Raw genomic sequence first — 109,263 nt, 5'->3', positions numbered from 1 at the left:
GCCCCTCCGCCGTTGTTGTTATTGTTGTTGTTGTTCGCCGCTCCCCCGCCGTTGTTGTTATTGTTGTTGTTGTTCGCCGCTCCCCCGCCGTTGTTGTTATTGTTGTTGTTGTTCGCGGCTCCCCCACCGTTGTTGTTATTGTTGTTGTTGTTCGCGGCTCCCCCACCGTTGTTGTTATTGTTGTTGTTGTTGTTCGCCGCTCCTCCGCGGTTGTTGTTGTTATTGTTGTTGTTCGCACCCTTGTGGCAGTTCTTGTTGTTCGCACCCTTGCGGCAGTTGTTGTTGTTATTATTGTTGTTGTTTCCGCCCCTGCGGTTGTTGTTATTGTTATTGTTGTTGTTGTTTCCGCCGTCGTCACTCGGAGCCGTCGCGTGAGCCCCTGTAGGCGTCGGCGCAGCAAAAGCGGAGGAGGGCACCAAGGCGGCGCCTCCCATAGCCAGAGCAGCCGACGCGGTCAGCATCGCCGCACGCTTTGCGTAGTGATTGAGCATGGAAATTCCTTTCCGTATGAATCCTGCCTCGATTTGCAGTCCACTTCACTGGCAGCCCACTTCGGCAGCCCACTTCGCCTTCAAGAGCTACGGCCCATGCCACGCTTCCCCCTCCATGTCGCACAACTCGACGGAAACCCTCTGGGAGGCGCGGGCGGACGCGTGCTGTGCGCACGGCCGGTCGGGCGCGTGAATCGATGAGAACCTGGTTCCGCCGTCCCTTCGACAGGATGCGCTCAGACAGCCGGAGGCGCATGGGGTGAACACCCCAGATTCCGCCCCGACGCACCCCACATTTCCTTTATGTGCGCCCCACGTCGTCCTCGGCCCCGCGCACCACCACCCCCGGGCCCCCCCTTTCCCCGACCGTTCTGGATCTTTTGCGGAGCTCCGGCGAGGGGAGGAGACTGACGAGTGATGGACGTGCTAGAGCGAGAGGCCGTGCTCCAAGCCCTCGTCGGTCAACTGCAAGCGACCGAGAGTGGTCCCGGCCGTCTGACCCTTTTGCGCGGCGAAGCCGGGATCGGCAAAACCACCGTCATTCGCCACCTCACGCAGCTCGCCGATCCCCACATCCGGATCCTGGTCGGCTCCTGTGACCCCCTGGCCACGCCCCGACCCCTGGGCCCGCTGATGGACTTGGCCCCGCGATTGGGCCGGGGGGTGCGCGCCGCCCTGTCCGGGGCACTCGCCGGCACCTGTCGTACCGATGAGGTTTTCGACTGCCTGCTCGCGGACTTGAGCACCTGTCCCAGCCTGCTGGTCGTGGAGGACGTCCACTGGGCCGACGATGCGACGCTGGACCTGCTCCGTTACCTGGTGCGGCGGCTGCCGAGCGTTCCGGCGCTGGTGGTGGTCACCTATCGCGACGACGAGATCAGCCGCACCCACCGTCTGACCGGGCTCCTGGGCACCCTGGCCGGCTACCCGTGGGTGTGCCGCGAGGATCTGGCTCCTCTGAGCCGCCGGGCCGTGGCCCGCCTCGCCACCGGACACGCCATCGACGCCGAGCGGCTCCACCGCCTCTCCGCCGGCAACCCGTTCATCGTGACCGCGGTCCTGGCCGCCCCCGGCGAACCCATCCCGGCCGCGGTGCGCGAAGCCGTCGCCGGGCGCCTGGCCGGCTTGTCGGCCGCCGCGCGGACGGTCGTCGACGTACTGGCCGTCCTGGGGCGCCGGGTCTCGATGCCGCTGCTGGCCAGCATCCTGCCCGTCCCGCAGGAGCTGCTCGACGAGGCGGTGGCCTGCGGAATTATGAGCACCGACGGGCAGACTGCCGAGTTCCGCCAGGAGCTGGCCAGGCTGGCGGTGCTGGAGGCCGTCCCCGCCGCCTGCCGCCTGCGGTTGCACCGGAAGGTGCTGGCAGTGATGCGGTGCGGTCCGGTCATGGCGGACGATCTGGCGTTGCTGGCCGATCATGCCGCAGGTGCCGGGGATGTGGCCGCCGTGTTGGAGTACGCGCCCGCAGCAGCCGCCCATGCCGCTTCGTCGGGTGCGTACCGGGAAGCTGCCGCCCACTACGCCCGCGCCCTGCCGTACGCCGACCACCTGCCACCGGATGAGTCGGCGTCCCTGCTGGAGGGCCATTCCCGGGCCTGCCTGCTGTCCGGCCGGCTGGACGAGGGGATCTCCTCACGCCGCAGGGCCGTAACGATGCGCCGGGCCCGGGGCCGGCAGCTGCACATGGCGGACGACCTGCGCTGGCTGTCGTGCTGGCTGTGGCCGGCCGGCCGGGCCGCCGAGGCCGGACGGACGGGCCTGGACGCCGTACGGGTGCTCGAAGGGCTGGGGCCGAGCCGGGAGCTGGCCGACGCCTACCTGAACCTCTGCCGGCTGCTCTGCTACGGGCACGAGGGGGTGGAAGCGGTCACTGCCTGCGCCGGGAAGGCGATCGCTCTGGGTGAGCGCTTCGGCGACGCGGGGGTACTCGTTCAGGCGCGCTTCCATGCGGCGGCCGTACGCATGCTGTGCGAAGGGGGCCGCCAGGAGGAGTGCGAGCAAGCGTTGAGCAGTGCGTTGGCACAGGATCTACCGGTGGACGCGGGGTCCTTGGCGCTCGTCACGTGCTGGTTCGCCGCGCTGCAGCGTGACGCGGTCCGGACCCTCGCGGTCGCGGGCCGGGCGGAGGCCCACTGCCTCGATCACGACCTGCAGTCCTACCTCCTGTGCGCCAGGGCCTGGCGAAGCTGGGGTCTGTTGCACCGGGGCTCGTGGATCGCGGCTGCCGATGCCGCACACGCGGTCCTGTCCCATCCCGGCTCGCCACCGGTCGCCCGGTCCACGGCCCTGACCGTCCTGGCCCTGGTGCAGGCCCGCCGCGGCCAGGCCCAGGTGGGGCCGCTGCTGGAGCAGGCGGCGAGTCTCGTCGACTCCGAGTGTCTGCTGGACACGGGCCTGGGGTGGGAGGCGCACGTCGAGGCGGCTTGGCTGCTCGGCGACGACGAGCGGGTGCAGGCAGAAGCCCGACGCGGTCTCGCCATGTTGGCGGGGCGCACCCACCCCTGGCTGTCGGGGCCCTTGGCCTGCTGGATCCGGCGCGCCGGTGGGACGCCGCCGCAGGTACCGGCGGCCGGACCCTACGCCCGGGAGCTGGCGGGCGACTGGGCCGGCGCTGCGGCACGGTGGGACGGGCTCGGCTGCCCGCACGATGCCGCAGTGGCCCGCCTGTCCGGCGACGTACCCGCGCTGCACCAGGCCCTGACCACCTTCGAGGCCCTCGGCGCCCGGCCCGGGGTGGTACGCACCCGCGCCGTGATGCGTACGCGCGGTATCCGCCCGGTTCGGCGTGGCCCGCGCGCCGCGACCCGTGCCAATCCGTACGGGCTGACCAACCGGGAGCTGGACGTGCTGAAGCTTTTGGACGAGGGCCTGTCGGATGCCGATATCGCGGCCCGCCTCTACATCACACCCAAGACCGCCGGACACCACGTGGGTGCGGTACTGACCAAACTCGATGTCCACACCCGCCACGAAGCCGCCCGCAAGCTCCGCCATTCCCCGCCCTGACCGGGCATCGCGTTCCAGGTGATGAAGATGACGAGAACAGCCGTTCGCTGTGCGGGCCTTGCCGCAGCGGTTGCCTGCTCCATGGCACTCGGCGTGTGGGGCGCATCGGCGAGTGAGGCGGTCCACCTGCCACCGGAACCGAAACCCGCGGCTGCCGCGTCGGGGCTCCGGTGCTATGCGGCGACATCCGAGCCGGACCGGGTCGTGTGCTATCGGACGTCGTGGAAGGCGGAATTCCGGGGCGGTGACATCGAGTACATCGCCAGGCTCGTACAAGTGCCCACGCCCACGCCTCCACCGTCCGTCACCGTCGTGGACAGCCTGAACGACATCCGTCCGGATACGGGGTCGGCGTCCGGCAGCCCGACGGCTTCGGTCCCCGACGGTACGACGGGGCTGCCTCCTTCGGCCTGATCCGCCGGCGCGTTCCGGACACTGCCAAGTGTGCTGCCGGGCAGCCGAGTTGGGTTTCGAGGGTGTCTGGCGTGAGGGGTTCGCGGGGGTGGTGGGGTCCGTTAGTCTGCCTCCACGTTTCTGGCTGGGGGAAGGCGGACGGGCGTGCTGGAGGACGTGGGTGGGGCGGCGGCGTCGGGGCATCCGTGGTTCGGGGGGCTGCGGCTGAGGCCCGCCGCGGGGGCCGGCACGATCCGGGGGATGCTGCGCGAGGAGATCCGCGACATCGGTTATCCGCACCAGCCGCTGCTGCCGGCGGCGCCGATGGTGCTGCCGCGGGCCTCCTACGCGGAGCTGTTCCGCGCGACCGCGGCCCTGACCGACCTGGTGCGCCGGACGGCCCTGGAGAGCGCGGCCACCACCGCCGGGCGGCTGGCGGCGTACGGCATGCCGCAGAGCGAGCACCGGCTCTTCGTCGCCGACCAGTTCACCGAGGAGCGGTACGCGGACTGCGTGGTGCGGCCGGACGTCGTGATCGGGCCGGACGGGCCGCGGTTCCTGGAGTTCAACGTCAGCGGGGCGCTCGGCGGGCCGGTGGAGACGCACTGCCGCATGGAGGTGTGGCGCAAGCTCTACGCCGACGGGCAGGGCCGGCTGCCCTTCGCCCACCACGACGCCTTCGCCGTGCGCACCCGCATGTTCCGGGACCTGAGCACGGAGCTGGGGACCGCGCCCCGCATCGCGCTGCTGGGCAGCGCCCGTGACCAGGGCGATTGCACCCGCTACTTCGACATGCAGATCGACTACTTCAACAGCCACGGGCTGACCGCGCGCTTCTTCGAGCCCGAGGACCTCCACGAGGCGTGGGACTGCCCGCCCCACCTGCGCCATCCGATCGGGCTGCGGGACTTCACCATCCCGGACTGGGACGAACTCGGCATCGACACCGCCCCGGTACAGGCCGCACTGGACAACGGCTGCCTGCTGGTCGGCACCCAGACCTCCACCTTCCTGTCCAGCAAGCTGACCATGGGCATGCTCTCGGAAGGGCGGCCCTGGATGAGCGCTGCCGAGCGGGCCCTGGTCGACACCTACCTGCCGTGGACGCGGGTCCTGTCCGAGCGGTGGACGACCCGTGGCGGGAGCAAGGTCGACCTGGTCCGCTTCGCCTCGGACCACCGGGAGGGTCTGGTGCTCAAGGAGGGCCTCGGGATGAGCGGCCGGCAGGTCGTCATCGGCTGCCGGACGGAGCAGGGCGCGTGGGAGGCGGCGGTGGCCGCGGCCGCCGCGACGGGCACCAGCGTGGTGCAGGACTTCGTGGAGCCGCGCACGTGCAGGCTGGCGATGATCGCCGACGGCGCGGACGAGGCGCACGACGCCGACGTCGCCCCGGTGCTCGGGCCGCTGCTGTTCGGTGGGCGGCCGGCCGGGGTGTTCTCCCGGTTCCTCGGGGACGGCGGCACGGGCATCGTCAGCGTCCTCGGGACCCGCAGCTCCGACGACTGCGTCGTCGCCGTGTGAGCGCGCCGGCCGCTCCTGACGCGAACCCGGCGCCGGGCTGCCGGCGGCGCGCCCGGCTCCCGCGCAGGTGGCGCACCTGCCGGGTCGCGGTCCAACCACCTTGTGCGGCAGGGGCGTTGACGCTCGGGCTGGCGAGATCTAGCCTCAACATCGTTCGATTCACAAAGGAGCGGGAAGCGAACGGCGCCCCGTCACGCCCTTTTCGGCGCGGACGGTGCCGGCTGCCGGACCGGGCCGCCGACGCGGGCCGGGGCGTCCCGCACGGACGGAGGGGGCGTCCGCACGGGCGGGCGGGCGCGGCCGGACGGGGGAATCCCGGCCACGCCGCGGTGGGCGCCGTACGACTTCCGTCCGGACAGTGACCTCGGTAGTGCTTATTGCAGCGACAGGAGCATCGTGGCGGGGGTCGCATCGGGGTCCGATTCCGGGCTCGGTTCCTATTACCGGTTATTGAGGAAGCCCGGCGCCGCGGCGCTGGCGTTCTGGGGGATGGTCGGGCGCTTCCCGATCGCAATGCGCGCGATCAGCATCCTGATGCTGGTCTCGGCGGTCACCGGCTCGCTGGGGGACGCGGGGACGGTGGCGGCGGCCATGCTGATCTCGCAGGGGGTGGCCAGCCCGGTCAACGGGCGGCTGGCCGACCGGCTCAGCCAGCGCCGGGTGCTGCTCACCGCGTGCCTCGGGCACGCGGTGGGGATGACGCTGCTGCTGGTGGCGATCGTGCTGGAGGCCCCGCTGTGGCTGATGGTCGTCGCGGCGGTGGCCACCGGCTGCACCTCGGTGTCCTTCACCTCGTTCATGCGGGCGCGGTGGGCGACGATGGCCGAGCGGGGCGCGCTGCGCACGGCGTACGCCATGGAGTCCATGCTGGACGACACGATCTTCCTGCTCGGACCCCTGCTGGTCACGGTGCTGGCATCGGCGGTGCACCCGGCCGCCGGTCTGGTCGTGTGCCTGGCGATGACCGTGGCCGGCTCCGTCTTCGTCGCGCTGCACCGCAGGTCCGAGCCGGTGTACGAACCGGCCCCTGGCCACGTCCCGCGGCGGGCGATCACGGTGCCGGGGGTCTGGGTGCTGGTGATCGCCTACGCCGGGATGGGCTTCCAGTTCGGTGCGGTCGACGTGACGATGATCGCCTTCGCCGAGGAGCGGCGGGCGCCGGGCACCGCCGGTGTGCTGATCTCACTGATCGCCGTGGGCAGCCTGGTCGCCGGGGTGGTCTACGGGGCGGTCGGCTGGCGGCTGTCGCAGGCCCGGCTGCTGTCGCTCACCACCTGCCTGCTGACGCTCGGCGCGGTCCCGCTGGCCTTCGCCGGTTCCACCCCCCTCATGGCGCTGTGCGCCGTCGGCGCGGGCATCGCCATCTCGCCCGCGCTGATCGCGGGCAGCACGCTGCTGGAGTCCCTGGCTCCGAAGGGTTCGCTGTCGGAGGCGTTCTCCTGGCTCACCAGCGCCGGCGCGATCGGCATCGCCTCGGGCACGGCCGCCGGGGGGCACCTGGCCGATCTGGGCAGTTCGGCGTGGGCGGCCTGGGCGGGGGTCGGCGGCGGGCTCCTCGCCCTCGTACTGAGCCTCGCGGGGCAGTCGGCGCTGCGCGGCGGCAAGCCGGAGGCGGCCACCGAGCCGGCTCCGGAAATGACGGCACTCGACCAATGACAATGAGGTCCGGATTGTGAACGTCAAGCACCCCGCAACGCAGCGGGACGGCCTCGGGGGCCTGCCGGTACCCCGCATCTCGTTCGACGAGTTCACGGCCTTCGGGCCGCAGGCCCTCATCCGGGCCGACGTCCCGGTCGTCATCACCCTGCCGCGGGGCACCGAGGGCCTCGGCAGGAAGGGCGTGGCCGAGCGGCTCGGCGACATGACGGTGACCCTGTTCACCGAGCCGGGCAACAAGCAGAACGCGCAGCGGTGGACGACCCGGGAGATCCGGCTCCGCGAGTTCTTCGAGGACGAGCGGTTCCAGTCCGATCCCGGCACCTGGAACCGCATCGTGTCGAACTTCCGCAACAGCCCGGCCGACGTCAACGCGATCCTCGGCTTCGACGCCGAGCGGCTCTTCGATTACCGGCACGCCATGAACGCGGCGAACCTGTGGATCAGCCACCGCGGGGTGTTCACCCAGAGCCACTTCGACGAGCTGGAGAACTTCAACATCGCCCTGGAGGGCCGCAAGCGGTTCGTGCTGGCGCCGCCCGGCTTCCGGGAGTACTACCCGAGGTCCCTCAGGCAGGGCTTCGGCGACAAGTCGCAGGTCTTCGACTTCGACGACGTGGACTGGCGGCGCTACCCGAAGCTCGCGTCCAAGCTGGCCCAGCGCCGGGAGCTGATCCTGGAGCCGGGGCAGATGCTCTACCTGCCGCTGGGCTGGTGGCACCAGGCCGAGTCGCTGGACGAGATGAACATCAACATGAACTTCTGGCTGCGCGATCCGAAGATCCTGCGCAGGCCCTACGTGCTGGGCGTGGCCCTCTACACGGCCGTCTTCCGCAAGCTCAAGGGCGTCTACAACTACGAGCCCGCAGAGGCGGCGTCATGACCGAGCGCAAGGCCATCACGCCCACCCACCGCTACCGCAACAACGACAAGCTGATCGGGATCGGCAACGAGTTCTGGGACATGTCGGAGCGAAGCGGCCTGGCCGGCATCGTGGCCGACTACCACCACGGGCAGGGCGTCCTGCGCACCGCGCCGGGCCACGATTCCATCGGCGCGGACCACGAGTTCGTCAACTTCAGCTGCTGCTCCTACCTGGACCTCGACTCCCATCCCAAGGTGATCGAGGGCGGCATCGAGGCGCTGCGCCGCTACGGCGTGCTGGACCACTGCATAGCCCGCAGCCGGGTGCAGATACCCGCCATGCTGGAGCTGGAGGACTCCCTGGGCGAGCTGTTCGGCGCCCACGTGGTGTGTTCCATCGCCGCCAGCACCGCGACCTTCGGGCTGCTCCCGCTGATCGCCTCCGGGCACCTGGGCAACGGCACCCGGCCCCTGATGGTCTTCGACAAGAACGCCCATGTGTCGATGGCCAACCTCAAGCCGGTCTGCGCCGACGAGACCGAGGTCGTCACCTCCCCCCACCACGACCTCGACTTCATCGAGGACGCCTGCCGCAAGTACGCCCGCGTCGCCTACGTCTGCGACGGCAGCGACAGCCTGGGCGGATACGCGCCCGTCAAGGAACTGGCGGAACTCCAGGACAAGTACGGCCTGCTCGTCTACTACGACGACTCCCACTCCCTGTCGGCCTACGGTGAACGCGGCGTCGGCTACGTCCGCTCGCACAGCCCGGTCCTGGACGAGCGGACCATCGTGGTGATGACCCTGAACAAGGCCTTCGGCACCAGCGGCGCGGCAATCGTGCTGGACGGGTACGGGAAGGAGACCCTGCGCGTCATCGAGCGCTTCGGCGGCGCCCTGAACTACTCGCAGCTGCTGAACACCCCGGCTGTCGGTGCCGGCCTCGCGTCGGCACAGATCCACCGGACCGCCGAACTGACCGTGCTGCAGAACCGGCTGTACGCCAACATCGCGCTCTTCGACTCGCTGATCCACACCGACCAGAGCGGCAGCACCTTCCCGATCCGGCTCGTGCCGATGAGCGACGAGACGGTGATCGAGGCGGGCCGCCGGGTCTTCGAGGCCGGTTTCTACGTCTCCCCGGTGTTCTTCCCGATCGTCGCGCGCGGTACGGCGGGGCTGCGCGTCATGATGCGCGCCGGCCAGAGCGGGGAGCAGATCCGCGCGCTGTGCGCCGTACTGGCCGAGGTGGGCGCCCCCGCGGCCGCCCCGCTGCCGGCGGAGACGGCGCGATGACGGGCACCGCCCGGGCGGTGCCCCGCAGCATCCTGTACACGCCCGCGCTGTCCCTGGACCGGGTCGTCAAGGCGTGGTCCTACGACGCGGACGTCCACCTGATCGACCTGGAGGACGCCGTCCCGCCGGGCGGGAAGGCCGCGGCGCGGCTCGTGTGCCGGGCGGCACTGGAGAAGGCGCCGCGGCCCGCGGACCTGGCCGTGCGCGTCAACGGGCTGGGCACCGTCGAGGCGGTGCACGACCTGGTGATGCTCACCGCGAGCCCGGTGCGGCCGGGCTTCGTCGTGATGACCATGGTGAGGTCGGCGGTGGAGGTGACGCTGCTGCGCGACACCCTCGCCTCGGCGGGGGCGCATCCGGAGATCTACGTGACCGTGGAGACCGTCGAGGCCGTCACCGGCATGGACGCCATCGCGGCGGCCGCGGACGGGCTGGTCCTCGGCTCCGCCGATCTGGCCGCCACCCTCGGCATCGAGATCGGCTGGGCGGGGCTGCTCGCGGCCCGGCAGGCGATGGCGCTGGCCGCCGCCCGGCACGGCGCCGGCTGCATCGACACCGCCAATTTCCGGCTCGCCGAACCACAGGTCCTGGCCGAGGAGATCGGACGGGCGCGCGAGCTGGGCTTCCACGGCAAGGCGACCGTGCACCCGGCGGAGCTGGGGGCGATCAACGCGGCGCTGCGGCCGTGCCCGGACGACCTGCGCCAGGCCCGGCGGGTCACCGAGGCCGTACGGGCGGCGGACGGCGGGGTCGCGGTCCTGGACGGCAGCATGGTGGGGCCGCCGTTCGCCCGGCTGGCCCGCGACACGGTGGCCCGCGGGGACGCGTGGGCCGGGCGGTTCGGCCCGGAGCGCGGCCAGGGCGGGGAGGTCGGCCGTGACGATCACTGACCGTGCTTCCGGCACGTCCGGTCCGGCCGGCACGTCCGGTCCGGCCGACACGTCCGGCACCTCCCGCGCGTCCGGCGCGGCCCGCGGGTCCCGTCCGGCCCACGGGACCGGCGCCACGCCGCGGGCCGCGCTGCCCGCCGCCGTCGCCGTCATCGGCACCGGGGCCATCGGCCGGGACCTGGTCAGCAAGGTCCACCGGTCTCCCGTACTGCGCTGCGCGCTGGTGGCCGGGCGCAATCCGGACTCGGCGGGCCTGCGGTACGCCGCCGCCCTCGGCTATCCGGCCAGCGCGGACGGGATCCAGGCGGTCCTGGCGGCCCCGGCCCCCTTCGACGTGGTCTTCGACGCGACCAACGCGAGGGCGCACGCCGAGCACTGGCGGCTGCTGCGGCCGCTGGAGACCCTGCTGATCGACCTGACGCCCAGCAGGGTCGGCCAGATGGTCGTGCCGACCCTGACCGGCACGCAGGCCCCGACCGAGCGCAACGTCAGCCTGATCAGCTGCGGCGGCCAGGCGTCCACCCCGATCGCGCACGCGCTCGCCGAACGCTTCCCGGTCCGGTACATCGAGGTGGTCTCCACCGTGGCCTCCACCATCGCGGGCCGCGCGACGCGGCTGAACCTCGACGAGTACGTCGCGACGACCCGGCACGCCCTGTCCGCCTTCTCCGGCGTCGCCGATACCAAGGCGATCCTCAACATCAGCCCGGCCGTACCGCCGGCCACCTTCCGCACGGCCGTCCACGCGATCGTGCCCGGGGCGGGCGCCGAAGCCGCCGTGGTGCGCGCGGTCGTCGCCGAAGCGGCCGAGCGGGTGCGCAAGTTCGCGCCCGGCTACGAGGTCGTCGCCTGCGACGTGAGCGGCGAGCGGGTCGTGGTCTCCCTGGAGGTCACCGCGGACAGCGACGTGCTTCCCCGGTACGCCGGCAACCTCGACATCATCAACTCGGCCGCCGTCATGGTCGCCGAGCAGCACGCGGCCCGGCTCCGCCCGGCCGCCCGGACGGGAGTGCGCCCATGAGCGCCGTGGTGATCCACGATCCGACGCTGCGCGACGGCCAGCACGCCGTGCGCCACCAGCTCGGCGTCGCGGCGCTGCGCGGGTACGCGCAGGCGGCCGACGCGGCCGGGATCCCGGTGGTGGAGGTCGGCCACGGCAACGGCCTGGGCGCCTCCTCGCTCCAGGTCGGACGGGCCGCCGTCAGCGACGACCTGATGCTGTCGACCGTGCGGGAAGCCCTGCGCCACAGCCGGATGGGCGTCTTCATGCTGCCGGGCTGGGGGACGGGCGAGGACCTGCGCAAGGCCGTCGCGCACGGCGCCGACGTGGTCCGCATCGGGGTGCACTGCACCGAGTCCTCGCTGGCCGAGCGCCACCTCGGCCTGCTGCGGGAGGCGGGCGCCGAAGCGCACTGCGTGCTGATGATGAGCCACATGGCGAGCCCCGCCCAGCTGGCCGAGCACGCCGCACTCGCCGTCGGGTACGGGGCGCGGGCGGTCGGCATCATGGACTCCGCGGGTCACTTCCTGCCGAGGGACGTCACCGAGCGGGTCGGCGCGATCGCGGCGGCCGTGGACGTGCCGGTGATCTTCCACGGGCACAACAACCTGGGCATGGCCGTGGCGAACTCCGTGGCCGCCGCCGAGGCCGGGGCCGGGATCATCGACGGCTGTGCGCGCGGTTTCGGCGCCGGGGCGGGCAACACCCAGCTGGAGGTGCTGGTGCCGGTGCTGGAACGCAGCGGTTTCGAGACCGGCATCGACCTGTACGCACTGCTCGACGCCGCCGAGTTCGCCGAGCGGGAGCTCATGCCGGCGCCGCCGGTCACCGGCTCGCTGGGCATCGTCAGCGGCCTGGCCGGGGTGTTCTCCGGCTTCAAGCACCAGGTCCTCGACCTGTCCGCGCGGGCCGGCGTCGACCCCCGCGACGTGTTCTTCGAGCTCGGCAGGCGCCAGGCCATCGCCGGGCAGGAGGACCTGATCGTCGACGTGGTGGCCGAGCTGAACGCCCGGAAGGCCGCCGTATGACCGGCCCGCGGACCATCGGCGCCGAAGACATGGCGGGTACGGACCGGCTGCTGCGGGTGGTCGACGCCCTCGCGGAAGCCCTCGCCGACCTGTCGGCCGGCCGGACGCGGTCCCCGTCCCGGACGATCGTCCCGCACGGCCGGGACCGGGAGCTGCTGTCCGCCGCGGCGGTCTGGGAGCGGCGCGGCGTGGGCACCGTGAAGATCACCACGCTGACGCCCGGCAACCCGGACCGCGGCCTGCCGCTGATCCACGGCGTGGTCGTCCTGACGGACCTGGAGACGGGGCGGATCACCGCCCTGCTGGACGGCGCCGAACTGACCGCCGTGCGCACCGGCGCGGTCGCGGCCCTGGCGACCCGTCTGTGCGCCCCGCAGGACGCCGGGGACCTGGCCGTCATCGGGGCGGGGGTGCAGGCTCGCGCACTGGTGCGGTCCGTGTCCGCGGTACGGGCCGTCCGCTCGGTCCGGGTGTTCTCGCGCACCCCGGCCCGTACCGAGTCCTTCGCGCAGTGGGTCCGCGACACCGCGGGGCCGGGGGTCAAGGTCTCGGTGTGCCGCACGGTGCGGGACGCCGTGGCCGACGCCGAGGTCATCTGCACGGCGACCTCGACCGGCGGCCGCACGCCCCTGGTGGCGGCGCACTGGGTGGCTCCCGGGGCGCACGTCAATGTGATCGGGGGGACCCACGAGGACGCGCTGGAGGTCGACCCGGCGCTCCTGGCGACCGCCTTCGTCACCGTCGAGGAGCGGGCCGCGGCGGCCCGGGAGGCGGGTGAGGTGAGGGCCGCGATGGCCGGCGGCCTGATCGGCGCGCAGGCGCTGCACGAGCTGGGCGCCCTGGTCGGCGGCGGGGTCACGGCCGACGGCCGGACCTCGGTGTTCCGCAGCGTGGGCCTGGCCATCGAGGACACGGCCGCCGCCGCGGCGCTGCACGGGGCCGTGAGCGCCGCGGGGTGAGTCATCCGCTCTCGCGGCAGCGGACCATGAAGGACCGCTCGAAGACGATGACGGTCTCGCCGGTCGACTTGCTGCCGGTGGTCTCCACCGTGATGATCCCCTGCCCCGGCCGGGAGGCGGAGAGCCGCTTGCCGAGGATCCGGCTCGTCGCGTAGAGCGTGTCGCCGACGAAGACCGGGTCCTTCAGGCGGACCTTGTCCCAGCCGAGGTTGGCGACCGCCCGCGCGGACAGCGCCTGCACCGTCATGCCGCCGACCAGGCAGAGGGTGATCCCGCTGTTCACGAGGATCCGGCCGTGTTCGGCGCCCTGCGCGTAGTGCCGGTCGAAGTGCAGCGGGTGCTGGTTCATGGTCAGCAGGGTCAGCCAGGTGTTGTCGGCCTCGGAGAGGGTCCGGCCCGGCCAGTGCCGGATCACCATTCCCGGTTCGAAGTCCTCGTAGTCCCCGCCGTGTTCCTCGACGTACTCGTTGCCCTGGACGTGGCGCAGCGTCATGCGTCCCTCTCCCCTGTGGGGCGCTCCGGACGGACCGGGCGCGACAGCGTACGTGATGTGATCCTCAGTCATATGATGGGCTGCGGTGACCAGTTCGCTCAATGAGGAGGAACCGTGGCAGAGACCGCCGAGGAACAGCCGATCACGCAGCGGAAGAACGGCCTGTCCCGGGGCGTCTCCGACGAACTCGCGGAGAACATGGCCTCCGGCTGGGCCGACACCGAGGCGGACCTGCGGCCGATCGCGCAGGCGGACAACACCGCCGCCCGCCGCGCCGTGCTGTCCGCGCGGTTCCCCGGTGAGCGGCTGGTCGTCCCCGCGGGCAACCTCAAGACCCGCTCGAACGACACCGAGTACCCCTTCCGCGCCGCGACGGACTACGCGTACCTCACCGGCGACCTCAAGGAGGACGGGGTGCTGGTCCTGGAGCCGGTGGCCGGCGGCCACGACGCCGTGCTGTACCGGCTGCCGCGCTCCGACAAGGAGAACGGCGAGTTCTGGCTCGACGGCCAGGGCGAGCTGTGGGCCGGGCGCCGCCACTCCCTCACCGAGGCGCAGGCCCTGTACGGGCTCCCCTGCCGCGACGTCCGCACCGTCACCGACGTGCTGCGGCGGGCGGACGGGCCGGTACGCGTGGTGCGCGGGCACGACGCGGGCATCGAGACGGCGCTGGCCGACAAGATCACCGCCCGGACCGATGAGGAGCTGCGGGTCTTCCTCTCCGAGATGCGCCTGGTCAAGGACGAGTTCGAGGTCGGCGAGCTGCAGAAGGCCGTCGACTCCACCGTCCGCGGCTTCGAGGACGTCGTGAAGGTCCTCGACAAGGCCGAGGCCACCTCGGAGCGCTACATCGAGGGCACCTTCTTCCTGCGCGCCCGCGTCGAGGGCAACGACGTCGGCTACGGCTCCATCTGCGCCGCCGGCCCGCACGCGACCACCATCCACTGGGTCCGCAACGACGGCCCGGTGCGCCCCGGCGACCTGCTGCTGCTCGACGCGGGCGTGGAGACCCACACCCTCTACACGGCCGACATCACCCGCACCCTGCCGATCAACGGCACCTTCTCGCCGGTCCAGCGCAAGATCTACGACGCGGTGTACGAGGCGCAGGAGGCGGGCATCGCGGCCGTCCGGCCCGGCGCCAAGTACCAGGACTTCCACCACGCGGCGCAGCGCGTGCTCGCCGAGAAGCTGGTGGAGTGGGGCCTGCTGGAGGGACCGGTCGAGCGGGTCCTGGAGCTGGGCCTGCAGCGCCGCTGGACGATGACCGGCACCGGCCACATGCTCGGCATGGACGTCCACGACTGCGCCGTGGCGCGCCGGGAGGCGTACGCGGACGGCACGCTGGAGCCCGGCATGTGCCTGACCGTCGAGCCCGGCCTGTACTTCCAGCCCGACGACCTGACGCTGCCCGAGGAGTACCGGGGCATCGGCGTGCGCATCGAGGACGACATCCTGGTCACCGAGGACGGCAACAGGAACCTGTCGGCCGCCCTGCCCCGCACGTCCGAGGACGTCGAGGCCTGGATGGCACGCCTCAAGGGCTGATCCCGGGCCGCAGGCGCCGAGGGGCCGGATGCCGCGCCGCGGCCCGGTCCGCCGCACCGGCGGACCGGGCCCTGCGGCACGTCCGCCCTGCGGCACGTCCGCGCGGCGGCCCGGCTACGGGGCGCTCTGCTCCGGGCCGTCGTGCAGGGCGGCCAGTTCGGCGCGCGCGAGGGCGAGCCACCGCGCGGAAGGTCCGGGCTCCAGCCCGAGGGCTGCCGCCGCCCGGTCGAGGTGGCCGAGGACCGCGGCGACAGTGGGGTAGGGGCCGACCGGACGCAGCAGCCAGAGACGGCCGCGGGGGCGGGGCGGCAGGCCGAGGGCGGCCAGCGCGGCGTCGCTCTCCCCGTCGAGGCCGCGCAGATCCGCCTCGGGCAGCGGGGCGGCCTCCACGGCGGTGATGTGGCCCCGCCCGTCGAGCGCGGTCTCCACCGCCCAGTGGGTGGACCGGTCCGGGATCCAGGTGCGGGCCGCCGCCGGCCAGACGTACGGGAGGAACGCCCAGCGCAGTTCCCCGGGCGCCGGCTCCCAGCCGAGCACCTCCAGCTCCCGGACCTCGGGCAGCCGGTCCGGTTCCAGTTCGCTTCGGCCGGTGCGGCGCTGTGCGAGCGGGTGCGGTGTTCCGTCCTCGTCCCACGACATGCGGGCACGCTATCGGAAGGCCGCGGCGGATACGGGTGACTTGCGAGGTGGCGTCCGCACGGGCCGCGGCCACGGCCCCCGCACCGGGCCGGTGGACCCGAGTCCGGCGCGGCGCCGGACTCGGGTCCACCGGCCCGCTGGGCCTAGGCGGCGTCCCCGGCCGGGCGGTCCAGGGGGTTGGCCGCGATGCGGACCGCCGCGCCGCCCGCGACGTAGGCCGCCGCCGCACAGTCGGGCTTGCGCTCCGCCTGGTCCTCGACCAGGGCCAGGAAGGTGGCGCCGAAGCGGCCCCGCGGATGGGCGGCGAGCAGCCCGGCCGTGAACGACGGCTCGAATTCGGCGACGCGCAGACCCGACACGTCGGCGCTGGTGCCGACCTGGAGGAGGTGGCTCTCCACGTCCTGCGCCGCCGTCACGTCGTCCCGCATGTGCAGCACGATCACCTCTTCGGCGCGTGCGCGGCGCTCCGCCGGCCAGCCCAGACCCGCCGTCAGGACACGCGCGACGTGGCCGCCCGCCTCCTCGAAGGGCAGGGTGTGGCTGTCGAAGGGGGCGGTCAGGCCCAGGTCGTGGACGAGCGCCGCAACGTAGAACAGTTCCCGGTCGTACTCCAGACCGTGCTGCTGCGCGTACCGCGCCCCGAAGGCGTAGGAGCGGATCGAGTGGGCCAGCAGGTCGCGGTCCGCATACTCGGACGCGATCTCGAGAGCGGCCCGTCCTGCATCGGTGTCGAACGTCCACGTCGTCATGGGGCGTCACCCTAGGGGGTGGCCGAAGTCGATCTCCGACCGGGCCTCCCCCGGCCAGGACAGCACCGTCGGGGCGGGCGGGGTCTGCGCCAGGACGCTGCCCCGCGCGACGACGTACCGGGGGCGGACCTGGCGGCGCAGCGCTTCCTGCGGCGTCGGGGCCGGGAGCAGGACGAAGGAGGCGGGAGCGCCTGCCGTGATGCCGTACTCCGCCTCCGACAGGCCCAGCACGCGCGCCGCACGGTCCGTCACCATCGAGAAGGCCAGCGGGATCTCCTCCACGCCGGTGAGCTGGGCGGCGTACAGCCCGACCAGGGCGGTCTGGAGCGGATTGGCGGTGCCGAGCGCGTTCCACGGGTCCATCACGTCGTCGTGGCCGAAGGCCACATTGACCCCGGCCGCCAGCATCTCCTTGACCTGGGTGAGGCCGCGGCGCTTGGGATAGGCGTCGAAACGGCCCTGGAGGTTGAGGTTGGCGAAGGGGTTGGACACCAGGTTGATGCCGGAACGGGCCAGCAGGCGCTGCAGTTTGAAGCTGTAGGCGCCGTTGTAGGAGCCCATCGCCGTCGTGTGGGAGGCCGTGGCGCGCTCGCGCAGGCCCGAGCGCAGCGCGAGGGTGGCCAGCACCTCCACGAAGCGCGACTGCTCGTCGTCGATCTCGTCGCAGTGGGCGTCCACCCGCAGGCCGTGTTCCTCGGCCAGCGCGAAGGCCGTCCGCAGCGAGGCCACGCCGTCCTCGCGGGTGTCCTCGAAGTGCGGGATGGCTCCGACGACGTCCGCGCCGCGCGCGACGGCCTCGCGCAGCAGCGCCTCGCCGTCCGGGAAGGAGACGATGCCCTCCTGCGGGAAGGCGACGATCTGCAGGGTCATGATGTCCCGGACCCGGTCGCGCACTTCGAGCAGCGCGTCGAGCGCGGTGAGCGAGGGGTCGGTGACGTCGCAGTGGGTGCGTACGTGCAGGACCCCCTGCGCGGCCTGCCAGCGCAGCACCTCGGTGGCCCGCGCGACGACGTCCTCGCGGGTCAGGGTCCGTTTGCGCTCGCTCCAGCAGGCGATGCCCTCCCAGAGGGTGCCGGAGGCGTTCGGGCGCGGTTCGCCCGCGGTCAGGGCGGTGTCGAGGTGGATGTGCGGTTCGACGAACGGGGCGCAGAGCAGCGAGCCGTGGGCCTCGATGAGGGTGCCCGTGGCCGGGGGCTCCTTCTGGTCGTCGTACGGGACCACCCGGGCGATCCGGCCGTCCTCGGCGACCTCCACGTCGAACAGGCCGTGGTCCTCGCGCAGCCGGGCACCCCGGACGATCATCCGCATGAGGGCCAGCGTAGGGGGTGCGCGGGCGGCCGGGCAGGAGCGCGGGGCGGGCGTACCGGTTCCCCTGTGCCCGTACGGAGCAGTCCGCATCCCGGCGCCGGGTGCGGCAAGGTGGGGGGCATGACCAGCGACAACGACCTGACCCCCGGAGAGACGGGCGGGACCGCGGCCGGCGGGACCGCGGCGGCGCACGAGATGCCCGACTGGGAGAGGCGGTTCCGGGCGCCGCGCGTCGGGCTGCCCGACTGGGCCGAGGACGCCCCGGACCGCTCGCTCTTCGTCTCCAACGCCACCGGGACCTACGAGCTGTACGCCTGGGACCGCGCCACCGGCACCCAGCGGCAGGCCACCGACCGCCCCAACGGCACCACCGACGGCACCCTCTCCCCCGACGGGGAATGGATCTGGTGGTTCTCCGACACCGACGGCGACGAGTTCGGCAGCTGGGTGCGCCAGCCCTTCGCGGGCGGCCCCGACGAACCGGCCACACCCGGGCTGGAGCCCTCCTACCCCGCCGGCCTGGCCATCGGCCGCGACGGCACGGCGATCGTGGGACGCTCCACCGACGAGGACGGCTCGACCGTTCACGTGGTCCGCCCGGACGGCTCCGCGCCCACCGTGATCTACCGGCACCGGGAGTCGGCCGGGGTCGGCGACCTGTCGCGCGACGGGACCCTGGTCGCCGTCGAGCACACCGAGCACGGCGACGCGATGCACAGCGCCCTGCGCGTGCTCACCCTCGACGGAACCACCGTCGCCGAGCTGGACGACTCCCGGGGCGGCACCGAGCCCCTGGGGCTGGAGGTCCTCGGCTTCGCACCGGTCGAGGGCGACACCCGGCTGCTGGTGGGCCACCAGCGGCGCGGCCGCTGGGAGCCGATGCTCTGGGACGTGGCCACCGGCGCCCAGGAGGACCTGGGGATCGAACTGCCGGGCGACGTGAGCGCCGAGTGGTATCCGGACGGCTCCGCGCTGCTGATCGTCCACAGCTACGAGGCACGCAGCGAGCTGTGGCGCTACGACCTGTCGGCGCGGGCGCTCGTCGAGGTGGAGACCCCGCGCGGGTCGGTGTCGGGTGCCACGGCGCGGCCCGACGGGACGGTGGAGTTCCTGTGGTCCTCGGCCGCCGAGCCCTCGTCGGTACGGTCCACCGCCGGCGGGATCGTCCTGGACCCGCCCGGTTTCCGGGCGCCCGGCTCGGTACCGGTGGAGGACGTGTGGGTCGAGGGTCCCGGCGGGCGGATCCACGCGCTCGCCCAGCGCCCGGCGGGCCGGGGCGACGGCCCCTTCCCGACGATCTTCGAGGTCCACGGCGGGCCCACCTGGCACGACAGCGACGCCTTCCTGGCGACCCCGGCGGCCTGGCTGGACCACGGCTTCGCCGTCGTCCGGGTCAACTACCGCGGCTCGACCGGCTACGGCCGCGAGTGGACGGACGCCCTCAAGCACCGGGTCGGCCTGATCGAGCTGGAGGACATCGCGGCGGTCCGGGAGTGGGCGGTGGCCTCCGGTCTCGCGGACCCGGCGCGGCTGGTGCTCTCCGGCGGCTCGTGGGGCGGCTACCTGACGCTGCTGGGGCTCGGCACACAGCCAGGGGACTGGGCCGTGGGCCTGGCCGCCGTACCCGTCGCCGACTACGTGACGGCGTACCACGACGAGATGGAGGCGCTGAAGGCGCTGGACCGCACGCTCTTCGGCGGTACGCCGCAGGAGGTCCCGGACCGCTTCGAGGCGTCCTCTCCGCTGACGTACGTGGACGCGGTGAAGGCCCCCGTGCACATCGCGGCGGGCGTCAACGACCCGCGTTGCCCGATCCGCCAGATCGACAACTACGTGGACCGGCTGGCGGCGCGCGGCGCGGTGCACGAGGTGTACCGCTACGACGCCGGCCACGGCTCGCTGGTCGTGGAGGAGCGGATCAAGCAGGTCCGGATGGAGCTGGAGTTCGCGCGCAAACACCTGTCCGTCTGACCCTCAGGGCGGGTTTGCGGTGCACCCCCCGTACCGTGGTGGGGTGCACCGGTTTCTCCTGACCCCGCGCTGGTGGGGGATCAACGTCTTCGTCGCGCTCGCCGTGCCCTTCTGCCTGTTCATGGGGACCTGGCAGCTCGGCCGGTTCGAGGACCGCGTCGGCAGCCACCGGGAGGCGGCGGCGGCCGCGCGGCCCGCCGACCGGACGGCCGCGCCGCTGGACTCGCTCCTTCCGGTGGACACGAAGACCTCGGGACGGCTGGCCTCGGCGTCCGGTGAATACGCCGACCAGCTGCTGGTCCCGGACCGCCGGCTCGACGGCGCCTCCGGTTTCTACGTGCTGACCGTGCTCAGGACCGACTCCGGCAAGGCCGTCCCGGTGGTCCGGGGCTGGCTGCCGGGGGCCGCCGACCCGGCGCGGGCGCCTGCCGCGCCGACCGGGCGGGTGGAGGTCACCGGGGCCTTGCAGGCGTCGGAGAACTCCGGCACGAAGGGGGTCCACGCCCAGGGCGGCCTGCCGGCCGGACAGCTCGGGGTGATCGCGGCGGCCTCGCTGGTCAACATCGTCCCGTACGAGCTGTACGACGCCTGGCTGACCGTGCAGACCCCGGCCGACGGCATGGTGCCGGTGCCGGCGCAGGCGCCGGACAACACCGGGCTTGACCTGAAGGCCTTCCAGAACCTCGGCTACACCGGCGAGTGGTTCGTCTTCGTCGCCTTCGTGCTCTTCATGTGGGTCCGGCTCTACCGGCGTGAGGTGGAGACCCTGCGCGACGAAGAGGCCGGCCTGCTGGATCCGGTGCCCGCCGGGGCCGCGCAGGAGCCGGTCGCGTCCGCGGGGGCCGCGCAGGAGCCGGCCCGGGGCTGAGCGGAACCGGCCGGGGCCACCGCGGCGAGGCCGTGGACACGCCCCCGGACCGCGGGCCGGGGGCGGGCGGAAGCCGGGTGCGATCCACCGCACCACCGGGTTTGCCACCGCCGAACCACCGGGCTGCCGCCGCTCCACGGGCCGCATGGGCTGCGGGCCGCGGGGCGGCCGGCCGCCGGGCTGCCAGCCGCCGGGCTGCCGGCCGCGGGGCCACCGGCAACGGGGCTACGGAGCGGCGAGCGGGATCGCACCCGTGCGGTAGACCGTCCCGCCGCAGGCCCCGGGAATCGTCGTCTGCGTGGTCGGAGCCCCGCTCGGCGGGGTGTGGGACACCGCCACCCCGGCCGGCGCGGGAGGCGTCGCGCCCGTCTGCGGACCGGTGCCCTCCGACGTGCCCGCGGTTGCCTCCGCCGCGCCGCCCGACTGCCCTTGCGGCGGCTTCGTCCCCGCGCTCGGGCTCGCCGCGGGACAGGGCTCCCCCGAAGGCACCCAGGCGAAGCGGACCTCGTACGCCGTGTTCGGCTGGAGCACCAGCACGGGGTCCTGCGCCGACGGATCGGGCAGCAGCCCGCTCGCCGGGTCGCCCGCCGTGTGGCCGACCACGGTGAGCCCGGAGCCGGAACCGGCCTGCGCACCGGCGGCGACGGCCGCCGTCACCGTGTCCGGGCCGGCGACGGTACAGCCCTGTGCCGACACGTTGGTGACCTTGAAACTTCCGTAGACCTTGCCGTCGGTCCCCGGGGCGCGGGCCGAGCCCACCACCCCCAGTTGCTCGGCCCCGCACCCGGGCGCCCCGGGCGCCGCCGCCGGTGCCTGCGTGCCCGCGACCGGGCCCGTCGAGCCGCCGGGGTCGGACGGGCCGGCCGACACGCCGCCGGCCGGGGGCACGCTGGCCTGCGGGGACGGCTGACCGCCGGCGAGGCCGCCCGCCTCGGAGGCGCCGCCGCCGGAGCGGGCGGACCGCGGGTGGGCCCCGGAGCCGTTCTGGTGCGGGTCGGAGGGCACGCTGCTCGGCTTGGCGCCCGGCTCGCCGTGCCCGGCGATGGCCGAACGGTCGGGGGCGCCGCCCTCGCCGGCCGTCAGGTGCAAGGCGGCCGGGATCGCGGTCCCGGCGAGCAGGGCGACGGCGGCGGCCCCCACGAGGGCCTGCCGCCGCAGGGTCCGGCGCGCGGGGACGGCGTACCGCAGGCGCTCCAGCGCGCCGTCCGAGGGCTCCAGGCCCTCGACGGCCCCGCGCAGCAGGCCCCGCAACGCGTCTTCCTCGCCGGGCCCGGCGGGGCGCGGGTGGTCGTCCCTCATGACTGCGCAGCCTCCATCGCCACCCGCAACGCGGCAATCCCCCGCGATCCGTACGCCTTGACCGAGCCGAGGGACACCCCGAGCGTGTCGGCGACCTGGGCTTCCGTCATGTCCGCGAAGTACCGCAGCACGAGCACCTCCCGCTGGCGGCGCTGGAGGCCGCGCATCGCCTTGATCAGATCGTCCCGCTCCAGCTGGTCGTAGGCGCCCTCTTCGGCGCTCGCCATGTCGGGCATCGGCTTCGAGAGCAGCTTGAGGCCGAGGATGCGCCGGCGCAGCGCGGAACGGGAGAGGTTCACGACGGTCTGGCGCAGGTACGCCAGCGTCTTGTCACGGTCGCGGACCCGGCTCCGGGCCGAGTGCACGCGGATGAACGCCTCCTGGACCACGTCCTCGCAGGAGGCGGTGTCGTCGAGGAGCAGGGCGGCCAGACCCAGGAGGGAGCGGTAGTGCGCCTGGTAGGTCTCCGTCAGGTGGTCGACGGTGGTGCCGGCCACCACCTCGGTGACCGCCTCGGCCTCCGCCTCCGCCTCCGCAGCACGCTCGCTCCGGCCGCTCCCGCCCGCGTCAGCGCCGTCGCGCGGTGCGGGCACGAGGCCGCCCCGGATCGGTACGGCGGCCCGTGCGGACGCCTCTGACGGCCCCACCGGCGGGACGGGCACGATCACGGGTGGGCCGGTGTCGGGCGTGCGGGAAGCCCGCCGCGGCGGAAGGATCCCGGTGCGCGCCGGCAGGACGGACAGTTCGAGCAGTGCTTCTGCCACGCCTGTAGGACACGCGTCCCCCCGTCAGGGTTGTACGCGTGAGGAGTCCTCACCAGCAAAATCCCCATTGCCCTCATGCGTAACCGCTCTTCCCGATTTGCCCCGTCGTATCGAGACGGCGGTCGGGCCATCACCTTGATCAAGGGATCAGCACCGATCCTACAAAGCGAATTACGCGAATTCACCCGCGATCAGTTCCGCGATCTGAGTGGCATTCAGTGCCGCGCCCTTGCGGAGATTGTCGGCGCACACGAAGAACTCCAGCGCGCGGCGGTCGTCGAGCGAGACCCGCACCCGGCCGACCCAGGCGGGATCGGTGCCCGCGGCGTCCGCGGGCGTCGGGAACTCGCCCGCGGCCGGGTCGTCCACGAGGACCACGCCGGGCGCCGCCTCCAGGATCTCCCTGGCGCGGCGGGCGTCCACCTCGTTCTCGAACCGGGCCCGCACGGTCAGCGAATGCCCGGTCACCACCGGCACCTGTACGCAGGTCACCGCCACCGGGAGCTGCTCCAGCTGCAGGATCCGGCGCGTCTCGGCCCGTACGGCCAGCTCGTGCGAGGACCAGCCGTCCTCGCGCAGCTCCCCGGACCACGGCACGACGTTGAGGGCGAGCGGGGCCGCGAAGGGGCCGGTGTCCTCGCCCACGGCCCGGCGGACGTCCCCGGGCTGCTCGCCCAGCGAGGTCCCGGCGACCAGTGCCAGCTGGCGGCGCAATGCCCGGGAGCCGGCCCGGCCACGGGCGCCCGCCGCCTGGTACGAGGAGACGGCCAGCTCGGCCAGCGCGTACTCGGCGTGCAGCGCGCCGAGGGCGGCGATCATCGCGGCGGTCACGCAGTCGGGACCGGCGACGATCCCGCGCGGCCGGATCCGTACGGCGTGCCCGTTGACCTCGGGGACCACCAGCGGCACCTGCGGATCCTCGCGGAAGGCGGCGGACTGGTCCACGACGACGGCTCCGCGCGCGGTCACGACGGGAGCCCATCTGGCCGAGACCTCGGCCGGGGTCAGGAAGAGTGCGACGTCACCCGGACCGAGCCCTTCGAAGGCATCCTCGGTGAGGGCGAGCACCTCGGTCTCCTCCCCGCGGACGGCCAGCACGCGGCCGGCCGAACGCGCGGAGGCGATCAGGCGTATGTCGCCCCAGACGTCCGCCCGCTGGGACAGGATCCGGAGCAGGACCGATCCGACCGCCCCGGTCGCTCCGACCACGGCGAGCACCGGGGCGGAGGACCGGGCCCGGATCATCGTCCGGTGCCTCCGTAGACGACGGCCTCGTCGCTGTCGGAGTCGAGGCCGAAGGCCGTGTGCACGGCGCGGACCGCTTCGTTGACGTCGTCCTGGCGGGTGACGACCGAGATCCGGATCTCGGAGGTCGAGATCAGTTCGATGTTGACGCCCGCGTCGGACAGCGCCTGGAAGAAGGAGGCGGTGACGCCCGGGTTCGTCTTCATGCCCGCGCCGACCAGGGAGATCTTGCCGATCTGGTCGTCGTAGCGCAGCGAGTCGAAGCCGATCTGGCCCTTCGCCTTCTCCAGGGCGTCGATGGCCTTGTGGCCCTCGGACTTGGGGAGCGTGAAGGAGATGTCGGTCAGGCCCGTGGAGGCCGCCGACACGTTCTGCACGATCATGTCGATGTTGATCTCGGCATCGGCGATGGCGCGGAAGATGGCCGCGGCCTCACCCGGCTTGTCCGGGACGCCGACGACGGTGATCTTGGCTTCGGAGACGTCATGGGCGACTCCGGAGATGATGGCGTGCTCCACCTGCTCGTCCCCTTGCGGATTCTCGTTGCTGACCCAGGTGCCCCGCAGTCCCGAGAAGGACGAACGGACGTGGATCGGAATGTCGTAGCGGCGTGCGTACTCGACACAGCGGTGCAGCAGCACCTTGGAACCGGAGGCCGCGAGCTCCAGCATGTCCTCGGAGGAGATCCAGTCGATCTTCCGGGCCTTCTTGACCACGCGCGGGTCGGCGGTGAAGACGCCGTCCACGTCGGTGTAGATCTCGCAGACCTCGGCGTCCAGCGCCGCGGCGAGCGCGACGGCGGTGGTGTCCGAGCCGCCGCGTCCGAGGGTGGTGATGTCCTTGGAGTCCGCGGACACGCCCTGGAAGCCGGCGACGATGGCGATGTTGCCCTCGTCCAGCGCGGTGCGGATACGGCCCGGCGTGACATCGATGATGCGCGCTTTGTTGTGGACCGAATCGGTGATCACGCCTGCCTGGCTGCCGGTGAACGACTGGGCCTCGTGGCCCAGGTTTTTGATCGCCATGGCCAGCAGGGCCATGGAGATCCGCTCTCCGGCGGTCAGCAGCATGTCGAATTCCCGTCCGGCAGGCATCGGGGACACCTGCTCGGCGAGATCGATCAGCTCGTCCGTCGTGTCGCCCATCGCGGATACCACGACGACCACCTGGTGGCCGTTCTTCTTGGCATCCACGATCCGCTTGGCGACGCGCTTGATGCCTTCGGCATCGGCTACGGAGGAGCCTCCGTACTTCTGCACGACAAGGCCCACGTGCGCTCCTCGATCAGTCCGTCTCATTGCGGGTGCAGTCTAACGAGCAGCCGCGATCCGGCCGCTCCGTGCCACATCATGAGACGAAAGGATCAATGGATCCGTTCCCTCGCCGGGCCCCTCACCTGCGGCCCAGTCCGCCCAGTTCCTCGGCCATGACCCGACCGGCCTGCTCCGCGAGGTCGTCCTCGGTCAGGTCCTCGTCCGTGTCCAGCCCGTCCAGGGCGGCCAGCGGCTGGTCCAGGCGTACGTGGGCCACCAACGACTGCAGGGCGCGCAGGGTCGCCGAGGCGGTCGGACCCCAGTTGGTGAAGTACGAGAACTGCCACCACCACAGCGCCTCGGTGGTCCGCCCCGCCCGGTAGTGAGCCAGCCCGTGCCGCAGATCGGCCACCACGTCGGCCAGGTCGTCGGAGATCCGGTGCGCCACCGGGGTCTTGCGCGGCTCGTACGGGTCGAAGACCTCGGAGTACACGTCGACCGGCTCCAGCATGAGGGCGAACCGCTCGCGCAGGTCGTCCACATCCGGCTCCGGGCCGAGATCGGGCTCGTAGCGCTCGTCGGGCAGCACGTCCTGGTACGCCCCCAGCCGGCCGCCCGCGAGCAGCAGCTGGGAGACCTCCAGGAGGAGGAAGGGCACGGCGCTGTCCGGATCCTCGCCCTTGGCCACCTCGGTGACCGCGACGATGAACGAATCGATCTGGTCCGCGATCTGGACGGCGAAGTCATCCGGATCCTGGGCCAAGGCGTGCAGCGTTGCGTCAGACATCGAGAAGTCGCCTTCCTTCAAAGGCCCGCCCCAGCGTGACCTCGTCCGCGTACTCCAGATCTCCCCCGACGGGGAGCCCGCTGGCCAGGCGGGTGACCTTCAGGCCCATGGGCTTGATCATGCGGGCGAGATAGGTGGCGGTCGCCTCGCCCTCCAGGTTCGGGTCGGTGGCCAGGATCAGCTCGGTCACCTCGCCGTCCGCCAGGCGCGTCAGCAGCTCGCGGATGCGCAGGTCGTCGGGGCCCACGCCCTCGATCGGGCTGATCGCGCCGCCGAGGACGTGGTACTTGCCCCGGAACTCGCGGGTGCGCTCGATCGCCACCACGTCCTTCGGCTCCTCCACGACACAGATGACCGTGGTGTCGCGGCGCGGATCACGGCAGATCCCGCACCGCTCCTCCTGCGCCACGTTCCCGCAGACCGCACAGAAGCGGACCTTGTCCTTGACCTCCAGCAGCGCGTGCGCGAGGCGGCGGACGTCGGTGGGTTCGGCCTGGAGGATGTGGAAGGCGATCCGCTGCGCGCTCTTGGGCCCGACGCCGGGCAGCCTGCCCAATTCGTCGATCAGGTCCTGGACCACGCCTTCGTACAACGGACTGCCTTCTTTCGTTTCCTGCGGGAGGGGCGGGAGCAGTACCCGGGGTGGTGCGGATACTGCCGGTACTGCTTCGCTACTGCGGGTACTGCGGGAGCTCGGGGTACTAGAACGGGAGCCCTGGGATGCCGCTGCCGCCGCCCAGGCCCTGCGCCAGCGGGCCCAGCTTCTGCTGCTGGAGCGCCTGGGCGTTCTCGTGGGCCGCCTGGACCGCGGCGACCACCAGGTCGGCGAGCGTCTCGGTGTCCGCGGGATCCACGGCCTTCGGGTCGATCACCAGGGCGCGCAGTTCACCGGAACCGGTGACCGTCGCCTTGACCAGGCCGCCTCCGGCCTGACCCTCGACCTCTGCCTGGGCCAGCTCTTCCTGGGCCGCGGCGAGGTCCTGCTGCATCTTCTGGGCCTGCTGGAGCAGCTGCTGCATGTTGGGCTGGCCACCACCGGAAATCACAGGTCACTCACTCCGTACCGTCGGGACGCTTGGTCAATCCGAGCCTACGTGCTCCCCGCGCGCTGCGCCCTACGCCGTGAGGACCAACTCTTTCGAGTGAAGGACCAGGCGTACGCGTACCTGATGGAGACGTCCTTGCGGGCGGAAATCCCGGGATTCGTCGTCCATCGCGTGTCATTCGAAGGTAGGAAGAGCATGCGCACCATTGCGCACACGCGCACCACCACACGTCAGCGCAGGCAGAGGGAGTGCCGGGTGAGCCAGCCGGAGATGCAGCCCGAGGGGCCACCCCGGGATCCCCGGGAGCCCCGGGAGGAGGGCGGCGGGGCCATGGCGGCGGGCGATCTGACCGGCATGCCCTTCCCCCTCGGGGACTGGGGCGAGCCCGCCGAGCGGCTCGACGAGCTCTACCGCCGGGTCGAGGACGACGCGCTGCGCACCGCCGAGTGGTACCTGTCCGACCGGGCCTGGAAGCGCCGGGGCGCGCGCGTGCTGCGCGCCGCGGCGGCCCTGGGCGCCGTCACCGGCGCCGCGATGCCGCTGCTGGAACTGACGGGCTCGGTGCCGGGCGCGTCGGCGTACGGGTACCTCGCGTTGCTGCTGGGCGCGGCGGCGCTGGCCTGCGACCGGTTCTTCGGGCTGACCTCGGGGTGGATGCGGGACGTCGCGACGGCGCAGGCGGTGCAGCGCCGGCTCCAGACGCTGCAGTTCGACTGGGCGTCGGAGAACGTACGGGAAGTACTGGGGCCCACCGAGGGCACGGCCAGCGAGGCCGCCGAGCGGTGTCTGACCGTACTGCGCCGCTTCTCGGAGGACGTCACCGAGCTGGTGCGCGCGGAGACGGCGGACTGGATGGTGGAATTCCGGGCCGGGCCGACGCCGCTGGTGATGCAGTCCCTGGGCATGGCCGGCTCCCGCGCGGACGCGAGCGTTCCGCCGGCCCGTTTCCCGATGCCCCCGGGCACCCGTCCGAACATGCCGCGCCAGCGGCCGCCGGAGCAGCCGCGCTGATCTGGCGGTCGGGAACGGGGGCCGGGGCGGCGGGGGGCGGCGAGGCCGGGTCCGGGGGCGGGGCCGGGCGCCAGGCGCCGGGAGCGTGGCCGGGGGTGGGGGCGGAGCCACCGGATCGGCCACTCCGCCCCACCGCGCCCGGTCAGCTGAAAATGATCATCGAGCCCTGGCCGAGGCTGCGGGTCGCCGCCGCGTGCAGGCCGAGCCAGACGTGCCGCTCCCGGGCGAAGGGGCTGTTGTCGTACGGGATCGGCCCCGCGGGCTCCTCCAGCGACGTCGGCCGGCCGGGCGGAGCGGGCGCCGCGGGCGGGTTGCCCGGGTCTATCCCGATGGCGGGCCCCACGAACGCCAGCTCCCTCAGCAGGCCCTGCGCTGACCCGAGCGGTCCACCGCCGGCCAACAGCTCCTCGTTGGCCAGCGGAGCGCGGAAGTCCACCGGGACGTAGGCCCCGGCGTGGTCGTAGTGCCACACCAGGTGCGACTGCTGCGCGGTGGGCTCGAACATCTCCAGCAGCTGTTCGTAGTCCCCGCCCAGCTCGTCCACCGGCGTCACCGGCAGACCGCAGATCTGCAGCAGGTAGGCCCGCCGCAGGAAATGCAGGGCGTCGTAGTCGAAACCGGCGACGGGGGCGACGTCCCCGCTGAGCCCCGGCATGTAGGCGAACACGGGCACGGACGGCAGCCCGGCCTCGCCCAGCGCCCTGTCGTACGAGGCGATCTCTTCCGCGAAGGGGTTGTCGGGGCTGTGGCACAGCACGTCGACAAGGGGGACCAGCCACAGGTCACAGGCCACTCGGGCTCCGATCGGTCGTTGTCGCCTATCGGGCCAGCGTAGTGCGCCGAACACCCTGCGCGAAGGGCTCCGCAGAACCTGGGCCGGGCGCCCCCGCGGGATGCCGCGCCGATCCGGCCGGATCAGCCCCGGGGACGGACCTGCCGGCAGGACACCCCTGGGGCCGCCCTGTCGTCGACGTCCCGCCGGGCCCGGCGCTACTTCGGGGGCAGGACCGGGAGCCGGGCGGCCCAGTCCAGGCCGTGCTGGTTGTAGCCCCGGACGATGCGCCGCACCGCCTCGCCGTCGGCGAGCGTCACCGCCTCCACCAGGTCGCTGTGCCCGTCCCACAGCGCCGCGTGCAGCTGCGGCTCGCGCTGGAGGTGGGGCACGGCGAAGACCCAGCACTGCACCCGGATGCGGTGCAGGAACTCGGAGATGTAGGTGTTGCCGACCAGCCCGCCCAGTTCGCGCCAGAAGCGCAGGTCGTAGCCGATCAGCACTTCCAGCGAACCGCTCTGCGCGGCCCGCCGCGCCTCCTCGGCCCGGCGGCGCACCGAGACCAGCATCTCGCCGGTGCCGGCGGGGGCGCCGCGCTCCGCGAGCCTGCGGAAGATCCCGTCCACGACCAGCGCGCGGGCCTCGATCATTCCGCGGAAGTCGTCAACGGAGAAGATCCGCACGCGGAAACCCCGGTGCTGGACCAGTTCGAGCAGGCCCTGGGCGGAGAGGTCCACGAGCGCTTCGCGGACCGGGGTAGCGGAGACCTCGTACTGCTCGGCGATCTGCTTGACGGTGAACTCGGTCCCCGGCGGCAGGCGTCCCGCGAGCACCTCGTCACGCAGCGCGTCGGCGATCTGCTGGCGAAGTGTGTTGCGGGTGACAGCGCCGCTGCCTGGCATAGGGGTCCGTCTCCTCTGTAGGACTCCGGACACCTTAGGCCAGGCAGCGAGGCCGAAAAAGATCGGTCGGCGAGCGGTATGCGGATGTGCGACCCGTTATGCGGACGTGAACGGGGCACCGGTCGCAGCGCGCCCGCACGCGGGAGCGGGTCCGCGCGCGGTGCGCCCGCACGCGGGAGCGGGTCCGCGCGCGGTGCGGCGCCGGCGGCGGGTGCGCGAGGGCGTCGCGGCGGCTATCCGGCGGTGGTGTGGCGGTCCGCGACCGTCAGCGCCTCGTCCAGCAGGGCCAGCCCCTCCTTCGCCTCCGTTTCCGTGATGGTGCACGGCGGCACGACGTGGGTGCGGTTCATGTTGACGAAGGGCCACAGACCGGAGGTCTTGCAGGCGGCCGCGAATTCGGCCATCGGCGCGTTGTCCGCGCCGGCGGCGTTGTACGGGACGAGCGGCTCGCGCGTCTCCGCGTCCCGTACGAGCTCCAGCGCCCAGAAGGTGCCCAGGCCCCGGACCTCGCCGACGGAGGGGTGGCGCGCGGCGATCTCGGCGAGCGCCGGTCCGATCACGTTCTCGCCCAGGTGGGCGGCGTGCCCGACGATGCCCTCCTCCTCCATCGCGTTGATCGTCGCGACGGCGGCGGCGCAGGCGAGGGGGTGGCCCGAGTACGTCAGTCCGCCAGGGTAGGGGCGCGTGGCGAAGGTCTCGGCGATGGCGGCGGAGATGGCGACGCCGCCGAGCGGCACGTAACCGCTGTTCACGCCCTTGGCGAAGGTGATCAGGTCGGGGGTCACGCCCCAGTGGTCTGCGGCGAACCACCGGCCGGTGCGGCCGAAGCCCGACATGACCTCGTCGAGGATGAAGACGATGCCGTGGCGGTCGCACAGCTCGCGCACGCCGGCCAGATAGCCGGGGGGCGGAGTCATGATCCCGGCGGTGCCGGGGACGCTCTCCAGGATGACGGCCGCGATGGTCTGCGGTCCCTCGAAGGCGATGGTGTCGGCGAGGTGGGCGAGGGCGCGGGCGCACTCCTCGGCCTCGGAGGAGGCGTGGAAGGCGGAACGGTAGAGGTAGGGCCCCCAGAAGTGGACCACGCCGGCGGCTGCCGTGTCGGAGGGCCAGCGGCGCGGGTCGCCGGTGAGGTTGATCGCGGCGGCGGTGGCGCCGTGGTAGGAGCGGTAGGTGGACAGCACCTTCTGCCGGCCGGTGTGCAGCCGGGCCATGCGGACGGCGTTCTCGACTGCCTCGGCGCCGCCGTTGGTGAAGAAGATCTTGTCCAGGTCGCCGGGGGTCCGCTCGGCGATGAGGCGCGCGGCCTCGGAGCGGACGTCGACGGCGAAGCCGGGCGCGAGGGTGCAGAGCCGGGCGGCCTGCTCCTGAATGGCGGCCACGACCTTGGGGTGCTGGTGGCCGATGTTGGTGTTGACCAGCTGGGAGGAGAAGTCCAGGTAGCGCTTGCCGTCGTAGTCCCAGAAGTACGACCCTTCGGCCCCGGCCACGGCGAGGGGGTCGATCAGGGCCTGGGCGGACCAGGAGTGGAAGACGTGCCGGCGGTCGGCGTCCTTCACTGCGGCGAGGGTGTGCGGGGTGACATGAGGGGTCATGGCGACACGCTAGAAGTGCGCAGGTGGGGAGGGACATCGGCGGACTGTATGGGGGTGGGGGGCCGGTCTCGGCAACATGTCGGCCATCGTCGGCGATCCGCGCCCTTGACAGCATGCTGTCGTCACGTCAGCCTACTGTCATAGGTACTGGCACACGGCCGGCGGGGAACGGGCCGCCCGGCCCGACACGGAGCGGCGCAGTGGTATCGCTCGCACGAGGCCACCGCGCACCAGACGATCGACGCAATGAAGGCTCGGCACGGAGCCACGCCGGAGGCGATCAGCATGAGCGGGACCCCGCGCAAGCCCGTCCATCTCGCCGTCTACGACACGTACGCGGACTGGGAGACCGGCCACACCACCGCCCATCTGACCCAGCGCGGGCACCGGATCCGCACGGTCGGCTTCGCCGCGGAGCAGCCGGTCACCACGATGGGCGGTCTCCGCATCCAGCCCGACCTGGCCCTGGCCGGTCTGCGGCCCGAAGACTCCTCCCTGCTGATCCTCACCGGGGCTTCGCTGTGGGACACGGGCGAGGAGCTGGCGCCGTTCGCGGCGAAGGCCGGGGAGTTCCTGGAGGCCGGAGTCCCGGTCGCGGCGATCTGCGGAGCCACGGCCGGTCTGGCCCGGGCGGGCCTGCTGGACGCCCGCGCCCACACCAGCGCGGCCTCGCTCTACCTGGCGCAGCAGCCGGGCTACGCGGGCGCGGGGCGCTATGTCGAGGCCGACGCGGTCACGGACGGCGACCTGATCACGGCCGGCCCGACGGAACCGGTGGCCTTCGCCCGCGAGGTCTTCGCGCGGCTGGGCGTGTACGGCCCGGAGGTGCTGGACGCCTGGTACCGCCTGTTCCACGACTCGGACGCGAGCGCGTTCCCGGTCCTGATGGCCGCGGCGGAGGCGGGCCATGCGTGATCCGCAGCCGGCGACGGGTCCGGGTCCGGAGGGCTCGGCGCAGCCGGCGACGGGGCCGGTGACGAGTCCGGCTCCGGAGGGCTCGGCGGGGGCTCCGGCGCGGGGACGGTCGGACAGTGCCGGGTCGGCGGAGGGTCGGTCACAGGGGCGATCGGAGACTGACGGGCCGACGGAGGGCGGGGCGCAGGGGCGGTCGGAGACTGACGGGCCGATGAAGCGCCCGGCGGAGAGCCGGGCAGAGATCGACGGGCCGGCGGAAATTCCGGCGGAGAGCCGGTCGGAGACCGACGGGCCGGCGGAAGGCCCGGCGCAGAGGCGATCGGAGACTGACGGGGCGGCGGAGAGCCGGGCACAGGGGCGGTCGGTCCGGGAGCGGCAGGATCTGCTGAGCAGGACCGCACTCGGGGTGTTCCGGCTGAACGGCCAGTTCCTCTCCATCGCGGAGGAACTGGCGCGGCCGGCCGGACTGACGGCCGCCTCCTGGCAGGTGCTGGGCGCGGTGCTGCCGCAGCCGCTGCCCGTGGCGGGCATCGCGCGAACCATGGGGATCACCCGGCAGAGCGTCCAGCGCATCGCGGACCTGCTCGCCGCGAAGGGGCTGGCGGAGTACGTTCCGAATCCGGCGCACCGCCGGGCGAAGCTGCTCCGCCCGACGGATGCGGGCCGCGCGGCGGTGGCGCGCATCACTCCGGACCACGCCGCCCTCGCCACCCGCCTCGCGGAACAACTAGGCGACACCGCCTTCACCGAAACGGCCCAAGCCCTGGCTCGCCTGACGACGGCCCTGGACGCCCTCACCACCGACTGACACCCCCTTCCGGCACGCCCCCACGCGGCGACACCACCCTCCACGCCCCAACTCCCCCCGACGGCAGCCCCTCTCCAGCCGGGCCCCGCCCCCACTCCACCCAACGGCAACCCCCTCCAGCCCCGCCGGCGCTTGAGGCGCGGGGCCCGGGTCGCAGCCCCGGCAACCCAAGCCACAGCCACAGCCGAACCCACCCCGACCGCCGATCCCCCCTCCTTCCCCACCTGCTCCCGCCCGCCGACACCCCCTCCAGCCCCGCCGGCGCTTGAGGCGCGGGGTCTGGGGCGCAGCCCCGGCAACCGAAGCCGCACCCGAACCCACACGGCACCGCGGGCAACCACACCACCACCCCCACCCGTCTTCCCGGGCGGAGCCCCCCGCACAACGCCCGGGCCCCGAGGGGGAGGACCCACCCGGCCATGGAACAACTGCACCCCGCCGACCCGCACCGCATCGGCCCGTACCGCCTGTTCTCGCGGCTCGGGGCCGGCCGCACGGGCCAGGTCTACCTCGCCCGTTGCGACCGCGGCCGTACCGTGGCCGTGAAGCTGATCCACCCGGCACTCGCCGCCCGCCCGGAATTCCGTACCCGCTTCCGCCACGACGTCGACGCGGCCCGTCGCCTGGACGGCGAGTGGACCGCTCCCGTGCTGGACGCCGACACCGAGGCCCCCACCCCCTGGCTGGCCACCGGCTACGTCGCCGGGCCCAGCCTGCACGAGGTCGTCGCCGGTTCCGGCCCGCTGCCACCGCGTTCCTTACGGGTCCTGGCCGCCGGCCTCGCGTACGCCCTCCAGGACCTCCACCGCGCCGGCCTCCTCCACGGCGCCCTGCACCCCTCGAACGTGCACCTCACCCTCGACGGCCCGCGCGTCACCGACTTGGGCATCACCCACCCCCCGTCCGACCGGGCCGCCCCGCCCCCCTTACGCGCCTTACGCGCCTTACCGGCCCCACCACCCGCCCGTCCGCCCCGGACCGGCGAAGCCGACCCGGCCGGCTCCCCCCGCTCCCCCGGTTTCGCGGCTCCCGAGCAGATCGGCGGCGGCCCCCTCACCGCCGCCTGCGACGTCTTCCGCCTCGGCGCGGTCCTGGCCTACGCCGCTACCGGACGGCTCCCCTTCGGGGAGGCGGAGCCGCCCGGCGGCCCGGACGCCCTGCCGCACCGCGTCACCACCGCCGCACCGGACCTGGACGGCGTCCCCGCCGCACTGCACCAACTCCTGCGGGACTGCCTGCGCCGGGACCCCGCCGCCCGGCCGGGAACCGCCGAGGTCCTGGCCCGGGTCGGCGCCCGCGACACCGTGGCCGACGGGAGGGCCCTGGAGCCCTGGCTCCCCGCGCCCCTGGTGGCCCGGCTCGGGAGGCACGCCGTACGGCTCCTGGACCGCGAGGACGCCGGACCGGACCGCCCGGCGCCCCCGCCCACCCCCCTCGATCCGGTTCACCCGGCCCGCCCGACGACCCACCCCACGCCCCGCCCGGCCTACCCCACCAATTCCACCGACTCCACCGACTCCACCGACTCCACCAGCCCCAAGCCCGCCTACTCCGCCTACGCCCCGCCCCGGGTCCCCGCCCCGACCGCGCCCCCGCCCCGCCCCCGCGCCGCCTCCACCGCCTTCCTCCTCGCGGTCGCCGCCGTCGTCGCCGTCACGGCCGGCGGCACCGTGTACACCGTGATGACCGGCGCCCAGGACCCCCTCCTGCCCGGCGGCGCACCCCGTACGCCGACCCCGGCCACGGTCCCCCCGGCCGCAACCGCAACCGCTGCCACCCCCGCCCCCGGCGGCATCCCCGAGTCCTACCTCGGCACCTGGCAGGCCACCGCCGGCGCCCGCACCTGGCGGCTCACCCTCACCCCCGGCGCCACCGGCGACCCGGTCATGTCCCTCGCCGTCCAGGCCCCGCAGCTCTCCTGCGCCTGGTCCGCCCCCCTGCTCGACGCACCCCCCGGCGCGGTGGAGCTGGGCCCCTCCACCGTCACCTCCGGCGCCCCTGCGGCCTGCATGCCGGGGGGCCGGAGCCGCCTGCGCCTGCTGCCCGACGGCACGCTCCAGCGGGAGCTCACCGGCAGCGGCGGCCCCCCGCTCACCTACCGCAGGCCATGACCGGAGGCGCTCCGCAGCGAATGTGTCGAAGTCAATAAGCCTGCAAGCAGAGCTTGTTACGTATGACGCCCGCGTCGGACACTGCCGACCATGGAGCCGTTGAACGTAGTGGCACAACTGTGGGAGCGGATCGAGGCGCGCGACTGGGACGGCGTGGCCGGGCTCATCGCCGAGGACGCGGTCATCGAATGGCCCGTGAGCGGTGAGCGCATCGTGGGACGCGCGAACTTCATAGCCGTCAACACCGACGACGGCGACGCGGACGAGAGATCCGTGGACCTGCTGCGGATCCTGGCGGACGGCGACCTCGTCGTCACCGAGGTGGAGGTACCCGAGGACCACGTGGTCTACCGGGCCGTCTCCCTGTGGACCGTGCGGGACGGGGAGATCGTGGGCGCGCGCGAGTACTGGACCAGCCCCGGCCAGGACCCCGCGCCGCGCTGGCGGGCGGGCTACGTAGAGCCCCTGGTGGCAGACTGAGGCAGGTGCTGACCCACCTGTCCCCACTGCTCGGCGCCACCGCGGTCCTTGCCCTTTTGACCCTCGTACCCGGTCCCGACATGGCGATCGTGACGAAGCGGGCGGTCACCCGGGGCCGCGCCGACGGGCTGCGCACGGTCGCCGGGATCGCCGTCGGCCTGCTGTTCTGGGGAGCCCTCACCGTGGCCGGTCTCGCGGCGCTGCTCGCCGCTTCGGCCGAGGTGTACCTGGTCGTCAAGCTCGCCGGGGCCGCCTACCTCTGCCTGCTCGGGGCGCGGTCGCTGCGTGCGGCGGGGGCGGAGCCGGGCCACGAGACCGCCGCGGCGGGTGCCGGCGGTGCCTGGCGCACCGGACTGGTCGCCAACGTCCTCAACCCCAAGATCGCCGTTTTCTACACGGGGCTGCTGCCCACCCTCGCGCCGCCCGGCATGCACCCGGCGGCGGGCATGGCGTTGCTGGTCCTGGTCCACGTGCTGCTCACCCTGGTCTGGCTGGGCACGTACGTGCACGCCCTGTCGCGCGCCCGGCGGTTCTTCGAACGGCCGCGCGTACGGCGCGCCCTGGACCGGGTGACGGGCGTGGTCCTGATCGGCTTCGGCGTACGCGTGGCCACGACCTAATGGGTGCTGTGCCGGGCGCCGCGACCCCGTGAACCTCTCCCGTCACAGCTCTGGCCGGGCCGCCGGTCCTCTGGACGGCCAGTCATCTTGCTGCTGCTCGGCGGGGTTCGGCTGCCTCGGGCTGCTCCGTGCCGTGGGGGGGTTGCGTGCCTCTCCCGCCGCTGAAGTAACCCCCGTCATACCTGAGAGCTACGCGCGAACACGGCTCTGGAGCGGGACGCAGACGAGGGGCCGCGAATTCTAACTTCGGTGGCAGAGGAGGGCGCTGGGGGCTCTTCCCGACCGGAGGAAGAGAAACATGGCGGCGGGGACGGGGACGGGGACAACGGCTACGGGGCCGGCGGGCGGAGCGGGGACGAAGGCCACCGCCGGTATCCCGGGCACGACGGAACCGGCGGGGACGGCGGGCCCTGCAGGCGTGCCGGGCACAGCAGGCATGCCGGTCACGGCAGGGCCCGTGAGCGGGCGGCTCCCCGGAGCGTCAGGTGGCCGGCCCCGGGCGGGGGGACGGCTGCGGCGTACGCTGCTGGCCGGCCTCGTCGCCGGGGCCGTGGTGGTTCCCGTGTCCGCGGCCGCCTCCCCCGGCGCTCCCGCCCCGGCACCGGCGGCTGTCGCCGCGACGGCCTCGCCCCACGACCGGTACGCGGCCAACCGCGCGAACCTCACCGAGGCGGCCCGGATGGCCGAGGACGCCGGCCGCACCGGCCGTGCATCCAAGCTGCGGACCATGGAGGCGTCCGGTACGGCCCAGTTCCTCGCCTTCGACGGCCGGGGGCGGGGCCGGGCCGTCGAGGTGTTCGGGGAGCTGGAGACCGCCGACCGGGTGACGGTCCTGGTGCCCGGCTCGGACACCACGCTCGACACCTACCAGAGGTTCCGTGCCGGGGCCGTCTCCCTCCAGCAGCGCCTCCAGGCCGGGCATCCGCGCTCCGCCGTGGTCGCCTGGCTCGGGTACGACACCCCCGGCACGGTCAGCGCGACGGTCCTGACGGCGGACCGGGCTAAGGAGGCCGCCGCCGAACTGGGCCCCTTCCTGGACCGGTTGCGCCCGATGGCGGGGCCCGGCGCCCGCCTCTCGCTCCTGTGCCACTCCTACGGCTCCGTCGTCTGCGCCCGCACCGGCACCGGGCCCGCTGTCACCGACATGGTCCTCTTCGGCAGCCCGGGCACGGGGGCGGCTTCCGTCCGGGAGCTGCCGACGCGGGCCCGGGTCTGGGCCGGCCGGGGCAGTGGCGACTGGATCGGCCACGTCCCGCACGTGCGTCTCGGCGGCATCGGCTTCGGCAGCGACCCCGTCGATCCCGCCTTCGGGGCCCGGCCCTTCACCGCCGGTCCCGCCGGGCACAGCGACTACCTCAAGCCGGGCACCGAATCCCTCGACAGCCTGGCCGCCATCGTCCTCGGCTCCGCCGGCGCCTCCACCGCTCCGGAGATCCCCCATGCGTAGGCCCCGCGCACGCTGGTCCGCCTTGGCGGCGGGAATCGAGGCCGCCACCCCGGCCGGACGGGACCGCGCCGTCGACGCGCTGCGGGCCTTCGCGATCCTCGGTGTGGTGCTCGGGCACTGGCTGGTCACCGCCCTGACCACGGCCGAGGGCGGCCTCAGCACCACCAGTCCGCTGGCCCACATGGCCTGGCTGGCCCCCGTGTCCTGGGTGTTCCAGACACTGGCCGTGTTCTTCCTCGTCGGTGGCCGTGTCGCCGCCGGCGGGTATGCGACGGCGCGGGCGCGCGGGGACTCGTACCGGGACTGGGCGGGCCGGCGGCTGGGCCGGCTGTTTCGCCCGGTCGTGGCCGTGCTCCTCCTGTGGACCGTCGCGGCGGGCGGGATGCTGGTCGGCGGGGTGGAGCTGGACACCGTCCGGACCTTGCTCAAGCTGGTGCTGTCGCCCCTGTGGTTCCTGCTGGTGTTCGCCGCGCTGACCGCGGCGACCCCGCTCGTGGCCCGGCTGCATCCGCTCTGGCCGGTCGCCGTGGTGGCAGGCGTCGATCTGTGGCGCTTCGGATCCGGCGGCCCCGAGTGGGCCGGCTGGGTCAATGTGGCGGCCGGCTGGCTCGTCCCCTACACCCTGGGCGCCGCCTGGTCCCGGGGGGCGTTCGCGCGGCGCGGCCCCTGCCTGCTCCTGCTCGGTGCGGGCGCGGCGGCAACGGCCGCGCTCGTCCTGTGGGGCGGGTACCCGGCGTCCATGGTGGGTGTCCCTGGGGCGGCCATGTCCAACCTCAACCCGCCCACGCTCGCCGCGGTGACGTTCGGACTGGCCCAGTGCGGGCTGGCACTGCTGGTCCGCGAGCCGCTGGGCCGGGCCATGCGGCGGCCGGGAGCCTGGGCGAAGGTCGCCCTGGTGAACCTCTCCGCCATGACGGTCTTCCTGTGGCACCAGACCGCCATGATGACCGTCACCGCCCTCGGGCTGCTCGTCTCGCCCGACCTGCCGGGGCTGCACACCGTGCCCGGCGCCCCGGAGTGGATAGCGGCCCGCCTGCTGTGGCTGCCGGTGTTCGCCATCGCGCTGGCGCTGTGCTGGGCGACGTTCCGTACGTATGAACAGGGCCGTCGGCCGCGACCCTGCGGTCCGGCACGACCCGCGCGCAACGACCGGCCGCGCCCCCGGCCCGGGCGGAGCCGCCCGGAGCCCACGGCCCCCGGCCTCCCCCACCGGACGCGCTCCACCCCGCCCGTCGGCTCCGTTGCGCCGGCCGACTCCACCCCGCCGACCCGCTCCACCCCGTACGCCTGCTCCGCCCCGCCCGTCCGGACGGCCGTGCCGGCCCGCGTCGGTCCGTCCCCCCGCGCTTCCGCCGGGGCGGTCACCCATGCCTAGGCTGGCCCATGTGACCGAGCAGCCCGCGCCCTTGGCCGATGCCCCGCCCTCCCGCTCAGCCCATCGCACCTCATCGATGGGGCCGTTGGTCCGGGAGCTGTTCACGCTGCGTCAGGACGCCCTGCCCCGGATGTCCCGGCCGCGGTGGCTGAACCGGCTGCCGCACGTGCTGGTCCTCTACGCCGCCGTGTTCTTCGGCTTCCTGACCGTGGAGGAGCTCGGGGACCACTACCACGTCACGGGCGGCTCGCCGCTGGTGCTGGGCATCATGACCGGCATGTCCATCGGGCTCGCCATGGTCCGGCCGATCGCCGGGTGGTGGCTCGGCCTCGCCGCCGCCGGCCTGACCGCCGGGGCGATCCACGGCCCTGTCGGGCACGGCCAGACCTGGCCGTGGACACCCGGCGGCCTGTTCGCCTTCGCCGTGCCGCTGCTCCTGGTCGCGCTGCGGGTTCCGCCCCGGGTCACCATCGCGGCCGTCGCCGTCCCGGCCGCCGCCACCGGCCTGGCCGAGGCGCTCCTCAAGCCGGAGCACAGCCAGTCCACGGCCATCGGGGCGCTCGTGCTCTTCGGTTTCGTGGGGCTCCTCGGATACGCGCTGCGCGCCTTGCGGCTGGCCCGCGGCGAGCTGGTCCAGCAGGAGACCCTCACCGAGGAGGAACGCGCCCGGCGCACCCTCCTGGAGGAGCGCAGCCGGATCGCCCGCGAGCTGCACGACGTCGTCGCGCACCACATGTCGGTGATCTCCATCCAGGCGCAGGTCGCCCCGCACCTGGTGGACGATCCGTCCGAGGAGCTCAAGGAGAACCTCGCGGGCATCCGGGAGAACGCCCTGGAGGCGCTGACGGAGCTGCGGCGGGTGCTGGGCGTGCTGCGCTCCGAGCAGCCGGGCGATCCCGCCCGCCCCCACCATCCGCAGCCCACCCTGGCCGAGCTGGACGGCCTCGTGGACAACGTGCGGGGAGCCGGGTTGCCGGTCACCGTCGAGGTCGCGGGGCTCCGGCGGCCGCTGACGCCCGGCGTCGAGCTCACCGCGTACCGGATCGTGCAGGAGGCGCTGAGCAACTGCCTGCGCCACGCGCCGGGTTCCGAGGTGGAGGTCGGCATCGCCTACGGGCCGCGCGATCTGCACCTGTGCGTCGCCAACACCCCGCCGACCGGGGTCGCGTCCCCGTCCCCCGGTGCGGGGCACGGGCTGCTGGGGATGCGGGAGCGGGCGGGCATGCTGGGGGGCGAGCTGGCCGCAGGTCCGCGCCCCGACGGCGGGTACGAGGTGACCGCGGTACTCCCGATGGATCCGCAGGACCTGTCCGGCGGCTCCTTCCCCGAGACGAAGAAGGTTTCATGAGCACGCCGATCAAGGTGATGATCGCCGACGACCAGATGATGGTCCGGCAGGGCTTCACCGTGCTTCTCAACGCCCAGCCCGACATCGAGGTGGTCGGCCAGGCCGTGGACGGCGCCGATGCCGTCGCCAAGGTCGGCGAGCTGCGGCCGGACGTGGTCCTGATGGACATCCGCATGCCGGGCATGGGCGGCATCGAGGCCACGTCGGTGATCACGGGCACCGCGGGCTCCGCCGTGAAGGTGCTGGTGCTGACCACCTTCGATCTCGACGAGTACGTGTACGAGGCGCTGCGGGCCGGGGCCTCCGGCTTCCTGCTCAAGGACGCCTCGGCCGACCAGCTCGCGGAGGCGGTGCGGGTGGTGGCGGCCGGGGAGGCCCTGCTGTCGCCGAACATCACCAAGCGGCTGATCACGGAGTTCTCCCGGCTGGGGGCGCCCCGGGCGCCGTCACGGGCACGGATCGACGAACTGACCGAGCGCGAGACGGAGGTCCTCTCGCTCGTGGCCCAGGGGCTGTCCAATGCGGAGATCGCGGCGCACCTGACCGTGGCGGAGCAGACGGTGAAGACCCACGTGGGCCGGATCCTCGTGAAACTGGGCCTGCGCGACCGCACGCAGGCGGCAGTGTTCGCGTACGAGACGGGCCTGGTCCGTCCGGCGGGGTACTGAGTCACCGGCGTAGTACTTGAGGGGGACCCCGGGATATCCCCTTCAGCGGCGACGCGGAGGAGGCCGGCGCGGACCTACGGTGGTGCGTATGACCGATACGACCGCCGGGGGGACAGCCCGGGCACCTGAATTCCGCATCGCCTCCGGTCTCCTTGAGAGTTTCCGCGAGGATCTGATCACCGATGCCTTCGCCTACCGGCCGCTGCCGCCGGCCGGCACGGACGGCCGTCCGGCGCGGTGGATGCCGAAGTCGCTGCGGCCGAAGGCGGCCTTCCTCCCGCATGCCGCCGTGGGCGGGCTCGCGCTGCTGACCCTGCTCGTCTCCTCCGCCGACAACGCCGACGTGTCGCCCGGGCTGGGCCTGCTGATGGGGCTGATGGCCGCTGCGCCGGTCCTGATGACCCTGGTGCGTCCGGTGGGGGCGTTCTGGATGGTGCTGGGCGTGGCGCTGCCGCTGGCGGTGGTGCAGAACACCGGCATGAACTGGCCGTGGGCGCCCGGTACGTTCGTGGCGCACATGGCGGTGGTGACGGTCGTGGCGATGCGCAGTCGCCCCCGGGTGGCCTGGTGGCTGTGGCTGATCACCGTGCTGGCCGGGACCGTGCTGCCGGTCCTGATCGGTCGATCCGTCGAGCTCGGCCCGATGGCGTTCCTGTCCGGAGTCGTCCTGCTGTTGGTCACGGTCCGCAATACCCGCAGGCAGGCGCAGCAGGAGGTGACGGCCCAGCAGGAGGTCACGGCTGTGGAGCGGGACAAGCGGACGCTGCTGGAGGAACGGACGACGATCGCCCGGGAGCTGCACGACGTGGTGGCCCACCACATGTCGGTGGTCGCGATCCAGGCCGAGGCGGCGCCGTACCGGGTGAAGAACCCGCCGCCGGAGCTGGAGGCCGCCTTCGTCACCATCCGGGAGAACGCGGTCTCGGCGCTGACGGAACTGCGCCGGGTGCTGGGAGTGGTGCGTTCCGCGGACTATGAGGCGCCGGACGCCCCGCAGCCCACGCTGGCGTCGCTGGACGGGCTGCTGTCGAATGTGCGGGAGGCCGGGCTGAGCGTGGAGAAGACGGTCACCGGCGCGGTCCGGGAGCTGCCGCAGGGGGTGGAGCTGTCGGCCTACCGGATCATCCAGGAAGCGCTGAGCAACACGCTGCGGCACGCGCCGGGCTCGACGGCCTCGGTGGAGGTGTCCTACGTACTGGGCGGCCTGGGGATACGCGTGGTCAACGGGGCGCCGACCGGGGACGCGCGGCCCTCGCCGGGGGCCGGGCACGGGATCACCGGGATGCGCGAGCGGGTGGCGATGCTGGAGGGGGAGATGACGGCGGGCGAGACGGGGTCGGGCGGGTACGAGGTGGCGGTGTTCATACCGGTGCGCGGCCGCACGGAGCCGGTGGCGGAGCCGGGGACGGGAGCGGGTGCGGCATGACGATCAAGGTGTTGATCGTCGACGACCAGATGATGGTGCGCGAGGGCTTCTCGGTCCTGCTGAACGCCATGGACGGCATCGAGGTGGTGGGCGAGGCGGTCGACGGCCGGGAGGCCATCGCGCAGGTGGCGGCGTTGCGGCCGGATGTGGTGCTGATGGACATCCGGATGCCGCAGATGAACGGCCTGGAGGCGACGCGGGAGATCGTGGCCGCCGACACGGACGCGAAGGTGCTGGTCCTGACGACCTTCGACCTCGACGAGTACGTGTACCAGGCGCTGCGGGCCGGAGCCTCCGGCTTCCTGCTGAAGGATGCCTCGGCCCGTCAGCTCGCGGACGGCGTACGGGTGGTGGCCGCCGGTGAAGCGCTGCTCGCGCCGTCGGTGACGAAGCGGCTGATCGCGGAGTTCTCGAAGATCGCCGAATCGCCGAAGCTCGCCGACCCGGCGGGGGTGGGCGAGTTGACGGACCGCGAGAAGGAGGTGCTGGTGCTGATCGCACAGGGACTCTCCAACGGTGAGATAGCGAGCCGGCTGATCGTGGCGGAATCCACCATCAAGACCCATGTGAGCCGGATCCTGGTGAAGTTGGGCCTGCGGGACCGCACGCAGGCGGCCGTGTTCGCGTACGAGACCCGGCTGGTGACCCCCGCGTAGGGACCACCGCGCCCCCAAGACACCCCCTGAGGGCTGTCCCGTAATCCCCGGTGGATCAGCGCACGGCGTCAGATGCGGTGCATCGCAAGGCGGAGGGGCGCCCTCATACTGGGCGTATCGGGGCGTTCCGACAACGCGGCGAGGCGCCGTAGCCGGCGTCGTGCGCCCGCCGGGGATTGCGGGACAGCCCTTAGGGTGCGGGGATGGGCTTTGATCCGTGGGATGCCGCGTTCGTCGCCGATCCGTATCCGGCGTACCGGGAGTTGCGCGAGCAGGGGCGCGCACTGTGGTGCGAGGCCACCCGGCAGTGGCTGGTGCCGCATTACGCCGACGTGAGCGCGCTGCTGCGCGACCGGCGGCTGGGCCGGACCTACCTGCACCGGTTCACGCACGAGGACTTCGGCCGGGTACCGCCCCCGGCGGAGCACGAGGCCTTCCACGTGCTCAACGACAACGGCCTGCTGGACCTGGAGGATCCCGCGCACGCGCGGGTGCGGCGGCTGGTGGCGAAGGCCTTCACCCCGCGGACGGTGGAGCGGCTCGTACCGGCCGTGCGGCGGCTGGCCGGGGAGCTCACGGGGCACCTGCTCGCGGACGGCGGCGGGGACCTGCTCACTGCTGTCGCCGAACCCCTGCCGGTGGCGGTGATCGCGGAGCTGCTGGGTGTGCCGCAGGCGGACCGGGGGCTGCTGCGACCCTGGTCGCAGGCCATCTGCGGGATGTTCGAGCTCCGGCCGCAGGAAGAGACGGCGCGGCGCGCGGTGCGGGCGAGCATCGAGTTCAGCGCCTACCTGAGGGAGCTGATCGCCGAGCGGCGCACCCGCCCGGGAGAGGATCTGATCTCCGGTCTGATCGCCGCCCACGACGAGGAGGGGCGGCTCAGCGAGCAGGAGATGATCTCCACCTGCGTACTGCTGCTGAACGCCGGCCACGAAGCCACCGTCAACACCACCGCCAACGGCTGGTGGACCCTCTTCCGGCATCCCGCGAAGCTCGCGGAACTGCGCGCGGATCCGCATCCCGAAAAGTTATCCACAGCTGTGGATGAACTTCTGCGCCATGACACGCCCCTGCAGATGTTCGAGCGGTGGGTCCTCGACGACCTCCGGATCGGGGACACCGACATCCCCCGCGGAGCCGAGGTCGCCCTGCTCTTCGGGTCCGCGAACCGGGACCCCGCGCGGTTCGCCGACCCCGACACGCTCGACCTCGCCCGCGCCGACAACCCCCACCTGAGCTTCGGGGCCGGAATCCACTACTGCCTCGGAGCCCCGCTGGCCCGGCGCGAACTGGAGGCATCCTTCGGGGCGCTGCTGGCGGACGGCGTCCCGCCCATGCGGCTCGTCAGGGAGCCGCAGTGGCGGGACGGTTACGTCATCCGGGGCCTGCGGGAACTGCTCGTCGAGTTCTAGGCCGCGATGTCCCGTCGGCGCAGGCCGGCCAGGCCGGCCGCCGCGAACACCGCGGCCGACCCGGTCGGCGCACCCGCCCCCGCCCCGCCCTCACCTCGGCAGCGTGAGCGTCCACGCTCCCGGCCGCAGGGTCCACGTACGGCGGCGCACCGGTCCGGCCATCGCCGCGTCCGCCCGGTAGCGGAAGTCCGCCCCCGAGACCGTGACCGTCTTCGCCCGGGCCCTCACCACGGCCTCCGCGCCCCCGCCACCTGTCCGGACCACGACCTCGGCCAGGCCCCCGTCGTCCCCGGTGCGTACCGAAACGTCCTCCACCGGCCGGTCCACGTCCGCCAGGACCACCCCGTCCGCCTCCACCCGCAACCGCAGGCGGCCCGCTGCGCCGGATCCCACCGCCGGGCGCACCAACGTCCGCACCAGCGAGCGGTACGCACTCCACACGGACGGACCGGCGCCCGGCGGCGGGCTCCCGGTCCGCAGTGGCGGGATGCGCAGCGCGCCGAGGACCACCCCGTCGCTGTCGTCGACCAGCAGGTCGCACAACCGCGCCGCTCCTTCGAGCACCGCACGCGCCGCCGAGACGGCGGACAGTGGCACGCCGAGGGACCGCGCGAGCCCGAGGGACCCCGCGTGCCCCACCGGCACCAGCGCCAGGGCGCCGTCGCCCAGCCCCCGCTCCCGGTGCAGCAGCCCCACCGCCCGGACCAGGGCGCGGTCGTCCCCCACGATCACCGGCCGCCGATGGCCCCGGCGGGCAAGGGCCCGCGCGAATTCCTCCTGCGAATCGGGGAGGCAGATTTTCGCCGCCGCTCCCGCTGACAACACATCCTTCGCGATCCGCACGGACTCGCCGTCAAGACGGCGGGCGACCGGGTCGACGAGCACGAGCAGGCCGCCTACCGGCGCGCCCGCGTGGCTCATGGTGGGCTCTGGAGCCGACACCTCGGTCCTTCCTCGGGTAGCATCTTTGTGCAAGAGGCCCTTGCGCTATTGCGCCAGGGCCTTCGTCTATTCCGGGGCACCGGTCCGACGGCTCAGCCTGCGGTGTACATCGTCGTACGCCCCCTGACCTTGGACATGCCCCATCCGGAAGAGGTGTACGCCTGTGCCCGCTCTTGTGCTGCTCGGAGCTCAGTGGGGTGACGAGGGCAAGGGAAAGGCCACCGACCTGCTCGGTGGATCCGTCGACTATGTAGTGCGCTACCAGGGTGGCAACAACGCCGGCCACACCGTCGTCGTAGGCGACCAGAAGTATGCACTGCACCTTCTCCCCTCCGGCATCCTCTCCCCCGGATGCACCCCGGTCATCGGTAACGGCGTCGTCGTCGACCCGGCCGTCCTGCTCTCCGAGCTGCGCGGTCTCAACGAGCGCGGCATCGACACCTCCAAGCTGCTCCTCAGCGGCAACGCGCACCTGATCACGCCGTACAACGTCACCCTCGACAAGGTCGGCGAGCGGTTCCTCGGCAAGCGCAAGATCGGCACGACCGGCCGCGGCATCGGCCCGACGTACGCCGACAAGATCAACCGCATCGGCATCCGGGTCCAGGACCTCTACGACGAGTCCATCCTCACCCAGAAGGTCGAAGCGGCCCTCGAAGGCAAGAACCAGCTCCTCGCGAAGCTGTACAACCGCCGCGCGATCGACGCCGCGCAGATCGTCGAGGAGATGCTCCAGTACGCGGAGCAGATCAAGCCGTATGTCGCCGACACCACCCTGATCCTCAACAACGCGCTGGACGAGGACAAGGTCGTGCTCTTCGAGGGCGGCCAGGGCACGCTGCTCGACGTCGACCACGGCACGTACCCCTTCGTCACCTCTTCGAACCCGACCGCGGGCGGCGCCTGCACCGGTACGGGTGTCGGCCCGACGAAGATCAGCCGCGTCATCGGCATCCTGAAGGCCTACACGACCCGTGTCGGCGCCGGCCCGTTCCCGACCGAGCTGTTCGACAAGGACGGCGAGGACCTGCGCCGCATCGGCGGCGAGCGCGGTGTGACCACCGGCCGAGACCGCCGCTGCGGCTGGTTCGACGCGCCGATCGCGCGCTACGCCACCCGCGTCAACGGTCTGACCGACTTCTTCCTCACCAAGCTGGACGTGCTGACCGGCTGGGAGCAGATCCCGGTCTGCGTCGCGTACGAGATCGACGGCAAGCGCGTCGAGGAGCTCCCCTACTCGCAGACGGACTTCCACCACGCGAAGCCCATCTACGAATACCTCCCCGGCTGGTCCGAGGACATCACCAAGGCGAAGACCTTCGAGGACCTCCCGGCGAACGCCCAGGCGTACGTCAAGGCCCTGGAGGAGATGTCGGGCGCCCCGATCTCCGCGATCGGCGTCGGCCCCGGCCGCACCGAGACGATCGAGATCAACTCGTTCCTCTAGGAACCGCCCGTCCGCAGCCGGACACCCGAAGGGGCGGTGCGCCCACGGGGGTGTCCAGCGGTCGTCGCGACACGTGGTTGGTTTGGTCAAGCCGCGAGTAGTTCATGCAGGCGCTCGGCTGGGGTTTCCCAGCCGAGCGTTTTGCGTGGGGCCCGATGAATTCTGCGGCGACCCGCGGCCCCGGCCGGAGGACGGCCGCCGCAGGACGCCGGGCACAGGACGCCGGCCGGCGCCCGCAAGCGGCTTCGCGGTCGACCGGTGCGTGCACGTCCTGCTCCTGCACCGGGCCGCCGGGCCCTACCAGGCCAGTTGCGCGATCTCCTCCGCGACCACCGCGCAGGCGTCCACCGCCGGGTCGATCAGCGGGAAGTGCCCGACCCCGTCCAGCAGGGTCAGCCCGACCGTCTCGCCCGCCTCCGCGGCCGCGGCCACGTAGGACTCGGACACCCGCGGCGGGACCACGATGTCCTCGCGCCCCTGGACCACCGCGGTGGCGATGCCCGTCGGCAGCAGGGCCGCCGGGTCGGCGAAGGGCAGCCGGGGGGCGAAGTGTTCCGCGCCTCCCAGCAACTGCCCGCTCGCGCCGCCGCACACGCCGAGCTGCTGTGCCACCGTGAAGTCCGCGATCGGGGCCAGCGCCACCACGCCGCGCAGCACCGGGGGCGAAGGCAGCCTCCACGGGGCCCCTCCGGGCAGGACGTGCCGGGCCGCGCCCCACAGCGCGAGATGACCGCCGGCCGAGTGGCCGGTGAGGACGACCCTGCGGAGGTCGGCCTGCGGCAGCGCCGACGCGGCGAGCCCCGGCAGGGCGTCCAGCGCCGCTGCGACGTCGTCGAAGGTCTCCGGCCAGCGCCCGGCGACCGGTCCCTCGGCGCCCTGGCGCGGGAGGGGACTTCCGCGCCGGTATTCGACGTTGGCGACCGCGAAACCCCGACGGGCCAGGAAGTCGGCGAAGGGACTGATGTGCTGCCGGTCGTACGGGGCGCGCCACGCGCCGCCGTGCAGCACCACCACCAGCGGGGCCGGGGTCGCGCGGGCGTCGTCGCGCGGGGCGTAGAAGTCGACGACCTGGTCCGGGTGGTCGCCGTAGGCGGCCGACGCGTCCGGGGGGACCGCCGGATGGGAGAAGGCCGAGGCGGCCTCGGCGGCGTCCCGTTCCACGGCGGCGGGGTCCGTCATCGGCTCGACCTCTCGGTAACGCATGTGACAGCGGGGACAGATGATCCGGTGTTCCGGCAGAGCGGGACCGTATCAGTCTGGAACGGCCGATTCCGTGCGGGGCCCGGGATATGCCGCGGCGGGCGGAGCCGTGGCCCCGCCCGCCCGGTGATGTGACGTTTCGCTGGGGGGTCACCCGAAAATGTGACCCAGGGTGCGCGCGGCACGCTCCGCGTCGGCGAAACCGACGTACAGCGGAGTGAAACCGAAGCGCAGGACGTCGGGAGCGCGGTAGTCGCCGACGACGCCCCGGGCGATGAGTTCCCGCATGACCTCACGGGCGTTCTCGGTACGCAGCGAGACCTGGCTGCCGCGCCGTTCGTGCTCGGCCGGGGTGACCGGTTCGACCGTGCCCTGCGGGACGTACTGCGCCACGCACGCGAGGAAGAAGTCGGTCAGGGCGAGCGACTTGGCCCGCACCGCCTCGACGGTGACCCCGTCCCAGGCGTCCAGCGCCGACTCCAGGGCCAGCATGGACAGGATGTCCGGGGTTCCGACGCGGCCGCGCAGCGCGCCCTCGGCCGGGGCGTAGTGCGGGGTCATGCCGAAGGGGTCCGCGTGGCTGTTCCAGCCGGGGAGCGGGGAGTCGAAGGCGGCCTGGTGGCGCTCGGCGATGTAGAGGTACGCCGGGGCGCCGGGGCCGCCGTTGAGGTACTTGTACGTGCAGCCGACTGCGAGGTCGACGGCGTGCGCGTCGAGGCCGACGGGGAGGGCTCCGGCCGAGTGGCACAGGTCCCAGACCGCGATCGCGCCGGCGGCGTGGACCGCCCGGGTGAGGCCGGGGAGGTCGTGCAGGCGGCCCGTGCGGTAGTCGACGTGGTTGAGGAGGACGACGGCGGTGTCCGGGCCGAGGGCCGCGGGCACGTCCGCCGGGTCGGTGGGGAGCACGGTCAGGCCGGTCATCCGGGCGGCCGAGGCGGCGATGTAGCCGTCCGTGGGGAAGGTGGCGGCGTCGACCAGCATCGTCGTCCGCCCGGGGCCGGCCGCCTCCGCCAGGCGGGCGGCGCCGACCAGGGCCTTGAAGAGGTTGACGCTGGTGGAGTCGCCGACGACGACCTGGCCGGGGGCCGCGCCGACAAGGGGGGCGAGCTTGTCGCCGATCCGCTCGGGCGCGGTCCACCAGTCGCTCTCGTCCCAGGAGCGTATGAGGAGTTCGCCCCACTGGCGGGTGACGACGTCGCTGGTGGCCGCCGCGACCGTGGCCGGGAGGGCGCCGAGGGAGTTGCCGTCCAGGTAGACGACTCCGTCGGGGAGGGTGAAGCGGTCGCGGAGCCCGGCCAGCTCGTCGGCGGCGTCCAGGGCCGCGGCGCGGGCCGCCAGGTCTCCGGTGGGGGAACCGGAGCCGCCGGGGCCGCCAGCGGTGCCGGGGGCGCCGTGGTCGGGTTCGAGCGGTGCGCCCGCCCGCGGGCGCGCGGCGGCCGGCTCGGATGTGCGCGTCGGCTCAGACATGGCTGCGGGCCGTCCACAGTTCCGGGAAGACGTTCTTCTGGGCGCGCTTCTCCAGCCAGGTCACCCCGGCCGAGCCGCCGGTGCCCGTCTTGGCGCCCATCGCGCGGCGGGTGGCCACCAGGTGGTCGTTGCGCCAGCGCCAGACCAGCTCGGCGACGTCCGTGAGGACCTCGCCCAGGCGGTGGAGGTCCAGGTGCTCGTCCGGGGAGGCGTAGAGCCCCGTCCAGACGGCCTCGACCTCGGCCGAAGGCTCGTAGCGCCGGGACAGGTCGCGGTCCAGGACCTCGGCCGGGACGGGGAAGCCGCGGCGGGCCAGGAGGCGCAGGACCTCGTCGTACAGGCTGGGCTCGTGCAGGGCCTTCTCCAGCTCCGCGTGCACGCGCGGGGCGCCGCGGTGCGGGACCAGCATGGACGCCGACTTGTCGCCGAGCAGGAACTCCATCCGGCGGTACATCGCCGACTGGAAACCGGAACCCTCACCGAGGGCGGAACGGTAGGCGTTGAACTGCCCCGGGGTGAGCTGAGCCAGGGGGCGCCAGGAGGCGTTCAGCGCTTCCAGTTCGCGGAGGGATCGTTTCAGCGCATCCATCGCGACCGGGATGCGGTCCTCGCGCAGGGCCTTCGCGGCGGTTTCCCACTCGTGGACGATGACCGTGAACCACAGCTCCATGACCTGGGTCGTGACCAGGAAGACCATCTCGCCGGGGTCGTCCGAGCGCAGGTGCTGGAGGTGGGTGAGGACGTCCGCCTGGACGTAGTCCTCGTAGGGGGTCGTGCCGGCGAAGTCGAGGTTCGGGGTGTCCGAACCGGCTCCGGAGGCATCAAGGGTGTTCGACATCGCTGTCTCCTCGACACGTGCTTCCGGGTAGCGGTCCGCTCCTTCCGTGAGGTGAGTGGAGCCCCGGTCCCCTGCCCGCATCATAGGGCGCGGTCGGGGCGGGGCTCCAGCGGAGTGTGGCGTACGTCACGCTCCTTGGTGGAGGACCTCAGGCGGTGAGGGTGTCCGCCGCCGTCGGGGAGGAGTCGCGCAGGAAGGTCGAGCAGCGCTCGTACTCCTCCTTCTCGCCGATCTCCCCGGCGGCGCGGGCGAGGGCGTTCAGGGCGCGCAGGAAACCGCGGTTCGGCTCGTGCTCCCACGGGACCGGGCCGTGGCCCTTCCAGCCGGCGCGGCGCAGCGCGTCCAGGCCGCGGTGGTAGCCCGTACGGGCGTACGCGTACGACTCGACCGTGCGGCCGGCGGCGAACGCCTCGTCGGCGAGGGTCGCCCAGGCGAGGGAGGACGTGGGGTGCGCGGCCGCGACCTCGACGGCGGGGGTGCCGGCGGCCAGGGCCTCGCGGCCGGGCTCGTCGGGGAGGTGGGTGGGGGCGGGGCCCCCGAGGAGGTTCTGGTGAATGGACATGCCCCCAGTCTGGCCGACGCCGGGGGGCTTCCGGGTCCGGGCGGCCACCGGGAAGGCCGAAGGGCCCGGCCGCCGTCGCGTGGGACGGGGGCCGGGCCCTTCGGTGCGGCGTACCGCGGGACTGGCGGGACTACTTGAGCTTGGTGCCCGTGGAGCGCAGGTTCGCGCACGCCTCGGTGACCCGCGCGGCCATGCCCGCCTCGGCGGACTTGCCCCACGTACGGGGGTCGTACTTGGACTTCGTGCCGACCTCGCCGTCGACCTTCAGCACCGCGTCGTAGTTGCGGAACATGTGGTCCACGACGGGGCGGGTGAAGGCGTACTGCGTGTCGGTGTCGAGGTTCATCTTCACGACGCCGTTCTCCAGCGCGGTGGCGATCTCCTCGGCGGTGGAGCCGGAGCCGCCGTGGAAGACGAAGTCGAACGGCGACGGCTTGCCGTACTTCTCGCCGACGCCGGCCTGGAGGTCCTTCAGCAGCTCGGGACGCAGGACGACGTTGCCCGGCTTGTAGACGCCGTGGACGTTGCCGAAGGAGGCGGCCAGCAGGTAGCGGCCCTTCTCCCCCAGGCCCAGGGCCTCGGCGGTGCGCAGCGCGTCGTCGACGGTGGTGTACAGCTCGTCGTTGATCTCGTGGCTGACGCCGTCCTCCTCGCCGCCGGTCGGGGTGATCTCGACCTCAAGGATGATCTTCGCCGCGGCGGCCTTGGCGAGCAGCTCCTGGCCGATGGCCAGGTTGTCGGCCAGGGTCTCGGCGGAACCGTCCCACATGTGCGACTGGAAGAGCGGGTTCAGACCGCGGGCCACGCGCTCGGCGGAGACCTCCAGGAGCGGACGTACGTAACCGTCCAGCTTGTCCTTGGGGCAGTGGTCCGTGTGCAGGGCGACCGTGATGTCGTACTTGGCGGCGACGACGTGCGCGAACTCGGCCAGCGCGACCGCGCCGGTGACCATGTCCTTGTTGTACTGGCCACCCAGGAACTCCGCACCACCGGTGGAGATCTGGATGATGCCGTCGCTCTCGGCCTCCGCGAAGCCGCGCAGCGCAGCGTGCAGGGTCTGGGAGGAGGTCACGTTGATGGCCGGGTAGGCGAACTTGCCTGCCTTCGCCCGGTCGAGCATCTCGTTGTAGACCTCGGGGGTTGCGATGGGCATCTGTCCGCTCCTTGGATGTGCGGGGAGTGTGCTTATTGCGGGCCCTGACCTGGGGGCGACGTCATCGTCGCGCCTATCTTTCCAGACTCCGCGCGACACTCCACCCCCGCCGGGCGCCGACGCGGGCCGAACCGGCCGGGACGTTTCACGTGAAACATCCCGGCCGTCTGAGAAGGTCCAGGTCAGAGCCTGCCGGGCCCTCCCGAGGACCTTCGTCCACCCGTCGGGCCCGAGTCTCCCGGCCACAGCGTTAGGACAGGCCCAGGTCCTCAAGGCGGTAGCCGGTGAGGTACGCCAGGCCCGCCTCGGCGATGGCCCCGGCCGCGCCGCGGTCGACGATCGTGGCGACGGCCACGACCTCGCCGCCGGCCTCGCGGACCGCCTCGACGGCCGTCAGCGGGGAGCCGCCGGTGGTCGAGGTGTCCTCGACGACCAGGCAGCGCTTGCCCCGCACGTCGGTGCCCTCGATGCGGCGCTGCATCCCGTGCGCCTTCTGCGCCTTGCGGACGACGAAGGCGTCCAGGCGCTGACCGCGCGCGGCGGAGGCGTGCAGCATCGAGGTGGCGACCGGGTCGGCGCCCAGGGTCAGGCCGCCGACGCAGTCGAATTCGAGGTCGGCGGTCAGGTCGAGCATGACCTGACCGACGAGCGGGGCCGCCTCGCCGTCGAGCGTGATCCGGCGGAGGTCGATGTAGTAGTCGGCCTCCAGGCCGGAGGAGAGGGTCACCTTGCCGTGCACGACGGCCTTGTCCTTGATCTGCTGCAGAAGCGCATCGCGTACGTCAGTCATGGCCCTGAGCTTAATTGCGCTCTAGGAGAGCCGCCGCCAGGTCCACGTGGTGGAGATTTCCAGCGGGTCGACGGGTGTGACCAGGCGCGGAAGGGTGTTCAGCCCGTTGGGCGGCCCGGACTGCGGCTCGACGCAGACGGCCTCGGCCTCCTCGTCGTAGACCACGACCCACTCGGCCCGGCTGGTGATCCTGACTTCCAGCGCGCCGGGCCAGGTGAGCGTCACGTCGACGCCCTGCGGCATGCCGAAGCAGTCGTCCCACGGCCCGGGCTTGGGGTCGATGCGGTTGCCGGTGGGGAGGTGGTCCTCGCCGCGTTCCTCCTGCCACGCCGCGTCGAAGCCGATGCCGACCTCCTGGCCTCCGAGTCCGAGGTCGCGCCGGAACCAGGGGTGCCAGCCGGCCTGGGCCGGGAAGGAGTCCCCGTACGTCTCGACGCCCATGGTGAGCGTCATGGCGTCGGGGGAAAGCTCGACGATCTGGGTGACCCGGCCGGGGTAGGGCCAGGGGTCGGCCAGGTCGTAGGTGAAGACCGCCTCGGCGTCGGTAACCCGGGCGGGGCGCCAGGCCGCGTCGCGCCCGAAGCCGTGGATGGCGTGCGGCGGCTGGTTGACCGGGAGCTGGTGGACGGTCGCGCCGTCCTGGAAGCGGCCGTTCTCGGTCCGGCCGCACCACGGAACCATCGGGAAGGACCCGTATGTCGGGCCCTGGCGCAGCAGTTCCGTCCCGTCGATGCGCAGACTGCTGATCCGGCAGCCGTTCTCCTGGTCGACGGTCACCTCGGCGCCCCCGGCGCTCAGTTGCGTACTCATGCGGTCGACCCTAACGGGATGCCACCCCGGTCACGGCGGACCGGCCGCACCGGTCGGCGAGGTGCCGGCGCGACGGCCTCCCGGCCGGTCAGCGGCGGCGGCGCAGCGCCCGGCCGAGAACGACCGCGGAAGCCAGGGCGAGGGCCGCGGCCGGGGCGATCCAGCGCAGGCTGTCCCCGGCCGCGGCGGAGGTGGGGGCCGGGACCGGGGCGTAGCGCCCGCGCGGCGGCGCGTGGTCCACCTCCTCCGCGCTGCGGCCGATCATGGTGCGGCGGGCATGGGCGGCCTCGGCGGGCGGTCGGGGCAGTTCGCCCACGTCCTCGAACCCGTCGGCCAGGAAGGGGTCCAGGGTGGGCGGCGGCACCTCGGTCTCGAACACCGATGCGCTGACCTCGGTGACGTCGTCGCCGTCCGTGGCCCCCGCCGTCCCGCCTTCGGCCTCCTCGATGGCCTCGGCCTCGGCGACGGGGTCCCGCACGTCGTCCTCGGCGTCGTCGGCGTCCTCGGCGTCCTCGGCGGCATCGGCCCCGGCGGCCGGGTCCACCGGCCCGGGCTCGACATCCGTACCGTCCCCCGTACCCGTACCCGTACCCGTACCCGTAGCCGTAGCCGTAGCCGTAGCGACACCCGTACCCGCCGCGCCCGGCGCGGCGGCCACCGCGAGCTGTTCGGCCGTCCGCTCCAGCAGCCGCCGCACGGCGGTCGCGGTGGCCTCGGCGGTGAAGGCGGCGGCCCGCCCGTCGGCGGTGCCCCCGGCGGTGACGTCCAGCCGGGTCCCGTCCTCCTGCGCGGTGAGCCGCACCGCGACGGCGAGCTTGACGCTCCCGCTGCCCCGGACCTCCGTGCCCTCGCCCTCGACGGCGAAGAGGTCGGGCCCCTGCTCGGTGACGGCCAGGGCGCCCCGGTAGGTCACGGTGTGGCCGCCGACCCGGACCTTCAGCCGGCCGGAGAGCGGCCCGGACTCCGTGTCGGCGTCCTGCTGGAGTCCCGGCAGACACCCGGCGACCCGGACGGGGTCGCGCAGCACGGCGCGGAGGCGCTCTGGCGGAACCGGAACGAACACCTGATGCTCCATGCGGTCGAGCCTACCGAGCAGACCCGCACCCGGTCACGAATACCGCGGGTGCGGCAGCGTCGAAGGCGGCAGCCCCGCCATCCGGGTCCGCTCCGTGTCGCGCGCCGAATCCAGCAGCGACCCGGTCGACAGCGAGCGCAGCGCCGGCGTGTCGTGGTCCACGCGCAGCGGGGGCGCCTGCTCCCGGGAGGCCAGCACGAAGCCCCAGTCCTGCGCCGGCGCACCGCCGGCACCGAGCGGGGTGCGGTCGGGGCCCGCGGCGGAGCCCGAGAGGCGGCCGCCCGCGCTGTAGGGCGTGGTGCGCAGCCCGGCGGCGCGCAGGGTGGAGTCGACGGTCCAGTAGGTGCGCGGGCGGGTGCTCGGCGGTCCGGCGTGCACGGCGATCCGGCCGCCGGGCCGCAGGGCCCGTGCGGCGAGCCCGTAGAACTCCTGGGAGTACAGCTTCGTGCTGGGGGTGATGCCCGGGTCGGGGAGGTCGGAGACGATGACGTCGTACCGGTCCCGGGCGCCCGGCCGGCGCAGCCAGCGGAAGGCGTCCTGGCTGACGACCCCGAGGCGCGGGTCGTCGAACACCCCGGCGTTGAGCGCGGACAGCATCGGATCGGTCCGGGCGAGCCGGATCACGCCGGGGTCGAGCTCCACGACGGTGACGGAGGTGACGTCGGGGTAGCGCAGCACCTCGCGGGCGGCGAGCCCGTCGCCGCCGCCGAGCACCAGGACGCGGGAGTGCGGGCCGGTCATGGCGGGGTGGACGAGGGCCTCGTGGTAGCGGTACTCGTCGTAGCCGCTGACCCGCAGCCGGCCGTCGAGATAGAGGTCCAGGGAGCGCGGTGAGCCGGTCGGGGGCCCGGTGAGCACCAGCTCCTGCACCCCGGTCCGGACGGCGACCCGCACCTCGGCGCCGTAGACGGCGCGGCGGGCGACCCGCTCGAAGTCGTCGGCGAGGACGGTCGCGCAGGCGAGCACGGCCAGGACGGTCACGTTCGCGACGATCAGCAGTACCCGGGAGCGGCGGCTGAGGTCGCGGCGGAACAGCCAGAGCACCAGCCCGCCCCCGACGAGGGCGTTGACGGTGCCGGTGAGCATGGCTCCGGTGAGCTGCCCGAGCAGCGGGAGCAGCAGGAAGGGGAAGGCGAGGCCGCCGACCAGGGCGCCCACGTAGTCGGCGGCGAACAGGTCGGCGACGGCCCCGCCCGCGTCCTGTCTGCGGATGCGCTGGATGAGGACCATCAGCAGCGGGATCTCCGCGCCGATGAGGACGCCGATGGCGAAGGAGAAGGCGACGAGCGCCGGCCGCGACTCGCCGAGCCAGGCGAAGCTGGCGTACAGCGCCACGGCCGAAAGCCCGCCGAGCAGGGCCAGTGCGGCCTCGATGGCGGCGAAGCCGACGGCGGGCCGGGTGCGCAGCCGTTTGGCCAGCAGGGAGCCGACGCCCATGGCGAAGACCATCACGGACAGCACGACCGACGCCTGGGTGACGGAGTCCCCGATGAGGTAGGAGCCGAGGGCGAGCAGCTCCAGTTCGTACACGAGCCCGCAGGCAGCGCAGATGAACACGGTGGCCAGGACGAGGAGCCGGCCGGTCCGGGGCCGTACGGGCAGGGCGGCCGGGACGGTCGCCGCACCGCGCGGCTCCGGAGCCGGGAGTACCCGCCGCGGAACGGATCGGTCGATCATGCAGCGAACCGTACGTCACCGCCCACCCGCACCCGGTCACCCACATGGGTGCAAGTCACCTGCCGGTAGGGCCAGTTGGCGTAACCGAAACGTCTTCCCGGTGCGTGCGGACGCTACCGCGCGCGCGGCGGCCGTCCGGAACGCGCGGGCGCCGCCCGCTGCAGCGCGGCGCGCTCCTCAGAGCATCGCGGGGGCCTCCGCTGCCGGCGCGGCCGCGGCGCCGGTCCGCAGCCCGATCCGTGTCCTGGTCGCCACGAGCTGGCCTTCCTGGGGGTAGGCGTGCCAGGTCCGCCAGCGGACCTGGCCCTCGTGGCGCTGGGCGAGCAGGGCGGTGAAGGCGTGCGGACTGCCCGGGAAGGTGCCCGCCAGCCCGTTCGGGTGGTCGGCGACCAGTGCGAGCAGTTCCTGCGCGCGCCCCGCGAAGGAGCCGCGGGAGAGTGTCTCGACGCGGGCGGCGAACTCGTACTCCCAGTCACCCATCCGCTTGGCCACCCCCAGCGGCAGCGGCGTACTGCTGCCGGGCATGCAGGCGACCGTCTCCGAGCAGAACACCTCCCCCTCCTCCAGGAGTACCTGGTGCGAGGCCCCGAGCAGGCGCAATTCGACTGCGGCGCCCGACAGTTCGAGGTTCAGTACGGCAAGGGCGGGAAGCCGCTCCCGACCCAGGGCCCAGGCGAGATCGGCGGCACACGTGTCGGTGTAAGTGGTCTGGAGGGTCGTGAGCATGAGTCGGCTCCGCAAACACGCGAGGGAGAGGGGCCGGGGCCCGCCAGCGGTAGTCAACGGGTGGGGGGACGACGGCACGGGTCCACAGGAAGTCCAGGGAGGTCCGAGGACTGGCTACTCGACCGAGGGAATCATGAAAGGCACGGCACTCACAGCGCCTTTACCCAACTTGAAGGGGTTTACATCCCCCCGGGGGCTACACAGTTCACGTGTTCAACAAGCTGCGTTGCGCGCGTCGTGGTGCACGGACGCGCAGAAGGCGCCCGGCGGAAATCCAGACCGCCGGGCGCCCCCCGTCCATGCGGTGCCAGCTGCCCCGTGTCAGCTGGAACCGCACCCCCCGCCACCGCACGAGGACGATGATCCGCCGCAGGACGAGGAGGATCCACAGGAGGAGGACCCGCACGAGGATCCGCTCGAACAGGAACTCGACGAGGAGTTCCCGCTCCCGCCGGCCCACCAGCTGTTGCCGCTGCCGCCGGACGCGTAGCCGCTCCTGAATGAACGGATCGCCACGGTCACGACGAATCCGACGATCACGAGCCCGAAAACGATGAAGACGAACACCATGCCCGCCCCCTCTCTCACACCCCGGTCGTCCCGGGGGGCGGGATCCCCGCGTCCCGCGTGCAGGGGAGATGCCCTTGGCCCACACGACCCAAAGCACACTTGAGCAAGTCCAGAGCTTCCCCGCAGGATGGCGCCCATGAGCGCACCCGTGAGCAGCGACCGCCCCTTCCTCAACCGCCGCCTGGCGGCCTTCGGCACCACGATCTTCGCGGAGATGTCGGCACTGGCCGACCGCACCGGCTCGATCAACCTGGGCCAGGGCTTCCCCGACACCGACGGCCCCGCCGAGATCGCCGAAGCCGCCTCCCGCGCCGTCCTCACGGGCCTCGGCAACCAGTACCCGCCCGGCCCCGGCATCCCCGAACTGCGCGCCGCGATCGCCGCGCACCAGCAGCGGTTCTACGGCCTGTCCTACGACCCCGACACCGAGGTCCTGGTCACGGCGGGCGCCACCGAGGCCATCGCCGCCGCCCTCCTCGCCCTCCTCGAACCGGGAGACGAGGTCATCGCCCTCGAACCGTTCTACGACTCCTACGCGGCCTGCATCGCGATGGCCGGCGCCGTACGCGTCCCCGTCACCCTGCGCCCGCAGACCCCGGGGCACCTCCCGGGGGCGGCCGGCGGAGCCTTCGTCCTCGACCTGGACGAATTGCGCGCGGCCGTCACGCCGCGCACCCGCCTGCTCCTGATCAACACTCCGCACAACCCGACGGGCACCGTCCTGACCCCGGCCGAGCTGGCGGCCGTCGCCGAACTCGCCGTCGAGCGGGACCTGCTCGTCGTGACCGACGAGGTGTACGAGCACCTGGTCTTCGAGGGCGCCCACACCCCGCTGGCGGGGCTGCCCGGCATGCGCGAGCGCACGGTCACCATCTCCTCCGCCGGCAAGACCTACTCCTTCACCGGCTGGAAGGTCGGCTGGATCACCGCGTCCCCCGAACTGGTCACGGCGGTCCGCTCGGTCAAGCAGTTCCTGACCTACGTCTCCTCCGGCCCGTTCCAGTACGCGATCGCCCAGGCCCTCGCCCTCCCCGACGCGTACTACGACACCTTGCGCGCCGACCTGGCCGCCAAACGCGACATCCTCGCCGACGGCCTCGCCGCGGCCGGGTTCGAGGTCTTCCGCCCCCAGGGCACCTACTTCATCACCACGGACATCACCCCCCTCGGCGAGAAGGACGGCCTCGCCTTCTGCCGCGCCCTCCCCGAGCGCTGCGGCGTGGTCGCCGTCCCGAACCAGGTCTTCTACGACGACAAGGCCGCCGGAGCCGCCCAGGTGCGCTGGGCGTTCTGCAAGAGGACGGCGGTTTTGGAGGAGGCGGTAGACCGCCTCGGTCGGCTGGCTCGCTGAGCAGCGAGTCAGAGGGACGTGCGGGCACAGGGCCCGGCCTTTCAGCCGGAGCCCGTGCCGCACGGGAACTACGAGTTACTCGGTGTCCTTGGGGTGCCTCGTGGACGCGTAGACCAGGACTACGGTCGATGTCTCAGGGCTGACCAGGTAGCGCACGCGGCCGCCGCTCGGACTTCGAACTCCCACTGCTCGAGCGCGGATCCCTGGTGTGTGCTGCCTTCCGACGCACGCCTTGCCCTTCTGCAAGAAGGCCGAAGTCCTCCAGGAGGCAGCGGCCCGGCTGCGCCGGCTCCAGTGCTGCGACCGGAGCCGGAACGTCGCGGTGGGAACGCCGGCAGAGCGGTTCACGCCGATGGTTGCGGGGCGGGCGAGGCCGGTGTGAAGCTGGCGGCATCGAAGGTGCCCGAAGCTCTCATCGACGGATGAGCGTCCCCACGAAGAGCAGGAGAGTCGGGATACATGGCAACGGGCAGAGCCTCGGTGTCCGCGTCGCCCCTTGAGGTCCGGGCCGTCAAGGCGGTACGGTCCGCCGCTCCGGTGACCGTCCTCGCGCTCGGGGTGTTCGGCGCCGTGCGGGGCGCCGGGGTGCTGGTCCTCACCCTCGGCTCCTGGTGGGCGGGCCGGGACCCGCTGAAGGTCCTCGGCGGCTCCTGGGACTCCGTCTGGTACCTCGGGATCGCCGCCCACGGCTACGGCCGGACCCAGATGTGGGCGGACACCGGCTCCATCCAGAGCGACTACGCCTTCTTCCCGCTCTACCCGCTGCTGATGCGGCTCGGGGCCGCCGTCCTGCCCGGCGGGCTCGTCCCCGCCGGGATCCTGGTGGCCTGGACCTGCGCCGCCGCGGCCGCCGTCGGGGTCTACCGGGTCGGGGAGGCGGTGATCGGTCCGCGCGCCGGACTGCTGCTCGTGGGGCTGTGGGCGGCCCTGCCGCACGCGGTGGTGCTCACCCTCGCCTACACCGAGCCGCTGCTGGCCGCGCTCGCCGCCTGGGCCCTGTACTGCCTGCTGCGCGGCCGCTGGCTGGCGGCGGCCGGCCTCGCCGTGCTCGCCGGGCTGACCCGGCCCACCGGGCTCGCCGTCGCGGCCGCCGTGTCGGGCATGGCCCTGCACGCGGTCCTCGTCCGCCGCCGGCGCGAACCCGAGGTGTGGGCGGCCGGGCTGCTGGCCCCGGCGGGCTGGGCGGGTTACGTCCTGGCCGTCGGGGCGCGGACGCACGACCCCCTCGGCGGCTACTTCGCGGTCCAGCGGCGCTGGGGCTCCCGCTTCGACTTCGGGTACGGGGCGCTGCGCTCCGCGGAGCGGGTGCTGACCGGCGGCCACGTGCCGCTCGCCACGACGGTGACCGTGGTCCTGCTGGGCGCCGCGGGGCTGCTGGCGGCGGCGCTGCTCATGGACCGGATCCCGCTGCCGCTGCTCGCGTACACCGCGGTGCTCCTGGTGATCGCCTATGGCGGGGCGGGCTTCTTCGAGTCGAAGCCGCGGTTCCTGCTCCCGGCCTTCCCGCTGCTGCTGCCGGTCGCGGCCGTCATGGCACGAGCCCGGCCCCGCACCGCGGTCGTGGTGACCGCGGTGCTGGCCGGGCTCGGCCACGGCTACGGGCTCTACCTGCTGCTCGTGGCGCGCGTACCGCTGTGAAGGCGAAGGCCGACGGGGCCGGTGCAGCCGGTGTGACCGACTACTGGCCGTCGTCCTCGCCGTTGTTCTCGTCGCCGTCGGCGGAGTCGACTTCCTTCTCCAGGCCGAACTGCTCGACGAGCCACTTGTCGAACTCGATGGAGGCGCGGACCCAGCTGACCGTGGAGGACACGAAGTGCTCCAGGCTGACGCCGGTGCCGATCAGCATCTGCGCTTCGCCGATCAGACGGACCGAGCCGTCGTCGTGGGTGTGGCTGTAGACCTTCGGCCACAGGGTGCGGCGGTTCCAGTCGTCGATCGATTCGAGAAGCTGGGGCTTCTCCTCGATCTTGTGCGGACGGTCGTAGAAGGTCCGCACCGAGAAGACCTGCTGTTCGTCCTCGCCGCGGAACATGAAGTACGTGCGGAACTCCTCCCACGGCGCCGCGAGGTCACCCTCGTCGTCGACGACGTACTTGAGCTCCATCTGCTCCAGCAGCTGCTTGACCAGATCCTGGTCGGGGACGACGGGGCCCGCCGGTCCTGTGGCCTGCGGATCGGGCTGCTGCCCTCCGAAGTTCGGAATCGAGGCCGGGTCGATGCTCACCGTGATTTCCCTTCGTGCGGATACCTTCATCCTCCACCATGCCGCCCACCCCGTGTCCACCCCCGGCCCCCGCGATCCGCTCCGGGCGGACACACGGCGGCAGGGGCGGGCGCCGCGGCGAGGGGCAGGAGGCGCGGGGGCGGGCGGCCCGGCGCCCGCCCCGGCGCTCAGAGGGCCTTGCCGACCAGCAGGTCCTCCCCGGCCACGTCGACCCGTACGGTGTCGCCGTCCCTGACCTCGCCGGAGAGGATCTCCTTGGCCAGGCGGTCGCCGATCGCCGTCTGGATCAGGCGGCGCAGCGGCCGCGCGCCGTACGCCGGGTCGTTGCCCTTGTCCGCCAGCCAGGCCAGGGCCGCGGGCGTGACCTCCAGGCTCAGGCGCCGGTCGGCCAGCCGCTTGGCGAGGCGGCCGATCTGGAGCTCGGCGATGTGCGCCAGTTCCCCGGCGTCCAGCGCGGAGAAGACCACCAGGTCGTCCAGCCGGTTGAGGAACTCCGGCTTGAAGGAGGCCCGCACCACATCGAGGACCTGCTGCTTCTTCTGCTCCGCCGGGGTGGCCGGATCCACCAGGAACTGGCTGCCCAGATTCGAGGTCAGGACCAGGATGGTGTTGCGGAAGTCCACGGTCCGGCCCTGGCCGTCCGTGAGGCGGCCGTCGTCCAGGACCTGGAGCAGGATGTCGAAGACCTCGGGGTGGGCCTTCTCCACCTCGTCCAGCAGCACGACGCTGTACGGGCGGCGCCGCACGGCCTCGGTCAGCTGGCCGCCCTCCTCGTAGCCGACGTAGCCGGGCGGGGCGCCGACGAGGCGGGCGACGCTGTGCTTCTCGCCGTACTCCGACATGTCGATGCGGATCATGGCCCGCTCGTCGTCGAAGAGGAAGTCCGCGAGCGCCTTGGCCAGCTCCGTCTTGCCGACGCCCGTCGGGCCCAGGAAGAGGAACGAGCCCGTCGGGCGGTCCGGGTCGGCGATGCCCGCGCGGGTGCGGCGCACCGCGTCCGACACGGCCCGCACGGCCTCGGTCTGGCCGATCAGGCGGCGGCCCAGCCCGTCCTCCATCCGGAGCAGCTTCTGGGTCTCGCCCTCCAGCAGCCGGCCGGCCGGGATGCCGGTCCAGGCGCCGACCACGTCCGCGATGTCGTCCGGACCGACCTCGTCCTTGACCATCGTGTCCTTGGAGACCTCCGCCTCGGCCTCGGTGGCCTCCGCGAGCTCGCGCTCCAGGGCCGGGATCTCTCCGTAGAGCAGCTTGGAGGCCGAGTCGAAGTCGCCGTCGCGCTGGGCGCGCTCCGCCTGCCCGCGCAGGTCGTCCAAGCGCTCCTTGAGCTCGCCGACGCGGTTGAGGGACTGCTTCTCCTTCTCCCAGCGGGCGGTCAGGCCGCGCAGCTCCTCCTCCCGGTCCGCGAGGTCCTTGCGGATCTTGTCGAGGCGCTCCAGCGAGGCCGGGTCGGACTCGTTCTTCAGCGCCAGCTCCTCCATGCGCAGGCGGTCCACCGAGCGCTGGAGCTCGTCGATCTCCAGGGGTGAGGAGTCGATCTCCATGCGGAGCCGGGAGGCTGCCTCGTCGACGAGGTCGATGGCCTTGTCGGGCAGGAAGCGGGAGGTGATGTAGCGGTCGGAGAGGGTCGCGGCGGCCACCAGGGCGCTGTCGTTGATCTGGACCTTGTGGTGGGCCTCGTAGCGGCCCTTGAGCCCGCGCAGGATGGCAATGGTGTCCTCGACGGACGGCTCGGCGACCAGCACCTGCTGGAAGCGCCGCTCCAGGGCCGGGTCCTTCTCGATGCGCTCGCGGTACTCGTCGAGGGTGGTCGCGCCGACCATCCGCAGCTCGCCGCGGGCCAGCATGGGCTTGAGCATGTTGCCCGCGTCCATGGCGGAATCGCCGCCGGCGCCCGCGCCGACGACCGTGTGCAGCTCGTCGATGAAGGTGATGATCTGCCCGTCACTGGACTTGATCTCCGCGAGGACGGTCTTGAGCCGCTCCTCGAACTCGCCGCGGTACTTGGCGCCGGCCACCATGGCGCCGAGGTCGAGGGAGACGAGCCGCTTGTCCTTCAGGGACTCGGGGACGTCGCCCTTGACGATGCGCTGGGCGAGGCCCTCGACGACGGCCGTCTTGCCCACGCCCGGCTCGCCGATGAGCACCGGGTTGTTCTTGGTGCGGCGCGAGAGCACCTGGACGACGCGGCGGATCTCCTGGTCGCGGCCGATGACCGGGTCGAGCTTGCCCTCGCGGGCTGCCGCCGTGAAATCGGTGCCGAACTTCTCCAGTGCCTTGTACTGGCCCTCGGGATCGGGGGTGGTCACCCGCCGTCCTCCTCGTGCGTTCTCGAAGGCGTCCAGCAGCTTCTTCGCGCTCGCGCCCTGTGCGGAAAGGATCTCGCCGGCCGCGCCGCCCTTGGCCGCGGTGCCGATGAGCAGGTGTTCGGTGGAGAGGTAGTCGTCGCCGAGCTTCCCGGCCCGCTGGTCGGCCTCGGCGAGCACGGCGAGCAGCTCACGGGTGGGCTGCGGGGGCGCGACGGTGGAGCCGGTGACGCTGGGCAGGGCGGCGAGCAGCCGTTCGGCTGCGCCGCGCACGGCCGCCTGGTCCGCGTCGCAGGCGGCGAGGAGGTCGGTGACGTTCTCGTTGTCCTCGCCGGCGAGCAGGGCCAGGAGCAGGTGGGCGGGGGTCAGGTCGGCGTGGCCGTCCTTGACGGCCCTGCTGGTGGCCGCGTTCAGCGCGTCGCGGCTCTTGTTGGTCAGCTCGGCGTCCACGGGTGACTTGCTCCTCTCCGGAAGGGAACAGAACTATGACAGAGACAACCTGCGCAAAGTTGAGTCTATTCCACTCAAGGCAGCGCGTCGTACCCTTCGGGCCATGTCCCATGACGTACTCAACCCGACGCCCGAGTACCTCGCCTTCTGGCGGGAACGGCACGTTTGCACACTGACCACGCCCCGTCCGGACGGCTCCCCCCACGTGGTGCCGGTCGGTGTCACCTACGACCCGCAGGCGGGCCTCGCCCGGGTGATCAGCAACAGGCACAGCAAGAAGGTCCGCAACATCCTGGCGGCCCAGTCCGGGGAGCCGGCGGGGGCGCGGGTCGCGGTCTGCCAGATGGAGGGGCGCCGCTGGGCGACCCTGGAGGGGCGCGCGGTGATCCGGACGGACGCGGCGTCCGTCGCCGAGGCGGTGGCCCGTTACGCCGAGCGCTACGGGCGGACGCCCTCGCCCAATCCGGACCGGGTCGTCATGGAGATCACGCTGGAGCGGGCCATGGGCCGCGCGTGAATCGTTGACCCCTCATCTTTTCCGGCATCTTTTCCGGCGCCTTTTCCGGCGTCTTGTCCGGCCGACCACTGGACGCGGACATCACAACGGCGCCATCGTGGTCAGGTCCACGATGGCGCCGTTGTGTGGGGGTAGCGCCTGAGCGATCTGCAACGACGGGGGAATCGCTTCAGGCACTGCGGGGGGTGGCGGTGGTGATGTCGGGTTCGAAGAGCTGGTGATCGCGCTGATCAAGATTGACGAAGACCATTCCGTAGCGCACCTCGCAGCGGACGGGCTGCGGCGCGCCCCGCGGGCGGCGCAGGCACCGGTAGGCACGTACGTCTTCGTCCTCCTCGCGCACGACGACGATCGGTTGGCCGAACAGGGTGACCATCAGCGAGTCCCCGGGGTACGGAATCGCCGTGGCCAGGTCGATGAACTGCCATCCCGACCGGTAAGCGGAGGCCATTTCGCGGCGGAAGCCGCGGTCGTCGGGGGTCATGCGTCCGAGGTCTTCCCACCCACACCCCAGCCGCTGTCCGGCTCCGCGCCGACCGGCGCGCTGCCCCAGCCGCTGTCGCCCTTGCGCACGGGCTTGGGCGCGGGGCCCCAGCCGCTGTCGGCCTGGACGCTGCCCCAGCCACTGTCGCCCCTACCGGTAGGACCGGCCCCCCAGCCACTGTCGGCAGGCGAGCTGCCCCAGCCACTGTCCGCGAGCGAGATTCCACCGACAGCAGCAGCCGAAGAGAGAGCAATGGCAGCCACCGAGCGAAGCAATTTCTTGTACATGGTCGACGTTGTCCTCACTTGATGGATTCCTCTCCCCCGCATCTCAGACGATGACTTATCGAGCCACGTCATTGCCACGGTGGCGATGCATCATGTTCCTGTACATGCAGGACCCTGGGGGTGGGAGATTTGCCGATTATGCGGATGAACCAGACACATCCCCATGCGGTGACAGACCTGTGCGACCTCGGGGCCGAGCTGTACGCAAGTGCGCTCAGCTCCGGCCGAATCGCCCGCGAAGAAGTCGAGCAGACGCCCTGCCTGCTGGAATTCGCGCTGCTGCACCCTGATCCCGACGACGACAACTGGCTCCGTCCGGTTCCCCCGTCGGTGGCACTGGCCCAGCGGCTGCATCCGCTGGAACGGGAGATCCTGCAACGCCGGCGCTCCTCCATCGAGCTGGCCGAAGCGTTTGAGCCATTCATGGCCATCAGCGCGCTGACTCCCGCCCCCACACACGCCATCACCGTGCTGGAGGGATTCAACAGGATCAACGCGGCGCTCAATGTCGCCACCGCCGAGTGCCAGGCGGAAATGCTCACCATCCAGCCGGGTGGCGGGCGTTCCGAGAACATCCTCAACCAGGCGATCGAACGGGACCAGCCGCTCATCCGGCGGGGGGTGAGCATGCGCACCCTCTACCAGCACACGGTGCGCCACAGCCGCGGCACCATGGCCTACGTCGACCGGATGGCCAGCGGAAAGGTCGAGATCCGGACGCTGGAGGAGCTGGTCGAACGGCTCATCATCTGCGACGAGTCGGTCGCCTTCATCCCCGCCAGCGACGACCAGCAGATCGCGCTGGAGCTGCGGCATCCGGCGCTGGTCCGCTACCTGGTCAGGGTCTTCGAGCAGCTGTGGCGGCGGGCCACCCCGCTCAACGAGCAGATCCCCTACGACCCGACGCCCTCGGGGATCTCGGGCGTGCAGCGCTCCATCGCACAGCTCCTCGTCGAGGGGCACGTGGACGAGGCCATCGCCCGCCGCCTGGGCATGAACGTCCGCACCTGCCGCGCGCACATAGCCAAGCTGGCGACGGCCCTGGGCAGCGGAAGCCGGGCCCAACTCGGTTTCCTCATCGCCCAGTCGGGCATCCTGGGGCGCGTCTCCGGGCCGCCGCAAGAGCCCCGGCCCTGAGAGGCCCCGGCCGCTGCCGCAGGGGCCCCACGGCCCTCACAAGGCCCCCGAGCGCCGCGCCGGACCCACCCGCACGCGAAAGGCCCCGCCCGGGGCGGGCGGGGCCTTTTCCGTATGCTGCGCGCCGGCGCCTTCGGCGCCACCGCGTACCGGCCGTCAGTCCATCGGGCGCTTGGGACGCCACACGACCAGGGCGTTGCCGGGCACCGGCGGCCGGTACGGGACCAGGTCCCGCCGGTAGGAGGCGTGCACCTGGGCCTCGCGGGCCTGGAGCGTGGCCGCGGCGCCGTCCACCGCGGCGGAGAGCTCGGCCACGCGCTGCTGGAGCGCGGCGACCTGGTTCTCCAGCTCGATGATCCGCTTGATGCCCGCCAGGTTGATGCCCTCGTCCTGGGACAGCGCCTGCACCGTGCGGAGCAGCTCGATGTCACGGGCCGAGTAGCGCCGGCCGCGTCCGGCCGTACGGTCCGGGGAGACCAGGCCGAGGCGGTCGTACTGGCGCAGGGTCTGCGGGTGCAGGCCCGAGAGCTGGGCGGCCACCGAGATCACGTAGACCGGGGTCTCATCGGTGAGCTGGTAACTCCCACTGCCCAATCGGGACGATCGACGGCGGCCGTCCATGTCATGCTCCCTTCGCGGACTCGAACAGCGCGGAGCGCGGGTCCTGCGAATCCGTCGCCTCGCGGTACATCTCCAGCGCCTCGCGGGCCTTGTCCGACAGCTCGGTCGGAACCGCGACCTCCACCGTCACCAGCAGATCGCCGCGGGTGCCGTCCTTGCGGACCGCGCCCTTGCCGCGGGCCCGCATGGTGCGGCCGTTGGGGGTGCCCGGCGGAAGCTTCAGCGTCACCGCCGGACCGTTCAGGGTCGGGACCTTGATGTCGGCCCCCAGTGCCGCCTCCGCGAAGGTCACGGGCACGGTCACGGTCAGGTTGTCGTCCTTGCGGCCGAAGACCGGGTGGGAGCCGACGTGGACGACGACGTAGAGGTCACCGCCGGGGCCGCCGCGCTCGCCCGGCCCGCCCTTGCCCCGCAACCGGATCCGCTGGCCGTCGAAGACGCCCGCCGGAATCCGGACCTGCATCGTGCGCGAACTGCGGGCCCGCCCGCTGCCCTTGCAGACCTCACAGGGGGTCTCCGCGATCAGACCGCGGCCCTTGCAGTCCGCGCAGGGGTCGGTCAGTGAGAAACCGCCGCCGGAGCCGCGCGAGACCTGCCCCGTGCCGACGCAGGTCGGACACACCCGCGGGGTGCCGTTCTTGTCGCCGGTGCCCGAACACGCCTTGCAGGGCGCCTGGGAGGACATCCGCAGCGGGACCGTGGCCCCGTCCACCGCCTCCGTGAAGGAAAGGGTGACCTCCGACTCGATGTCCTGGCCGCGGCGCGGCTGGGTGCGGGTCCCCGCACCGGCGCCGGCGCCTCGGTTGAACAGGCCGCCGAAGACGTCGCCCAGGCCGCCGCCGAAGCCGCCCGCACCGCCGGCGCCGCCCGGCTGCTGGCCGCCGAAGAGGTCGCCGAGGTCGAAGTTGAAGGAGCCGCCGGCCCCGCCCGGCCCCGGGCGGAAGCCGCCGTTGCCGAACAGGGCGCGCGCCTCGTCGTACTCCTTGCGCTTCTTGGCGTCGCCGAGGATGTCGTTCGCCTCGGAGATCTCCTTGAAGCGCGCCTCGGCCGAGGCGTCGCCCTTGTTGGCGTCCGGGTGGAACTCGCGCGCGAGCTTCCGGTACGCCTTCTTGATCTCGGCCTCGGTGGCGTCCTTCGGGACACCGAGGACCTTGTAGTAGTCCTTCTCGACGAAGTCCTTCGTGCTCATCCCCGGTGTCCCTCCTCTCGTACCTCTACGTGTGGTGCATCAGCCCTCGTCGGGGGCATCCGCGTCCTTGTCCGACGGCGCTTCGCCCTCCGCGGACTCCGACTTGGGGGCCGCGCCCGGCTGGGGCTCGGCCACCGCGACCCGTGCGGGACGGATCGTACGCTCGCCGATCCGGTACCCCGGCTGCAGAATGGCCACGCACGTCGTCTCGGTGACGTCCGGCGCGTACGAGTGCATCAGGGCCTCGTGGATCGTCGGGTCGAAGGGCTCGCCCTCCTTGCCGAACTGCTGCAGGCCCATCTTGGCGGCGACCGTCTCCAGCGATTCGGCCACCGACTTGAAGCCGCCGACCAGCTCGCCGTGCTCGCGCGCCCGGCCGATGTCGTCCAGGGTCGGGAGCAGCTCGCTCAGGAGGGACGCGACCGCGATCTCCTTGACGGTGATCCGGTCCCGCTCCACCCGGCGCCGGTAGTTCTGGTACTCCGCCTGGAGCCGCTGGAGGTCCGCGGTGCGCTCGGAGAGCGCGGTACGGGCCTGGTCCAGCTGCGCCAGCAGGGCGGTTTCCTGTACTGCGGACTGTGCGTCCCCGGCCGGGGCCGCCTCACCCTCCTGGGAGGAGTCGGCGGCCTTCGGCTCGGCGTCGTCCTGAACGGCGTCGGCGGGGACTTCGGGCTTCTCCTCGAAGCCCGGGGTCTCCTCCGACATCAGGCAGCGCCGCCCTTCGGCTTCTCGTCGTCGACGATCTCGGCGTCGACGACGTCGTCATCGGCCTTGGCCTGCTCGCCACCCTCGGCGCCGGCGGCTCCCTGAGCGGCCTGGGCGTCGGCGTAGATGGCCTGGCCGAGCTTCTGACTGACCGCGGCGAGCTTCTCGGTCGCGGTGCGGATCTCCGCCGTGTCCTCGCCCTTGAGCTTTTCCTTCAGCTCGGTGACGGCGGCCTCGACCTCGGTGCGGACGTCGGCGGGAACCTTGTCCTCGTTGTCCTTGACGAACTTCTCCGTCTGGTAGACGAGCTGCTCGCCCTGGTTGCGGGACTCGGCCGCCTCCTTGCGGCGCAGGTCCTCGTCCGCGTACTGCTCCGCCTCCTGGCGCATGCGGTCGACCTCGTCCTTGCCGAGCGAAGAGCCGCCGGTGACGGTCATCTTCTGCTCCTTGCCCGTGCCGAGGTCCTTGGCCGTGACGTGCATGATGCCGTTCGCGTCGATGTCGAAGGAGACCTCGATCTGCGGGACACCGCGCGGGGCCGGCGGCAGGCCCGTCAGCTCGAACATGCCGAGCTTCTTGTTGTACGCGGCGATCTCGCGCTCGCCCTGGTAGACCTGGATCTGCACGGACGGCTGGTTGTCCTCGGCCGTCGTGAAGATCTCCGACCGCTTGGTCGGGATGGTCGTGTTGCGCTCGATGAGCTTGGTCATGATGCCGCCCTTGGTTTCGATACCGAGGGACAGCGGGGTCACGTCGAGGAGCAGGACGTCCTTGACCTCGCCCTTGAGCACACCGGCCTGCAGGGTCGCGCCGATGGCGACGACCTCGTCCGGGTTGACGCCCTTGTTGGCGTCCTGGCCACCGGTCAGCTCCTTGACGAGCTCGGCGACGGCCGGCATGCGGGTGGAGCCGCCGACCAGGACCACGTGGTCGATCTCGGACAGCTGGATGCCGGCGTCCTTGATGACGTTGTGGAACGGGGTCTTGCAGCGCTCCAGCAGGTCCGCGGTCAGCTGCTGGAACTGGGCACGGGTGAGCTTCTCGTCCAGGTGCAGCGGGCCCTCGGCGGACGCCGTGATGTAGGGCAGGTTGATCGAGGTCTCCGTGGAGGAGGACAGCTCGATCTTCGCCTTCTCGGCAGCCTCGCGCAGACGCTGGAGCGCCATCTTGTCCTTGGACAGGTCGACGCCGTGGCCGTTCTGGAACTGCTTCACGAGGTAGTCGACGACGCGCTGGTCCCAGTCGTCGCCACCGAGGTGGTTGTCACCGTTGGTGGCCTTGACCTCGACGACACCGTCGCCGATCTCCAGGAGCGACACGTCGAAGGTGCCGCCACCGAGGTCGAAGACGAGGATGGTCTGGTCGTCCTTGTCGAGACCGTAGGCCAGGGCGGCGGCCGTCGGCTCGTTGACGATGCGCAGGACGTTGAGGCCCGCGATCTCGCCGGCCTCCTTCGTCGCCTGGCGCTCGGAGTCGTTGAAGTAGGCCGGGACGGTGATGACCGCGTCCGTGACCTTCTCGCCCAGGTACGCCTCGGCGTCGCGCTTCAGCTTCTGCAGGATGAAGGCGCTCATCTGCTGCGGGTTGAAGTCCTTGCCATCCAGGTTGATCTTCCAGTCAGTGCCCATGTGGCGCTTGACGGAGCGGATGGTCCGGTCCACGTTCGTGACCGCCTGGCGCTTGGCCACCTCGCCGACGAGGACCTCGCCGTTCTTGGCGAAGGCGACGACGGACGGCGTGGTCCTGGCGCCCTCGGCGTTGGTGATGACGGTGGGCTCGCCGCCTTCCAGAACGCTGACGACGGAGTTAGTGGTGCCCAGGTCGATGCCGACCGCACGTGCCATTTCGATTCCTCCAGCTGACTTGAGTGGAACAGGCTCAACCATGCCGCATCCCCGCGCCTGCGTCAACAGAGCTGAGCCACCCGGGCTCAACCTTTAGGCTCCCCTTACGCGCAACCCTGCCCGCCCACTCGCCCCGCCACCCCCTCCCACCTGCCGTTACGTTCCGACAGGGATCGCAAGTCCAGCCCCGCCGACGTGTGAGGCGCGCGGTCCAGGGCGGAGCCCCCGGCGGCGGCGCCGCACCCGGGCAGGCCAGGCCCCCGCCCAGCCCCCCGCACACGGAACGGAGACGACACACCCGAACGGGTTCGAGCCGCACCCGACGGCCGCGCGCCACCCCGAGCCCGCCGCAGGCGTACGGCAACGTGCTGACATGCCTCTGCCGCTGCCGCTCCCCCTCCCCGCCCGGCCGGCGCACCGGCGGGTCCGGCCACCGGCCAAGCGGGTGCTCGACATCGCCGGCGCCCTGATCCTGCTGATCCTGCTCGCCGTCCCCCTGGCCACGGCCGCGGCTCTGCTCCACGCCGCCCACCGCGGCGGAGCCCGCGGCCGGGACCGCGCCTTCGTCCGCGTACCGGCGGCCGGCCTGGCCGGCCGCCCTTTCCGTACCTGGCAGCTGCACACCGCCGCCGCCGGCCGCTTCGGCGCCGCCCTGGAGCGCTGCGCGCTGGACGCCGCACCCCAGCTGATCAACGTGCTCCGCGGTGAGATGTCCCTGGTCGGCCCCCGTCCGGGACCCCGCACGGACCGCCCCGACCGGCTGCTCGTACGGCCCGGGATCACCGGCCTCTGGCAGGTGAGCGCACGCTCCGACCTCCCCTGGGAGGAGATGGCCCTGCTCGACCGGCATTATGTGGAGAACCACTGGCTGGGGATGGACCTGGCGATCCTGGCGCAAACCCCGCGGGCGGCCTTCCGGCACAGGCATGCCTGAGCGACACAGATCACCGCACGCTCGGCTACATTGCGGCGTCGGGAATGGGTAACCTCAACCCTTGACTATATAAGTTACCGCTTAGTAAGTGCCGCCCGAGGAGCCCTTCCATGCAACTCGCCGCGATCATCGTGTCGCTGGTCCTGACCGTGGTCGGCGTCGCGCTGCTCGCCCGAGCCGTGGCGCAGATCTACCGGTTCGTGAAGATCGGCCAGTCCGTACCGGCAGGCAGCCGTACGGACGACCCGAAGGCCCGAACCCTCACCCTCGTCCGGGAGTTCCTCGGGCACACCCGGATGAACCGCTGGGGCATCGTCGGCTTCGCGCACTGGTTCGTCGCGATCGGCTTCCTGACCCTGCCGCCGACCCTGGCCCAGGCGTACGGCCAGCTCTTCGAAGCCGACTGGACGCTGCCGGTCATCGGCGGCTTCCTACCGTTCGAGATGTACATCGAGTTCATCGGCGTGATGACGGTCGTGGGCATCCTCGTCCTCATCGCCATCCGCCTGCTCAACCTCCCCTCGCGGGCGGGCCGCAAGTCGCGCTTCGCCGGATCGAAGGCCTGGCAGGCGTACTTCGTCGAGTACGTCATCCTCACCATCGGCCTGGCGATCCTGACGCTGCGCGGTCTCGAGGGCGCGATCCACCACGTGGACCACTACGAGCCGGCGTACTTCGCCTCGTACCCGCTGGTGCTGGCCTTCAAGGGACTCTCCCTCGGCGCGCTGCAGAACGCGATCTACCTCACCGCGATGATCAAGATCGGCGTCTCGCTGATCTGGATGATCGTCGTCTCGCTCAACACCAACATGGGTGTCGCCTGGCACCGCTTCCTCGGCTTCCCGAACATCTGGTTCAAGCGCAACGCCGACGGCGCGGTCGCGCTGGGCGCGCTCCAGCCGATGACGAGCGGTGGCAAGGAGATCGACTTCGAGGAGCCCGGCGAGGACGACGTCTTCGGCGTCTCCCAGGTCGAGCAGTTCTCCTGGAAGGGCATCCTCGACTTCTCCACCTGCACGGAGTGCGGTCGCTGCCAGTCGCAGTGCCCCGCCTGGAACACCGGCAAGCCGCTGTCCCCCAAGCTCCTGATCATGTCCCTGCGCGACCACGCGCACGCCAAGGCCCCGTACCTGCTGGCCGGCGGCGGCAAGGACATGGAGGGCAACGAGAAGGCGACCGCCGAGCAGCTCAAGGACGTCCCCGCGGCGGCCCTGGCCGAGGCCGAGCGCCCGCTGATCGGGACCGCCGAGGAGAACGGCGTCATCGACCCGGACGTGCTGTGGTCCTGCACGACCTGCGGTGCGTGCGTGGAGCAGTGCCCGGTCGACATCGAGCACATCGACCACATCGTCGACATGCGCCGCTACCAGGTGATGATCGAGAGCGCGTTCCCGTCGGAGGCGGGCACGATGCTCAAGAACCTGGAGAAGAAGGGCAACCCCTGGGGCCTGGCGAAGAAGCAGCGCGTCGAGTGGACCAAGGAGGTCGACTTCGAGGTCCCGATCATCGGGAAGGACGCGGAGGACCTCTCCGAGTTCGACTACCTCTACTGGGTCGGCTGCGCCGGCGCGCTGGAGGACCGGGCGAAGAAGACCACGAAGGCCTTCGCCGAGCTGCTGAACATCGCGGGCGTCAAGTTCGCGATCATGGGCGGCGACGAGAAGTGCACCGGCGACTCCCCGCGCCGCCTGGGCAACGAGCCGCTGTTCCAGCAGCTGGCCCAGGAGAACGTGGCCATGCTGAACATGGCCTTCGGTGAGGACGACGAGGACCCGGAGACGAAGAAGCCGAAGTCGGCCAAGCGGATCGTCTCGACCTGCCCGCACTGCTTCAACACCATCGCGAACGAGTACCCGCAGCTGGGCGGCGAGTACGAGGTCATCCACCACACGCAGCTGCTCCAGCACCTGATCGACGAGGGCCGCCTGACGCCGGTGACGCCGGTCGACGGTCTGATCACCTATCACGACCCGTGCTACCTGGGCCGGCACAACAAGGTCTACACGCCTCCGCGCGAGATCATGTCGGCCGTGCCGGGCCTGCGGCAGCAGGAGATGCACCGCCACAAGGAGCGGGGCTTCTGCTGTGGCGCCGGTGGCGCGCGGATGTGGATGGAGGAGCGGATCGGCAAGCGCATCAACAACGAGCGCGTCGACGAGGCCCTGTCCCTGAACCCGGACATCGTCTCCACCGCGTGCCCGTTCTGCCTGGTGATGCTGACCGACTCGGTGAACGGCAAGAAGAACGACGGCAAGGCCAAGGAGTCCGTGCAGGTCGTGGACGTGGCCCAGCTCCTGCTGGACTCGGTCAAGACCCCGGAACCCCCGCTGGTGGAGCCGGAGCCGGAACCGGAACCGGAACCGGCCCCTGCGGCGGAGCCGGAGCCGGCGCCCGTGGCCGAGGCGAAGCCGGAGCCGGCACCCGCCCCCGCGGCGGAGCCGAAGGCGGAGGTCGGGCCGGAGCCGGTCCCGACGCCCGCGGTGGAGCCGAAGCCGGCGCCGGCGGCCGGGTCCGAGCCCGTCACCACGGCGGAGCCGAAGCCCGAAGCGAAGGCAGCCCCCGCGCCCGTCACCAAGGCGGAGCCGGAGCCGGAGACCGCGACGCCGGCGAAGGCGGAGCCGGCCCTCGCGCCGAAGGCGGAGACCAAGCCCGAAGCCGAGGCGAAGCCCGAGGGCGAGGTCAAGCCCGAGGTCGAGCCTGCCGCTGAGGCGAAGCCCGAGGTCGAGCCTGCCGCTGAGGCGAAGCCCGAAGCCGAGGCGAAGCCCGAGGGCGCCAAGTAGTCCCATCCAGTCCGCTCGATACGGAACGGCCGGTCCCCCACCCGGGGTACCGGCCGTTCCGGCGTTCCGGGGGGTGGGGACAGCCCCCCGGGGTTCCCCTAGGGGATGTCACAGGTCAGCCGCAAAGGCCGCGTGTTCCGGCCGCCCGTCCACCGGGGCCCGCCGGACCAGGTACGTTCGATCACGTGGCTGGATTCAGGATCGGACGCGGCCGGGACAACAACCGCACCCCGCAACAACCCCCGCGGCAGCAGCCGTACGGACAGCAGCAACCGCCGCCGTACGGCCAGCAGCCCTACCCTCCCGCAGGCCCACCGCCGCAGCAGCAGTGGCCGCAGCCGGGCGCCGGGGGACACGACGAGCCCGAGTACTTCGACCCGTACGGACAGCAGCCGCCGCAGGCGCAGCAGCCCCCGTACGGCCACGGAGGCCACGGAGGCCACTCCAACGACAACCCGGGGCATACCCAGGTCTTCGCCGTCGGCGAGGACCCCTACAGCCAGGGCGCCACGTACCACGCCGGTGCCGCCGCGGCCGCGCCGACGGGGCCGCGGCTGCCGTGGAAGGAACTGCTCCGCGGCATCGTGACGCGACCGGGGCAGACCTTCCTGCAGATGCGCGACTACGCCGTCTGGGGGCCGGCGCTGACCGTGACCTTCCTCTACGGGCTCCTCGCGGTCTTCGGCCTCGACGACGCCCGTCAGGACGTGATCAAAGCGACCCTCGCGCAGGCCGTCCCGATCGTCCTCTCCACCGGCGTGGCCTTCGTCATCTGCGGCCTGATCCTGGGCGGGGTGACGCACACCCTCGCCCGCCAGCTGGGCGGCGACGGCTCCTGGCAGCCCACCGTGGGCCTGTCGATGCTGGTCATGTCCATCACGGACGCGCCGCGCCTGCTCTTCGCCGTGTTCCTCAGCGGCGACAACATGGTCGTGCAGGTGCTGGGCTGGGCCACCTGGGTCGCCGCGGGCGCGCTCTTCACCTCGCTGATCAGTAAGTCGCACGACCTGCCGTGGCCCAAGGCGCTGGGCGCCTCCGCGATCCAGCTGGTAGCGCTGCTGTCGATCATCAAGCTGGGCACGCTCTGACGGTCGCCCGCACGCGACACGCACCATCACGGCAGAGGCCCGCCGCGCGGGGAATCGCGCGGCGGGCCTCTGCCGTACCCCCGGGAGGGGCCGGGCGACTGCTAGGCGTCGAGGACCTGGCCCTCACGCTTGACGACGGGCGGCTCGACGGACCACGGGAAATTGATCCACTCGTCCGTCTTCTTCCACACGTACTCGCACTTCACGAGTGAGTGGGACTTCTCGTAGACGACGGCCGAACGCACCTCGGCGACGTGTCCCAGGCAGAAGTCGTGGACGAGCTTGAGGGTCTTGCCGGTGTCGGCCACGTCATCGGCGATGAGGACCTTCTTGTCGGTGAAGTCGATCGCCTCGGGCACGGGCGACAGCATGACCGGCATCTCCAGCGTGGTCCCGACACCGGTGTAGAACTCGACGTTCACCAGGTGGATGTTCTTGCAGTCGAGCGCGTACGCCAGCCCGCCCGCCACGAACACCCCGCCCCGGGCGATGCTGAGGATGATGTCGGGTTCGTAGCCGTCGTCGGCGATGGTCTGCGCCAGCTCGCGCACGGCGCGCCCGAACCCCTCGTAGGTCAGGTTCTCGCGTACTTCGCTCATGCCTCGTGCCTCACCTGGGTGCGGTGGAAGTTCTGGAAGGAGCGCGAGGCGGTCGGCCCGCGCTGCCCTTGGTAACGGGATCCGTAGCGCTCGCTGCCGTACGGGAACTCCGCGGGCGAGCTGAGCCGGAACATGCACAGCTGGCCGATCTTCATGCCCGGCCAGAGCTTGATCGGCAGTGTGGCGAGGTTCGACAGCTCCAGGGTCACGTGGCCCGAGAACCCGGGGTCGATGAACCCGGCGGTCGAGTGCGTCACCAGGCCGAGTCGCCCCAGGCTGGACTTCCCCTCCAGTCGGGAGGCGATGTCGTCGGGCAGCGAGACGACCTCGTAGGTCGACGCCAGGACGAACTCGCCGGGGTGGAGGATGAAGGCCTCGTCACCCTCCGGCTCGACCATCCGGGTCAGGTCGGGCTGCTCGACCGCCGGATCGATGTGTGCGTAGCGGTGGTTCTCGAACACCCGGAAGAACCGGTCGAGACGTACATCGATGCTGGAGGGCTGCACCATCGACTCCTCGAACGGGTCGATGCGAACCCGTCCGCTGTCGATCTCGGCCCGGATGTCTTTGTCAGAGAGAAGCACGTCCCGAGGATACGCAGAGCGCGCGGGCCACCCCCAATCGAGAGGGACGGCCCGCGCGCCCGGGCCGGCCTGCGCCGCCGCGCCTACCGCTTCACGCCACCGACGGGAACGGCCTGCCTCAGCCGCGCGCACCGCGGGCACCGCAGCAGCCGCCCGGGCCCGATCCGGCCGGCACCGAGGTGCTGCAGCGGGAAGGAGGCGGTACTGAAAACGTGCCCTTCGGCACAACGGACGACGGTGTGCTCCATCGAGTCCCTTTCCCCAACGAGCCGTACTGCGACGAATCGCCACATTAGGGGATGAGCGCGACCCGCTCCAGCCGCCGCTCCGCCCCCAAAGATACGCCCCAACTCCCGCCCCCACGCGCCCCGGTGTCCACCACGAACGACAACGACCCCGCGGCTGATTCGCCCGGGGTCGATCTTGAGGTAGAGTGAACAACACTACGGCTCCGGTCAACGGGACCGCGGTGCGGATGTAGTTTAATGGTAGAACATGAGCTTCCCAAGCTTATAGCGCGGGTTCGATTCCCGTCATCCGCTCTTGAGAGAAGGCCCAGGTCAGCGACCTGGGCCTTCTTCGTTGTCTAGACCTATATACGCGGCGCGGACCACTTGCGCACCCCCTGCCTCCCCTGCGCGGCCTGCTCGGCAGCCTCCTGCCGGCCGCCCCGCACCCTCCCGTCCAGACCCCCGGCGACTTCCTTCTGCCGCTCGCGGTCCGAGTGTTGCCAGATCGATGCGGCCTTCTCCGAGCACTGGCCCACTTACGCCCGAACGTCGTACGCGGGAACGGCGCCCTTTTCTCCCCAGCACTGCGCCCGACCCCAGGCACAGCAGTGCCCCAGACCATTGCTGGTGCCAGCCGGCGAGATCGGACGAGAAATAGGCCGGTACCTCACCGGGGCAGTTCGAAGTCGTCCACACGTCGTGGCACACGAGGGGTCGCTACGACAAGTTCACTCCCTCGCGCCGCACGGCCGACAACCCTCCGCGCACCTCCGCTGCTTGATCGTGGGCGGAGGACCCCAGCTCCAAGGCCCGCGGGGGCGGCGGGAACGTCCAACGTGCCGAAGCGGTCGCCCTCACGCACGAACACCACCTCGGACGGCAGGCCTGCGGGGGGGCGCCACCGCGATTTCAGTACCGGGGTTCGTGCGTCCCTTTGCTGCGCGTGCAGGGCTGCGCCCGCAAACGATCATGGCTGGGGGCACTGGTGGTCGGCGCAGGACGAGCCCGGCAGCAGTGAGTCGGACGACATGAGCGTTCCATCGTGCACGCGTGCTTCGAAAGTGGACAGACGCCTACGAGGTCAGCCAGCCCCGTCTTCATGCCTGCCCCCCACAGCCAGACCGGCGCGCTCACCCCGCCGCTGGACAGTTCGTCCAGCAACAGGCGAATGGCGGTTCCCTCATGCCTGGCAGCGGTCCATCGTGGTTGATCCCAGGCCGCCCCGGCAGGTCGGCATCCCGGTGCAGCCGGTGTGCGCCCGCACGGTCGCCTTCCCATGGAGCAGAGTCTCCGTGGCTAACGACCTGCCGACGAAATCATCTGGCGCCTGCGCTCCGTGTGCGTCATGTGCCGGCCGACACCGCCGCAGGTCCACGACCCCAAGAGCGGCCGACTACCCAAAAACGACAGCGAGTTCATCTTTGGCGACCCGCTGAGGTATCCCGATTCGGCCACCGAAATAGCAAATGCAACCATCGTGATTTTCCCAATCATGCCGTCATTTGACCGAAGCGAAAGAAATTATGAAGATCATCTACAGCTGGGTGTCGATGACGGCACGCAGTGCACAGACTCCACCGGGGAAGGTGGAGCAATCGGGAGGAAACCCCATGCGTACTCGCATGAAGTCGGCCGTGGTGACGGCCTCGCTCGCAGCAGGACTCGTTGGCGCACTCGCGCCGAACGCCTTCGCCGCGTACACCCAGGTCAAGAACTTCTCCTTCACCGACGAGGGCGTGGGTGCGGAGACCGGCCGTTGGACGGCCCCGGGCAACAGCCAGTCCGCAACGCAGGACGCGTGCGCCACAAGCAACGGCGCTCAGGGCCGGGTCGGTTACGACTTCAAGATTGACATCGACTGGGCACCCGACAAGTGGGTGGCCTGGCGTGACTGGTCTTGCGACAACGGCACGTTCTGGAAGGAGTTCGGCAACGCCCCCGCCGGCAAGTACTACATGCAGATAGCCAACGCCCCGCACTTCATCCACTCGTCGGGTCGCGTCGTCTACGACTGGAAGTAATCTCAGACGATGAGCGTCCTTTCCTGTCACGAAGTGACCAAGAGCTTCCGGAAGCACTCCGTGCTGGAAGGGGTCCATCTCAGCCTGGAGGCCGGCGAGATCGTCGGCCTCCTCGGGCTCAACGGCGCCGGCAAGACCACCCTCATGCGGGTGATCACCGGGCTGTCCACCCCCGATTCCGGTGAGGTGCGGCTGTTCGGGGAGTCCCTGCCCATGCGGCCGCGGCAGCTCGACCGGCTCGGAGCCGCGCTCGACGCGCCCGCCTTCAACCGGTGGTCCACCGGACGCGCCATGCTGCGCACCCTTCTCGACACCGCCGGGCTGCCCGACGGCGGGCGCATCGCCCGCACGCTCGACCGCGTCGGGCTGACCGGCGCCGCCGACCGCCGCCTCGGGACGTACTCGCAGGGCATGCGGCAGCGGCTGGCCATCGCCGCGGCGCTGCTCAAGCAGCCCGATCTGCTGATCCTTGACGAGCCCACGAACGGGCTCGACCCCGAGGGACTGCGCATGGTGCGGCGGATCGTGGCCGAGGAGGCCGCGCGCGGGGCCGCCGTCCTCGTCTCCAGCCACCAGCTCGACGAAATCCAGCGGATCTGCCACCGCGTGATCATGCTCGCCCAGGGCCGCGTCGTCGCTGCAGGCACCCTTGACGCGCTCGGCTACGACCCGGAAAGCGGTCCGGCCGCCTTCGAGGACTGGTTCTTCGGGCTCGTCGGGAACGGCGGCCGCCAGTGAACCGCCTCGTCCGGGCAGAGACCCGGCGGCTGCTGCGGCACCCGCTCGCCCTCACCCTCGCCGTGCTGTTCGTCTTCGGCTCCCTCTACTGCGCCTGGGTGAGCCAGAACATGGCCTCGTACAACATCACGCAGGTGCAGGCCAACCTCGACTACCTCCCCCGATCGTGTGATTCCGCGCAGAACACCCCGGAGCAGAAGGCCAAGTGCCTGGCGGAAGTGCCCCTGCAGGCCGTCGGGCTGGAGCGGATCAAGGAGAGGTTCACCGCCGAAGGAGTCCGTGCCGCGCACGCCCAGCACCCGGTGGGCTCGCTGCTGTGGACCGTACGCCTGCTGACGTCCGTTCCCGGGCTCGCGCTCCTCGTCATGCTGGCGGCCTTCTCCGTCGCCGGCGAGTGGAGCCGGGGCAGCATCGTGCCGCTCCTCCTCTACGAATCCCGCCTCAGCAGGCTGCTCGCCGCCAAAGCCCTGGCCGTCTGGGCGTGGAGTTTGGTACTGCTGTGCGTGTCGGCCGCCATCACAGCCGCGTTCGGCATGCTCTACGGCCGCAACGCCTACACGCTGCCTTCGCCCGGCGCCCTCGGCACCGTCCTCGCCGACACCGCACTCGGCGTACTGGCCGGTGCAGCCGTGCTGGCCGGGGCCGCAGCCGTCGCGGTCGCCCTCGGCGCACTGCTGCGCCAGCCGATGCGCACCTTCCTCGCCGGGATGCTGCTGCTCGTCCTGGTGGTCCGCACCTCCGCCGCCCCGGGGCTGGGCGCCTGGCTCCCCGGCGGCGCACTGGCCGACCTCGTCGGCTTCGGTGCGGTGGACGGAGTCTGGGACCACTTCTGGATCTCCACCGACCCCTCCACGGCCCCCGTCCTGCTCCGCGTCCTGCCGACCCTGGCCCTCATCGGCCTGCTCTGGCTCGGGCTGGACCGCATCAACCGGACCCGGGACCGCGCCTGATGGCCGGTACCCGACGGCGGCCCGCGCGCGGGGAGGGGACCGCCTGGGCCGGCGAGCTGCGAGCCCTGTGGACCGCTCCCGTATGGGGAGCGACCGCGGCCGTGATGCTGCTGGCCCTGGCGCTCGTCGGCCGGCTCTGGATGGCGGGAGCCCCGTACGGGGTGCTCGACCCCTCGGTGTCGGCACTTACCTCGCTCCCGTCGGCGCTGCGAGCGGCGGCATGGCAGTTCGCGACCCTGCTGGGTCTCGTCCTCACGGGTGTGGTCGTCGCCACGGGGCTCGGCCAGACCCTGGAAGGCGGCACCTGGAGCGCCCTGCGCCTGTTCGAGAACCGGGTCGGCGTGCTGTGGGCCCGGAAGGTCGGCGCCGCACTCGCCCTGTCACTCGCCAGCCAGATCGCCACCGGCGTGCTGCTGTGGCTGGGCACCTCGGCATACGCCCGGCTGTGGCCGGTGCGGCCCCGCGCAGTGCCCTCCGGGTTCGCCGACGGGGCCGTCCACACGTCACCTCCCCTGCCCGTCGAGTTCGCGACCTGGGGCCAGGCCGCAGGCGCGATCGCCGCCGCCCTACTCGTCCAACTCCTCTTCATCTCCCTGGCCGCCCTCGCGGCGGCCCTGCTGCGCAGCGTCATAGGGACCCTCGCGCTCGGCATCGGTCCCCTGCTGGTGACCGCGCCACTCGTACTGCTTCCGGCGGCGCCGTTCCTGCCGCACCGCTGGATCGCCGATCTGCTGAACCTGCCCGCCGAGGCCCAATACCAGCTCTACCTCTGGAATCAGGCCCCGTCCGACCCTGCCCCCCTGACCGGCGGCCTCGCCCTCGCCGGGGGTGCGGCCCTGGCCGCCGTGGCCGCCTGGGCGGCACTGCGTTCCGAGCGCGCGCTACGACCCGTTGACTGACACCGCGGCCAAGTGTGGCGAGACCGACAGCAGATGCAGCCGAAGAGGGCGCCGGTACAGCTCATCAGTCGTGGCGGGGAGCCCCGTTCCTTAACCCACTGGAGCGCGCACGCAACGAGGTTGACCGCCCCAGCGTCCGGGTCGTGCCAGTCCCCGTTATGGGTCTCGGTCTGCTCCTCAGCGAGCCAGTCGTCCGCGTCCCGTGAGGTTGCAGAGGTCTCAGGTGCCGTCCGCATGACGTCGTCAGGACCGGATACCGAGCCTGGAACCGCCCGGACGGCAACTTCCGCGTGGCTCCGAACGTCCGTCGTCTGCCTTTGCGGTTGGCCATCGGGCAGCCCTTCGGAAGCGCGAACTCTGCGGCCGGCGCGGCTCGAGGTGTGCGCGGCCATGTACTCCTGCACCGCTGCTCTCCGCGATCCGCACGTGCCGAACCCGGCGGCGTCCTCCGCGTCGCCTGCGGCGCGCGCCCCCGGCGGTCGCGGCGTCGGCCGGGCGGAATGCGCGGGGCCGGCCCCGGCCCGCCCCCGGGGCCGGGGCCGGGGCCGGGGCCGGGCCCGAGGCCGGGGCCGGGGCCGGGGCCGGGGCGGGGGGATCAGTGCAGGGTGAGGGGGGTCTGTGAGGCGACGCGGGTGAGTTTTTCCGGGTTGCGGACGTAGTAGAGGCCCGTGATGCGGGCGTCCTCGACGCGGACCGCCATGACGCCGTCGATCTCGCCGTCCAGGTGGACGACGAGTGCCGGGTTGCCGTTGACCACGGTGGGGCCGAGGGTGAGGGGCAGTTGGTTCTTGGCGAGGCCGCCGATCATGAAGCGGGCCACCTTCCGGGCGCCGGTGATCGGTCGCGGAGCCGCGTGCCTGATGCCGCCGCCGTCGCTGACCAGGACGACCTCGGGGGCGAGCACGTCGAGGAGGCCCTGGAGGTCGCCGCTGTCGAGCGCGCGCCGGAACGACTCCACCGCCGCCCGGCTCTCGCTCGCGGACACCACCTCGCGGGGGCGGCGGGCATCGACGTGCCGGCGGGCCCGGTGCGCGATCTGGCGGACGGCCGCCGGACTCTTGTCCACGGCGGCCGCGATCTCGTCATAGCCCACGTCGAAGACCTCGCGCAGGACGAAGACGGCACGCTCGGTGGGCGACAGCGTCTCCAGGACGAGCATGACCGCCATCGACACGCTCTCGGCGAGCTCGACGTCCTGGGCGACGTCCGGCGCGGTGAGCAGCGGCTCGGGCAGCCAGGGGCCGACGTACGCCTCCTTGCGGCGCGTCATGGTCCGCAGCCGGTTGAGCGATTGCCGGGTCGTGATCCGGACCAGGTAGGCGCGCCGGTCGGCGACCTGCCCGAGGTCGACCTCGATCCAGCGCAGCCAGGTCTCCTGCAGGACGTCCTCGGCGTCGGCCGCCGAGCCGAGCATCTCGTAGGCGACGGTGAAGAGCAGATTGCGGTGGGCGACGAAGATCTCGGTCGCCGGATCGGTGGCGCGGTCGGCGCTCATCCACCGGCTCCTTCGGGTCGCGGCCGGCTCCGGTCGCCGGCCTTCGAACGTGCATACACGGCAAGTCCCCTCGGCGTCGACAGTGGTTCGATCACGACCCGCCCTCCGGTGCGTGCCCGCCACGCCCCGGCGCGGCCGCGGCCGGCGCCGCGCGGCGTCCGGCCTCCAGCAGCAGCTGCCGGCGCTTCACACCTCCCGGGATGCGGTGCAGGGCGTACGAACCGGGCGTGGCCGCCTCGCCGGCCAGGTGCCCGAGGACGCCCTTGCACACGATCTCCTTGAGCTTCGCGCCCGGCCGGCCGTCGATGGTGAACCAGACCGCGACGTCGGACCGGTTGGCGAACTGGAAGATGCCGTCGCTCCGGCCCAGGCTGATGCACTGGGCGCCGAACACCGACCTGAGCGGCGAGGGCCGCTCGCCCGCGATCCGGCTGAGCACCGTGTCGGCGGCGCGCGCGCCCAGCGGCATCGCCGCCTGACAGCTCATCCGCAACGGCAGGTCCGATGGCGCCGCCGAGTCCCCGGCCGCGACGATGCGTACGTCGTCCACGCTGGTCAGCGTCTCGTCCGTGAGCAGGCGGCCCACGGCGTCGGTGCTCAGCCCGCTGCGCGCCGCCAGGTCCGGCACACCGAATCCGGCCGTCCAGACGGTCACCTCGCTCGCCGGCGCGCGGCCGTCGCCGAGCCGGACGGCATCGCGGGTCACGGCCGTCACCTTCGTGCCGGGGCCGTCGAGCACACGCACACCGAGCCCGGCAAGCCGCCCGGCCACCGAGCGGCGGCCCCGGGGGTGCAGGTAGGGGCCTAGCGTCCCGCCGCAGACCAGGGTCACGGCGCGGCCCGTCTGCGCCAGCTCGGCGGCGGTCTCGATGCCGGTCGGACCGGCACCGACGACCGTCACCGCGGCCGTCGCGGGAGCCGCCTCCAGGACCGGCCGCAACCGCTGCGCGTCCTCCAGGCTCGCGAGGGGGTGGGCGAACTCGGCCGCTCCCGGCACCCGCGGGACGGCGCTGGCGCTGCCCGCCGCGTAGATCAGGTAGTCGTAGCCGACCGCACCGCCGGACGCCAGCGCCAGCCTGCGCCCGGCCGCGTCGATCCGGGTCACCGTGTCGACCACCAGCCGGACGCCCTCGCCCAGGACCTCGCGGTAGTCGACGACCGCGCCGCCGGTCCCGCCCACCAGCTGGTGCAGCCGGATCCGGTGGACGAAACAGGGCCGCGGGTTGACCAGCGTCACGGACACGCCGTCGCGCCGCGTCAGGCGATTGGCCGCCATGACACCGGCGTATCCGCCGCCGATCACGACCACTTCGGTGTTCTTCGCCATGGTGTTTCCTCCGCTCCGAGGGGTTCGGACACGAGACACCGCACGGCCGCCCCCTGTGACACCGTGTGAGCCGGATCACTCCGAGGCGGGCCGAGGCGAGCCGGGGGAGGCCGGGCGGACACGTCAGGATTCGAGAAGCGGGCGGCGCCGGGGCGCCGTTAACGTGGCGGCATGGACCTCACCATTCACACCACCGTGCTCCCCCACGACGACCCCGACGCCGCTGTCGCCTTCTACCGCGACGTCCTCGGCTTCGAGGTCCGCAGTGACGTCGGGCAGGGCCCGATGCGCTGGATCACGGTCGGTCCCGCCGGGCAGCCCGGCACGTCCATCCTGCTCGCGCCGCCGGCCGCCGACCCGGGGATCACCGAGGAGGAGCGCCGCACCATCGTCGAGATGATGGCCAAGGGCACCTACGGGTGGATCCTGCTGGCCACCCCGGACCTCGACGGCACCTTCGAGAAGCTGCAGGCCACGGACGCCGAGGTGGTCCAGGAGCCGACCGAGCAGCCGTACGGTGTCCGCGACTGCGCCTTCCGCGATCCGGCCGGGAACCTGATCCGCATCCAGCAGACGCGCTGACACGACGGGCCGGGAGGCGGCGGCCGGCGGCTCCCGGCGTCCAGGAGAGGGGTTCTGCCATGTGTCATCCTGCCTGGATGAGCGCACTGACCGCGGCGCAGCGACTGAGTGATCTCGCGCGGCTGCGCCGTGTCCGCGATCGCATCGACCGGGAGTACGAGCAGCCGCTGGACGTCGAGGCGCTCGCCCGGGGCGCGAACATGTCGGCCGGCCACCTCAGCCGACAGTTCCGGCAGGCCTACGGCGAGTCCCCGTACTCGTACCTGATGACGCGGCGCATCGAGCGCGCGATGGCGCTGCTGCGCCGGGGCGACCTCGGCGTCACCGAGGTCTGTTTCGCGGTCGGCTGCTCGTCCCTGGGCACCTTCAGCACGCGCTTCACCGAGCTGGTCGGCATGGCGCCCAGCGTCTACCGGCGCCAGGCGGCGGACGCCGCGGCGGGACTGCCGTCGTGCGTCGCGAAGCAGGTGACCAGACCGGTCAGGAAACGGCAGGCACCGCAGGCCGAGCCCGCCCGGCCCGCCGAGCCGGCCCAGCGCGCCCGGCCCGCCTAGGCTCCCGACCCGCCCGGCTCCTGCGGGCGCGGCCCCCGCCCGTGGTCCGCCCGGGTACTCGGGCGCATGTGCACGAATGCAGGCAGGCCCAGGTCGGTGACCTGGGCCTGCCTGCCTTACCCGGCGCGGGCGGGGGGTGGCTACGCCGGGAGGATCTCCATCAGAGCGCCTCGGCGGTCCAGGTCCAGGACGTGCCGCACGTCGCGTACGAGCGCCTCGGGGTTCGCGTTGGCCAGGACCACCCGGCCGTACGACGTGATCAGGTCGGTGGTCTTCTCGATCCGGTCTCCGGGCGCCTGCTCGCAGGTGTCGAAGAGGTAGCTGTCGAGGCCCCCGCAGGTCTCGCGCACGCGGTTCGCCGCGACCAGGCCCGCCACCGGCGCGGACAGGAAGCACTCGACGATGCCCCGGCGCAGGGACGGCATGGACCGGGTGCGGTGCCGGAAGTCCTGCGGCGCGACCCGGGAGGCCAGGGTCAGGTCGATCAGGGAGTGCGAGGACGCCGCCTCGACCAGCTTCGGGCCGAGCCCCCCGTGCATCCGGGCGCCCGTCTCGATGAGGACCGGGCCGTCCGCGGTGAGGATGAGCTCGCTGTGGGCGGGGCCGTTGTCGATGCCCAGGGCCGCGAGCGCCCGCTCCACGTAGGCCACGATGTCGGGGTGCTCCCCGACCTCCACCGACGACATCGCCCGGTAGACCGGATTGCCGTCGATCGTCTCCTTGGTGTAGCGGAACATGTTGACGACGAACGGCGTGCCGTCGAGGGACACCGAGTCGACCACGAATTCCGGGCCCACCAGCCGCTCCTGCACCAGGAGCTCGGTGATGACCTGGCCGGAGAGGTCCCTGCTCCCGAACAGCCGGTCGCAGGCGGCGCGCACCTCGTCGAGGTCCGAGCAGAAGTACACCCCGTCGGTCGCGAAGGACCGAACCGGCTTCACGACGTACTCGGCCAGGCCGCTGCCGGCACACCACTCGACGAGGGACCCGGTGTCGGACGCCATGTGGTGCGGGATGTAGGGCACGCCCGCGTCGCGCAGGCGGCCCTGCATCAGGAACTTGTCGCGGCGGGCCTCGGAGGGCCCGGAGTTCGGGCGCAGCCCCCAGTGGGCGGCCAGCGCGTCGAAGGCCTCCACGCCCGGCTCCGACCCGCAGATGACGAAGTCCGGCCGGCCGCCGCACAGTTCCTCGACGGCCCGGGCCGTCTGCCCGGTGTCCGAGAAGCGCACCTCGGCGGCGAAGTCGCCGGCCGGGTACGACGCGACGAGGGCGGCGGGCAGGGTGCCCGGGGTGAGCACGGCGATGGCATCCATGCCGTACAGCTCCTTCGCGCGGCGGGCCAGGACCGCCCCGCTGGAGTACGGGTCCACCACCACCAGGGGGCCGGTCACGGAGCCCGGCGCGGCGGCTGCCCCTACGGCGGCGGCTCCCGCCGCGGCTGCTCCCGTGACGGCCGCTCCCGTGACGGCCGCTCCCACGGCCGCCTCTGCCGCTGCGGCTGCGTCTTCGCGGATGTCGAGGTCAGGCATTTTCCAGCACCTTCTCTTCGCGGGCGGGTCGGGGGCTGGGCTCGCCGCTGCGCACCAGGGTCATCGCGAGCGACCCGATGAGCGCGCACCCGGCCGACACCCACAGGGCCGCCTGCCAGTGCCCGCCGTCGAGCAGCTCTCCGTAGACGGCGGCCGCGACGGCTCCGCCCAGGTAGAACGAGGACTGCCGCAGGCCGATCGAGACCATCTGGCGCGCCGGGGCGAAGCCCGACATCGCGACCGTGTCCAGCAGCGGCATCAGGCAGTAGTTGAACAGCAGCCGCAGCAGGTAGAGCACGGCGAAGACGATCAGCGGCACGGTCAGGGACTGCAGCAGCAGGCCGACGACGGCCAGCACGCCGAAGACCGCGGCGCTCGGGCGCAGGGAGAAACGCCGGACCAGCAGCGGGGCGAAGATGGCCCCGAAGATGCTCACGATCTTGTCGCTGCCCAGGATGAGCGAGATGTCACTGACCGAGATGTCGTAGACCTGGGCGAAGAGGACGTTCGCGAACCGGAAGAACAGCGCGATCGACGCGCCGAGGAAGCCGGCCGCGACGAAGAGCGTGACGAAGTTGCGCTTCTCGCCCGGCACCTGGAGGTCCTCCTGCGGGAGCGCCGAGGCCGTCTGCGGGGCCGTGGTGCCCGACGGGATGCGCAGGACGAGCATCACGCAGGCGGCCAGGAACGACAGCAGGAGGAAGAAGCGGTACTTCTCCAGGTCACTCGTGTGGAGCCAGCCGCTGACCAGCGACACCAGCGCGGAACCGATGGCCCCGGCGCCCAGGTAGGAGATGAAGAACGCGCTGAACAGGCGGGTACGGGCGGCCTGCGGCACCTGCCCGCCGGCGATCGCGTTGCCCACCGAGAGCAGCCCCAGCATGCCGGCGAGGATCAGGCTCAGGACGACGGACGCCGAGGCGACCGAGGCCACGAACGGCAGACCGGCGAAGGGCACGGTGTAGAGCACCGACGCCCCGATGAGGAGGGCCCGCTGCGACATGTAGCGCCGCAGGAAGAGCAGCGGGACCACCGCGACCGCCATGGCTCCGGTGGCGATGGCGTAGATCACGCCTGCGTCGCCCTCTTCGATGCCGCGCTCGGCGAGGTAGAAGTTGAACACCACGTCGAAGATGGTGTTGGCGAGCCCCATGAAGAACGAGGCCGCCAGGTAGAAGTAGACGGGCCGTGGCACCGACGAGAATTTACTGCGCAAGGGGGACACGTCCCGGAGTCGTTTCAAGTGCGTTGCCGGAAAGCCGCTCGATCAGCCCCGCCACGTGGCTCCACGGGCCGAAGCCGTCGAGCGTGGCGAAGTGCCCGCCGCCGCTGATGACCTCGACGCTGCTCCCCCACGCCTCCGCGAGCGCCAGGCCGCGCTCCAGCGACAGGTGCGGATCATTGTCGGACACCACGAGGTGCGTCTTCAGCGGGAGCGCCACCGTGGGCAGGGGCGCCTGGGACCGGATGGCCGCAAGCGCCCCGGCCGCGTCGACATCGGCCGGGGCGACGAGCAGCCCGCCGACGACCCGGCTGTCCCAGCGGGTCGCGGCCCACTGCGCGAGCGTCACCGATCCACAGCTGTGCCCGATGAGGAAGACCTCGTCGTCGGTGCCGCGGACGGCCGCGTCGAGCGTGTCGACCCAGCGGCCGCGGTCCACGTCCTCCCAGTCCTCCTGGACCACGCGGGAGAAGCCCTCGAAGGTGTTCTCCAGATGCGTCTGCCAGTGGTCCGGGCCGGAACCGGTGTAGCCGGGTACGGTCAGATAGTGCATGGGGTACTACCTTTCGAGCCCGAGATCGGGCAGGGGAACGGTGAGGCCGAAGTGGCGCGCGAGCACGTCCTGCAGCTGCGCCTCGTCCTCGACGGGGGTCGTGTTGCTGCTGCCGTCCCGCACGACCGTCACGTGCCCGTCGCGCACGCTCACCCGGCCGGCGGGGGTGGGGATGCTCGCCACCTTGTGCTTGTTCAGCAGGCTGTTCGGGGACGCCGTCGTGTAGAAGTGCGCCATCTCCAGGTCGGCTTCGCCGACCGGGGCGTCGACGAAGCGGTAGATGTCGCGCCATTCGGTCGCGTTGGCGGCGTGCTCCATGATCGCCACCGTCCAGACCGGGGCGGCGCCCGTGCTGTCGAGGCCGACCCGGCAGGACAGCGCCGGGTGCTCCACCCGCTCGCCGTCGGCCAGCGGGACCGGACCCCGGGGGCCCTGGGCGCCGTACCCGATGTCGAAGAGCAGGCGCTCGGCGCCGATGGTCACGACGAAGACCTGGTGGGTGGCCGGGCCGAGGCCCTGGGTGGTGGGGTTGACGCAGCTCGCCAGGCGGATCTCGTAGTCGAATCCGCACGCGTCGAACAGCGACTGCATCATCCTCCCGGTCTCGAAGCAGATGCCGCCCCGGCGCCGCTCCACGATGGCCTCGCCCAGCGCCTCTTCGCTCAGGCCCCGTTCCGCGTTGCCGTGCATGCTGAAGTTCTCGAAGGGGACGTTGTAGAGGTGCGCCTCGTGCAGCTGCCGCAGGCACTCGACGGTCGGCTCCAACGGCACCTGGAGTCCGATCCGGCCGGCGTAGCCGGTGATGAGCTGGTTCACAGGGGTCTTCCTGGTCAGGGTGGTGGTCGCCGGCATCAGACGTTGAGCACGAGGCGTGTGCTGATCGACTTGCTGACGCACGGCATCATGTAGCTGGATGCGGCCTTCTCCTGGTCGGTGAGCACCTCGTCGCGATGGTCGATCTGGCCCGTGCGGACCTCGATCTCGCACGTCCCGCAGATGCCCTGTCGGCACGAGGACGGGACGACCACGCCGTGGCGGTTCAGTGCGTCGAGCAGCGGCTGGTGCTGCGGGGCCTGGAAGGTGATGCCGGTCTTGACGCATTCCACTTCCACCGAGTGCGGCATGTCGCCGGCGGCCGCCTCGCGCGCGTCGGTGACCATCTGGCGGGAGCCCGGGGCGCGCTCGACGGCGGCACGCACCGCCGTGACCATCGCGGCCGGGCCGCACACGCCGATGGTGGCGCCGGCCGGTGTGCCGCCGACGACCTCGGCCCAGTCCGGACGCCCCTGCGTCCCGGTGTCGACGGTCACGACACTGCCGTCCTGTTCCCCCGCCAGCCGGCGCAGTCGCCCGAGGAACGGGAACTCCTGCGCGCCGCGGTCGACGTAGACGAGCCGCCAGCCACGCAGCCGGCCGTCGGCCAGGACGGCCAGGACGGGGTTGATGCCCACGCCGCCGGCCAGGAAGTGGGTGAAGGGCGTCAGGTTCTGCGCCGTGAAGTGCCCGGCCGGGTCACCGACGCGGACGGCAGCGCCGACGTGCATGCGGGGCGAGAGGTGGTCGCGCGGCGCGCCCCGGTGGCGGTTGCGGATCGCCAGCTCGTACCCCTCCTCGCCGGCCGCCAGGACCGTGAAGGTCTTGAACCGCGGGCCCACGCGCAGGTTGACGTGCTGGCCGGGCACGGCGGCGGGCAGCGGGGAGCCGCCCGGTGCCTGCGCGAGCCAGTACTGGGTGACCGTCGGCGTCAGGGCGCGCGCCGCCTGGACGATGGCCGCTCTCACGCGATCAGCCCCGATTCCTGGAAGGCTTCGAGGGTGGCGCCGTGTTTCAGGGCCCCGGCCTCGACGAAGTACTGGAGGGTGGGCGCGGCGCCGCGGCGCACGTCGTCCACCACCTTGTCGCGCGTGTAGACGTCGCTCATGACCTGCTCCACTTCTCGGGCGCCCAAGCCGGCGGCGCTCAGCCCCAGGGCGGCGCTCGTGTAGTCCGGTTCCAGGAACGCGAAGATCAGCTGCGGGATGTACGGGCCGGCCAGCTCCCGTTCCTTCCGGCTCATCGCGGGCCACAGGAAGCGCAGCAGCGTCGAGAAGTACGAGTGGTGCTTGGCTTCGTCGACCGCGTGATCGGCGACCATGTCGCGGACGCCCTCGGGGAGCCTCTTGTCCTCGGGCAGTTCGTCGAGGATCGAGGAGATGAGCGTCTCGCTGACGATGGCGAACAGCATCTCGTCGAGGCCGCGGATCTCGGCCGGCAGTTCCTCGTGGATCCTCGCCAGCTCCGAGGTGAAGGTGGGGGTGGACGGGAGGGCCGGGTCGATCCGGGTGCGGGTCCGTACCTGGCGCAGGATCTCGTAGGTGAACTGCGCGTGCCAGGCCTCGTCCGTCACGATCTTGAAGGCGTCCAGGCGCATGGGCTCGGGCAGGTCCAGTCCCGACATGCCGCGGCTGATGTGCCCGGTGACCGGGATGACGGCGCTCTGCTCCAGGTCGATCGTGAACGTGAGGTACTCGTAGAGGCGGTGGACCAGCACCGTCTCACGGACGTGGGGCTCCGCCGCCTGAAGGAGCGGATGTGAGAGGGCGGGCACGAGTTCGGGGCTGAAGAAGAGCTCGCCGTCGCCGTCCAGCATCCGCACGGGGTTGTTCCGGACGGTGGCGACTCGTTCCCAGGTACGGAAGCGGCTGCGGTAGTCGGCTTCGACAGAAGCCTGGTCGAGGCGATTCTGGTGCCGGCGGGCGAGAACGGTCCGATTGGCCGTGCTCGCGAATTGCAGTGCCATGCTCAAACCTTCATGTGACTGCTCAGGTCGTCGGTGTGACCTGCGTGTGATGGTGTCATTGGCTTTTTCGTGGGTTTCTCGACGCGCCGCCCTTTTGCACCTGGGGATCTGCCCGCGTGCGGCGGAATGGAACCGACCGGTTATCGGCCTCGCAGGTGAGCGATTGTCCGAAACGGTTCGGCGATACGAGGATGTCCACCGGCGCAAGCACCCGTCAAGCGGCAGAAGTTTGCCGCTGGACCGGCTTGTCCGGTTCGTCGGCATTCGGGAGCACCGAAAAGGCGCAAATGAAAGGCGACCGGCAAATGATTGCCGGTCGCCTGTCGGGGAAGGGCCGCCGAATCCCGGGGATCCATGAGCGGCAGGAATGTGCCGCTTACGGCCGTGTGGAATCGTGTGTAAGGTGTTCGTTATTCCGCCGGACCACCGGACTGCTGCTCCGGAATGAGCGCGCAGGGCGGCAGGACGGTCTTCTGCGGGAGCAGCATGACGCAGCGCAGACCGTGCTGATAGGCGGGCAGGAGTACCTGGGAGGTGACGGTGATCTGTTCGGGCGACACGTGCGGCAGGGCCAGCCGGTACCGGTGTCCCTGGCGGAACGCGACGACCTTCGGCCCCTGCGCCCACAGCCGGCGGCATTCGGGATCCTCCAGGACCTGCTGGAGGAGGACGTCGAGCGAGGCCTTGCGCGAGCCGCCCGTGGCCAGCGCGAACCGCAGCATGGCCAGGTAGACCTCCGCGTGCCGGCGCCAGTCCAGCATCTGCTCCCGCGCCCCGGGCTCGGTCAGGGCCCAGCGCATGAGGTTGGCGCCCGGTTCCAGCACCCAGGGGAACCAGGTGGACATCAGGGTGTTGTAGCCCAGGATGTTCCAGCAGCCGTCCGTCAGGTACGCCGGGAAGCCGGTCTGCGCGGTCACCATGTGCAGCAGCGCGAGCTGCCCTTCGGCCGCGTCCTGTTCATCGGTCAGCGCCAGTCCGGCGCCGTCGAGTGCGCGGCTGTAGAGAACCATGCGCTCGTCGGGCCCCAGTACGAGGGCCTGGGAGAGCCGGCCCAGGATCTCACTGGAGAGCGAGACGGAGTCCCCCGCTTCGAGGCTCCGGTACCAGCGCTCGCTCACCCCCATGAGCTCGGCGACCTCTTTTTGCGGAATTGCTTTTCCCCGCCGCAATTTGACGCCCGCGTCGATGCGCCAAACACGAAGAAGTTGTGACAACTTCATTGCTTGAGCATGAAGATCCGGCGCAAAAGCGCGATGATGAACGCCAGCTGTCCCCATCGTAAACTCCCCCAGCGATGGCGCGTATTAGACGCATGATCTGCGAGTCGAAGTGTACAGCTCCCCCTGTCATTGTTTGTCGACTTCCATCCCTCTTTGCGGCGCGCCGAGTGACGAGCGTCTCAGGTCCTTGCGTGGACGCCCTCAAGGCGGCTTTCATTCAATCAACTGTCCACCGCAGACTGGCGGTTGACGGTCAGGAACAGGAAAGCAGATCTTCATGCAGCAGCCGCCCACACCTCACGGCCGGCCCCATGCGGTGACCGGGGCCACAAAGCGCCGGGTCGTGATTACCGGCCTCGGTGCGATCACCCCTCTCGGTATCGGCGTGCAGCCGCTGTGGCAGGGCCTCCTCGAAGGACGGGGCGGCGTGCGGCCGCTGGCCGGTGAGGAGTTCTCGGACCAGCCCGTGCGCATCGCCGCCACCGTCTCGGACGACCTCGCCGGGCTGCTGCCCAGGGCCCGGGCCCGGCGGATGAACCGCGCGGCCCAGTTCGCCGTCATCGCCGCCCGGGAGGCGTGGCGGGACGCCGGCTTCGACCTCGCGGGAACCGTCGGGAGCGGACTCGCCCCCGACCGGGTGGGCGTGTGCGTCGGCACGATCATCGGCGGCGCCCCCGTGCTGGTCGAGGGGGACCGCCGGCTGCGTGACAAGGGCCCGCGCGGCGTCTCGCCGCTCGCCGCGCCGATGACGGTGCCCTCCCAGGCCGCCGCCCAGATCTCGCTCGACCTGAACATCACCGGCGAGGCCCGGACCGTCGTGAGTGCCTGCGCCTCGGGGACCGAGGCCATCGGGCAGGCCATCGACCGCATCCGCTATGGCCACGTCGACGTCGCCCTGGCGGGAGGAGCCGAAGCGGCCGTCACGCCCGCGGTGATGGCCGCCTTCTGCGCCATGCGCGCCCTGTCCACGCGCAACGACGAGCCCGGCCGGGCGTCCCGGCCGTTCGCCAAGGACCGCGACGGGTTCGTCCACGGCGAGGGCGCCGCGCTGCTCGTCCTGGAGTCCGAGGAACACGCCCTGGCACGCGGCGCCCGGATCTACGGGGAAGCCGCCGGCTGGGGCCTGTCGGCGGACGCCCACCACATCGTCGCGCCCGACCCCTCGGGGGACGGGATCGTCCTCGCGCTGCGGCGCGCGCTCGCCGACGCCGGTTCCACCCCGGCCGACATCGTCCACGTCAACGCGCACGCCACCGCCACCGTGGAGGGGGATCTCGCCGAGGCCACGGCGCTGCGCCGCCTCCTGGCCGAGCGGGACGCCGCGGCGCCGCGCGTCCCGGTGACGGCGGTGAAGGGGAACGTGGGCCATCTCCAGGGCGCCGCCGGGGCGGTGGCAGCGGTGGTCGCCGCCCTCACGCTCCACCACGGGAAGGTCCCCCCGACGATCGGCTGCGACGATCTCGACGATGCCTGCGACCTGGACCTGGTCACGGGGGCGCCCCGCGCGCTGCCGGACTCCGGCGACATCGTCCTGAGCAATTCCTTCGGTTTCGGCGGTCACAACGCGGTGCTCGCCCTTCGACCCGCCCGCCCGGTCCGTGCGAGAGAGGCAGGCGCCGCAAGCGCACACACGTCCCAGGACCTGGTCCGGGAATTCCACGAGGCCTTCGGCCTGGACGCCGCATCCGGCCCGGTCGGCGTCACACCGGAACTGGCCCGGCACCGCCAGGTGCTCCTGGAGGAGGAGGTGGCCGAACTGGGTGAGGCGACCGCGTCCGGGCGCCTGGTGGACATCGCGCACGAACTGGCCGATGTGGTCTACCTCGCATACGGGACCGCCGTCGTGCACGGCATCGACCTCGACGCCGTGCTGGCCGAGGTCCACCGCGCCAACATGTCCAAGCTGGGACCGGACGGGCGCCCCGTCCTGCGGGAGGACGGCAAGGTGCTCAAGGGAGCGGGCTACCGGCCGCCGCGGGTGGCCGACGTCCTGCGCGCACAGTCATAGGAAGACGCTGCACCACACGCAATTCAATATCTGCTCCCGCGGTGGGAGGGTTTTACGGTCCCGGCGGTCAGGGTTCTTATCGCGGCGGCTGGAGTCGAATTCCACACCTCCGACGGCCGGTTGTGGCGTGCTACTGTCGTTCTCAGTTGCAGTTGTGGTTCCCAAAACTTACAAGTGCCCCCACCCCGCTTCGGCGCGGTGGGAGTACTTTTGTATTTCCGGTCTTATTCCGGTCGGGGTGATCATCGCGGCGACACGGTATCCGCACGGTGTGGATACCGGTGTACTGCCCCTAAGGAGATATGACATGGCTGCTGGTACCGTGAAGTGGTTCAACGCGGAAAAGGGCTTCGGCTTCATCGAGCAGGACGGTGGCGGCGCTGACGTGTTCGCCCACTACTCGAACATCGCCGCCCAGGGCTTCCGCGAGCTCCAGGAAGGCCAGAAGGTCATCTTCGACATCGCGCAGGGCCAGAAGGGCCCGACGGCCGAGAACATCGTTCCCGCCTGACGCTGACGCGCAATACGTAGCTGGGGCTCACATCCTTCGGGGTGTGGGCCCCAGCTGCTTGCGTTTCAGGTGTCAGCTGCCGGTGCGCCGGTAGTGCGGGCTGCGCTGCTGCGGAACCGTTCGCAGGCGGCGCGGTCCGTCCCCCCGCGGCCCGGTATCGCGGTGCCGGCCGAGCGCCTGCCCGGCCCGCAACCCGCGCCGGCCCTTGCCGGCGCCCGCGCGGGGCACCGCGACCGACGGGGCGAGTACGAGAGCGGTGATGATCGCTACCACCACGCTGAGGATGAGTACGGTACTCACTGTCATGGTCCCGCCTTCCTGCAGGTGACTGATCCATTCTCCTCACCCAGTGTTACCCCTTAGCACGGAGGTAAACACGTTGTGTGATCGAAGGTGCGTCACCCCTGACCGGAAGGCCGTGCCTGGTGGCCCTTCTCCACGCACTTACGGCGTGATGTTCTGGTTGAGGTGGAACAGGTTCCCCGGGTCGTAGAGGCGCTTGACCTCCACGAGGCGGTCGTAATTGCCCCGGTAGTTGGCCCGTACCCGGTCCTGGTCGTCCCCGGCCATGAAGTTGACGTAACCGCCCTCCTCCGAGTGCGGGGCGGTCGCCTCGTAGTAGTCGCGCACCCAGGCCGTGTTGGCCTCGTTGTCGGCCGGGTCGGGCCACATGCCGGCGATGACGGTGGCGAAGGAGGCGTCCCGGTAGGCGAAGGCCGTCGCCTCCGGAGCGACGCGGTGGCACGCGCCGTCGATGGGATAGATGTGCACCGTCGAATTCACCGCCGGCAGGTCGGGCGCGTGCCGCGTATGGGCCTCGATCGCCCCGTCGCCGAGCTCGGTCACGAAGTTGGCCTTCCAGTAGTGCTGGAGGCCGGGCGGCACGAGTGCGTCGAAGGCGCTGTTGAGCGCCGGGTACGGCATGGGTCCGACGTGCTCGGCGACCACCGGCGCGAAGTCGTGGAACGGCTGGAGGGCGCGCCCGCCCTCGTCGAGCGCGCCCGCCCAGCAGGAGACGACCAGGATGAACGGCTCGCCGTGCCGGTCCTCGGGGATGAAGGGGAGCGGCGGGGCCATCTGGAAGGCCGGGAAGCCGCCCAGTTCCTCCGGGGCCTTCCCGATGAAGTCGCGGAAGGAGCGCAGGACGGTCGCGGCGTCGGCCATCTCGTAGAGGATCGGTCCGCCGTACACGTCCTTCACCTCGGCGAGCTTGAACTCCAGCGAGGTGACCACGCCGAAGTTGCCGCCGCCGCCGCGCAGCGCCCAGAAGAGGTCCGCGTTCTCCTCCTCGTTCGCGACGAGGAACCGGCCGTCGGCGGTCACCACATCCGCCGAGACGAGGTTGTCGCAGCTCAGGCCCAGTTTGCGGGAGAGGTATCCGATACCGCCGCCGAGGGTCAGCCCGCTGACGCCCGTGGTCGAGATGATCCCGCCGGTCGTCGCCAGGCCGAAGGCGTAGGTGGCCGCGTTGAAGTCGCCCCAGGTCGCTCCGCCCTCGGCGCGCGCCGTCCGCCGCGCGGGATCGACGCGGACGCCGCGCATTCCGGAGAGGTCGGCCACCACGCCGTCGTCACAGGTGCCGAAGCCGGGCACGCTGTGGCCGCCGCCGCGGACCGCGAGATCCAGCTCGTTCTCCCGGGCGAAGTCGACCGCGGCCATCACGTCGCCGGCGTGGGTGCAGCGCACCACGACTGCCGGCCGCTTGTCGATCATGGCGTTGTAGACCTTGCGTGCCTCTTCGTAGCCGTCGTCGTCCGAGGTGACCACGACTCCGCGTACCCGTTCCCGCAACTGATCGATCGATAGCCTGCCCATGGCCGTCGCTCCTCGCGCCCGTGTGTCCCCCTGCCCCCTGTCCCCTGTTGTTTTGTGCGTCCCCTCTCCACGTTTCACGCTACGCCGATGGGCCGCACCCTCAACTCGTCGCCCGGGCAAAAGATTGCATGCGGGAGAGAACTCCTGAAGCAAATTCCGGAGGAAATCTGTCCCGGTCGGAGTAGACATGGTCAGCCATCAGGGTTAGCGTCTCTGGCGTGACATCTGAGAAGTCCCCGCTCTCCGACAGCCTCGACGACGACGACTACCCCGCCTACACGATGGGCCGGGCCGCCGAAATGCTCGGCACCACCCCCGCCTTCCTCCGCGCCCTGGGCGAAGCACGCCTGATCACCCCACTGCGCTCCTCCGGCGGCCACCGGCGCTTCTCCCGCTACCAGCTGCGCGTCGCCGCCCGGGCCCGTGAGCTCGTCGACAGCGGGACGCCGGTGGAGGCGGCCTGCCGGATCATCGTGCTGGAGGACCAGCTCGAAGAGGCGCTCCAGCTGAACGAGGAGATGCGGCGCGGGCACGAAAAGCCTTGAGGGGCGACACCGTTTATATGACTTACAGGCAGGCATATCTGCCGCTGCCGATGCAGAATTACGAACGGCCGCTCGGGGAGGCCGACGGCGCGCGTGTGGGACGGCCTACATTTCCGCGCCGTCCGGCACCTCCTGTGCTACTGTGATCTCAGTTGCAGTTGTGGTTCCCAAAAACTTACAAGTGCTCTCACCGGACTTTTCCGGTGCGGGCGCTTTTCATTTGCCGGTGCAGTTTTCCGGTCGGGGCAATCATCGCGGCGACTCCGGAGATCGCACAGTGCGGTTCCGGGCACTGCCCCAAAGGAGAATTCATATGGCATCTGGCACCGTGAAGTGGTTCAACGCGGAAAAGGGCTTCGGCTTCATCGAGCAGGAGGGCGGCGGCGCTGACGTCTTCGCTCACTACTCGAACATCGCCGCTTCTGGCTTCCGTGAGCTTCAGGAAGGCCAGAAGGTTACCTTCGACGTCACGCAGGGCCAGAAGGGCCCGCAGGCCGAGAACATCGTTCCCGCCTGACGCTGACGCGTACACGTAGCTGGGGCCCGCACCTTGGGTGCGGGCCCCAGCTCGTTGCTTTTCCCCCGCCCACGCCCGTCGGCTCCCGACGGTTGCGTGTGCGCGGCGGGTGACGGCGCCCGGCGCCGGCCCGCCTCACCGTCCGGCCGGGCGGCCGCGTCGTCCACGACGAAGCACCGCCTCGCCCCCGCCTCGTAAGACGTCCGTCCGCCGTTTCCCGGCTTTCCGACGCACCGCGCGGCACTCTCTCCCGCAGACCCGTCCGTTGATCGCGGTACGGCTCTGCCTCGTCTTTCTTCGGCTCGTTCTCGCGAATCCCCTTGCCGGGAATTCCTCGATACGCGCCGCATCGAGGAAGGTTCTGCATGAACCGCACCACTCGCACGAACGACCGCTATTCCCGCACCCGTACCGGTGGCGGCCAGGGCGGCGCTCCGCGCACCGGCCGCTCCGGCGCTCCGGCACGTTCCGGCGGCCCCGCCCGTTCGGGCTACGGCGGCCGGCGTCCCGCCGCGGTGCAGGGTGAATTCGCCCTGCCCAAGACCATCACCCCCGCGCTCCCCGCCGTCGAGGCCTTCGCCGATCTCGACATGCCCGGTGAGCTGCTCGCCGCGCTCGGCGCCCAGGGGATGTCGGTGCCGTTCCCGATCCAGGCCGCGACCCTGCCGAACTCCCTCGCGGGCCGCGACGTACTGGGCCGCGGACGCACCGGCTCCGGCAAGACCCTCGCCTTCGGCCTCGCGCTGCTGGCCCGCACCGCCGGACAGCGCGCCGAGGCCCGCCAGCCCCTGGCGCTGGTCCTCGTACCGACCCGCGAGCTCGCTCAGCAGGTCACCGACGCGCTGACGCCCTACGCCCGCGCCGTGCAGCTGCGTCTGGCGACCGTGGTCGGCGGCATGCCCATCGGCCGCCAGGCCAACGCGCTCAGGAACGGCGCCGAGATCGTCGTCGCGACCCCCGGACGCCTCAAGGACCTCATCGAGCGCGGCGACTGCCGGCTGAACCAGGTCGGCATCACGGTGCTGGACGAGGCCGACCAGATGGCCGACATGGGCTTCATGCCGCAGGTCACCGCCCTGCTCGACCAGGTGCGCCCCGAGGGCCAGCGGATGCTGTTCTCCGCCACCCTCGACCGCAACGTCGACCTGCTCGTGCGCCGCTACCTGACCGACCCGGTCGTGCACTCCGTCGACCCCTCGGCCGGCGCGGTCACCACCATGGAGCACCACGTGCTGCACGTCCACGGCGCGGACAAGCACGCGGCGACCACCGAGATCGCCGCCCGCGAGGGCCGGGTGATCATGTTCCTGGACACCAAGCACGCCGTCGACCGCCTCACCGAGCACCTGCTCAGCAGCGGGGTCCGAGCCGCCGCCCTGCACGGCGGGAAGTCGCAGCCGCAGCGCACCCGGACCCTGACCCAGTTCAAGTCCGGGCACGTCACCGTCCTGGTGGCGACCAACGTCGCGGCGCGCGGCATCCACGTCGACAACCTCGACCTCGTCGTGAACGTGGACCCGCCCACCGACCCCAAGGACTACCTGCACCGCGGCGGCCGCACCGCGCGCGCCGGCGAGTCGGGCAGCGTGGTCACCCTGGTCACGCCGAACCAGCGCCGTGACATGACCCGCCTCATGGCCGCCGCCGGTATCACCCCGCAGACCACCCAGGTCCGCGCGGGCGAAGAGGCCCTGAACCGGATCACGGGAGCGCAGGCCCCTTCGGGCATCCCCGTCACGATCACCGCGCCCCGGCAGGACCGGCCGGAGCGCAGTGCGCGTTCCTCCCGCGGACGGCGCAGCCGCCCCGCCCAGGAGCGTCGCCGTTCCATGGGCATGGCCGCCGCCTGACCGGGGCGGACGGGCGGGTGGTTTGGCCTTCGCGCCGTACCGCCCGCGCCGCCCCGCCCCGCTCGGCCGGCCCCGTCCCGGCCCGTCCGTTCGTCCCCGCGTACCCCTTCCCGTCTGTGAGGCATCATGCGCTTCGTCATCGCCCGGTACCCCTTCGACCTCGAGAAGAGCGAGGTCGAGGAGAAGATGAAGGGCGTCAAGGCCGAGCCCGTCACGGGAGCGTCCGTGATCGTCGGCCGTCGCACCTACCCGGTCAAGCAGGTCGGCGAGGTGATCACCCGGCAGGACCGCCGCGACTTCACGGCCGCGGAGGTCACCCGCGCGCTGACCCGGCTCGGTTTCACCTGCCGCGACCTTTCGGCGCCGGTGCCCGTGCCCGCCCTGACTCCGCTGCAGGCCGCCTCGGCACTGCTGGGTACCCCGGCCGGCGCCTGAGCGCGCTTGCTAGAGTCCTGGGCCATGTCGATCCCTGATGACCTGCTCATCGATCTCGCAACCATGGTCGAGTCGGAGCAAACCAATCAGATGTCCCTCACTGTCGTGGTCCACGGCGCCGTCATCACCGGCCGCCTGGCCCCTGAGAGCGTCTGGCGTCAGCGCGTGGCCGAGGTCCTCCAGGACTCCGACCAGCTGGCTCCGTTCGCCGAAATCTTCAGAGCCTCCCCACAGGCGGGCCCCGCCCGGCCCGCCGGGGAAGCGCCCTCGCACCTGCACTTCCACGTGGCGCGCATCCTCCAGGGCACCCTGGGCATCCCCGAAACCGGCGGGATGTACCGGATCGCCGTCAAGGACGTCAGTGCCTGGACCGTCGGAGACTTCAGCTACTCCGACAAATGACCCCCCGCCCCCGCTCAGCCGTTCCGGCCGACAGGGCCCCCGCACCGTGACGCCGAGCGCGTCGCGGTGTCGGGGGCCCTGGAGGTACCGGGCGACGACGGGGGCGGCGTCATGCCCGCGTCACGGCGTCACTACGTCATGGCGTCATTGCGTCACGGCGTCACGTCACCAGCGCCCGCAGCGCCGGCAGGAGGGGCCCGGAACCCGGCTCCGCAGCCTGCCTTGACGGCCCCCGTACGCCCGTGGCCCCCACCCGTCACGGCTTTGTGACGTCGGCGCCCGGGAGCCCTTCGAGGAACCGGCGCTGGTCGTCGAGGAGGCCGGGCGGGAAGAGGGCGCGCGGCGCGAACAGCGCCGTCAGGGGCAGCCGCCAGGAGGAACGCTCGATCCCGGTGCGCACCAGGGAGTGGGTGGTGCCCGGATAGCGGCGGACGGTGAGCGTGCCGGGGGCGAGCAGCGACCGGTAGACGGACTCGGTCTCGGCGCCGTCCACGTTCAGGTCGTCGGCGCCCGAGATCAGCAGCACGGGAACGGACGGCATCGCCCGCAGGTCGCCGGTCGCGTCCGCGGTGTGGTTGCGGCTGATGAACGACCAGCGCTGAGCGGTGAGTTCCCGGTCGGCGTCCGGGCTCGCGCGGTACTCCTCGTATGTCGCTCCGCGCCGCAGCAGCGCGAGCGTGGACTCGCGGGTACGCAGAGCGGCAGCCGTGCGGCCGGCGTCCGCCCCCTCGGCACGGAGCTCGGCGCGCAGGTTGTACTCGCCCTGGCGGTCCCAGTTGACGGCGGTGCCGACCGCGATGACGAAGCGGACCCCTGGGGCGGGTGCCCGCGCCACCACCTTGGGCAGCACCCAGCCCGCCTGGCTCGCGCCCCACAGGCCGATCCGCGCCGGGTCGACCTCAGGCCGGTTGTGGGCCGCCCAGGTGAGGGCGTCGGTGGTCTCACGGGCCCGGTCGTCCATGGTCTGGCCGAGCCAGTCCGCGGGCTTGTCGAGCGAGAGGGAGGCGTAGCCCGCGCGGGCGAAGGCCTCCCAGAACGGCCGGTAGAAGCCGTCGTGGGTGGCGTCGACCTCGCCGTCGCCGTGGACGAACACGACCAGCGGGAAGGGGCCGGGCCCCTTCCCCACAGGAAGGGCGAGCACGCCGGGCAGCTCCCGGCCGGCCGCCGGGACGGTGACGTGACGCTCGTCGAGGTCGTAGCTGTTCTGCCATATCACGACGCCGGCGAGACCGGCGGCGAGGAGGGCGGCGCAGAGCGCGAGGAGCAGGACGGTGCGCACGACGGTGCGAGCGGGGTGGGGCGGGCGGGCGGGGTGAGTGGCGGGGCGAGGCGGGCGGGACACGGAGCTCCCTTTCCTTCATCATTTCCGGACGGCTGAACTATCATCGCTAAAACGATCGTAGCGCCGATGAACGTATTAGACTCGTCCTTATGACGACGACGACACGGCGGGGGTTGCCCCGGGGCGCCGAGGAGCGGGTGGCCGAGCTGTACTGGGAGGCCTTCGGCGGGAAGCTGGGCGCCGCCCTCGGCCCGGCCGGGACCGGACGGCGGTTCATCGCGGAGCACCTGAACGCGGACCGCGGGGTGACGGCCCTTTCCGACGACGGACGGGTCGTCGGCGTGGCCGGCTTCCAGCTCGCCGGACGCGGCCTCGTCGGCGGGGACGCGGCTGCGGTCAGGGCGACGTACGGGCAGGTCAGGGGCATGTGGCGGCTGTTCCTGCTGGCCCTGCTGGAGCGGACCCCGGCCCGGGGGGAGCTGGTCATGGACGGTATCGCCGTGGACGCCGGCGAGCGGGGCCGGGGCATCGGCGGGCTCCTGCTGCGCGAGATCGAGGCGGTCGCCGTCGAGCAGGGCTGCCGGCGGATCCGCCTGGACGTGGTCGCGGAGAACCGGCGGGCGCAGGCCCTGTACGAACGGCACGGATTCCGGGCGGTCGCCGTGCACAGGACGCCATGGCTGCGCGACGTGCTGGGATTCGGGGCCGTGACGACGATGCACAAGGCGGTGGCGCGATGACTCCGGCCCGTCCGGCGGTCCCCACCCGCCTGGTGGTCCACGCGCTGGTCCGGGAGGACGGGACGGTCGACGCGGGCGAGCTGTACGAAGTCGCGGGCCTGCTCGGGATGACCGACCAGCAGGTGCGGCTGTGCGTGAAGCGGCTGGTGGCCGAGGGCCGGTTCACGGTGGAGGGGCGCGGGCGGCGCGCCGTGCTGCGGGTGGCCGGGTCGGAACCGGGCGCGGCGGTCGGGGCGCAGTCGGGCGCGGGAGCCGGGGCGCGGTCGGGCGCGGGAACCGGCGCGGAGCCGGGCGCGGGACCCGGCGCGGAACGGGGCGCGGAAACCAGGGGGGAACCGGGCGCGGGAAAGAGGGCCGAACCGGGTGCGGGAGCGGGACCCGGGGCGGGGTGGGGGTCGGGGCCGGGGCTGCCGCTCGTACCGGAGGTGGAGTTCGTCCGGTACGCCTACCGGCAGGACCGGGGACTGGAGCCGTGGGACGGGGTCTGGCACCTGTTCGCCTTCGCGGTACCGGAATCCGCGCGGGCGGCGCGGGACGCCCTGCGGGACACCCTCACGAGCCTGGGCGCGGCCCCGGTCCAGGGCGGGCTGTACGCCACACCGAACGCGATCGGTCCGTACGTGCGGGCCCGGGCGGCGGAGCTGGGCCTCTCGGCGGCCCTGACCGGCCTGACCACCCGCGACCTGGCGGTGGGGACCACCACGGACCCGCGGGCCCTGGCGGCGCGGCTCTGGCCGCTGGACGAGATCGCGTCCCGCTACGCCTCCCTGCACGCCCTGGCCACGGCCCCCCGGCCCGCAGCCGGTGGTGGGGCCGCTGCGAGCGGTGCGGGCGCCACCGGGGCGGAGGACGGCTCCGAGGGCGGGGACGGGGTCGCGGGGCTGGCCAGGGCCGTGGCCCTGGCGGCCGCCTTCGGCGAGGCGATGCATCCCGATCCGCTGCTGCCGCCGGAGCTGCTGCCGCAGCCGTGGCCGGGGACGGCGGCCCGGGCCGCGGCGGCCGAGGCCTGGGACCGGCTCCGGGCCGGTACCCCGCCGGGCGGCCCCCGCCTCTTCCGGCTGTACGGCGAAGCCGTGACCCGGTCGGCCCGCGACACCGGGCAGGACCACTGAGCCCGCCACACCGGGCGGGACCGAAGAGCCGCCACACCGGGTCGCCGGCCCTGGCCCCGCCCGGGTTCCCTGCGCGTGCCGCTCCCGGCCGCCGGGCCCGGCGCGACGCGCGCGGGGGAACCCAGACGGGCAGGTGGGACGTGGTCTGGGCGCCGCGCGGCGTCAGGTGGGGTAGCTTTTGGATGGGGTACGTGCTGATTCATCCGGGTATATCCCCTGGGACAGCGCGACGACGTACCCCCGGTCACCCCCGGGGCCACATCGTCGGAGGAGCGCAGCGCCATGCACCGTACAGACCTCACAGATGTCGGAACCCGCGAGGCCAGGGCCCTGTCCGTGTCCCTGTTCAAGCGCCTGGCCGAGCTGGACGAGGGCAGCACGGAATACTCGTACGTCCGCAACACCCTCGTCGAGCTGAACCTCAGCCTCGTGAAATACGCCGCCCGCAGGTTCCGCGGCCGCAGCGAGCCGATGGAGGACATCGTCCAGGTCGGCACCATAGGGCTGATCAAAGCCATCAATCGCTTCGACCCCGCGCGCGGGGTGGAGTTCACCTCCTTCGCGATGCCGACGATCACCGGGGAGATCAAGCGGTTCTTCAGGGACACCAGCTGGGCCGTCAAAGTCCCCCGCCGGCTCCAGGAGCTGCGCATCGACGCCGCCAAGGCGCACGACGCGCTGGAGCAGTCCCTCGGCCGCGAGCCGACGGACGTCGAACTCGCCGGACGCCTGGAGGTGACCCCCGACGAGCTGGCGGAGGGCCGCAAGGCCGCCTGTGCCTACTCCGCGCGGTCCCTGGACGCCCCCGTCCAGGAGGACGGCGACCGGGACGCCGCCGTCGAGCGGCCCTCGCTCGGCGAGGAGGAGGACGCGTACGACCGCATCGAGTGCCTGGAGTCGCTCAAGCCGATGCTGGCGGGCCTGCCCGAGCGCGAGCGCGTCCTGCTCGCGCTGCGCTTCGGTCAGGAGCTGACGCAGTCCGAGATCGGCGACCGGCTGGGCCTGTCCCAGATGCACGTCTCGCGGCTGCTGACCCGGACCCTGACGCGCCTGCGCACCGGGCTGCTCACCGACGAGGCGCAGGACGGGGCGCCCGAGACCGCGCCCGCGGCCCCGTAGTCCTGCCCCCCGTGGCCACGCGGTGAGGTCCCGCGAGGTGGGTCCCGCGCCGTGTCCCAGCCGGGCTCCGGCCCTGGCCTAGCCGGGCCCCAGGGGGCCCTTCGCCGGGACCTCCAGCCACACCGTCTTGCCGGTGACGCCGTCGGGCGACGGCACCGAACCCCAGCTGCGGGTGAGCCGCTCCAGCACGATCAGGCCGTGTCCGCCGGGCAGCGCGCGGTCCCCGGGCCCCCGGCGTCTGGGGAGCTCGGTGCTCCCGTCGCTGACCTCCACCCGCAACCGCTCGGGCGAGTGCCGCAGGACAAGTTCGCGCGGACCGCCCGCGTGCAGGCACGCGTTGGTGACCACCTCGGACACCAGGAGGAGCACGTCCTCCACGGCGTGCGCCTCTTGGGACCACTGCCAGTCGGCCAGCGCCCGGCGGGTGAAGTCCCGGCACCTTCCCACGACTCCGGCCGTGGCTCCGCCCAGGACCAGCCTCCGTGTCTGCTCGGCCACAGGGCCTCCCGTCTCCGCGTCTCCGCGCCGCACCTACCCCTACGCCAAGGTGCCAATCCTAGGCGGCCGCCAAGACCCGCCTCACACGGGCTTTCCTTCCGGCGGAAAGCGCATTTTGCCGGGCGCGGAGGGGCGGGCGGACGCGCCCGGCGGTCCCGCGTCCGGCATGCGGGATGGGGCCCCCACGCACCCCCACTTCCGCATCGTGGACAACTACTCTCGTTTCATGAACGCAGATGCCGACACCCCCGCCACCGGTGCGCACGACGCGGTGAAGGACGCCGACCGCAGGCACGTCTTCCACTCCTGGTCGGCGCAGGAGCTCATCGACCCGCTCGCCGTCGCCGGGGCCCGGGGGGCGTACTTCTGGGACTACGAGGGCAACCGCTACCTCGACTTCTCCAGCGCCCTCGTCTACACCAACATCGGCTACCAGCACCCGAAGGTGACCGCGGCCGTCCAGGAGCAGGCCGCCAGGCTCTGCACCGTCGCGCCCGGCTTCGCCGTCGACGTGCGCTCCGAGGCGGCCCGGCTGATCGCCGAGCGCACCCCCGGAGACCTCGACAAGATCTTCTTCACCAATGCGGGGGCCGAAGCGGTCGAGCACGCCGTCCGCATGGCGCGGGTGCACACCGGCCGGCCCAAGGTGCTGTCCGCCTACCGCTCCTACCACGGCGCCACCTCCGCCGCGATCAACCTGACCGGTGACGCCCGCCGCTTCGGCAACGACACCGCGACCGCCGGCGTCGTGCACTTCTGGGGCCCCTTCGCCTACCGCTCGCCCTTCTACGCCGCCACCGGGGCCGAGGAGTGCGAGCGGGCCCTCGCCCACCTGGAAGACACCATCGTCTTCGAAGGTCCGCAGTCCATCGCCGCGATCATCCTGGAGACCGTCGGCGGCGCCCCGGGGGTGCTGGTGCACCCCGACGGCTACCTGGCCGGCGTGCGCGAGCTCTGCGACCGCCACGGCATCGTCTTCATCCTCGACGAGGTCATGGTCGGCTTCGGCCGCACCGGCACGTGGTCGCCTCCGAGCACTGGGGCGTCACCCCCGACCTGCTCTGCTTCGCCAAGGGCGTGACCAGCGGCTACGTGCCGCTCGGCGGAGTCGCCATCTCGGCCGCCATCGCCGGGACGTTCGCCCGGCGCCCCTATCCGGGCGGGCTGACCTACTCGGGGCACGTGCTCGCCTGCGCGGCCGCCGTCGCCACGATCAACGTCATGGAGGAGGAGGGCATCGTCGAACAGTCCGCGCGCACCGGCGCCGAGCTGCTCGGCCCGGGGCTGCGCGCCCTGGCCGAACGGCACCCCGCAGTCGGGGAGGTCCGGGGCCTGGGCACCTTCTGGGCCCTGGAACTCGTACGGAACCGGGCGACGCGCGAGCCGCTCGTCCCGTACAACGCGGCCGGGGCGGATAACGCGCCCATGGCGGCCTTCGCCGCCGCCTGCAAGAAGGGCGGCCTCTGGCCGCTCACGGCCGGGAACCGGATCCACGTCGCGCCGCCTTGCAACATCTCGGCGCAGGACCTCGCGAAAGGCCTGGCGATCCTCGACGAAGCCCTCGCGGTCGCGGACGCCCACACCGTCTGAACTGACGCTCACGCCGTCCGAACTGACGCTCCCACCGCCTGAACTGACGCCCACTCCGTCCGAACTGCGGAACTGCGCGGTCGCCCAACCGGTGGGTGCCGGGGTTCTCGTAGGGGCCCTTCCGCCGTTCAGTGCGGCCCGGGCCGCGTCGCGGGGTCCGGACCGTCCTGCTCCTGTTGCCCCACCAGCAGGTTCCACCGGCCGGCCCGCCCCGTGAGGGTGGTCACCGACGCCGGGCGCACGTCGAGCCGCCAGAAGGCCGCAGCGGGCAGCTCCAGTGCGTGCACGACGGCCGCCCGCACGACGGCCTGTTCGACCACGGCGCGGTGGGTCCCGGGGGGCAGCGCGGCCAGTGCGGCCCCGACCCGGGCGACCAGCGTGTCCACGGACTCCCCGCCCGGAGGGGCGTAGCCGGGATCCGTCATCCAGGCGTGCACGCCCGCCGGATCCCCGGCCGCCACCTCGTCCAGCGTGCGCCCCGCCCACTGCCCGGCGTCCAGCCCGCGCAGGCCCTCGTGGCCGGGGCACGGGAGCCCCGAACCGAACCGTCCCCGGCGGCCGGCGGCGTCCAGCGGCGGTCTCACGAGATGAACTCGTACGAGGGGGGTCTTCATAAGGGGAGCGTAAGCGCGGTACGGTCTCGGACGACATAACTACATGACGACGGTACGACGGAAGCATCGGTGAGAATCCGGCACGGTCGCGCCACTGTGAATCCTCCCGGAGGGGGAGGGAAGTCAGACCCGCCACCGTCGTCGCGAGCACCACTGACCGGGACGCGTGTTCCCTCTGGAGGTTCTGCCATGGCCCACTCCGCCGTGCCCGCGTCGGCTCCCGCCGCCGTCGCCCCGATTTCCCTCTCCGCGCTCGCTCCCTGGGCGGCCTTCGTCGGCGTCCTCGTCCTCGTCCTCCTGTACTTCGTCGGCATCGAGCAGGGTGCCACCGCGGTCTTCCAGGGCGAGACCGTCCACGAGTGGCTGCACGACGGCCGCCACCTGCTCGGATTCCCCTGCCACTGATCTCCGCGCCGCAAGGGAACCGAACCATGACATCTCCTTCCCCCCGCGCAGCCTCGCCACGGGTGCTGCTCGTCCGGGGCATGCTCGCCGGCCTGTTCGCCGGTGTGGCCGCGTTCCTCGTGGCGTACCTCCTCGGCGAGTCCAAGGTGGATGCGGCGATCGCCATCGAGGAGGCCGGCCACATCGCGGCCGGCCACGACCACGGCGAGGAGGCCCCGGTCAGCCGGGCCCTCCAGGCCACGGCCGGCCTCGGCACCGGTGTCCTGCTGTACGGGGTCGCGCTCGGCGGTATCGCGGCGCTCGTCTTCTGCTTCGCCCTGGGCCGCATCGGCCGCTTCGGCCCGCGGGCCACGGCCGCACTGGTCACCGGGGGACTGTTCGTCACCGTCACCCTGGTGCCGTTCCTGAAGTACCCCGCCAATCCGCCGGCCGTCGGTGACCCCGACACGGCCGCCCGGCGAACCGCCCTCTACCTGCTCATGATCGCCTTGAGCGCGCTGCTCGCGGCGGGCGCGCTGATCCTGGGCCGGCGGCTGGCCCCGCGGCTCGGCAACTGGAACGCCTCGGTCGCCGCCGGCGCGTTCCTCGTCCTGGCCGTCGGGATCTCCTACGCCTTCCTGCCCGGCATCAACGAGGTCCCCGCGGACTTCCCGGCCACGCTGATCTGGCAGTTCCGCCTCGCCTCCCTGGCCATCCAGACCGCACTGTGGACGACTTTCGGCCTCGTCTTCGGGCATCTAGCCGAAC

Annotated in this window: 101 protein-coding genes, 1 tRNA gene and 1 pseudogene (1 of these 103 cut by a window edge); 54 read left to right on the top strand and 49 right to left on the bottom strand. The window is 72.1% G+C overall.

Annotated features, from left to right (window positions below):
- On the bottom strand, positions 1–491 hold a 491-nt coding region (locus AMK16_RS36250; protein ID WP_199885478.1), incomplete at its 3' end, for a hypothetical protein.
- Between the two features lie 417 nt (positions 492–908).
- Between AMK16_RS36250 and AMK16_RS19420 the strand changes: the two genes are divergently transcribed.
- The 9 genes from AMK16_RS19420 (at position 909) to AMK16_RS19380 (ending at position 13,104) form a co-directional block, all read left to right on the top strand.
- Positions 909–3,497, top strand: coding sequence for an ATP-binding protein (locus tag AMK16_RS19420; RefSeq protein ID WP_073917352.1), 2,589 nt, complete (start codon positions 909–911; stop codon positions 3,495–3,497).
- 558 nt (positions 3,498–4,055) lie between these two features.
- Entirely contained in the window at positions 4,056–5,411 is a 1,356-nt protein-coding gene (locus AMK16_RS19415) for a hypothetical protein (protein ID WP_199885477.1), read from the top strand.
- 513 nt (positions 5,412–5,924) lie between these two features.
- Positions 5,925–7,067 (top strand): MFS transporter, encoded by a 1,143-nt coding sequence (locus AMK16_RS19410; RefSeq protein ID WP_242438794.1) that lies wholly within the window; start codon positions 5,925–5,927, stop codon positions 7,065–7,067.
- A gap of 16 nt (positions 7,068–7,083) precedes the next feature.
- Positions 7,084–7,950 carry a cupin-like domain-containing protein gene (locus AMK16_RS19405; RefSeq protein WP_242438793.1) on the top strand — a complete coding sequence of 289 codons (867 nt, stop codon included), beginning with the start codon at positions 7,084–7,086 and terminating at the stop codon, positions 7,948–7,950.
- Positions 7,947–9,227 carry an 8-amino-7-oxononanoate synthase family protein gene (locus AMK16_RS19400; protein WP_073917349.1) on the top strand — a complete coding sequence of 427 codons (1,281 nt, stop codon included), beginning with the start codon at positions 7,947–7,949 and terminating at the stop codon, positions 9,225–9,227. The genes AMK16_RS19405 and AMK16_RS19400 overlap by 4 nt, the downstream gene beginning before the upstream one ends.
- Positions 9,224–10,117, top strand: a complete 894-nt coding sequence (locus tag AMK16_RS19395; protein ID WP_073917346.1) for an HpcH/HpaI aldolase/citrate lyase family protein — start codon at positions 9,224–9,226, stop codon at positions 10,115–10,117. The genes AMK16_RS19400 and AMK16_RS19395 overlap by 4 nt, the downstream gene beginning before the upstream one ends.
- A 130-nt stretch (positions 10,118–10,247) precedes the next feature.
- A complete protein-coding gene (locus AMK16_RS19390; RefSeq protein WP_073917786.1) occupies positions 10,248–11,138 on the top strand; it encodes an acetaldehyde dehydrogenase (acetylating) in 891 nt (296 codons plus the stop codon).
- The gene (dmpG, locus tag AMK16_RS19385; RefSeq protein ID WP_073917344.1) at positions 11,135–12,145 is read left to right on the top strand and encodes a 4-hydroxy-2-oxovalerate aldolase; all 1,011 of its coding nucleotides are present in this window, start codon (positions 11,135–11,137) and stop codon (positions 12,143–12,145) included. Before AMK16_RS19390 ends, dmpG begins: the two co-directional genes overlap by 4 nt.
- On the top strand, positions 12,142–13,104 hold the full coding sequence (locus tag AMK16_RS19380; RefSeq protein WP_073917342.1) for an ornithine cyclodeaminase family protein: 963 nt from the start codon (positions 12,142–12,144) through the stop codon (positions 13,102–13,104). Before dmpG ends, AMK16_RS19380 begins: the two co-directional genes overlap by 4 nt.
- Before the next feature lies 1 nt (position 13,105).
- Here AMK16_RS19380 and AMK16_RS19375 read toward each other — a convergent pair whose 3' ends face one another.
- Entirely contained in the window at positions 13,106–13,597 is a 492-nt protein-coding gene (locus AMK16_RS19375) for a MaoC family dehydratase (RefSeq protein WP_073917339.1), read from the bottom strand.
- 114 nt (positions 13,598–13,711) lie between these two features.
- On the opposite strand from AMK16_RS19375, the gene AMK16_RS19370 reads away from it, so the two are divergent.
- The gene (locus AMK16_RS19370) at positions 13,712–15,145 is read left to right on the top strand and encodes an aminopeptidase P family protein (protein ID WP_073917337.1); all 1,434 of its coding nucleotides are present in this window, start codon (positions 13,712–13,714) and stop codon (positions 15,143–15,145) included.
- Positions 15,146–15,259: 114 nt separating this feature from the next.
- Here AMK16_RS19370 and AMK16_RS19365 read toward each other — a convergent pair whose 3' ends face one another.
- The 3 genes from AMK16_RS19365 to codA form a co-directional block, all read right to left on the bottom strand.
- Positions 15,260–15,784: a DUF5956 family protein gene (locus tag AMK16_RS19365; protein WP_073917334.1), complete on the bottom strand. Its 525-nt coding sequence runs from the start codon at positions 15,782–15,784 to the stop codon at positions 15,260–15,262.
- Positions 15,785–15,927: 143 nt separating this feature from the next.
- On the bottom strand, positions 15,928–16,533 hold the full coding sequence (locus AMK16_RS19360) for an HD domain-containing protein (protein ID WP_073917332.1): 606 nt from the start codon (positions 16,531–16,533) through the stop codon (positions 15,928–15,930).
- 6 nt (positions 16,534–16,539) lie between these two features.
- Complete coding sequence (gene codA, locus AMK16_RS19355; RefSeq protein WP_274535370.1) at positions 16,540–17,841, bottom strand: cytosine deaminase; 1,302 nt, start codon at positions 17,839–17,841, stop codon at positions 16,540–16,542.
- A 120-nt stretch (positions 17,842–17,961) separates the two neighbouring features.
- On the opposite strand from codA, the gene AMK16_RS19350 reads away from it, so the two are divergent.
- Entirely contained in the window at positions 17,962–19,812 is a 1,851-nt protein-coding gene (locus tag AMK16_RS19350; protein ID WP_073917329.1) for a S9 family peptidase, read from the top strand.
- Positions 19,813–19,855: 43 nt separating this feature from the next.
- On the top strand, positions 19,856–20,680 hold the full coding sequence (locus AMK16_RS19345) for an SURF1 family protein (RefSeq protein WP_073917326.1): 825 nt from the start codon (positions 19,856–19,858) through the stop codon (positions 20,678–20,680).
- A 225-nt stretch (positions 20,681–20,905) separates the two neighbouring features.
- Here the strand turns inward: AMK16_RS19345 and AMK16_RS19340 are convergent, their stop codons facing one another.
- The 7 genes from AMK16_RS19340 to AMK16_RS19310 form a co-directional block, all read right to left on the bottom strand.
- Entirely contained in the window at positions 20,906–21,979 is a 1,074-nt protein-coding gene (locus tag AMK16_RS19340; protein ID WP_073917323.1) for a hypothetical protein, read from the bottom strand.
- Positions 21,976–22,743, bottom strand: a complete 768-nt coding sequence (locus tag AMK16_RS19335) for a SigE family RNA polymerase sigma factor (protein ID WP_073917320.1) — start codon at positions 22,741–22,743, stop codon at positions 21,976–21,978. Before AMK16_RS19335 ends, AMK16_RS19340 begins: the two co-directional genes overlap by 4 nt.
- A 171-nt stretch (positions 22,744–22,914) precedes the next feature.
- Entirely contained in the window at positions 22,915–23,988 is a 1,074-nt protein-coding gene (locus AMK16_RS19330; protein ID WP_073917317.1) for an aspartate-semialdehyde dehydrogenase, read from the bottom strand.
- Positions 23,985–25,259: an aspartate kinase gene (locus tag AMK16_RS19325; RefSeq protein WP_073917314.1), complete on the bottom strand. Its 1,275-nt coding sequence runs from the start codon at positions 25,257–25,259 to the stop codon at positions 23,985–23,987. Before AMK16_RS19325 ends, AMK16_RS19330 begins: the two co-directional genes overlap by 4 nt.
- Before the next feature lie 121 nt (positions 25,260–25,380).
- Entirely contained in the window at positions 25,381–26,028 is a 648-nt protein-coding gene (locus AMK16_RS19320) for a DUF5063 domain-containing protein (RefSeq protein WP_073917311.1), read from the bottom strand.
- Positions 26,021–26,620 carry a recombination mediator RecR gene (gene recR, locus AMK16_RS19315; protein ID WP_073917308.1) on the bottom strand — a complete coding sequence of 200 codons (600 nt, stop codon included), beginning with the start codon at positions 26,618–26,620 and terminating at the stop codon, positions 26,021–26,023. Before recR ends, AMK16_RS19320 begins: the two co-directional genes overlap by 8 nt.
- A 109-nt stretch (positions 26,621–26,729) precedes the next feature.
- Positions 26,730–27,074, bottom strand: a complete 345-nt coding sequence (locus AMK16_RS19310) for a YbaB/EbfC family nucleoid-associated protein (RefSeq protein WP_073917305.1) — start codon at positions 27,072–27,074, stop codon at positions 26,730–26,732.
- A gap of 255 nt (positions 27,075–27,329) precedes the next feature.
- Between AMK16_RS19310 and AMK16_RS19305 the strand changes: the two genes are divergently transcribed.
- A complete protein-coding gene (locus tag AMK16_RS19305) occupies positions 27,330–28,085 on the top strand; it encodes an SLATT domain-containing protein (RefSeq protein WP_199885476.1) in 756 nt (251 codons plus the stop codon).
- Positions 28,086–28,227: 142 nt separating this feature from the next.
- On the opposite strand, the gene AMK16_RS19300 is transcribed toward AMK16_RS19305, so the two are convergent.
- The 3 genes from AMK16_RS19300 to AMK16_RS19290 all read right to left on the bottom strand — a co-directional run bounded on the left by AMK16_RS19300 (position 28,228) and on the right by AMK16_RS19290 (position 31,354).
- Positions 28,228–28,878 (bottom strand): hypothetical protein, encoded by a 651-nt coding sequence (locus AMK16_RS19300; protein WP_073917301.1) that lies wholly within the window; start codon positions 28,876–28,878, stop codon positions 28,228–28,230.
- 197 nt (positions 28,879–29,075) lie between these two features.
- Complete coding sequence (locus AMK16_RS19295; RefSeq protein WP_073917298.1) at positions 29,076–29,759, bottom strand: GntR family transcriptional regulator; 684 nt, start codon at positions 29,757–29,759, stop codon at positions 29,076–29,078.
- A gap of 233 nt (positions 29,760–29,992) precedes the next feature.
- Entirely contained in the window at positions 29,993–31,354 is a 1,362-nt protein-coding gene (locus AMK16_RS19290) for an aspartate aminotransferase family protein (RefSeq protein WP_073917296.1), read from the bottom strand.
- Between the two features lie 285 nt (positions 31,355–31,639).
- Between AMK16_RS19290 and AMK16_RS19285 the strand changes: the two genes are divergently transcribed.
- The 12 genes from AMK16_RS19285 to AMK16_RS19230 all read left to right on the top strand — a co-directional run bounded on the left by AMK16_RS19285 (position 31,640) and on the right by AMK16_RS19230 (position 44,620).
- Positions 31,640–32,269, top strand: a complete 630-nt coding sequence (locus tag AMK16_RS19285) for a DJ-1/PfpI family protein (RefSeq protein ID WP_073917293.1) — start codon at positions 31,640–31,642, stop codon at positions 32,267–32,269.
- A 406-nt stretch (positions 32,270–32,675) separates the two neighbouring features.
- Positions 32,676–33,077 (top strand): MarR family winged helix-turn-helix transcriptional regulator, encoded by a 402-nt coding sequence (locus AMK16_RS19280; RefSeq protein ID WP_242438792.1) that lies wholly within the window; start codon positions 32,676–32,678, stop codon positions 33,075–33,077.
- A gap of 419 nt (positions 33,078–33,496) precedes the next feature.
- The gene (locus tag AMK16_RS19275; protein ID WP_073917290.1) at positions 33,497–35,188 is read left to right on the top strand and encodes a serine/threonine-protein kinase; all 1,692 of its coding nucleotides are present in this window, start codon (positions 33,497–33,499) and stop codon (positions 35,186–35,188) included.
- A 90-nt stretch (positions 35,189–35,278) separates the two neighbouring features.
- A complete protein-coding gene (locus tag AMK16_RS19270) occupies positions 35,279–35,668 on the top strand; it encodes a nuclear transport factor 2 family protein (protein ID WP_073917288.1) in 390 nt (129 codons plus the stop codon).
- A gap of 5 nt (positions 35,669–35,673) precedes the next feature.
- The gene (locus AMK16_RS19265) at positions 35,674–36,288 is read left to right on the top strand and encodes a LysE family translocator (RefSeq protein WP_107417180.1); all 615 of its coding nucleotides are present in this window, start codon (positions 35,674–35,676) and stop codon (positions 36,286–36,288) included.
- A 562-nt stretch (positions 36,289–36,850) separates the two neighbouring features.
- Entirely contained in the window at positions 36,851–37,735 is an 885-nt protein-coding gene (locus AMK16_RS19260) for an alpha/beta hydrolase (protein WP_338014457.1), read from the top strand.
- Positions 37,728–39,110, top strand: a complete 1,383-nt coding sequence (locus AMK16_RS19255; RefSeq protein ID WP_079191586.1) for an acyltransferase family protein — start codon at positions 37,728–37,730, stop codon at positions 39,108–39,110. Before AMK16_RS19260 ends, AMK16_RS19255 begins: the two co-directional genes overlap by 8 nt.
- A 10-nt stretch (positions 39,111–39,120) precedes the next feature.
- On the top strand, positions 39,121–40,458 hold the full coding sequence (locus AMK16_RS19250; protein WP_242438791.1) for a sensor histidine kinase: 1,338 nt from the start codon (positions 39,121–39,123) through the stop codon (positions 40,456–40,458).
- A complete protein-coding gene (locus tag AMK16_RS19245) occupies positions 40,455–41,126 on the top strand; it encodes a response regulator (RefSeq protein ID WP_073917281.1) in 672 nt (223 codons plus the stop codon). The genes AMK16_RS19250 and AMK16_RS19245 overlap by 4 nt, the downstream gene beginning before the upstream one ends.
- Before the next feature lie 88 nt (positions 41,127–41,214).
- Positions 41,215–42,552, top strand: coding sequence for a sensor histidine kinase (locus tag AMK16_RS19240; RefSeq protein ID WP_073917278.1), 1,338 nt, complete (start codon positions 41,215–41,217; stop codon positions 42,550–42,552).
- Positions 42,549–43,208 carry a response regulator gene (locus tag AMK16_RS19235; protein WP_073917274.1) on the top strand — a complete coding sequence of 220 codons (660 nt, stop codon included), beginning with the start codon at positions 42,549–42,551 and terminating at the stop codon, positions 43,206–43,208. The genes AMK16_RS19240 and AMK16_RS19235 overlap by 4 nt, the downstream gene beginning before the upstream one ends.
- Positions 43,209–43,411: 203 nt before the next feature.
- Positions 43,412–44,620 carry a cytochrome P450 gene (locus AMK16_RS19230; protein ID WP_073917271.1) on the top strand — a complete coding sequence of 403 codons (1,209 nt, stop codon included), beginning with the start codon at positions 43,412–43,414 and terminating at the stop codon, positions 44,618–44,620.
- Between the two features lie 90 nt (positions 44,621–44,710).
- On the opposite strand, the gene AMK16_RS19225 is transcribed toward AMK16_RS19230, so the two are convergent.
- Complete coding sequence (locus tag AMK16_RS19225) at positions 44,711–45,541, bottom strand: diacylglycerol kinase (RefSeq protein WP_073917268.1); 831 nt, start codon at positions 45,539–45,541, stop codon at positions 44,711–44,713.
- Positions 45,542–45,725: 184 nt separating this feature from the next.
- Here AMK16_RS19225 and AMK16_RS19220 point away from each other — a divergent pair, with 184 nt between their 5' ends.
- Positions 45,726–47,009 carry an adenylosuccinate synthase gene (locus AMK16_RS19220; protein WP_073917265.1) on the top strand — a complete coding sequence of 428 codons (1,284 nt, stop codon included), beginning with the start codon at positions 45,726–45,728 and terminating at the stop codon, positions 47,007–47,009.
- A gap of 297 nt (positions 47,010–47,306) precedes the next feature.
- On the opposite strand, the gene AMK16_RS19215 is transcribed toward AMK16_RS19220, so the two are convergent.
- The 10 genes from AMK16_RS19215 to AMK16_RS19170 all read right to left on the bottom strand — a co-directional run bounded on the left by AMK16_RS19215 (position 47,307) and on the right by AMK16_RS19170 (position 57,307).
- Positions 47,307–48,188, bottom strand: coding sequence for an alpha/beta hydrolase family protein (locus AMK16_RS19215; RefSeq protein ID WP_073917776.1), 882 nt, complete (start codon positions 48,186–48,188; stop codon positions 47,307–47,309).
- A 171-nt stretch (positions 48,189–48,359) separates the two neighbouring features.
- Positions 48,360–49,676 (bottom strand): kynureninase, encoded by a 1,317-nt coding sequence (gene kynU, locus AMK16_RS19210; protein WP_079191585.1) that lies wholly within the window; start codon positions 49,674–49,676, stop codon positions 48,360–48,362.
- The gene (locus tag AMK16_RS19205) at positions 49,669–50,514 is read right to left on the bottom strand and encodes a tryptophan 2,3-dioxygenase (protein WP_073917262.1); all 846 of its coding nucleotides are present in this window, start codon (positions 50,512–50,514) and stop codon (positions 49,669–49,671) included. The genes kynU and AMK16_RS19205 overlap by 8 nt, the downstream gene beginning before the upstream one ends.
- Before the next feature lie 148 nt (positions 50,515–50,662).
- A complete protein-coding gene (locus tag AMK16_RS19200; RefSeq protein WP_073917259.1) occupies positions 50,663–51,076 on the bottom strand; it encodes a DUF3151 domain-containing protein in 414 nt (137 codons plus the stop codon).
- 130 nt (positions 51,077–51,206) lie between these two features.
- Entirely contained in the window at positions 51,207–52,229 is a 1,023-nt protein-coding gene (fbaA, locus tag AMK16_RS19195) for a class II fructose-bisphosphate aldolase (protein ID WP_073917257.1), read from the bottom strand.
- Between the two features lie 250 nt (positions 52,230–52,479).
- Complete coding sequence (gene pyrE, locus AMK16_RS19190) at positions 52,480–53,019, bottom strand: orotate phosphoribosyltransferase (RefSeq protein WP_073917254.1); 540 nt, start codon at positions 53,017–53,019, stop codon at positions 52,480–52,482.
- 21 nt (positions 53,020–53,040) lie between these two features.
- On the bottom strand, positions 53,041–53,829 hold the full coding sequence (locus tag AMK16_RS19185; protein ID WP_073917251.1) for an aldose epimerase family protein: 789 nt from the start codon (positions 53,827–53,829) through the stop codon (positions 53,041–53,043).
- An 88-nt stretch (positions 53,830–53,917) separates the two neighbouring features.
- Positions 53,918–54,904: an SRPBCC domain-containing protein gene (locus AMK16_RS19180; protein WP_073917248.1), complete on the bottom strand. Its 987-nt coding sequence runs from the start codon at positions 54,902–54,904 to the stop codon at positions 53,918–53,920.
- Positions 54,905–54,937: 33 nt separating this feature from the next.
- A complete protein-coding gene (locus AMK16_RS19175; RefSeq protein ID WP_079191584.1) occupies positions 54,938–56,581 on the bottom strand; it encodes a polyamine aminopropyltransferase in 1,644 nt (547 codons plus the stop codon).
- Between the two features lie 177 nt (positions 56,582–56,758).
- Positions 56,759–57,307, bottom strand: coding sequence for a DUF2617 family protein (locus AMK16_RS19170; protein ID WP_073917245.1), 549 nt, complete (start codon positions 57,305–57,307; stop codon positions 56,759–56,761).
- A gap of 304 nt (positions 57,308–57,611) precedes the next feature.
- Between AMK16_RS19170 and AMK16_RS36665 the strand changes: the two genes are divergently transcribed.
- The 3 genes from AMK16_RS36665 to AMK16_RS19155 all read left to right on the top strand — a co-directional run bounded on the left by AMK16_RS36665 (position 57,612) and on the right by AMK16_RS19155 (position 60,866).
- Entirely contained in the window at positions 57,612–57,797 is a 186-nt protein-coding gene (locus tag AMK16_RS36665) for a hypothetical protein (protein ID WP_199885475.1), read from the top strand.
- 207 nt (positions 57,798–58,004) lie between these two features.
- Positions 58,005–59,228 (top strand): pyridoxal phosphate-dependent aminotransferase, encoded by a 1,224-nt coding sequence (locus AMK16_RS19160; RefSeq protein WP_443333580.1) that lies wholly within the window; start codon positions 58,005–58,007, stop codon positions 59,226–59,228.
- A gap of 459 nt (positions 59,229–59,687) precedes the next feature.
- Positions 59,688–60,866, top strand: a complete 1,179-nt coding sequence (locus AMK16_RS19155; protein ID WP_073917239.1) for a hypothetical protein — start codon at positions 59,688–59,690, stop codon at positions 60,864–60,866.
- A 40-nt stretch (positions 60,867–60,906) separates the two neighbouring features.
- Here the strand turns inward: AMK16_RS19155 and AMK16_RS19150 are convergent, their stop codons facing one another.
- Positions 60,907–61,452, bottom strand: coding sequence for a YbjN domain-containing protein (locus tag AMK16_RS19150; protein ID WP_073917237.1), 546 nt, complete (start codon positions 61,450–61,452; stop codon positions 60,907–60,909).
- Between the two features lie 167 nt (positions 61,453–61,619).
- Positions 61,620–64,205, bottom strand: a complete 2,586-nt coding sequence (gene clpB / locus AMK16_RS19145; RefSeq protein ID WP_073917234.1) for an ATP-dependent chaperone ClpB — start codon at positions 64,203–64,205, stop codon at positions 61,620–61,622.
- A 103-nt stretch (positions 64,206–64,308) separates the two neighbouring features.
- Between clpB and AMK16_RS19140 the strand changes: the two genes are divergently transcribed.
- Complete coding sequence (locus AMK16_RS19140; protein WP_073917232.1) at positions 64,309–64,722, top strand: pyridoxamine 5'-phosphate oxidase family protein; 414 nt, start codon at positions 64,309–64,311, stop codon at positions 64,720–64,722.
- Positions 64,723–64,891: 169 nt separating this feature from the next.
- On the opposite strand, the gene AMK16_RS19135 is transcribed toward AMK16_RS19140, so the two are convergent.
- Positions 64,892–65,206 (bottom strand): (2Fe-2S)-binding protein, encoded by a 315-nt coding sequence (locus tag AMK16_RS19135; RefSeq protein WP_073917230.1) that lies wholly within the window; start codon positions 65,204–65,206, stop codon positions 64,892–64,894.
- 431 nt (positions 65,207–65,637) lie between these two features.
- Between AMK16_RS19135 and AMK16_RS19130 the strand changes: the two genes are divergently transcribed.
- Entirely contained in the window at positions 65,638–66,630 is a 993-nt protein-coding gene (locus AMK16_RS19130; protein WP_443333579.1) for a helix-turn-helix transcriptional regulator, read from the top strand.
- A 156-nt stretch (positions 66,631–66,786) separates the two neighbouring features.
- On the opposite strand, the gene AMK16_RS19125 is transcribed toward AMK16_RS19130, so the two are convergent.
- From AMK16_RS19125 to dnaK, 4 genes are read right to left on the bottom strand one after another with little or no spacing between them, the layout of a single operon-like run.
- The gene (locus AMK16_RS19125) at positions 66,787–67,251 is read right to left on the bottom strand and encodes a heat shock protein transcriptional repressor HspR (protein ID WP_073917226.1); all 465 of its coding nucleotides are present in this window, start codon (positions 67,249–67,251) and stop codon (positions 66,787–66,789) included.
- A 1-nt stretch (position 67,252) separates the two neighbouring features.
- A complete protein-coding gene (gene dnaJ, locus AMK16_RS19120; protein ID WP_073917224.1) occupies positions 67,253–68,440 on the bottom strand; it encodes a molecular chaperone DnaJ in 1,188 nt (395 codons plus the stop codon).
- 39 nt (positions 68,441–68,479) lie between these two features.
- The gene (gene grpE / locus AMK16_RS19115; RefSeq protein WP_073917222.1) at positions 68,480–69,145 is read right to left on the bottom strand and encodes a nucleotide exchange factor GrpE; all 666 of its coding nucleotides are present in this window, start codon (positions 69,143–69,145) and stop codon (positions 68,480–68,482) included.
- Positions 69,145–70,989 (bottom strand): molecular chaperone DnaK, encoded by a 1,845-nt coding sequence (dnaK, locus tag AMK16_RS19110; protein WP_073917220.1) that lies wholly within the window; start codon positions 70,987–70,989, stop codon positions 69,145–69,147. Before dnaK ends, grpE begins: the two co-directional genes overlap by 1 nt.
- 373 nt (positions 70,990–71,362) lie before the next feature.
- Here dnaK and AMK16_RS19105 point away from each other — a divergent pair, with 373 nt between their 5' ends.
- The 3 genes from AMK16_RS19105 to AMK16_RS19095 all read left to right on the top strand — a co-directional run bounded on the left by AMK16_RS19105 (position 71,363) and on the right by AMK16_RS19095 (position 75,791).
- Complete coding sequence (locus tag AMK16_RS19105; protein WP_079191583.1) at positions 71,363–71,923, top strand: sugar transferase; 561 nt, start codon at positions 71,363–71,365, stop codon at positions 71,921–71,923.
- Positions 71,924–72,033: 110 nt separating this feature from the next.
- Positions 72,034–74,703 (top strand): (Fe-S)-binding protein, encoded by a 2,670-nt coding sequence (locus tag AMK16_RS19100; RefSeq protein WP_073917218.1) that lies wholly within the window; start codon positions 72,034–72,036, stop codon positions 74,701–74,703.
- Between the two features lie 185 nt (positions 74,704–74,888).
- Positions 74,889–75,791 (top strand): Yip1 family protein, encoded by a 903-nt coding sequence (locus AMK16_RS19095; RefSeq protein WP_073917216.1) that lies wholly within the window; start codon positions 74,889–74,891, stop codon positions 75,789–75,791.
- A 101-nt stretch (positions 75,792–75,892) separates the two neighbouring features.
- Here AMK16_RS19095 and AMK16_RS19090 read toward each other — a convergent pair whose 3' ends face one another.
- Complete coding sequence (locus tag AMK16_RS19090) at positions 75,893–76,390, bottom strand: phosphoribosyltransferase (protein WP_073917214.1); 498 nt, start codon at positions 76,388–76,390, stop codon at positions 75,893–75,895.
- The gene (gene dcd / locus AMK16_RS19085) at positions 76,387–76,974 is read right to left on the bottom strand and encodes a dCTP deaminase (RefSeq protein ID WP_030152916.1); all 588 of its coding nucleotides are present in this window, start codon (positions 76,972–76,974) and stop codon (positions 76,387–76,389) included. Before dcd ends, AMK16_RS19090 begins: the two co-directional genes overlap by 4 nt.
- A 471-nt stretch (positions 76,975–77,445) precedes the next feature.
- Here dcd and AMK16_RS19080 point away from each other — a divergent pair.
- The 5 genes from AMK16_RS19080 (at position 77,446) to AMK16_RS19060 (ending at position 81,812) form a co-directional block, all read left to right on the top strand.
- A tRNA-Gly gene (locus tag AMK16_RS19080) sits at positions 77,446–77,516 on the top strand.
- Between the two features lie 1,298 nt (positions 77,517–78,814).
- Positions 78,815–79,225 (top strand): hypothetical protein, encoded by a 411-nt coding sequence (locus AMK16_RS19075; RefSeq protein ID WP_143196834.1) that lies wholly within the window; start codon positions 78,815–78,817, stop codon positions 79,223–79,225.
- 9 nt (positions 79,226–79,234) lie between these two features.
- Positions 79,235–79,963: an ABC transporter ATP-binding protein gene (locus AMK16_RS19070; protein WP_079191582.1), complete on the top strand. Its 729-nt coding sequence runs from the start codon at positions 79,235–79,237 to the stop codon at positions 79,961–79,963.
- Complete coding sequence (locus AMK16_RS19065) at positions 79,960–80,913, top strand: ABC transporter permease subunit (RefSeq protein WP_073917208.1); 954 nt, start codon at positions 79,960–79,962, stop codon at positions 80,911–80,913. Before AMK16_RS19070 ends, AMK16_RS19065 begins: the two co-directional genes overlap by 4 nt.
- On the top strand, positions 80,913–81,812 hold the full coding sequence (locus AMK16_RS19060; protein ID WP_073917205.1) for a hypothetical protein: 900 nt from the start codon (positions 80,913–80,915) through the stop codon (positions 81,810–81,812). Before AMK16_RS19065 ends, AMK16_RS19060 begins: the two co-directional genes overlap by 1 nt.
- Before the next feature lie 595 nt (positions 81,813–82,407).
- On the opposite strand, the gene AMK16_RS19050 is transcribed toward AMK16_RS19060, so the two are convergent.
- Together AMK16_RS19050 and AMK16_RS19045 are read right to left on the bottom strand one after the other, a co-directional pair.
- The gene (locus tag AMK16_RS19050; RefSeq protein WP_073917203.1) at positions 82,408–83,307 is read right to left on the bottom strand and encodes an RNA polymerase sigma-70 factor; all 900 of its coding nucleotides are present in this window, start codon (positions 83,305–83,307) and stop codon (positions 82,408–82,410) included.
- 91 nt (positions 83,308–83,398) lie between these two features.
- Positions 83,399–84,634, bottom strand: coding sequence for an NAD(P)/FAD-dependent oxidoreductase (locus AMK16_RS19045; RefSeq protein ID WP_073917200.1), 1,236 nt, complete (start codon positions 84,632–84,634; stop codon positions 83,399–83,401).
- A gap of 171 nt (positions 84,635–84,805) precedes the next feature.
- Here AMK16_RS19045 and AMK16_RS19040 point away from each other — a divergent pair, with 171 nt between their 5' ends.
- Both AMK16_RS19040 and AMK16_RS19035 read left to right on the top strand, forming a co-directional pair.
- Positions 84,806–85,216, top strand: a complete 411-nt coding sequence (locus tag AMK16_RS19040) for a VOC family protein (protein WP_073917198.1) — start codon at positions 84,806–84,808, stop codon at positions 85,214–85,216.
- Positions 85,217–85,293: 77 nt separating this feature from the next.
- Positions 85,294–85,770 carry a helix-turn-helix transcriptional regulator gene (locus tag AMK16_RS19035; RefSeq protein WP_073917196.1) on the top strand — a complete coding sequence of 159 codons (477 nt, stop codon included), beginning with the start codon at positions 85,294–85,296 and terminating at the stop codon, positions 85,768–85,770.
- A 140-nt stretch (positions 85,771–85,910) separates the two neighbouring features.
- On the opposite strand, the gene AMK16_RS19030 is transcribed toward AMK16_RS19035, so the two are convergent.
- From AMK16_RS19030 to AMK16_RS19000, 7 genes are all read right to left on the bottom strand, one after another.
- On the bottom strand, positions 85,911–87,299 hold the full coding sequence (locus tag AMK16_RS19030) for an ATP-grasp domain-containing protein (protein ID WP_079191581.1): 1,389 nt from the start codon (positions 87,297–87,299) through the stop codon (positions 85,911–85,913).
- The gene (locus tag AMK16_RS19025) at positions 87,292–88,494 is read right to left on the bottom strand and encodes an MFS transporter (RefSeq protein ID WP_199885473.1); all 1,203 of its coding nucleotides are present in this window, start codon (positions 88,492–88,494) and stop codon (positions 87,292–87,294) included. Before AMK16_RS19025 ends, AMK16_RS19030 begins: the two co-directional genes overlap by 8 nt.
- Positions 88,495–88,504: 10 nt before the next feature.
- Positions 88,505–89,074 carry an RBBP9/YdeN family alpha/beta hydrolase gene (locus tag AMK16_RS19020; RefSeq protein WP_073917192.1) on the bottom strand — a complete coding sequence of 190 codons (570 nt, stop codon included), beginning with the start codon at positions 89,072–89,074 and terminating at the stop codon, positions 88,505–88,507.
- A gap of 6 nt (positions 89,075–89,080) precedes the next feature.
- Complete coding sequence (locus AMK16_RS19015; protein WP_073917190.1) at positions 89,081–89,890, bottom strand: arylamine N-acetyltransferase family protein; 810 nt, start codon at positions 89,888–89,890, stop codon at positions 89,081–89,083.
- A gap of 35 nt (positions 89,891–89,925) precedes the next feature.
- Positions 89,926–90,855 carry an iron-sulfur cluster-binding domain-containing protein gene (locus AMK16_RS19010; protein ID WP_073917188.1) on the bottom strand — a complete coding sequence of 310 codons (930 nt, stop codon included), beginning with the start codon at positions 90,853–90,855 and terminating at the stop codon, positions 89,926–89,928.
- Positions 90,852–91,853 (bottom strand): diiron oxygenase, encoded by a 1,002-nt coding sequence (locus AMK16_RS36245; protein ID WP_073917187.1) that lies wholly within the window; start codon positions 91,851–91,853, stop codon positions 90,852–90,854. The genes AMK16_RS19010 and AMK16_RS36245 overlap by 4 nt, the downstream gene beginning before the upstream one ends.
- Positions 91,854–92,263: 410 nt before the next feature.
- Entirely contained in the window at positions 92,264–92,971 is a 708-nt protein-coding gene (locus AMK16_RS19000) for an MmyB family transcriptional regulator (protein WP_338014456.1), read from the bottom strand.
- A 379-nt stretch (positions 92,972–93,350) separates the two neighbouring features.
- Between AMK16_RS19000 and AMK16_RS18995 the strand changes: the two genes are divergently transcribed.
- Both AMK16_RS18995 and AMK16_RS18985 read left to right on the top strand, forming a co-directional pair.
- On the top strand, positions 93,351–95,081 hold the full coding sequence (locus AMK16_RS18995; protein WP_079191577.1) for a beta-ketoacyl-ACP synthase II: 1,731 nt from the start codon (positions 93,351–93,353) through the stop codon (positions 95,079–95,081).
- A 307-nt stretch (positions 95,082–95,388) separates the two neighbouring features.
- Positions 95,389–95,592, top strand: a complete 204-nt coding sequence (locus tag AMK16_RS18985; protein WP_073917182.1) for a cold-shock protein — start codon at positions 95,389–95,391, stop codon at positions 95,590–95,592.
- Between the two features lie 72 nt (positions 95,593–95,664).
- Here AMK16_RS18985 and AMK16_RS18980 read toward each other — a convergent pair whose 3' ends face one another.
- Positions 95,665–95,898, bottom strand: coding sequence for a hypothetical protein (locus tag AMK16_RS18980; protein WP_073917180.1), 234 nt, complete (start codon positions 95,896–95,898; stop codon positions 95,665–95,667).
- Positions 95,899–96,036: 138 nt separating this feature from the next.
- A complete protein-coding gene (locus tag AMK16_RS18975) occupies positions 96,037–97,407 on the bottom strand; it encodes an FAD-binding oxidoreductase (protein ID WP_073917178.1) in 1,371 nt (456 codons plus the stop codon).
- Between the two features lie 281 nt (positions 97,408–97,688).
- Between AMK16_RS18975 and AMK16_RS18970 the strand changes: the two genes are divergently transcribed.
- The 5 genes from AMK16_RS18970 to AMK16_RS18950 all read left to right on the top strand — a co-directional run bounded on the left by AMK16_RS18970 (position 97,689) and on the right by AMK16_RS18950 (position 101,156).
- On the top strand, positions 97,689–97,952 hold the full coding sequence (locus tag AMK16_RS18970) for a helix-turn-helix domain-containing protein (RefSeq protein WP_443333587.1): 264 nt from the start codon (positions 97,689–97,691) through the stop codon (positions 97,950–97,952).
- 313 nt (positions 97,953–98,265) lie between these two features.
- Positions 98,266–98,469 carry a cold-shock protein gene (locus AMK16_RS18965; RefSeq protein ID WP_073917174.1) on the top strand — a complete coding sequence of 68 codons (204 nt, stop codon included), beginning with the start codon at positions 98,266–98,268 and terminating at the stop codon, positions 98,467–98,469.
- Positions 98,470–98,834: 365 nt separating this feature from the next.
- On the top strand, positions 98,835–100,319 hold the full coding sequence (locus AMK16_RS18960; protein ID WP_073917172.1) for a DEAD/DEAH box helicase: 1,485 nt from the start codon (positions 98,835–98,837) through the stop codon (positions 100,317–100,319).
- Between the two features lie 126 nt (positions 100,320–100,445).
- Positions 100,446–100,754, top strand: coding sequence for an SCO5918 family protein (locus AMK16_RS18955; protein ID WP_073917170.1), 309 nt, complete (start codon positions 100,446–100,448; stop codon positions 100,752–100,754).
- A gap of 24 nt (positions 100,755–100,778) precedes the next feature.
- Complete coding sequence (locus tag AMK16_RS18950) at positions 100,779–101,156, top strand: hypothetical protein (protein WP_073917168.1); 378 nt, start codon at positions 100,779–100,781, stop codon at positions 101,154–101,156.
- Positions 101,157–101,412: 256 nt separating this feature from the next.
- On the opposite strand, the gene AMK16_RS18945 is transcribed toward AMK16_RS18950, so the two are convergent.
- Positions 101,413–102,498, bottom strand: a complete 1,086-nt coding sequence (locus AMK16_RS18945) for an alpha/beta hydrolase family protein (protein ID WP_242438790.1) — start codon at positions 102,496–102,498, stop codon at positions 101,413–101,415.
- Positions 102,499–102,587: 89 nt separating this feature from the next.
- Here AMK16_RS18945 and AMK16_RS18940 point away from each other — a divergent pair, with 89 nt between their 5' ends.
- The 3 genes from AMK16_RS18940 to AMK16_RS18930 all read left to right on the top strand — a co-directional run bounded on the left by AMK16_RS18940 (position 102,588) and on the right by AMK16_RS18930 (position 105,409).
- Entirely contained in the window at positions 102,588–103,178 is a 591-nt protein-coding gene (locus AMK16_RS18940) for a GNAT family N-acetyltransferase (protein ID WP_073917166.1), read from the top strand.
- Positions 103,175–104,290 carry a PaaX family transcriptional regulator C-terminal domain-containing protein gene (locus AMK16_RS18935; RefSeq protein WP_073917164.1) on the top strand — a complete coding sequence of 372 codons (1,116 nt, stop codon included), beginning with the start codon at positions 103,175–103,177 and terminating at the stop codon, positions 104,288–104,290. Before AMK16_RS18940 ends, AMK16_RS18935 begins: the two co-directional genes overlap by 4 nt.
- Before the next feature lie 282 nt (positions 104,291–104,572).
- Positions 104,573–105,409, top strand: coding sequence for a SigB/SigF/SigG family RNA polymerase sigma factor (locus tag AMK16_RS18930; protein ID WP_079191576.1), 837 nt, complete (start codon positions 104,573–104,575; stop codon positions 105,407–105,409).
- Positions 105,410–105,487: 78 nt separating this feature from the next.
- Here the strand turns inward: AMK16_RS18930 and AMK16_RS18925 are convergent, their stop codons facing one another.
- On the bottom strand, positions 105,488–105,907 hold the full coding sequence (locus AMK16_RS18925; RefSeq protein WP_073917160.1) for an ATP-binding protein: 420 nt from the start codon (positions 105,905–105,907) through the stop codon (positions 105,488–105,490).
- A gap of 226 nt (positions 105,908–106,133) precedes the next feature.
- Here AMK16_RS18925 and AMK16_RS18920 point away from each other — a divergent pair.
- A pseudogene (locus AMK16_RS18920) lies at positions 106,134–107,497 on the top strand (aspartate aminotransferase family protein).
- Positions 107,498–107,625: 128 nt separating this feature from the next.
- Here AMK16_RS18920 and AMK16_RS18915 read toward each other — a convergent pair.
- A complete protein-coding gene (locus AMK16_RS18915) occupies positions 107,626–108,111 on the bottom strand; it encodes a histidine phosphatase family protein (protein ID WP_073917158.1) in 486 nt (161 codons plus the stop codon).
- A 189-nt stretch (positions 108,112–108,300) separates the two neighbouring features.
- Between AMK16_RS18915 and AMK16_RS18910 the strand changes: the two genes are divergently transcribed.
- Positions 108,301–108,516, top strand: a complete 216-nt coding sequence (locus AMK16_RS18910) for a CbtB domain-containing protein (RefSeq protein ID WP_073917156.1) — start codon at positions 108,301–108,303, stop codon at positions 108,514–108,516.
- 26 nt (positions 108,517–108,542) lie between these two features.
- On the top strand, positions 108,543–109,263 hold the 5' portion of the coding sequence (locus AMK16_RS18905; RefSeq protein ID WP_242438789.1) for a CbtA family protein. Its footprint extends 53 nt past the window's final position; only the first 721 of its 774 coding nucleotides appear in the window; it begins with the start codon at positions 108,543–108,545; its stop codon lies beyond the right edge, outside the window.

The sequence above is a fragment of the Streptomyces sp. CB00455 genome (genome assembly GCF_001905445.1).
Lineage (GTDB): Bacteria > Actinomycetota > Actinomycetes > Streptomycetales > Streptomycetaceae > Streptomyces.
The sequence above is the reverse complement of the archived record's forward strand: the minus strand, read 5'-3'. Positions and strand labels throughout refer to the sequence as shown.

Coding starts and splice junctions, on each gene's coding strand:
- AMK16_RS18930 (WP_079191576.1), top strand. CDS start 104,573: ATGCACCGTACAGACCTCACAGATGTCGGAACCCGCGAGGCCAGGGCC.
- AMK16_RS19240 (WP_073917278.1), top strand. CDS start 41,215: ATGACCGATACGACCGCCGGGGGGACAGCCCGGGCACCTGAATTCCGC.
- AMK16_RS18940 (WP_073917166.1), top strand. CDS start 102,588: ATGACGACGACGACACGGCGGGGGTTGCCCCGGGGCGCCGAGGAGCGG.
- AMK16_RS19175 (WP_079191584.1), bottom strand. CDS start 56,581: ATGATCGACCGATCCGTTCCGCGGCGGGTACTCCCGGCTCCGGAGCCG.
- AMK16_RS19200 (WP_073917259.1), bottom strand. CDS start 51,076: ATGTCCATTCACCAGAACCTCCTCGGGGGCCCCGCCCCCACCCACCTC.
- AMK16_RS19035 (WP_073917196.1), top strand. CDS start 85,294: ATGAGCGCACTGACCGCGGCGCAGCGACTGAGTGATCTCGCGCGGCTG.
- AMK16_RS19030 (WP_079191581.1), bottom strand. CDS start 87,299: ATGCCTGACCTCGACATCCGCGAAGACGCAGCCGCAGCGGCAGAGGCG.
- AMK16_RS18995 (WP_079191577.1), top strand. CDS start 93,351: ATGCAGCAGCCGCCCACACCTCACGGCCGGCCCCATGCGGTGACCGGG.
- AMK16_RS19160 (WP_443333580.1), top strand. CDS start 58,005: ATGGCGCCCATGAGCGCACCCGTGAGCAGCGACCGCCCCTTCCTCAAC.
- dmpG (WP_073917344.1), top strand. CDS start 11,135: ATGAGCGCCGTGGTGATCCACGATCCGACGCTGCGCGACGGCCAGCAC.
- AMK16_RS19245 (WP_073917281.1), top strand. CDS start 40,455: ATGAGCACGCCGATCAAGGTGATGATCGCCGACGACCAGATGATGGTC.
- AMK16_RS19060 (WP_073917205.1), top strand. CDS start 80,913: ATGGCCGGTACCCGACGGCGGCCCGCGCGCGGGGAGGGGACCGCCTGG.
- AMK16_RS19140 (WP_073917232.1), top strand. CDS start 64,309: ATGTCCCATGACGTACTCAACCCGACGCCCGAGTACCTCGCCTTCTGG.
- AMK16_RS19420 (WP_073917352.1), top strand. CDS start 909: ATGGACGTGCTAGAGCGAGAGGCCGTGCTCCAAGCCCTCGTCGGTCAA.
- AMK16_RS18960 (WP_073917172.1), top strand. CDS start 98,835: ATGAACCGCACCACTCGCACGAACGACCGCTATTCCCGCACCCGTACC.
- AMK16_RS19295 (WP_073917298.1), bottom strand. CDS start 29,759: ATGCCAGGCAGCGGCGCTGTCACCCGCAACACACTTCGCCAGCAGATC.
- AMK16_RS18970 (WP_443333587.1), top strand. CDS start 97,689: ATGGGCCGGGCCGCCGAAATGCTCGGCACCACCCCCGCCTTCCTCCGC.
- AMK16_RS19040 (WP_073917198.1), top strand. CDS start 84,806: ATGGACCTCACCATTCACACCACCGTGCTCCCCCACGACGACCCCGAC.
- AMK16_RS19320 (WP_073917311.1), bottom strand. CDS start 26,028: ATGTCTGACGCAACGCTGCACGCCTTGGCCCAGGATCCGGATGACTTC.
- AMK16_RS19330 (WP_073917317.1), bottom strand. CDS start 23,988: ATGATCCGGGCCCGGTCCTCCGCCCCGGTGCTCGCCGTGGTCGGAGCG.
- AMK16_RS19285 (WP_073917293.1), top strand. CDS start 31,640: ATGAGCGGGACCCCGCGCAAGCCCGTCCATCTCGCCGTCTACGACACG.
- AMK16_RS19155 (WP_073917239.1), top strand. CDS start 59,688: ATGGCAACGGGCAGAGCCTCGGTGTCCGCGTCGCCCCTTGAGGTCCGG.
- AMK16_RS18935 (WP_073917164.1), top strand. CDS start 103,175: ATGACTCCGGCCCGTCCGGCGGTCCCCACCCGCCTGGTGGTCCACGCG.
- AMK16_RS36245 (WP_073917187.1), bottom strand. CDS start 91,853: ATGGCACTGCAATTCGCGAGCACGGCCAATCGGACCGTTCTCGCCCGC.
- AMK16_RS19135 (WP_073917230.1), bottom strand. CDS start 65,206: ATGACCCCCGACGACCGCGGCTTCCGCCGCGAAATGGCCTCCGCTTAC.
- AMK16_RS19275 (WP_073917290.1), top strand. CDS start 33,497: ATGGAACAACTGCACCCCGCCGACCCGCACCGCATCGGCCCGTACCGC.
- AMK16_RS19365 (WP_073917334.1), bottom strand. CDS start 15,784: ATGTCGTGGGACGAGGACGGAACACCGCACCCGCTCGCACAGCGCCGC.
- AMK16_RS19215 (WP_073917776.1), bottom strand. CDS start 48,188: ATGACGGACCCCGCCGCCGTGGAACGGGACGCCGCCGAGGCCGCCTCG.
- pyrE (WP_073917254.1), bottom strand. CDS start 53,019: ATGACTGACGTACGCGATGCGCTTCTGCAGCAGATCAAGGACAAGGCC.
- AMK16_RS19185 (WP_073917251.1), bottom strand. CDS start 53,829: ATGAGTACGCAACTGAGCGCCGGGGGCGCCGAGGTGACCGTCGACCAG.
- AMK16_RS19230 (WP_073917271.1), top strand. CDS start 43,412: ATGGGCTTTGATCCGTGGGATGCCGCGTTCGTCGCCGATCCGTATCCG.
- kynU (WP_079191585.1), bottom strand. CDS start 49,676: ATGTCTGAGCCGACGCGCACATCCGAGCCGGCCGCCGCGCGCCCGCGG.
- AMK16_RS19130 (WP_443333579.1), top strand. CDS start 65,638: ATGAACCAGACACATCCCCATGCGGTGACAGACCTGTGCGACCTCGGG.
- AMK16_RS19070 (WP_079191582.1), top strand. CDS start 79,235: ATGAGCGTCCTTTCCTGTCACGAAGTGACCAAGAGCTTCCGGAAGCAC.
- AMK16_RS19180 (WP_073917248.1), bottom strand. CDS start 54,904: ATGGAGCATCAGGTGTTCGTTCCGGTTCCGCCAGAGCGCCTCCGCGCC.
- AMK16_RS19375 (WP_073917339.1), bottom strand. CDS start 13,597: ATGACGCTGCGCCACGTCCAGGGCAACGAGTACGTCGAGGAACACGGC.
- AMK16_RS19020 (WP_073917192.1), bottom strand. CDS start 89,074: ATGCACTATCTGACCGTACCCGGCTACACCGGTTCCGGCCCGGACCAC.
- AMK16_RS18910 (WP_073917156.1), top strand. CDS start 108,301: ATGGCCCACTCCGCCGTGCCCGCGTCGGCTCCCGCCGCCGTCGCCCCG.
- AMK16_RS19290 (WP_073917296.1), bottom strand. CDS start 31,354: ATGACCCCTCATGTCACCCCGCACACCCTCGCCGCAGTGAAGGACGCC.
- AMK16_RS19105 (WP_079191583.1), top strand. CDS start 71,363: ATGCCTCTGCCGCTGCCGCTCCCCCTCCCCGCCCGGCCGGCGCACCGG.
- AMK16_RS19075 (WP_143196834.1), top strand. CDS start 78,815: ATGCGTACTCGCATGAAGTCGGCCGTGGTGACGGCCTCGCTCGCAGCA.
- AMK16_RS19235 (WP_073917274.1), top strand. CDS start 42,549: ATGACGATCAAGGTGTTGATCGTCGACGACCAGATGATGGTGCGCGAG.
- AMK16_RS19225 (WP_073917268.1), bottom strand. CDS start 45,541: ATGAGCCACGCGGGCGCGCCGGTAGGCGGCCTGCTCGTGCTCGTCGAC.
- AMK16_RS19125 (WP_073917226.1), bottom strand. CDS start 67,251: ATGGACGGCCGCCGTCGATCGTCCCGATTGGGCAGTGGGAGTTACCAG.
- AMK16_RS19170 (WP_073917245.1), bottom strand. CDS start 57,307: ATGCTCACGACCCTCCAGACCACTTACACCGACACGTGTGCCGCCGAT.
- AMK16_RS19395 (WP_073917346.1), top strand. CDS start 9,224: ATGACGGGCACCGCCCGGGCGGTGCCCCGCAGCATCCTGTACACGCCC.
- AMK16_RS19045 (WP_073917200.1), bottom strand. CDS start 84,634: ATGGCGAAGAACACCGAAGTGGTCGTGATCGGCGGCGGATACGCCGGT.
- AMK16_RS18985 (WP_073917182.1), top strand. CDS start 95,389: ATGGCTGCTGGTACCGTGAAGTGGTTCAACGCGGAAAAGGGCTTCGGC.
- AMK16_RS19205 (WP_073917262.1), bottom strand. CDS start 50,514: ATGTCGAACACCCTTGATGCCTCCGGAGCCGGTTCGGACACCCCGAAC.
- AMK16_RS19400 (WP_073917349.1), top strand. CDS start 7,947: ATGACCGAGCGCAAGGCCATCACGCCCACCCACCGCTACCGCAACAAC.
- AMK16_RS19360 (WP_073917332.1), bottom strand. CDS start 16,533: ATGACGACGTGGACGTTCGACACCGATGCAGGACGGGCCGCTCTCGAG.
- codA (WP_274535370.1), bottom strand. CDS start 17,841: ATGCGGATGATCGTCCGGGGTGCCCGGCTGCGCGAGGACCACGGCCTG.
- AMK16_RS19380 (WP_073917342.1), top strand. CDS start 12,142: ATGACCGGCCCGCGGACCATCGGCGCCGAAGACATGGCGGGTACGGAC.
- fbaA (WP_073917257.1), bottom strand. CDS start 52,229: ATGCCCATCGCAACCCCCGAGGTCTACAACGAGATGCTCGACCGGGCG.
- AMK16_RS19090 (WP_073917214.1), bottom strand. CDS start 76,390: ATGAGCGAAGTACGCGAGAACCTGACCTACGAGGGGTTCGGGCGCGCC.
- AMK16_RS18915 (WP_073917158.1), bottom strand. CDS start 108,111: ATGAAGACCCCCCTCGTACGAGTTCATCTCGTGAGACCGCCGCTGGAC.
- AMK16_RS19350 (WP_073917329.1), top strand. CDS start 17,962: ATGACCAGCGACAACGACCTGACCCCCGGAGAGACGGGCGGGACCGCG.
- dnaJ (WP_073917224.1), bottom strand. CDS start 68,440: ATGAGCACGAAGGACTTCGTCGAGAAGGACTACTACAAGGTCCTCGGT.
- AMK16_RS19410 (WP_242438794.1), top strand. CDS start 5,925: ATGCGCGCGATCAGCATCCTGATGCTGGTCTCGGCGGTCACCGGCTCG.
- AMK16_RS18980 (WP_073917180.1), bottom strand. CDS start 95,898: ATGACAGTGAGTACCGTACTCATCCTCAGCGTGGTGGTAGCGATCATC.
- AMK16_RS19340 (WP_073917323.1), bottom strand. CDS start 21,979: ATGAGGGACGACCACCCGCGCCCCGCCGGGCCCGGCGAGGAAGACGCG.
- dnaK (WP_073917220.1), bottom strand. CDS start 70,989: ATGGCACGTGCGGTCGGCATCGACCTGGGCACCACTAACTCCGTCGTC.
- AMK16_RS18965 (WP_073917174.1), top strand. CDS start 98,266: ATGGCATCTGGCACCGTGAAGTGGTTCAACGCGGAAAAGGGCTTCGGC.
- AMK16_RS19270 (WP_073917288.1), top strand. CDS start 35,279: ATGGAGCCGTTGAACGTAGTGGCACAACTGTGGGAGCGGATCGAGGCG.
- AMK16_RS18975 (WP_073917178.1), bottom strand. CDS start 97,407: ATGGGCAGGCTATCGATCGATCAGTTGCGGGAACGGGTACGCGGAGTC.
- AMK16_RS19100 (WP_073917218.1), top strand. CDS start 72,034: ATGCAACTCGCCGCGATCATCGTGTCGCTGGTCCTGACCGTGGTCGGC.
- AMK16_RS18955 (WP_073917170.1), top strand. CDS start 100,446: ATGCGCTTCGTCATCGCCCGGTACCCCTTCGACCTCGAGAAGAGCGAG.
- AMK16_RS19050 (WP_073917203.1), bottom strand. CDS start 83,307: ATGAGCGCCGACCGCGCCACCGATCCGGCGACCGAGATCTTCGTCGCC.
- grpE (WP_073917222.1), bottom strand. CDS start 69,145: ATGTCGGAGGAGACCCCGGGCTTCGAGGAGAAGCCCGAAGTCCCCGCC.
- AMK16_RS18950 (WP_073917168.1), top strand. CDS start 100,779: ATGTCGATCCCTGATGACCTGCTCATCGATCTCGCAACCATGGTCGAG.
- AMK16_RS19255 (WP_079191586.1), top strand. CDS start 37,728: ATGCGTAGGCCCCGCGCACGCTGGTCCGCCTTGGCGGCGGGAATCGAG.